Origin of the sequence: Limosilactobacillus avium (assembly GCF_947381485.1) — a bacterium.
GTDB lineage: Bacteria > Bacillota > Bacilli > Lactobacillales > Lactobacillaceae > Limosilactobacillus > Limosilactobacillus avium.
On sequence record NZ_CANCWN010000005.1, the window covers coordinates 1 to 101,056 of the forward strand.

Genomic DNA, 101,056 nt, shown 5'->3' on the forward strand with positions numbered 1-101,056 from the left:
AAGAAGCCGGACGATGAACCAAGATTTGATTCATCGTCCGGCTTTCATTTTGGACTGAGAGTTTTTTCCCAGCCTCCCCTGCAAGTACAGATAGGCCTTCAGTGTTTGACCATACCGGTAATGGGGTGCAGCATAATCGGCAACTAAGACCAAGTGATTTTATAAATGTAAGCACCCAATAACTTCATGTATTGAAAAAGAGCGTCCTGCAAACACTTCAATCTTAATAGAGAGACTGCTTGTTGTGTTATTGAAGATTTGGTAGGTCGATTATGTACTGTCTTAATGATATATAAAATTTTGTAACTTTATTAAATATTACCGGAAGACATCTTTACTGTTGCGGTAAAGTGTTTCTTGATGATCCTCAAGCTGATTTGTATACCGAGCAGCAATAAAAAAGTAATCAGAAAGGCGATTAACGAAGATTAGGACTTCTTCGTTAATCGGCTTTTTTAATTTTAAAGCAACAATATTTCGTTCTGTCCTTCGGGTTACGGTTCGAGCGTAGTGTAGTGCAGAAGCAACTTGACTTCCACCAGGAAGAATAAATTTTTTCACTGGCTCAACTTGATCGTTGTAACTATCAATTTTCTCTTCCAACCATTTTACCGGTTTGGTACTGTCGAAAATAAATTGTTTTCGTTCCTCATTTTTAGGAGTTGCGAGGTCAGTTCCACAATCAAATAATAACTGTTGAATTTCTTCTAATTCGGAGTCTAGCATCTGTGTCTTCGGATTAAGAATTGACCGTATATAGCCCACCCACGAGTTGAGTTCATCAACGCTTCCATATGCCTCAACGCGTGGGTCAGATTTATATAAGATTTCTTTGCCGATAATTCTCGTTTGACCGCGGTCACCATTTCTTGTGTAGATTTTCATTTTTGGTACCTCCGTTTCTTAATTAGATTATCCATTATTTATACATCTGACAAGTCTAAATTTCATTAATTAGCCCTTAATAAAGCCACCATCAGTTAAAAATATTATTATTTTTGAGGTGAATTAGTGTAAAAAGGCGAAGCTTAAACTAGTATATCACTACTTAATATTGTGTTCTTCGCATGAGCTGAAGGGAATTTTGCCAAAATTAGCGTTTTTTGGCAGAATCTAAATGATTACTAGTAATATATTTACTTCTGTTTACAAGGCTATTGTCGACATTACGTGAATGTATTAACTTAATAAATAAATGGAGAAAACGTTTTCGTATAGAAATGAGCGGGTGATTTCATGAGAAATAAGGTTCATCATGGCGGGAATATTGAAAAAGTTGCGGAAGCTTTAGGGGGTTCAGTAGAAGAGATTAGGGACTTTAGTGCGAATATTAATCCCCTTGGTTTTCCTCAAGAACTACAAACGATTTTTTCCCAAGGTCCGATGATTGCAACTGTTTATCCTGACCCGACGTACGCAGCGTTAAAGCAAGCGATTGCTAATCAATTCGCTGTTAATCCTGGAGATGTTTTTGTTGGAAATGGGGCAACAGAAGTGTTGGATGAAGCCATATGTGCTGGACAGGCAAGTAATGCCCTTATTTTAGCGCCAACTTTCGGTGAATATGAACGACTATTTAAACGGCAGGGGACTAAAGTTCATTACTACCTTTTAAAAGAGGAAAATAACTTTGCTTACAAGACTGATTCGATGATTAACTTTCTGGTTGAACATCCAGAAATTACAACGATCTGTCTTACTAACCCTAATAATCCAACCGGTCAACTGGTCTCACTGTCAGAGATGCGAAAGCTAGTGGACTTTTGTAATGGACATCGCCGCTTACTAATTCTTGATGAATCCTTTATCGACTTGACGGTTAATCAGCAGTTAAGTTTTGTTAATGCGCTTCAGCCTGAGGACCATGTATATGTCATTCGTGCAGCAACTAAGTTTTTTGCAATTCCCGGACTTCGGCTAGGTTACTGTATTACTAAAAATCCAGAATTAAAGAAAAATTTGCATGCTCAGGAAGATACCTGGTCTGTTAATGGTCTTGCTGATGCTTTTGGTCGGAAAATGTTTCAAGCCCGGGACTACATTAACCGTACCCATGCTTGGTTAAACGAGCAACAACCGATACTTAAAAAGAAATTGCAGGAGTTAACGGGGATAAAGGTCTTTCCAAGTATGACAAATTTCTTCCTCTTTAAGATTGATTGTCCAAACTTACGCGAACAAATGATGCATAAATTAGTTATGATTCGGCAGTGTGATGACTATGTTGGCCTGGGTAGTGACTACTACCGGGTTGCTGTTAAGAGTGCGGAGGATAATGCCTACCTTATTTGGGCACTAAAAGAAGTAGTGGGTAGTGATAAATAATGAAGAAAATTTTAATTGCTGGGGTAACCAGTGGCTCTGGGAAAACCACCACCGTGCTTGGCATTTTAAAAGCACTACACGAAAAATACCAGATTCAATCATATAAGGTTGGCCCTGACTATATTGACACTAAATTTCATACACGGATTACAGGACGGCCAGCTCGCAACCTTGATAATTACCTTGTTCCTGATGCTCAGACCCTTCGCTACCTTTTTACAGCTGGCACTGATGGCCTTGACTTAGGAATTGTAGAAGGGGTAATGGGACTTTATGATGGCCTCGGGACGGATAAGGATGCATATTCAACAGCTAGTATTGCTAAGCAGCTTGATATTCCAGTAATCCTAGTCATTAATGCTCGGGCGACGTCGACTTCCGCGGCGGCTATCTTACAAGGCTTTCTGGATTTTGATTCAGATGTGCCAATCTGTGGGGTGATTATCAATAACGTTATGAGCGCAAATCATTATCAATTGGTTGCTGGTGCGATTAACCGTTATTTACACCTGCCTGTCTTAGGCTATTTGCCACATAATCCCAAGCTTGCCCTCCCATCTCGTCAGCTGGGTCTCGTTCCTGATGATGAGTTAGCAGGGGTTGATAAAAAGATTGCTTTAATTGCTAAGGAGGTAAAAACTCACGTTGACCTTCCTAAGCTGGTCAGCCTAGCAAAGGATACCGGTCCCGAACAGGCAGATCCATTTAATATTCCGCGCGTAAAGTTACGCCTTGGCATTGCTCAGGATGAGGCCTTTAACTTTTACTATGCAGATAATCTAAAGTTGCTGAAAAAAGCAGGAGTAACATTAGTCCCGTTTAGCCCGCTGAATGATCAGCATCTGCCCGATGTTAATGCTCTTTACTTTGGTGGCGGCTACCCGGAGGAATTTGCCGCTCAGCTTGCCGCTAATGATTCATTACGGGTGGAAATTAAGAGGTTCTCACAGCAAAATAAGCCAATCTACGCTGAATGCGGTGGCTTAATGTACCTGGGAAAGTTTTTACAAGAGGGCAATCAGCAGTACCCGATGGTAGGTATTTTTAATGGGAAGAGTGAGATGACTTCCCGGTTGCGTAAGTTCGGCTATTGCATTGCAACCTCGCGGCAAGATACTTTGATTGCAGAAAAAGGGTGCAAAGTAGTTGGGCACGAATTCCATCATTCAACTTTTGCACCACTGGATGATACGTGTCGACCGGTCCTGACAATGAAAAAGATTCGTGACCACCAGCTCGTTGATACATGGAACGGTGGTTATCAACTACGACAAACTTTTGCAAGCTATCTCCATGTTCACTTTTATCAAGACCAGCGATTATTTATAAAGTTCTTGCAGAGACTGGGAGCTGAGTATCAATGAAAATTGTAATTATGGTAGCCCTTGCTTTCGGACTGGACCTTCTCCTTGGTGACCCACATTCATGGCCACACCCGATTAAAGCGATTGGGCACCTGATTGCTTGGTTGACAAAAAAGTTTAATCAGCCGGCCTTTTCTACGAGCCGTCGGAAGCAATTAGGAGTTCTTACCTGGCTAATTACAGTTGGCGGAGCTGGCCTGATTATTGCTGGCATTATGTGGTTGGCAGCAATCAATAATTACCTTTACATGGCTGTTGGCACCTACTTGTGTTATACATGTCTGTCAGCGCGACAGCTAGCAATTGAGGCTGAAAAAATTATGAAAAGTTTACAAAACAATGATCTGCAAATGGCTCGTCACCAGGTTGGGATGATTGTTGGTCGTGATACCGATTCACTTAGTGCAGAAGAAGTTACTAAGGCAGCCATTGAAACGGTCGCAGAAAATACTAGTGATGGGGTGATTGCTCCCTTGTTTTATCTCGTAATTGGGGGACCAGTTTTAGGAATGATGTACAAAGCAATCAATACCCTAGATTCAATGATTGGATACCGCAATGAAAAATATCGAGCGTTCGGCGAATTTTCTGCAAAGGTCGATGATATTGCTAACTATTTGCCAGCTCGAATAACTTGGTTATTACTGATTATCAGTAGCTGGTTGCTTCATGACGATACCAAGGAAGCAATTGCAGTCGGTGAACGTGATTGTGAAAAGCACCTTAGTCCTAATAGCGCCTTTAGTGAAGCAGTGGTGGCGGGTGCCCTCCACCTTCAATTGGGCGGACCGCATTACTACTTTGGTCAGTTAGTAAGGAAACCGTACATTGGTAATGATCACTTAGTAATTGCGGCTAATTGGCATTTAAGGCGTACAATCACGATGCTATACATGTCATCAGTAATTGGATTGATAACGTTTGAATTAATTCGTCTACTAGTAATAGTTTGGGAGTGAAAAAATGGAAAAAGCAGGATATATTACGATTCCCCACAAGATAACAGATCGTAGTTTTCAGATAATTCAAGAAGAAATCAATCGAATTGATCCTAATTATCAATTTGACGGCCCCCTTCAAGAGGCCGTAATAAAACGGGCAATCCATACGACGGCAGACTTTGATTATTTAAAGAATTTGAAGTTTACGCACGGTGTTTTGAATAAGTTAAAGAATGTTTTAGAAAATAAGGGAACTATTTATACTGACACAACAATGGCTTTGTCGGGGATTAATAAACGCCGCCTGGATAAGCTAGGTGTGCATTACCACTGCCTAATCCGCGACCCCCGGGTAATAGCAATGGCTCAGAAAAAAGGAATTACGCGTTCGATGGCAGCAATTGAAGTTGCAGCTAGTGAAGGCACCTCGGCGAAAGTTTTTGTAGTTGGTAATGCCCCTACTGCCCTCTGTAAGATTATTGAAATGGTTAAAGCCGCGAAACTAAAGGTATCAGCAGTTATTGGTGTTCCCGTTGGCTTTGTTGAAGCGGCTGAAAGTAAGCAAGCGTTGTATGAATCAGATATTCCAGCGATTGTTGCTCTTGGTCGTAAGGGAGGCAGTAATTTAGCAGCGGCTCTTCTTAATGCAGTGATGTATAACATGGATATTGAGAAAATGGGTGATGAATATGGCCGTCACACCAAATAATGACGCTGAGGATAACTTTGTTTACTACAATGGTCGAAAGTTGCGCAAGGGCTTTACGACCGGAACTACTGCTACTGCAGCAACAGTTGCAGCAATCAGGACCCTGCTAAATCAAGAACCACAAGACACCGTAACGGTTCACGCAGCGAATGGTAAAGTAGCCATTTTTGGTGTGGAACAAACTAACTTTGATAAAAGTAAGGCTAGCTGTGCAATTAAGAAAGACGGTGGTGATGACCAAGATGCAACGGATGGGGCCCTAATATTTGCAACGGTTGAATTGCGGTCGGACAATGAAATTCACCTTGACGGTGGGGAAGGGGTTGGTCGTGTAACAAAAGCTGGTTTAGCAAATCGGCCGGGAATGCCAGCAATCAACCCGACCCCCCGTCGGGTAATCAAAGAGGCAGCTAGAAAAGAACTCGGTGCCAACCGGGGAGCAGATATTATTATTTCAGTTCCTGAAGGTAAAAGGATCGCTAAGTTGACTTATAACCCTAAACTAGGAATTGTCGGGGGAATTTCAATCTTAGGAACCAGTGGAGTTGTAACACCAATGTCCGAATCTAGTTGGAAGCATTCGATTTCAATTGAAATGAACATTCATCGTAAACGCGGTGATCAAGCACTTGTCCTTGTCCCTGGTAATTATGGTGAAGACTTTGCTAAAGATGAACTTGGTATTTCTGAAGCAAAAATTGTTCAGATGAGTAACTTTGTCGGCTATGTTCTCCATGAAGTGCAACGTCTTAAGTTTAATAAAATATTGATTGTTGGGGATCTTGGGAAAATGATTAAAGTTTCTGCTGGTATTTTCTCTACTCATAGTAAGGATGCGGATGCACGGGCAGAAGTGATGGTTGCTAACCTTGCGTTGATGGGTGGAGTCCCAACTGAATTTCTCCGTCAAATTTACGGCTGCTTGACGACAATCTCCATGATTAAACTAATTAATGAAGCAGGTTACCAAGGGGTATATCAGATAATTGTTGATAAGATTAAGCAACGGGCAGAGAAACTACTTGCCCATCGGGAACCTCATGTTACCGTTGATGCAGTTATCTTTTCCCGGGAAAGTGGCTTTCTGGCTGCTAGTAAGCCGATAGAAGAGATTAAAGGTGAGTGGCAATGATAACAGTTCTAGGAATTGGCCCTGGAGATCGTAAGCTATGTTTATTGGGGACAGAAACTTACCTTAAGCAGGCGGATACCGTGATTGGATCACCTCGTCAACTAGCCCTTTTTCCCGGGATCCCTCAAGAAAAGCAATTAAGGTTACCACGGCTCACAGCCTTGAAAGAATATTTGGTGCAAAATAAGAAGCGGTCAATCGTACTCTTAGCATCTGGGGACCCGCTATTATATGGCATCGGAACATGGGTAACCAAGAATTTCTCCAAACAGCAAATTCAAATTATTCCGGGGGTTAGTTCAATCCAATATATGTTCCATTGCCTACACTTATCAATGAACGATTGCTATTTAACAAGCAGTCATGGTCGTCAACCTGATTTTGACTTCTTACTCCGCCATGACAAAGTGGGCATGGTCACTGATACACAATTGGGGCCGTATGAAATTTCCCAGGAAATAAAGAAACGTGGTCTGCACCGGATAATCTATGTTGGTGAAAACCTGAGTTATCCAGATGAACAGATAAGCCGTTTTGATGAATCAAACGTTGAGCGTCGTGAATATGGAATGAATGTGGTGATTATTATAAATGCGTGATGAAGACTTTTTAAGGAACCGGGTACCGATGACTAAATCAGAGGTGCGGGCAATTAGCATTGATAAATTAGGATTAGGAAATAAAAGGTCTTTCCTTGATATCGGTGCTGGTACAGGAAGTGTTAGTGTCCAAGCCGCTCATGATTTTAAGAAATTAGCAGTTACCGCAATTGAAATGAACCCGGATGGAATTGACATTATTAAGCAGAATATCAAGAAGTTTAACCTGACCAATATTAATTTAGTCACAGGAACTGCTCCAATTGACATTCCTGATCAACAATATGACGCAATTTTTGTTGGTGGTAGTGGATCACAATTGGCCCGGATTATTAACTTTGCTAGTGGTCATCTACCGGTAGGGGGAACGATTGTACTGAACTTCATCCTATTTGAAAATGCAATGCAAGTAGAAAAACTGCTAGAAAAAGCTGGTTTTAAGAATATCGAAATGGTTGAGGTTGGTGTTCTTCGTTGGCACCAGCTCGGGAAAGGTCATTTCTTTAAACCCAATAATCCAACAATCATCGTTAGTGCAAATAAATAGAAAGGATTGATATAAATGGCAATTGTAAGTTTTGTAGGTGCAGGCCCTGGTGAGACGGATCTAATAACATTAAAGGGGTATAAATTATTGGCCGCCGCTGACGTTGTTATTTATGCAGGATCATTAATTAACAAGGAATTACTTAACTATTGTAAGGATGGGGCCGAACTATATGATAGCGCCAAGATGACCCTTGATGATATTGTTGATCGAATGGAAGAAGCGGTTAAGGCAGGAAAGTCAGTTGTCCGTTTACAAACTGGTGACTTTTCAATCTATGGTTCCATTCGGGAACAAATTGAAGAGATGAAAAAGCGGGGAATTAATTATCAATGCGTTCCTGGAGTTAGTTCCTTCCTCGGAGCAGCCTCGAGTATGGGGGTCGAATACACAGTCCCGGAAGTAGCCCAGAGTGTGATTATTACTCGGATGGCGGGGCGGACACCGGTACCGGAAAAAGAATCTTTAAAATCACTGGCCCAGCACCAAACTTCGATGGTGATTTTCCTTTCTGTTCAGGGCATTAAGAAAGTTGTTGCCCAACTGGAAGAAGGTGGCTACCCAGCTGATACACCAGCAGCTGTTATCTACAAGGCAACCTGGCCGGATGAAAAAGAAGTCCGGGGGACACTAGCAGATATTGCTAATAAGGTCCACGATGCTGATATTCGGCGGACCGCCCTAATCATGGTTGGAAAGTTTCTTGGGGATGAATATAACTATTCACACCTTTACGATGCCAGCTTTAGTACAATGTTTCGAAAGAAGAGTAAGTAGGGGATGAAGCGATTTGGAATTATTGCGTTAACAAGCAGTGGTGCTCATACTGCGCGACAGCTATTGACGCAACTTCAAAGTAATCAACGCCAAGTCAGCCTGTACTTACCCCAACGGCTGGCACGAGAAACGGAGAATTATTATTGTAAAGGTGACTTTACAGCAGCTATTCATCACTTATTTAAGGAATACGATTGTGTTGTTTGCATAATGGCTACCGGGATTGTTGTCCGTTCTCTAGCCGGAATAATTGTTGATAAGACCGTTGATCCAGCAGTTATTGTAATGGATGAACAGGCCAACCATGTTATTAGCCTATTATCGGGTCACGTCGGCGGAGCGAACGAATGGGCGGGGCTAATTGCTAAATTAACCGGTGCAGATCCGGTAATTACGACGGCAACTGATACAGAACACGTTCAGGCGATAGACGTTTTAGCAAAACAACTAAATGGTTGGTACCCCAACTTTAAAGAAAATACTAAGGCTTTAAACCGTTTGTTGGCGGAAAATAAACCGGTTGAATTGTATATTGAACCGTATTTAAAACGGTATGTTAATTCATTAAGCGGCTTTACGGTCCTTAATGAAATTACCACTCATCAGGAGGGGGTACCTTTAGTAATTGTTTCCGATCGGGGAAACTTTACGAAGATTCCAGAGGCAATTCAAATTATTCCCCGGGTTAATGTTCTTGGCATTGGCTGCCGAAAGGATATTACTAACGAAATGATGCAACAGGCGTTTGAAGAATTTACCCGGCAACATGACTTGTTGTGGTCTTCAATCAGTCAAGTGGTGTCAATTGATATTAAACGAACGGAAGGTGCAATCCAATATATTGCGCAAACAATTGGTGCGGACCTTGAATTTTTTACAGCAAGACAGCTATTCCCGGCCAGTAAGCACTATCCAAGCTCACTATTTGTTTTGAAAACTGTTGGTGTAGGTAATGTTGCGTGTGCAGCAGCTGATTTTGCCAGTGGTGAACGGGTAGTAACTGAACGATACGCAAATCATGAAATTACGATGGCATTAAGCCGGCGACATGAAATCTAGGAGGAAAGCAAATGTTATACATAGTTGGACTTGGACCAGGATCCAAAGAGTTAATGACAGAAGAAGCACGTCAAGTAATCGAAAATACCCATACAATTGTCGGATACGTTACATATATTCACTTAATTGAAGACATGCTTGAGGGAAAAGAGCTTGTTGTAACAGGGATGCGTGGTGAAATTGACCGCTGTAAAAAGGCTCTTGAAATTGCGGCTAGCGGTAAAGACGTTGCCATCATTTCAAGTGGGGATGCCGGAATCTACGGAATGGCAGGTTTAATCCTCGAACTAGCGGGTAAGATGGACCAACATATTGATGTCAAAGTAATCCCTGGTGTAACGGCAAGTATCGCTGCTGCAGCCCACCTTGGTGCACCATTAATGAATGATTTTTGCCATATCAGTTTAAGTGACCTGATGACCCCGTGGGATGTGATTACTAAGCGAATAGATGCTGCCGCCAAGGCTGACTTTGTTATCTGTTTGTATAACCCTCGCAGTAAAGGTCGTCCCCATCACCTGCGGAAAGCCTTGGATATTATCTTAAAGTATAAATCACCCGATACCGTTGTCGGAGTCGGTAAAGATGTTGCCCGGCCTAAGGAAATTGATAAGGTGACAACAATTAAAGACTTAGATGAAACAGAAATTAATATGACATCAATCGTAATTGTTGGTAATAAGAATACTTACGTTCAAGACGGCCGGATGATTACTCCGCGAGGGTACACGCTATGATTTTACTGCTAGGTGGAACCAGCGAAAGTCTCGCAGTTGCAGATTGTTTAGCAAAAAATAGGTTGTCCTTTATCGTTTCTGTCGTTAGCGACTACGGGGTCGAATTAGCGAGTGCGCATGCAAAACGGGTGGTTAAAGTAACCTTTACAGAAGCAAATTTTACGCAGTTCTGTCTTGCCCACCAAGTTAACTTCATCATTGACGCTACTCATCCTTTTGCCCGAGTTATTTCACAGTTGGCAATTAACGAAGCCGCCAAACTGGGTATCCCTTATCTACGTTTTGAACGCCAAAATATTTATCGTGCTGACGCTTCACTGAAGATGGTTGATTCGCTTGAGGAAGCTTGCCGGTATTTAAAACATCTTGAAGGCGTAATTTATCTTTCAACAGGTAGTAAAACAGCTCCTGATTACGCAGCAAGGCTAGGAGTTAAGCAGTTACATATCCGTGCCTTACCAACGACACGGGTAATGGAAAAACTGACGTCGGCAGGCTTTGTTGCCGCTCAAATCGATGCAATTCAAGGCCCTTTTTCCACTGATTTAAACGTTGCATTGTTCAAGCACGCAACAGCAAAAGTCGTAGTAACTAAAGAAAGTGGTCGACAGGGTGGCATTCAAGAAAAAATCGCGGCTTGCCAACAGTTAGGAATTCCCTGCGTTATTATTCGTCGGCCTCACTTAAACTATCCGCAGAAAGTTGAAAAGATTGATGAGCTGCAAGCATATTTGGAGGAACACAATGAATGGTAGAGTAACACTTCTGGGTGCAGGTCCAGGAGATCCAGAATTATTAACCTTGATTGGGAAACGGCGGTTAGCTGAAGCAGATGTAGTTTTGTATGACCGCCTAGTCGACCCCTCCTTATTAGCATTCACTAATAGTCAAGTGAAATTGGTTGATGTCGGTAAGCTTCCCCAACATCATAAGGTTAAGCAGACACGAATTAACCAATTGCTAGTCAATTATGCCAGAGTAGGTAAAAAAGTTGTTCGACTTAAAGCCGGCGATCCCTATGTCTTTGGGCGGGGTGGTGAAGAAGCTCAAGTCTTGGAACAAGAAGGGGTAGACTTTGAAGTGATACCTGGAATTACTAGTGCGATCGCAGGTTTAGCGGCAGTTGGTATTCCAATCACCCACCGTGACTTTGCTTCTAGTTTCCATGTCATCACTGGACACCATAAAAAAAACGGTCAAAAGCAGCTAGACTGGGAAAATATTGCCCAACAAGAAGGAACTATTGTCTTTTTAATGGGGATGGCCCAGCTGCCCAAGATTTGTACGGCGCTGATAAAGCATGGCAAGGATAAGAAAACTCCAGTAGCGATTATTCAGTGGGCAACACAATGGCGGCAAAAAATGGTTATCGGGGATTTAACGAATATTAACGAATTAGTTAAAGAGCACCAGCTTTCTTCACCGGCTTTGATTGTTGTTGGCGAGGTGGTTACTTTAAGCAAACAGCTGAATATTCACCGTCCGCTACAAGGATTGCATGTTTTGCTCCCGTATAGTAAGCAGCATAGGTTATTTAATCAGCTTGTCGATCGCGGGGCAACTGCTGATTTCTACCAGCGTGCGGTTAAAGTGCCACAGGAGGTTAATATTTCGGCCGTGGAAAATGCTAAATTAATTGTTATTGATAGTGTTGCAGCAGCGCACCGGTTAATTACTATCCTGACTGCTAATGGTAGCGACTTACGGACCTTAGCTGGAAAGACAATCGTTGCCCTAAACCATGCCGTTGCCCATCATTTACGAACTATAGGGCTAATTGCTGATGGGACGTTGCCTGACGTTAATCTACCTGCTGACTATGTCGAAGTTGGTGGCGAAAAACCACAGACAAGTGCTGGGACTTTCCTTAGTCTTTACCAAAAGGTTAGTCGATGTGATTCACTGCCATTTGAATTGGGGGAGTTTAACGCAGTTATTTTTCCAAGTATGGATAGTTTAGCTGACTTTGCCCAATTGCTAACGCCTAAACAAGAACACCAGTTGATGACAATTAAGGCGTTCGTAATGGGACCCAAAATTTCCCAAGTTGCTAACCAGCTAACCTTTCAAAAGGTAATTGAGTGTCAACCAAGTATTGACGAGACAGTCAAAAGGATAGAGGAGGAATTTGGGCGTGACTAAAAAAGCAATTTTAGCAGTCAGTTTTGGAACCACTTTTCCAAAGACTCGGGAAAAAACAATTGGAGCAACGGAAAGGGCGTTAAAAAAGGCCTTTCCTGCTTATGATGTTTTCCGTGCGTTTACTTCCCGGATTGTGCGCGCACGGGTTGCCAAAAATGAGGGGCAGGTATTTGATGACCCGGCAACGGCACTGGACAGGCTTAGCAACCAGGGATACGGGGAAGTGATTGTTCAATCCTTCCATATCATTCCAGGAATTGAGTATGGACAGTTAAAACAGGTTGTTAATACCTACCAGAGTAAATTTAAAAAGCTTAAGCTAAGTCAACCGCTTTTAGATACATTTGACGATTTCCAAATGCTTACTCACTTTATGGAAAAACAAAGTGCTTCTCTGCCAGCGGGGGAAGCAATCTTATGGATGGGACACGGGACAGCGCATAGTTCATTTACTACGTACGCCTGTTTGGACCATATGTTAGCGGGAACAAAAAGCTATGTTGGGGCAGTTGAAAGCTACCCTGACATTACCGATGAACTTACCCGCCTCAAACATGCTCAAATAAAAAAAGTTTATTTACAGCCATTGATGATGGTCGCTGGTAATCATGCCCATAATGATATGGCCTCTGATAACCCGCACTCGTGGAAGAGTATTGTTGATGCTAACAACATTGATGCTCAGCCACGTCTTAAAGGATTGGGAGAGTATCCAGAAATTCAACAGTTATTTATTGAAAAACTAAGTAAATTAATTTAAAGGAGGGGAAAACTGATGGCTAGTTTTTATGGAATTGGTGTCGGACCGGGTGATAGTAAGCTGCTAACGGTCAAAGCGGTTGACACAATCAAACAGCTTGATGTCTTATACACTCCACAAGCACATAGGAGTAGTAAAAGTGTTGCCGAAAGAATTGCCTCCCCATACCTAACAGCTGATTTAGTAATTAAGCGCCGTCACTTTCCGATGGTAAACGACTGGTCAGCTAAGGTAACGTGCTGGCGAAAAATTGCTGATGAAATTAAGGCTGATGTTCAAAACGGCCAAAATGTTGGCTTTCTGACACTTGGTGATCCCTCTGTCTATAGCACATTTAGCTATATTGCTAATATGCTGAAAGAGGAGATTAACGTCCAAACAATTGCTGGGGTCTCCGCTTTTAGTCAAATTGCGGCAAGCTTGTCTCTCCCCCTAATGCTTGATGAAGAATCATTGGAAGTCATTCCGGCAACTGCTGAGAAAGAAAAACTTACCCAGGTAATTGACCTGAACGATAACGTGGTAATTATGAAAATTGCTACTAATTTTAAGACTGTTTACCAAATCCTTCAGAAAAGGGGCCTGCTTGAAAAGACAGTCGTTGTCGAAAATGCGTCAATGGCAGAACAGCATATAAAGCGATTAGCTGACTATTCAGCTAACGATAAATTACCGTACTTTACAACAGCTTTATTAAAGAAGAAAGAAAATTAACAATGGAATGGATAAAAAAATATCGTAAGTTTTTAATGTTCCTGATGATTGGCTTTGGGTATGCAAGCGCTTATCCGGTGACTGCCCACGCAATGCATATTATGGAAGGGATGCTCCCGCCAAAGTGGTGTATCTTCTGGTTCGCTGTTTCGGCCCCGTTTTTTATTTATGGGCTTTACCGGCTGTACAAGATTGTTAATTCTGATGTGCCCAATGCCAAAGTTATGCTGGCACTATGTGGGGCGTTTGTGTTTGTACTTTCATCACTAAAGCTCCCTTCAGTCACCGGTTCCTGCTCTCACCCTACTGGTGTTGGCCTTGGTACTGTTATGTTTGGACCAGGCGTAATGTCTGTATTAGGGGTAATTGTTCTTTTGTTCCAAGCACTGCTTCTTGCTCATGGTGGATTGACGACATTAGGAGCAAATGAATTCTCAATGACAATTGTTGGGCCAATTATTGGCTTTGTAGTTTGGAAACTGTGCCGGGTAATGAAGATTAGTCGGTCGATATCCCTTTTCCTTTGCGCGATGTTTGCTGACTGGTCAACCTATGTGACAACAGCTTTTCAATTAGCAGTTGTTTTTCCTGATCCTAACGGTGGCGTTGGGGCAGCGCTGATTAAGTTTTTAGTAATCTATGCAGTCACTCAAATCCCATTAGCCATTGCTGAAGGGCTACTAACAGTTATTGTATATAACTTAGTAATTAGTAATGATCTTTGGAAGGAGTCAGCATTGCAATGAAGAAACGGACGAAGACTAATATTACTTTACTAATTTGTGTAATCCTCCTTGTTCTAATTCCGTTTATTTTTGTTAAAGGCCAGTATGGTGGTAGTGATGACCAGGGGACAGAACAGATTAAAAAGTTTGACCCAAGCTACAAGGTATGGGCAAAGCCTATCTGGACACCGCCGTCGGGTGAAATCGAGAGCCTACTTTTTACCGTCCAGGGGTCACTTGGTACGGGAATTATTTGTTATTTCATTGGCGCTGCGCATGGTAAGAAAAAGGCCCTTGAAGAGAAAGAAAAGACGGAAAAAGTACCAAAATAGGTTTAATAGAGAGGTGACAATTAGTGTTAAGTATTGATAAATACGCGTATGAGAACCGAATCGTCACCTGGTCACCAAAATTAAAAGCGTTATTGTGGCTACTTGGGATTGCCCTGGCTTTTCAACCTTTGCAGTGGTTAAAAGCAGCTACCCTTGTCCTGGTAGCAGCAGCAACAGTTTATTTGACGAAAGTTTCACTTAAACGTTATATCAGTTGGTTTTATGCTATTATTCCGTTTGTTTTGTTGAGTATTATTGGGATTGTTGTAACTATTTCTGGAAACAGGGGGTCAATAATTTGGCCGATTAAAATTGGCAATGTGTACTTAGGAATGGCACGAGTGATGATACCACAGGCTAGCCGAATGGCTCTACAGTGTATGACGGCGATTGTTTGTACCTATTGGTTTGCACTAACAACGCCCTTCATTCAGATCTTGCAGGTGTTAAAAGCTACCCACTTGCCACGGGTAATGATTGAAGTCACGATGCTGATGTACCGGTTCATATTTATTTTTATTGATGCCTTCGAACAAATTCATCGGGCGCAGAAATTACGTTTTGGTTATGATACATTTGGCCTCATGATTCATTCATCTGGAATTCTTACAAAGATGCTGTTCGAACAGGTAATTGTGAATTATGAAATGATGACAAAGGCGTTGGATGCCAAGCTATATAATGGCGAGTTTTATATCTAGGAGGGAGTGCGTTGATTGAATTAAAACACCTTAGTTTTAGTTATGATGACAAGCATAAGATCCTCGATGATATTTCATTGAAGCTTGGTGGTGACGACCGACGAGTGATCGGCATCATGGGACACAACGGTGCAGGTAAGTCAACGCTCTTCTTAAACCTTGTTGGGGAACTAAGACCGACTGCCGGCCAAATTCTAGTCGATGGTCAGCCTATAAAGTACTCTAAACGGGGTCTGCGTAATCTTCGGCGAAAGGTCGGAATTGTTTTTCAAAACTCTGATCAGCAGATCTTTTATTCGGTAGTTAAAGATGACGTCGCCTTTGCCCTCCATAACTTAAAGCTTCCAACAAGTGAAATTAATGAACGGGTTACCCGGGTTCTAAAGGAATTAGATATTTTCCCACTCAGAGACCGGCCAATCCAATACCTCAGTGGTGGTCAGAAGAAACGGGTTGCCCTTGCTGGAATTATGGTGATTGGCTCAGAGTGGATTCTGCTTGATGAACCGACTTCCGGTCTTGATCCGGATGGCCAGCAACGGATGAAAGATCTTATTCAAAAGTTGGTCGCTAACGGGCAACGGATTATCCTTTCTAGTCACGATATGGATTTTATGTATGAAGTTTGTGACTACCTTTACCTTCTTGGCAAGGGAAAAATCTTAGCGGAGGGGACGAAGCAAGAGGCCTTTAACGATGAGCATTTGTTAAAGGCAAATAAATTAGCTCAGCCATGGCTTGTAAAGATTCATCAAAAGCTGGGCCTACCCCTATATGGGAGTGAGCAGGAACTATTTGCAAATGCCGTAAATAAACATATTGATTAGGAAGATTGGGGGAGTGGGAACTCCCGTACATATATATCCGGGGAGGAATAAATCATGGTAGTGCAATCAGTAATGTTTCAAGGAACCGCATCGGATTCTGGAAAAAGCTGGATGGCTGCAGCGGTTTGCCGACTTTTGACAAATCAAGGGAAAAAGGTTGCACCGTTTAAATCACAAAACATGGCCCTAAACTCGTTTATCACGGATCAAGGTGATGAGATGGGGCGGGCACAGGTTTACCAGGCGGAGGCAGCCCGGGTGAAACCAGACGTTAGAATGAATCCAATCCTGCTAAAACCCTCAACTGATCAAGATTCGCAAGTGATAGTAATGGGGAAAGTACTAGCCGATATGGACGCAGCTAGTTATTATAAGTTTAAGCCTCAACTAATTCCAGATATAAAGAAAGCTTACCAAGGACTTGCCATTGAGAATGATGCCATTATTTTAGAGGGAGCAGGAAGCCCAGCGGAGATTAACTTAAATGAAAATGATATTGTAAATATGGGAATGGCGCGAATGGCTGCTGCGCCGGTGATCCTTGTTGCCGATATCGACAAGGGAGGTGTCTTTGCATCCATTTATGGCACCATCAAATTACTGGCAAAGGAAGACCAGCAACGAATCAAGGGAATTATTATTAACAAGTTTCGTGGTGATAAGACGCTCTTGGAGCCGGGGAACAAGATGATTGAAAAGCTGACCGGTGTTCCTGTTATTGGGGTGTTACCGATGAGTGACGTCGATATTGATGAGGAAGATAGTGTTTCGCTAGTAAGAAAGCCGCGGCAAAAGAACCCGGCTAAGGCCCTTGATGTTGCGGTTGTTGACCTTAACAAAATCTCGAATTTTACTGATATCCATAGTCTAAAAATTCAGCCGGACGTGTCTGTTCGCTACGTTCTCAAGGCAGAAGAACTTGGTACCCCAGACTTATTAATCCTCCCTGGTAGTAAAAATACAAACGAGGATCTCGCCTCTTTGAAAAGAAACGGTTTGGCTAAAGCGATTATACATGCCCATGCTGACGGGAGTGTAGTGATCGGCATTTGCGGTGGTTACCAAATTCTGGGTCGGACGCTTCGTGATCCCAATGGAATTGAATCACCAATCAAGGAGCAGACAGGGCTGGGCCTCCTTGATACAGAAACCATTTTCAACGAGCGAAAAACTACAACCCAGGCAACCGCTAAACGCAAGAATTATGTTCTTAAGGGCTATGAAATCCATATGGGAGCAACGAAACTCGGTCCGAATACAACACCATTTTCAATTATTCAAGAAACTAATGGCGAAGCAGAGCAGCGGGAAGACGGGGCAGTTAACGCTGACGAAACAGTTATCGGAACTTACCTTCACGGAATCTTTGATAATCCTTATTGGACACGCCACCTCTTAAATCGGCTTCGGGTTGCTAAGGGGTTAGCACCATTAGTTAATACCATGGTTTCTATCAGTGAGTATAAAGATCAACAGTATGAAAAACTTGCGAAACTATTTGAAGAAAATGTTGATATGAAGAAGTTTAGTCAGATTCTACAGGATTCAACAAGGGATGATTAAAATGATGAAGGCACCATATCCGATTATCTTAAACCTTGACCGTAAAAGGGTAGCGGTAATTGGTGGCGGTAAGGTTGCTCGTCGTAAAATTAAAAAAATAGTTGCGGCTGGTGTAAGACCAACCGTTATCAGTCCGATGATTATTGATGATATTGACCCTTCACAGATTGACTGGGTTAAAGATAGCTATCACCGTAAATATGTGGAGAAAATGGATATTATTATTGCCTGCACTAATGATAAAGCAGTGAATAACCAGGTGAAGGCAGAAGCAACTCACTTTCAACTAGTAAATAATACAAGTGATAAGACTAATTCCGATTTCTATAACCTGGCGACGCTTAGTTCAGATGACATGTTTATCAGCGTTTCAACAGTGGGGCGGTCTCCACGCTTTGCTAAAAAAGTAAAAAACGAGATTAAAGAATGTGTCAGCAAAAAGTTTAATAAGGAGTTTGACTAGGAATGTACTTGATGTGTGTAAGCTTGAATTATCATCAACTACCAATTGAATTACGGGAAAAATTCTCGTTCTCAGCTGCAGAAATTTCCCGGGCGGATAAACTTTTAAATGGTGAAAAAAGCATTCTAGAGAACCTATTAATCTCAACTTGTAATCGAACAGAAGTATACGCAGTGGTTGATCAAATTCATACAGGCCGCTACTATATCAAACGATTTTTGGCGGAATGGTTTCACTACACAGTTGATGATTTTAGTCAGTATGTCTCAATTAGCACTAAGGAAGTAGCGGTTGAACATCTTTTTCGGGTAATTACCGGTCTAGATTCACTAATTAAGGGTGAGCCGCAGATCCTTGGGCAAATGAAGGTTGCCTTTCAAGTTGCAACCGATCAAAAAACAACGGGAGTGATCCTTAATCACTTGTTCCAGCAGGCGATTACGTTTTCCAAACGAATGCATACAAAATACCGCGTAAGTGAACTTGCCCAGTCGTCAGGCCAGGCAGGACTACACCAAATCAAGACAGCTTTTGGGACCTTAAACGGTAAAACCTTAGCCGTTATTGGGATGGGGCATATCGGCAAGCACACTGCTTATAATGCAAGTAACATGGGGTTTAGTAAGGTTCTCCTCTTGAACCGGACCGATGAAAGGGCCGCAACGATTGCGGATAAATTACAAGGTGTGGTTGAGTCGCGCCCCTTTAACCAACTTGCGGATGTTGTAGAAAGTGTTGATGCTGCAGTTTTTGCTACAGCGGTGAAGCACCCCCTGTACCGAGCTAACGCAAAGACACGGGCAATCATTGTCGACTTAGGAGTTCCACGAAACGTGGCGGTTTCCGCAGGTAGTGAAGCTAAATACTATGACATTGATAGTCTACATTCAATTCTGGATGCAAATAACGAAAAGAAAAAACAAATGCTAACGAAAATAGCTGCGGAGGTTCCCACCGAAGTTCATGATTTTTATATTTGGGAAAAACAACTTCACATTGTGCCGGTGATCCGAGGCTTACGTGAGCATTCGTTGAAGATTGAAGCGGAAGCTTATGATAGCCTGTTACGTAAACTACCTGAATTGGACGCTCATGAGCGTAAAATTATCAGTAAGCACATGAAGAGTATTATAAACCAAATGATTAAGGGACCGATTAAGGAGATTAAGGAGCTTTCGGTGACGCCGAGGGCAACGGATGATATTGACTTCTTCTGTAAGATTTTTGGAATGGACAACTTAAAGGTGGAGAATCAAAAAGATGAGAAGTAAGGTAATTGTTGGTAGTCGTAAAAGTAAACTTGCGATGGCTCAGACAAAGTTAGTTATTGCAGCATTAGAAAAGTTTTTTCCGACTACCATTTTTGAAATAAGAAATGTCGTTACGGAGGGGGACCGAAACCGTCAGGCTAGCCTTGCCAAAATTGGTGGGAAGGGTGTCTTCGTAAAGGAAATTGAAGATGAGCTTGAAAACCAGACGATTGATTTTGCAGTTCACAGTTTAAAAGACGTTATGCCAACTTTACCAGCGGACCTTACCTTGGGAGCGTTTCCTAAGCGGGAGTCACCATTTGATTGCTTAATTAGCCATGCTAAGTTCAGCCAACTTACTGACCTTCCCCAAGGTGCCCGGATTGGAACTAATAGTTTGCGCCGGCAGGGACAATTACTGAGCATTCGTCCCGACTTAAAAATCATACCAATTAGGGGTAATATAGATACTAGGTTAAAGAAAATAGACAGTGAAAACCTTGAGGGTATAATTTTAGCTAACGCTGGATTAAGTCGGCTAAAAGTTGACCTTAGTGGTTATTATGTTCTGGATTTGAAGGACGTAATTGTGCCAGCGGTTGGTCAAGGATGTCTTGCTATCGAATGCCGAAAGGCTGATCAAAAAATTTGCCAAATGCTTGACCAAATTAATGATCCTCAGTCTGAACAATGTATTCATATTGAACGAGAATTTATGCGTGAGCTCGGTGGAAGCTGTAATTTTCCAATTGGTGGTTATGCCTATGCCAAAGAGGGCAAGCTATTTTTTAATGGTTTAATTGCTTCACCAAGCGGGGAACACGTAATTAAAGCGGAAAGAGTTCCTGCCAATAACCCTGGAGTTGGCAAGCGGGTTGCTGATCAGTTATTGGCAAGAGATAAATTTGGAATTATTGAAGGAGATTAGGAATATGTTGCAATTTGATCGTCACCGTCGTTTAAGAACGAGCGCTGCTATGCGTGATTTAGTAAGGGAGACACATTTAAATAAGGATGACTTAATTATGCCCGTCTTTGTCGATGCCACGATTGAGGATCGGGAAGAAATTCCTTCGATGCCGGGGATTTACCGTTACAGTGTTAATTCAATTCTTGATGAGATTAAGGACATCGTTAACCTAGGAATTAAGTCAATTATTATCTTTGGGGTTCCTGATAAGAAGGACAAATACGGAACTGGTGCTTGGGAGGACAACGGAATCGTCCAGCAAGCGATCCGCCTGATTAAGAAGACTTACCCTGACTTAATCGTAATTGCTGATACTTGTCTGTGTGAATACACAAGTACCGGTCACTGCGGGATTCTTCGTGACGGTGTTGTGTTGAATGATGAATCCTTAAAATACCTTACTAAGACTGCGGTCAGTCAAGTAAAGGCAGGTGCGGACATTATTGCACCATCGAATGCAATGGATGGTTATGTTGCAGCTATCCGACACGGTCTAGACGAAGCGGGATACAAAAACACTCCAATCATGTCATATGCTGTTAAGTTTGCTTCTTCATTCTATGGTCCGTTCCGGGATGCCGCTGATGGCTCACCAAAGGAGGGGCCTAAAGATCGGAAGACCTACCAAATGGATCCAGCTAACCGCTTGGAGGCCTTGCGGGAAGTTGCTAGTGATGAAAAAGAGGGTGCTGACTTTGTAATGGTTAAGCCAGCGATGGCCTTCCTTGACGTGATGCGGGAAGTTCGTAACCATACGCTTTTACCGTTGGTTGCTTATAATGTATCTGGTGAATATGCGATGATCAAGGCGGCTGCAGCAAATGGGTGGATTAATGAAGAGCAGATTGTTTATGAAACCCTTGTTGGAATGAAGCGGGCAGGTGCTGACCTGATCATTACCTACTTTGCAAAAGATGTCGCAAAGAAGCTTTAATTGATAGGTGGTTTTACTTTTGACTTTAAATAACGCAAAATCAAAGGCGGCGTTTAAAGAAGCGCAGCAATACATGCCAGGTGGTGTTAATAGTCCAGTGCGGGCGTTTAAGAACGTTGGCGGGGATCCATTATTCATTGACCATGGCAAGAATGAATATATTTATGATATTGATGGTAATAAGTACATTGACTATGTTTTATCATGGGGGCCGCTGATTCTTGGACATGCTGATGACCATGTTGTTGCTGAACTGGATAAAGCCGTTGCTAAGGGAACGAGTTATGGTGCTCCAACCCTCCAAGAGACAAAATTAGCTAAGATTGTTAATCAGATTATGCCATCAATTGAAATGATTCGAATGGTTTCTTCAGGGACCGAAGCAACGATGAGCGCTATTCGGCTCGCCCGAGGTTACACCCACCGGGAAAAGATTGTTAAGTTTATCGGTAACTACCACGGTCACAGTGATTCACTATTGGTTGATGCGGGCTCTGGTCTTGCAACATTTGGTATTAATACGTCACCAGGTGTCCCAGATGATCTTGCTTATGATACACTGACGGTAGCCTATAATGACGTGGCTGGGGTTAAGAAACTTTTCGCTGAGCATGGGGATGAAATTGCTTGTGCCATTGTTGAACCTGTTGCTGGTAACATGGGGGTAATTCCTGGGACCCAAGAATTTCTGCAAACGCTTCGTGATGTTACTAAGAGGCATGGTGCTCTCCTAATCTTTGATGAAGTTATGTCTGGTTTCCGGGCCGCATACCATGGTGTCCAGAGTTTGGTTAACATCACACCTGACTTAACAACGCTTGGGAAGGTTATCGGTGGCGGCTTACCAGTTGGGGCCTTTGGTGGCCGGCGTGACATTATGGAAAATATCACCCCTGCCGGTAATATTTACCATGCTGGAACGCTTTCTGGTAACCCATTAGCAATGACTGGTGGTATTAGTACTTTAGAACAGCTGACATCTGAAGACTATAGCAAGATGGATAAGCGAGTAACTGCTTTGACTGATGGTATCAAGGCCGCTGCAGATAAGTACGGGGTACCAATGACTGTCCACCACGTTGGAACAATGTGGAGCTACTTCTATAATGATAACCCAATCAATAATTTTGATGATGTTAAGGCATGTGACCAGCAGCTCTTTGAAAAGTGCTTCTGGAAGTTACTTGAAAATGGCGTTTATGTTGCACCATCGCAATTTGAGACTAACTTTATCTCAACAAAGCACACAGACGAGGACATTGAAAAAACAATCGCGGCATTTGATGCAGCATTTAAAGCAGCAACCAATAATTAGAATTCACAAAGGCTGGGGCAATAACTTGTCACGGCCTTTTTTAGAAGGTGAAGTAATGAAAAATGATAATCTGACACTTGTCCTTGGCGGTGCGAAGAGTGGAAAGTCTGAGTTTGCTGAGAGCTTGTACTCTCGTGACCAACGTGTTTGCTATATTGCAACCGGGGTGGTCAAAAATCCTGACGGAGAGATGCAGTTGCGAATTAAGCGTCACCAGGCCCGCCGTTCAAGTAAATGGACAACAGCTGAACAATACCGAGGAGTTGCTGACTTAATTATTAAGCACCCGCTTGATGGTTACCTTCTTGACGATGCGATTATGCTTGTGACTAATCTCTTTTATGATGATGTTTTGACTAGGACATCAGCCGAAAAAATTGATGAATACTTGTCGACGGCCACCATGGATGAATTTGCCCGTCTTCGTCATATGATTCTGCATGAGTGGGGGAAAATACTCCAGGTTCAGGCAGCGACAGGTCAGTCAATGGTAATCGTTAGTGATGAGGTTGGTCTTGGTGTTGTACCCGCCACAAAGCAGACTCGGGTTCTTCGCGATCTGTATGGTGAAGTTAACCAACTAATTGCTAAGCAGGCAGAGAATGTCTATTTTGTAGTCAGTGGAATTCCACAAAAGATAAAGTAGGTGGCAAAATGGGGAAAGCATTAATTTTATTTGCACAATTTTTTACTAAGTTAAATATTCCAGTTCCAATTGATGATGCAACTAATAAGTTTAAAACCAGTATTCAATATATTACCCTGTTTGGGTTCCTTCTTGGTTGCATTGAAGGCCTTATTTTCTGGGGATTTAGTTATCTCTTTCCAATCTGGTTTGCCTGGGTACTCTATTGGATCACTGATGGCCTTTTAACGGGGGGCTTTCACCTAGATGCCCTGGCTGATACGGCAGATGGTTTCTTTTCGTCACGGACAGCAGATAAAATATTTAAAATTATGAAGGATAGTCGTTTAGGGACGATGGGAAGTCTAGCACTGATTTACTACTACGCCCTAGTAGTTAGCTTAGGAATAATCATTAGTCCATCCCTTGACCGACTCCACCTTGTTCTCTTGACCGTTTGCTTAACGATGCTGACAAAGACAGGAGTGTCATTGCTTTTTTACAAAATGGTATACCCAGGTAATAAAAAAGGGCTTTCGAATATTTGGTTAGGGATTCAGCCCTGGCGAATTGCAGTTGCCCAAGTTTTTTCACTGGTGGTGACTACTTTGTGTTTTGCCTGGCAAGGTTTGGTTGCCTACCTGATGATTCCCTTGATAGCTTATTTTTATCGGCGGAAAATTATGCAGGTGTTGGGTGGAACACCAGGAGACACGCTAGGGGCGTTTGCTACTTTGGCCCCGCTAATTTTTCTGATGACGTTGACAATCTTAACGAGGTTTAGCTAATGAAATTATTATTAGCCCGGCACGGGGAAACAGACTACAATCGACAGCGAAAATTTTATGGCAGTGCCGATGTTAGCTTAGATAAGCATGGAAGACAGCAGGCCCAGGCGTTGGCAGAAAAGATTGCTGTCATGCGGCCAACTTTGCTCGTGCAGACAAACCTACGGCGAACCCAGCAGACCATCCGTCCCGTCTGCGCAAAATTCCCAACGATACCAATTATTACTTTGCCGAGCTTTGCGGAAAAGGGGTTTGGCAAGTGGGAAGGACTGGATGCTGATGAAATTGAGGCTCAGTATCCAGAAGAATGGAATAAGTGGCTGCGGGCTCCATTGACCTATACCCCACCGACTATTGAGCCCTTTGTAAATTTTGAAGAACGGGTCCACCAGGGCTTGCAATGGCTTTTACAACACTTAGCTGAGGAAGATACGGTCTTCATTGTTGCTCACCTTGGCACACTGCGGCTAATTTACCAAGACCTAGTAGATTCATCAGTAAATTTCTATTCACTTGATTTTAAAGCAGCCTGTTTCAGTTTAATTGAGTTAAAGGATGGCAAGACACGACAAGTACAATTTAACCAATAGGGAGATGAGAAGTAATGGCAATTTTAATTACGTACCCCAAGAGTAAAGTTCCAGTTTATTGGCGAATCAAGTTAGAGCAGAAAGATGATGTAATTTATTTTCCTTTTCGTGTTTTGAAAGCGGTTAAATTAAGCACAGCTGCAAAAAAGGAAATTAAAGGGAGCCGGAATCTAGTGATCACTAGCCTTTTTGGTGCTCAAGTTTTCTGCGACCACCTAAAAAAACTAAATTCAAGGGCGCCGATTTATGTGCTTAGTGAAAAGATTAAGGATATGCTAGTGACGGTTAATAACCCAGTTGAAGTTGCTAGTGGTGAGAATCGAGCAGCCCTCTTGGCGATGCTGAAAGACAGGGGGATTACAGATGTTTGCTGGCTGATTGGTAATAAGGCAGAAAAGTATTACCGAGACTTCATTGGTGAAAAAGTTGTTATTTACAGTAATAGCTGGGACCAGGTTCACGAAGGCAGGGCTCTCAAGCTTTTTATGAAGCAGCGTATTACAAGCGCCCTCGTCACGAGTCCATCTAATTTTGACCGGATGTATAAGGTTATGACACGGGTTGATAGTATTGAGTATCGCCGAATCAACTATTATGTTCTCGGGAAGAGTACTGGTAACTACCTGAAGGAAAAAGGGTTAAAGGTGATTTTTCCTAATTGTAAGGAAAAGGTTCTCGAAAATGTATTAGACAACTTATGGCACTATGAAAGGGAACATTAAAATGAGATATAATGAGAGCTTGCCCCAGTCTTTAGATAAGGGGCAGATGACAGCAATGCAGAAGCGAATGGATAATTTAGCTAAGCCAATCAAAGGGCTGGGGCGGTTGGAAGAATTGGCAGACCACCTAGCGGGGATTTACCAAACAACGGACTTTGATGTTCAGCCGCGCAAGTGCTTAGTCTTTGCGGCGGATAATGGAGTTGTTCACGAAGGGGTTTCCGCTAGTCCACAGAAAATTACCGCAATCCAAGCGGTTAACATGATGAAGGGTCACACAACGGTAGCAGCATTAGCAAAGGCCTATAATTGTGCGTTGCAGGTGTATGACCTGGGAATTAAAAGCGATCTCCACTCACCTTTAGTCAAGGTTCATAAAATTCGGCGTGAAACTGGTGATATGTTAGTAGAACCAGCAATGACAGTGGCACAGGCAGAAGAAGCACTTCAGTACGGCTTTGATGCAGGGATAACAGCTTTTAACGAGGGCAACCAGGTTATTATCGCTGGTGAGTTGGGGATGGGCAATACTACCGCGGCTTCAGCGATGATTGCTGCACTTCTCGGCAAAAGTGGTGCGGAAGTGGTTGGACGGGGATCAAATATTTCCGATGAACGTTTGGCTCACAAGGTCGATGTTGTAAATGCTAGCTTAGCCCGGGCTGGCCTAGCAGGAAAAAGGAGTACCGATCCACTTAAGGTATTAAGTGAGGTTGGGGCGCTTGAACTCGGAGCAATGGCCGGAACTATGCTTTCCGCTGGAGCAATGCACAGGCCGGTGCTCCTTGACGGCTTCTTATCATATTCAGCTGCTTTGCTAGCAAACACTATCCAACCAGGCCTGACGGATTACATGATTCCTAGCCATAAGTCCAAGGAGCAGGGTTCACAAATCGTACTCTCAGCGCTCGGCCTTGATCCTTACATTGATATCAATATGTGTGTCGGTGAAGGAAGCGGTGCAATGATGCTCTTGCCGTGGCTAGATGGAATAAAGGCAATTTTAATGAATATGAATACGTTGCAGGAAATGGATTTCAATTTTATCCCCTAACGGCATATTGCAGTGAGAGAGCAATAAAAGATTAAAGCTAAAATCGTTTAGTGGCAGTGCTTGTACACTAAAAAAGGCGTAAAAATACTGATGAGAATGATCGATATAATCTAATAAAATCAGAGCAAAGAGAAAAGGCAACCAACGTATAATCCACGCTGATTGCTTTTTTTATATTAGTATAAACAGTGAGTGATTAAAACAGTAGTAAACAGCAAAACCATCGTTTTTAATTTCCACTACTAAGTTTTGTTTATTTTGAATTAAAAAATGGTATTGACATAGGGATATTACCTCATACCAATACCAGAATTTGTGAAGTCTCGGAAAAACTTTTTCTGACTACACTACCTTTGCTGATGATTAACCAACCTTAACCGGTGTGTCAGCTGGTTTACCATTAATTAACTCACAGTTGTTATCAAAGGCCTTAATAACCATGTTGCGGACGGCATGGGTAGTGTAGAAGGCAGTGTGTGGAGTTACTAAGACGTTGGAACGGTGGATCAAGTCTTCAAGCCGGCTGTCAGGGAATTGCTTGCCCCGCCAATCAGCGTTAAAGATGCCAACTTCATCTTCATAAGTATCCATAACAAAGCCAAAGATTTTACCACTGTCAAGGCCAGCAATAACGGCATCCGTATCGACTAAGGCCCCACGTGAGCAGTTAACCAGTACCACGTTGTCCTTCATCTTGGCAATGGTGTCCTGGTTAATCATGTGGAAGTTTTCCTTAGTAGCTGGAACGTGGAGTGAGATAACGTCTGCTTGAGCATAGAGGTCATCAAGACTGTCAACGTAGTAGCCTTGCTTCTTCAATTCAGGATTTTCGAATGGGTCATAGGCAATGACCTTAGCACCGAAGCCTTCCATAATTTGCATGTAGACCCGGCCAATGTGACCTGTACCAATTACACCAACGGTTTGGTCACGAACTTCCCGACCAATTGTTGGGGCCCAACGAAGGTCACCATTAGCAACCTTTTCGTCCATTACCTTAGTTTGCCGAAGAATCCGGGCAGTTTGAATTGCCGCATGTTCGGCAATGGCGTTTGGTGAGTAAACAGGAACGTTAGTAATTTCAAAACCAAGCTCCTTAGCCTTGGCCATATCAATGTTATCAACACCGACATTTCGAAGGGACATCTTAGTAACACCTTCGTCAGCAAGTGCCTGAAGAGTATCAGCAGTGTAATCAAGTTGTTGGTAAACAACTACACCATTAGCACCTTTAGCGTACTTTGCCGTCTTGGGAGTAAGTAATTCATCAGTGTATCCAACTTCAATGTTAGGATGCTTACTTGCCCATTCCTTAACATATGGCTCTTCATCCTTCCGAATACTGAAAGCAAAGATCTTTTTACCACCATTGCCATTAGATGAACCGGATTGTTCAGCAAGGACTTGTTGAACAATCTTTTTTACTAAATCCTTATTGACATCAATATCACCCATACATCTTACCTCATTTCTTATGTGAAAGACTTTTAAGCCCTTCGTAATATAAAGTACTACCTACAAAATCTATTGTATATCAACCGTGGGATTTAAGTAAAGCGCTATCAAAGGTCATAATCAGGCAATTTGTAAATTAATTGGTTAAAATATTAACATTCTTGTTTGTAGATCGTTGGGTATTGATCTCTAAATTTGTGAAATCTATATTAATGATTGAATTATTAGTGATAATTAATACAAAAAAGAATAAAAATAATAACATTATTTTATTATTTGTCAAATTTTATGGAAGCTATTTAGCATTAATAAAATGCTTTGTGTGTATGTTAACATGAAATCGTAAGTTATAAGAAAGCGCATTCACTTGATTACATGTTATTATAATTTGCTACTGGGTCTTACTTAGAAAGACGGTGTTAGTTTATGCATGGCTTTATTGGTGAATTTTTCGGTACCATGATTTTAATTCTAATTGGTGCCGGTACTTGCTGCAGTAATAACCTCAATAAGAGCTATGGAAGGGGCAGTGGTTGGCTGTTTATCTGTACATCATGGGGGTTAGCTGTTACGATGGGTGTTTACGTGGCTGGTAGTTTGGGGTCCTTGGGACACCTTAACCCGGCCGTTACGATTCCATTTGCAATCTTTGGCCTCTTCCCATGGAGTAATGTTATTCCTTATCTCCTTGGACAATTCCTGGGCGCATTTATTGGCGCAGCACTAGTTATTTTTCATTTCTGGCCACAATTCAAGGCGACAAAGACGGATGCTGACGGAAATAACGTTAGTGACTTTGCTACCCGTCCAGCAATTAACAACCCATTTTTCAACTTCCTTTCAGAAGTTATTGCCACCTTTGCCTTTGTATTCATGCTCTTAAACCTTGGTAATTTCACCCAAGGATTAAAGCCATTCATTGTTGGTTTAGTAATCATGATTGTTGGTACTGGTTTAGGGACAACTACTGGGTTCGCCTTGAACCCCGCTCGTGATTGGGGGCCGCGCTTTGCCTACACAATTTTGCCAGTACCTAATAAAGCATCAGGTGAATGGGGCTACTCATGGGTTCCAATGTTTGGTCCACTAATTGGTGGCTGCATTGCCTGTGCTATTCAAGCGCTGCTAGTTTAAAGCGTCTATTCATTTGAATATTCAAGAGTTAATAAAGAGACTGGCCAGTTCCTAGTCTCTTTTTAGTAAGTGAGGTTATTCCTAATGAAGAATGGAGAGTTATTGGAGCAGAGCAACAAGCAACTTGCTCACTTCGAAAAGCTAGTAAATAAGGACCATGTACTTACGGATGAACAAAAGAAGAGTCTAAAAACGCAAAAACTAAAGGTGGGGGTCGACCTCGGGACCTCTTCAATTGTTTTGACAGTTTTAGATAAAAACAGCCACATTATCTATGGTGATTTTGAGTATGATCACGCTGTGCAGGACGGAATTGTGGTTAATTACATGGATTCTGTCAATATCTTGCGCCGCCTGAAGAAAAAGGCCGAGGAAAATATTGGAGTTGAGTTGACAACGGCCGCGGGTGCAATTCCGCCCAAGACAGGTGAGAAGAGCAGTAAGGTTGTTGCTAACGTTATTGAAGAAGCGGGATTTACCTGCACCAACGTTGTTGACGAACCGACTGCGGCAGCAACCTTTTTAAAGATTAAAAATGGCACGGTTGTTGACATTGGTGGTGGTACAACCGGGATTACCATCTTCAAGAATAAAAAAATTCAGACGGTAATTGATGAGCCCACCGGTGGTTTCCATATGACACTTGTTCTCGGTGGTCGCTATAAAATTAAGAATGAAGAGGCAGAGAAATTGAAACGGAATAAGGACCGTGAGGAGGAGGTTTATACAGTTATTCGCCCGGTTGTTGAAAAAATGGCAACTATTGTTGAAAAGCTGGGTAGCCAGGTTGAGGACCCAGTAATAGTTGTAGGTGGGGCAACGAATTTTACCGAATTTACGACAACCTTTTCCAAAGTTTTAGGGCGGAAAGTGTATAAACCACTTTACCCGCAATTTGTGACGCCATTAGGAATTGCCTTATGTGATCATGCTAAGTAGTACAAAAGGTCAGGAAAATTTGCGTTTTCCTGACCTTTTGATTTTTTAAATTGTTTTACGAACGCTAGAAGTTCTCTATCCCAGTGTAAATCCATTGAATAACTGATTTATCACCTACTGAAACGTCTACTGGTGACGTGGTGGGTTGTATACAGTTAACGGTATAAATCCACCCATTATTCTCATCACTACTTAAATCGCCAATTGCGTAAACGTATGTGGAGTCACTGAGGTCCTGTGTTTTAAAATCAATTCCCTTATCATCGAAGAATTTTTGCGAAACGGTATATACTGACGGATCCTTGAGCCAGGAGAGGTCTCGGGAGATTGTGTAAATTTTCTTTATCTTTTTGTTTCGCATCCGGTATTTGGAAGGCGTCATCCCACACTTTTGCTTGAAGATTTTAGTGAAGTAACTCGCCTGTGAAAAGCCGAGACGGTGAGAAAGTTCATTAATCGGTGCAACAGATAAGGCCAGGCGCTCCTGGACAAGGGCAACTTTTCGGATATTAATGTAGTCAATGAAGTTGACGTTGAAGTGGTTCTTAAACAACCGACTGAGGTATGAAGGTGAGAGGTAAACATGTTGGGCAATGTCCTCAAGAGTTAGGGGCTTACTGATGTTAGCGTTGATGTACTTAAGCACGTTAACAAAGTTTTTATCAACATTAACAACCTTGCCCTTATCGTGCTTGTTAATGATATGAAGCTTGTGGTGCGCATCTTTTGAAGTGGTTGAATCGCTAATTAAACTAAGACCACCTATGTAGTTTTGAAGTTCACGCGGATCAAGTGCATTGAGCACCATCAGATGGTGGAAATTCCCTTGGTCCAGACGCCCACTTGTACTGTCGAGGTAACTCCGGTACATCATTACCTGTTCCTTTAAAGTACTACTTACATTCAGGATGAAGAAACCGGACAGTGCATTGTCCAGAATAACTGGGAAAGCTGTTACTTTTTTAAAATTGACATGAGTGAGGTAATTATAGATGTCTTGTGAAGTGTTCAATATTTGGTGGCCGCTAATTATCATTTTATTTGTTGAATAAAAAAATAATTCAACGTTCGTTAAGGTTGAAAATGTAATGATTAACTTTTGAATGGTATTGGTGTCCTTTGGTAAAAAAGTAGCCTCTTGCATTATTTGTAACCCCTATCATGATAAAAAATATAACATCCTATATCGCTATTTTATTACAAAATTATGATTAATTGAATAGTTTTTAGCTCTATTTTGTTATTTTGCACTATTTAGTTGTTTAGGGACAACAATATAGGACAACCAATATGTTATAGAATGAACATGTATCAAGTGGTAAGCGCTTTCGCTTATTAGATTTTATGCTAGGAGGCTTTCTTATGGATCAAGAAGCACTTGGACTGATTGAAACCAAGGGATTAGTTGCTTCAATCGAAGCTGCCGATTCAATGGTAAAGGCTGCTAATGTTACTTTAGTTGGTCAAGAAAAGATTGGTCGCGGATTAGTTACAGTTATGGTACGTGGGGATGTTGGTGCCGTTAAAGCTGCCGTCGAAGCTGGTGTACAAGCTGCTGAAAATATTGGTGAAGTACATTCAAGCTATGTAATTCCTCGTCCACAAGCAGACATCGAAAAGATTTTGCCACACAAGGAATAGTTGAAAACCCCAGAGTTGGGGCCTGATATTAGATAGTTGTTTATAGTCAGGAGGCAATTTTATATGAATGACTTTCTGAATTCTACTAGTACTGTTCCAGAGTTTGTCGGTGCTAGCAAAGCGGGAGACACGATTGGGTTAGTTATCCCAAGTGTTGACCAAGCATTATTAGACAAGCTGCACGTTAATAAGCAGTACAGGACACTTGGAATTATTAGTGACCGGACAGGTGCCGGTCCACAAATCATGGCGATGGATGAAGGTGTCAAGGCAACTAATATGGACACCATTGACGTTGAATGGCCACGTGATACTAAGGGTGGCGGTGGCCATGGTTCTTTGATTATTGTTGGTGGGGACGACCCTGCTGATGCTCGTCAAGCGGTTCAAGTTGCGCTTGATAACATTCACCGGACAATGGGCGATGTTTACAACTCACCTGCTGGCCACCTTGAATTGCAGTTCACCGCACGTGCTTCTAACTGTGCCCGTGTTGGTTTAGGTGCTGTTGAGGGCAAAGCATTTGGTTTGATTTGTGGATGCCCATCGGGAATTGGTCTTGTAATGGCTGATAAAGCTTTGAAGACAGCTGGCGTTGAGCCAATTGCATTCAGTACACCAAGTCATGGTACTAGTTTCTCAAACGAAGGTAGTTTAACCATTACTGGTGACTCGGGTGCCGTTCGTCAAGCGGTAATGGCTGGTCGTGAAATTGGTTTGAAGCTATTAGGCGAACTTGCAGGTAGCGAACCGAAGAATGATTTCCCATCTTATATTAAGTAGTAAGTTCTAAGAGGAGGAACTACTTTATGAAACGTCAAAAACGATTTGAAGCATTGGAAAAGCGGCCAATTCATAAAGATACATTTGTTGATGAATGGCCGGATGAAGGATTCGTTGCAATGATGGGTCCTAATGACCCTAAGCCAAGTATCAAAGTTGAAAATGGTGTCATCACTGAAATGGATGGCAAGAAGCGTGAAGACTTTGACCTAATTGACTTGTACATTGCAAAGTACGCCATCAATATTGATAACGTTGAAAAGGTTATGGCAACTGACTCAACCAAGATTGCACGGATGATTGTTGACCCGAACGTATCACGGGATGAAGTCTTGAAGTACACTTCTGCTTTAACCCCAGCTAAGGCCGAGGAAGTTATTAGTAAACTTGACTTCGGTGAAATGATCATGGGTGTTAAGAAGATGCGTCCACGGTACAAGCCAGCTAACCAATGTCACGTTACTAACACTGTTGATAACCCAGTTGAAATTGCTGCCGATGCTGCCGAAGCTGCTCTTCGTGGGTTCCCAGAGCAAGAAACCACCACTGCGGTTGCTCGTTATGCACCGTTCAACGCTATCTCAATTCTGGTTGGTTCACAAACTGGTCGTCCAGGTGTTCTTACTCAATGTTCTGTCGAAGAAGCAACTGAACTTCAATTAGGGATGCGTGGGTTCACTGCCTATGCTGAAACCATTTCCGTTTATGGTACTGACCGTGTATTTACCGATGGTGATGATACTCCATGGTCTAAAGGATTCTTAGCATCATGCTACGCATCACGTGGTTTGAAGATGCGGTTTACCTCAGGTGCCGGTTCAGAAGTTCTGATGGGTTACCCAGAAGGTAAGTCAATGCTTTACCTTGAAGCTCGTTGTATCTTACTTACCAAGGGTTCTGGTGTTCAAGGCCTGCAAAACGGTGCCGTAAGTTGTATTTCTATGCCAGGTGCCGTTCCTAATGGTTTACGTGAAGTCCTTGGTGAAAACCTTCTTTGCATGATGTGTGATATCGAATGTGCTTCTGGTTGTGACCAGACATTCTCAGCATCAGACATGCGGCGGACTGAACGGTTCATGGGTCAATTCATCGGTGGTACCGACTACATTTGCTCTGGTTACGCTGCCGAAGATAACTACGATAACACCTTTGCTGGATCAAACACCGATGTCAATGACTACGATGACATGTACGTCATGGAACGTGACCTTGGTCAAAACTACGGTATTCACCCAGTAAGTGAAGAAGATGTTATCAAGATTCGGAACAAGGCTGCTAAGGCTCTCCAAGCTGTCTTTGATGCCCTCGGCCTTCCTAAGATTACCGATGAAGAAGTTGAAGCTGCTACTTACGCAAACAAACACGATGACATGCCAAAGCGTGACATGGTTGCTGATATGAAGGCTGCTCAAAACATGATGGACCGTGGCATTACCGCGATTGACCTTATCAAGGCATTGGCTGACAACGGCTACACTGAAGTCGCTCAAGCTATCCTTGACCTTCAAAAGCAAAAGGTTTGCGGTGACTACCTTCAAACTTCATCAATCTTTGATAGCAAGTGGAACGTTAACTCAGCTGTCAACAATCCAAACACTTACCAAGGACCAGGTACAGGTTATCGTCTATATGAAGATAAAGATGAATGGAAGAAGATTAAGGCTCTTCCATGGGCTCTTGATCCTGAACATCTGAAACTGTAATGAAATAAGTGGGAGGTATTTTTATGGCTGATATTGATGAGAACTTAGTACGACAGATAGTACAAGAAGTTCTAGCACAAACAAAGAATGTCGATACACCAATTGATTTTGGTAAAAACAGTTCTACAGCAACTGCCACTAAGCAACAAGCTAACAGTAAAGCAGTCCCTGAAAAGAAGGTTGACTGGTTCCAACCAGTTGGCGAGGCTAAACCAGGTTATTCCAAGGACGAAGTTGTAATCGCTGTTGGTCCTGCATTTGCAACTGTCCTTGACAAGACGATGACTGGTGTTTCACACAAGGAAGTTCTTCGTCAGGTAATCGCCGGGATCGAAGAAGAAGGACTTAAGGCACGGGTTGTTAAAGTTTACCGGACTTCAGATGTTGGTTTCATGGCTGTCCAAGGTGACCACCTATCTGGATCTGGAATTGCCGTTGGTATCCAATCCAAGGGTACGGCAATCATTCACCAAAAGGATGAAGACCCGCTGAGTAACTTGGAATTGTTCCCACAAGCTCCAGTTTTGACTCCAGAAACATTCCGGGCAATTGGTAAGAACGCGGCAATGTACGCTAAGGGCGAGACTCCTGAACCAGTTCCAGCAGTTAACGATGCCTTAGCACGTGCTCACTACCAAGCAATTGCTGCCATTATGCACATTCGGGAAACCCATCAAGTCGTTGTTGGTAAGCCTGAAGAAGAAATTAAGGTAACATTTTAACGGGAGGCAGAACAATGAGCGAAATTGACGATTTAGTTAAAAAGATAACTCAGCAACTTGGAGATCAATCCAACGGTGCTGCTAGTTCAAACACGGGAACTACCTCTGTTCCAGATGAGATGGACAGAAACGATTACCCACTTTATGGTAAGCACCGTGACATGGTCAAGACGCCAACTGGCAAGAGCCTTGATGACATCACTCTGAACAGTATTAAGAATGACCAAATCAAGGGTGACGAAATGCGGATTACCCCTGAAGCCCTGAAGATGCAAGGTGAAATTGCTGCTTCAGCTGGTCGTCCTGCCATTCAGAAGAACTTTAAACGTGCTGCTGAACTGACTAAGGTTCCTGATGCTCGGTTACTGCAAATGTACAATGCTTTACGGCCATACCGTTCCAGCAAGCAAGACCTCTTGGACATTGCTGACGAACTCCGTAACAAGTACAACGCTCCAATCTGTGCTGCTTGGTTTGAAGAAGCCGCTAAGTACTACGAAAGCCGGAAGAAGCTTAAGGGCGATAACTAGTATTGAAATAGAGTAGGGAGTTTTAGTTATGGCAACGGAAAAAGTTATTGGTGTTGATATTGGAAATTCTTCAACGGAAGTTGCCTTAGCCGATGTTGCTGACAATGGTGATGTTAATGTTATTAATTCTGGAATAGCGGCCACTACCGGTATTAAAGGAACGAAACAGAACCTTGTCGGCATTCGGAATTCAATCAATCAGGTATTGAAAAAGTCCAATCTTACAATCGATGACATTGATTTAATCCGAATTAACGAAGCAACACCAGTTATTGGTGATGTGGCGATGGAAACCATCACGGAAACCGTCGTTACGGAATCAACGATGATTGGCCATAATCCTGATACGCCTGGTGGACGCGGAACTGGAGCAGGGTACACCGTCCCACTTCTTGAACTAGCTAATAAGACCGATAAGAGCAAGCCATATATTGTGGTTGTGCCAAAGCAGGTCGACTTCGAAGATGCTGCTAAGCTAATTAATGCTTATGTTGCAGCTGGATATAAGATTGCAGCGGCAATCCTGCAAAACGATGATGGTGTTTTAATTGATAATCGGTTAAATAAGATGATCCCAATTGTCGATGAAGTTGCCATGATTGATAAGGTTCCTCTTAACATGCTGGCAGCGGTTGAAGTTGCTGGGCCTGGACAAGTAATTTCACAACTGTCTAACCCATATGGCATTGCAACGTTGTTCAGCTTAACGCCAGAGGAAACGAAGAACATCGTGCCTATTTCACGGGCATTGATCGGTAACCGTTCAGCGGTGGTTATTAAGACTCCAGCTGGGGATGTTAAGGCGCGGGTAATTCCTGCAGGTAAGATTAACATCACTGGCACGAACGGTGAACATGAAGATGTTGACGTTGCTGCCGGGGCTAACAAGATCATGGATACTGTTTCCGATTTTCGGTCGATCCAAGATATCACTGGTGAGTCCGGTACCAACGTTGGCGGAATGCTTGAGAAGGTTCGGCAGACGATGGCGGACTTAACTGGCAAGCAAAATAAGGATATCGCAATCCAAGACTTGCTGGCGGTTGATACCCAAGTTCCTGTTAAGGTCCGGGGTGGACTTGCTGGTGAGTTCTCAAACGAATCCGCGGTTGGAATTGCTGCAATGGTTAAGTCAGACCACCTACAAATGGAAATGATTGCTAAGCTGATTGAGCAAGAATTCCATACAAAGGTTGAAATTGGTGGGGCAGAAGTTGAATCTGCCATTCGTGGAGCATTGACTACTCCAGGGACAACAAAGCCAATTGCCATCCTTGACCTCGGTGCTGGTTCAACCGATGCTTCAATTATTAATAAGGAAAATAAGACAGTTGCTATTCACTTGGCGGGTGCCGGTGATATGGTAACAATGATTATCAACTCCGAATTAGGGCTTGAAGATCCATACCTAGCTGAAGACATTAAACGTTATCCACTAGCAAAGGTTGAGAACCTGTTCCAGATTCGTCATGAAGATGGCTCAGTTCAATTCTTTGATAAGCCACTGGATTCAGGGCTATTTGCCCGGGTTGTAGTTATTAAGCCAGAAGGATATGAACCAATTCCAGGAAATCCAAGCATTGAAAAGGTTAAGATGATTCGGCAGTCTGCCAAGAAACGTGTCTTTGTAACAAATGCTATTCGGGCCCTGCGGATTGTTAGTCCAACAGGCAACATCCGGGATATTCCATATGTTGTTATTGTTGGTGGTTCCGCCCTTGATTTTGAAATCCCACAACTGGTTACTGATGAGCTTGCTCACTATAACCTAGTTGCTGGTCGAGGAAACGTTCGGGGTGTCGAAGGTCCACGGAACGCTGTTGCTACTGGATTAGTACTACGGTACGGAGAGGAAAGAAGGAAGCAGCATGAGAACTGATGCAACTGATCGTCCGGCAATTATTTTCGGCCTTCAACCAGGTGCTAGTGTTACTTCCGATATGAAGCCGCTCTTTAATGGAATTGAAGAAGAACAAATTCCATCAGCGACGCGCGAAATTGATGTTGCTGATGTTGTTCAACGGGCTTACCAATCGGCATTGAGCTCACGACTGTCAGTAGGAATCGCTAATGATGGCAACCGCTTTATCGTTCACTATAAGAACCTTAAAGAAGATAAACCATTGTTTGACGAAGTAATCACTGATCGCCAACAGCTACGTGACCTGGGTTCAAATGCTGCCCGCCTTGTTAAGGGAATTCCATTTAAAGGAATCACGTACAAAGGCAAAGAAACAAGATGAACAGGTGATTTTATATGATGCAATCTTTAGGATTTGTAGAATGTGATGGATTATCTGGTGCACTTGTTGCTGCCGATCGGATGCTAAAAACAGCGAATGTAAAGCTGGAAGGTATCCACCAAAACATGGGCATTGACTGGGTTACCGTAAAAGTTTCTGGTGATATTTCTGCTGTATCAGTTGCAGTTGAGACAATTAAGGAAACAATGCCTAAGGTCTATGTCACATCGACAGTCCTTGGCAGTCCAGCAAAGGGAACCGACAAATTGGGGAATACCGATATTGCCCTGTTCCTAAAAAAGAAGGACAGTACCAAGGAACCGTCAGTTAAGGAAGAACCTGTGAAGGAAGCAAAGCCTGCTTCAGCTGCCGCTCCTGCAGAGGAAACTGCAGAAAAACCGGTAACAGATTCAACACCTTCTAAGCCAGCAGCGGAGACTTCAGACGATAATTCGGTTGATAGTGCTGCTGAGGCTGACAATGGTAGCGATAAGAATCAGGATAGTCAAAAAGCAACTTGTAATCTTTGTGGTGACCCTAAGTGTCCAAGAAAACTTGGTGAACCACACAAGAAATGCATTCACTACAAGGAATTAAAAAAATAGGAGGAATTTATTATGAATAACGCATTAGGAATGATCGAAACTCGGGGCTTAGTTGCATCAATCGAAGCTGCCGATCAAATGGTAAAGGCTGCTAACGTTCAAATGACTGGTCAAGAAAAGATTGGTAGCGGACTGGTAACTGTTATGATCCGTGGTGATGTTGGTGCCGTTAAGGCTGCTGTTGACGCTGGTGTTCAAGCAGCTGAAAACGTTGGTGAAGTTGTTTCATCCTACGTAATTCCACGTCCACACGACGAAGTTGAAAAGATTTTGCCAAAGGTTAACGACGACGCTGAATAATTCTAATTGAATTATCACAGGTGCATTAGCTGGCAGGGTTCTGAACACCAGTAAGTTAACATTCGGAATACTTGCCTAGCTATGCGGGGGTGGGGAGAAATCATATGTGGTGGCTTCTTCCCACTCCCAATCTTGTAAAGAAACTCTAGGGGGTGTGTTGATGGATGACCTAATAGAAGAGGTTATACAACGGTTAAAACAACGGCAAAGCAGTGAAACGACCGTTACCTTTAACCAGCAGATAAACCCACCCGATGAGCAAACCTTTATTAATCACGAGAAAGTCATTCTTGAGGATGTTTCAATCAGCTTTATTGCTGATTTGTACTCAATGAAAAACGATAATCCTTGGGTAGCTTGGATTCTACAAGGGATTAAATACGGTGTGCGTTTCTTTATTAAGATTGATAAACAGATGGTTAGCTTTATCCCAAGAATGATGGTTCTAGACTGGCCAATCATATTTGTTGTTGGTGATAAGTCACCATTGATTGCAAGTCGTGGCCGAATCATTTCAAGAGGCGAAATTGCGGCATTTCCAGACAATTCAATTCTTGTTAAGTACTACAAACAATTTCTTACTGATGAAGCAAAAGATATTTGTCGGTATAAAAGTATTACAGTTAAAGTTAGGACTGAAGAAGATTGTATATGGCTAAAGTAGTGGGAAGCGTTGTTTCCACACAAAAAGATCCATCATTAATTGGAAAAAAGTTGATGATTGTCCAACCAGTTGACTCTGACAGGAAGAATATTCGTCATGAAGAAGTGGCTGCTGACTATGTCAATTCCGGGATTGGTGAGTATGTATTAGTCGTTAGAGGCGCTGGTGCTCGACGCGCCGATAAGGGGGCTAATAAGAGTCCGGAAGACGTCACTGATTGCGCAATTGTCGGAATAATTGATCGTTTTGATAAATAAAAAATGGAGGAATCGCAATGGCTATTTACACAAAGGGTGGTGACAAAGGTAAGACAAGCTTGTTTGATGGAGCAAGGGTCGAAAAGGACTCATTGCGAGTGGATACTTACGGGACATTTGATGAACTAAATGCCAACATTAGTTTGGCCGATAAGTTCTGCCAAAATCCAGCAAATAAGAAACTTCTGCAAACCGTAGAATACAAGATGTTCTTCTTGCAGGGGGAAATCGCAACGGAAAATGTTGAAACCTTTGCTAAGCACAGCAAGCTGATTACCGATGATGATACCCACCAATTAGAGCATGTCATAGATGAGTACTTAGCCAAACTACCTAAAGTACACAGCTTCATTTTGCCGGGAGCTAGTGTTGCTGGGGCCCAGCTTCACATTTGTCGGACGGTATGCCGTCGTGCTGAGCGGGATTTTGTAAAGCTGTCGCGGACAGTAAGCTTCCGCCCAGAATTGGAACGCTATATTAACCGTTTATCTGACTTTCTTTATGTCATAGCTCGTGAAGAAGACTATGAGGATTATGTAAATAAATTAACTGATAAAGTAGTTAAGATTTACCAACTTTACCAGGCTTCAAAGGATGTGCGTTAAACAATGGATGAAGATCAACTTAAAAAAGTTATTCGTAACATTATGAGTGAAACTCAAAGTAAGAGCAGTTCTTCAACAAACGTATCTGGAACCATTAAGGAAAGCTCACTCGATGAAATGTTCGATCGTCACAAGATGGAACGCGTAATTGATGCAGCTGTTGACAAGGCCAATGAAATTGGTGTTGGTGTAACAATTGCAATTATGAAGAACAATCAAGTCCTTCAGATGAGCTATCACATGCCAAATGCTAACTTAGTAAGTTGCACACTTGCTCCAAAGAAGGCATGGTCTGCTTTAGCAATGAAGGAACCAACTAAGGATATTAGCCCTGACATCCAACCAGGTGCGGGCCTGTACCAAATGGAGACCATGCTTGATGGTCGTCTTGCATCATTTGCTGGTGGTATTCCATTGGTTATTGATGGCAAGATGATTGGTTCAATTGGTGTTAGCGGTGGCCTTGTTGAAGAAGACGAAGCCATTTGTGAAGCCGCTGTTGCTGCATTCCTTAAGGAAACCAAGTAACAGTAAAGCAAACGCGAATTCCCCTTATCGTTGAATTAATTTTGGAGGCAACTTATGGAAAAATATAGTATGCCAACCCGGATTTACTCGGGTACTGATAGCTTAAACAAGCTTAACGAATTTAAAAATGAAAGTATTTTGATGGTCTGTGATGCCTTTCTGCCAGGGACACCAACACTGAAGAAGATTGAAAACGAAATTGATCCTTCTAACAAGTGTGAAGAATTCTCTGACGTTAAGCCAGATCCACCGCTGACCAACATCATGGAAGGAATCCAACAATTCCTGAAGTTACGGCCAACAATTATGGTTGCTATTGGTGGTGGTTCTGCCATTGATACTGCTAAGGCTATCCGGTTCTTTGGTGAAAAGATCGGTAAGTTAGATATCAAGTGCTTCATCGCTGTTCCAACTACTAGTGGGACTGGTTCTGAAGTTACTAACACGGCTGTTGTTTCTGATACTGAAGCAAAGCGGAAGATTCCAATTTTGGAAGACTACTTAACTCCTGATATTGCTCTTCTGGACCCAGAATTAGTTATGACAGCACCAAAGAGTGTTACCGCATTCTCCGGGATGGATGTTTTGACCCACGCCTTAGAAGCATTGGTTGCTACTAACGCAACACTGTTCTCCGATGCCTTAGCTGAAGAAGCAATTGATGTTATTACTCACTGCCTGGTAGAATGTTACCAACACGGTGACAACACCGAAGCACGGAAGATTGTTCACGAAGCATCAAACATTGCTGGGACTGCCTTTAACAATGCCGGCTTAGGGATTTGCCACTCAATTGCTCACCAAATCGGTGCTAACTTCCATGTTCCTCATGGCCTGGCAAACACCATGCTTCTCCCATATGTTGTTGCTTACAACACTTCTAACTCAAAGACCGCAATGCACAAGGTTGCCGTTGCAGCTAAGAAGGCTGGAATTGCTGCACCAAGTGTTGGTGACAAGTTAGCCGTTCAACGGATGATTGGTAAGATTCGTCAAATGGCTCGTCAGATGGACTGCCCAATGACTTTGAAGGAATTTGGTGTAGACCCTAAGGACGCCTATGCAGCTGCTGACACGGTTGTTGCTAACGCTAAGAAGGATGCTACATTCCCAACAAACCCAGTTGACCCAACTGATGAAGATTTGAAGAAGGTATATGAAGCCGTTATTCGCTAATACTGTACTGTAATGGGGATGGATATTCATGAGTCGTAATATTGAGCGTACAATCCAGGAGTATGTTCCTGGTAAACAGGTAACGTTGGCACATATTGTCGCCAATCCTACTCCCGACATTTATGAGAAGCTGGGAATCCAAACGCCTAAGAATGCGTTGGGTATTTTGACCATTACGCCAAGTGAGGCTTCAATCATTGCTGGCGATATTGCTACAAAATCGAGCAGCGTTACGCTTGGGTTTATAGACCGGTTCAGCGGCTCAGTAGTAATAGTTGGAGAGGTTGCAGAAGTCGAATCAGCTCTAAAGAACGTTATCACTAAGTTGCATGACTTACTGGGATTCGATATTCCTAAAATAACGAAGACGTAATGTTTTAATTATATGCAAAGCCTCCGTTTAATCTTAGGGTGCCTTAATGTTATCGATAAAAATGATTGAAACAAAAATGGGGCTGGAGAATTACCGTTTTCCAGCCTTATTTTTCATAGAAATTAGGGATAATTATGAGTAAAGAACTTAACATTGCCAACGGCGTCAATATCCGCGACCTTGGTGGCTACCCAACTGGCGACGGGGCAACGGTAAAGAAACATCAACTTATCCGTAGCGGCTACTTATCGGACCTTACTCACCATGACCAACAATATCTCTATGATTATGGCGTCCGGACGATCATCGACTTGCGGACCACTGCAGAAGCCCGTCAGTACCCCGACCACCTTTTGCCCGCAATGCGGCTTATCCGGATTCCCATCCTGCAGGAAAGAATGGGAGACGCCGTTGTCCGCAAACAGGTCTTTAAGGGACCCGTGAACAACGCCCAGGCTGGTTTCCAGCACATGCTCCGCCTCTACCTCAGACTGGTTGCGTCACCAGAAGCCCAGCAGTCCTACCACCGTTTCCTGACGGCTTTAACTGCCGCCCTCCCCAATGGTGGGGTCCTGTTTCACTGCTCCACGGGAAAGGACCGTACCGGAATCGCAACCATGATTGTCCTCCACCTTCTCGGGGTCGCCCCCCAGGTAATCCGCCAGGACTACCTGTTGACGAATAAGTTGTCGGCCATGCGGGTCAACCAGCGAATGAGTGAGGCCCGTCAGGTTAGTGTGGCTCCCGAATACCTAAAGGCAGTTTTTGACATTTCAACGGTGCGGCCGCTCTACTACGACTTCGCCGAAACAGCAATCAAGTACTTGTATGGGGACTTTGATTCGTACGCCGCAAAGCAGCTGGGCGTAAGCAACGAGCTGGTTGAAACCTTGAAAAGGAGCTGCTTAAGCTATTAATAATTCTCAGGATAGGGGATGGTGCGGCTAATGAGCATGTTAGCAATCATTATGGTTTACGTCGGCATTAATATTGATACCTTCGTTGCTTTGCTATTTGTCATCCGTCGTTACAACATCCTCACACCAATGATCGGCTTTATCTGGGCCGAAATGGTTCTCTGGATAATCGGGGTGGCATTGGGCAAGACCATTACGACCATCTTCCCCGATTGGATTACGGGTCTGATGGGCTTCGTCCTTTTGTACCTAGCCTTTCGTTCGGATGACCAGGAGGTTCAGGAAGCAAAGAACGGGGTGCTTAAAATATTCCTGCTTTGCCTGAGCCTCGGTGGTGATAACCTGGCCATCTATATTCCGTGGGCGGGGCCGCTCCACTGGCCGACTATTCTGCTGATCACGGTAGTGTTTTTGGTGAGCTCAGTTATTGCCATCTACCTGATAAAGTTGATTTCAAAGCTCCGGCCATTGACGTTTGTTTTAGAAAAGTACAGCAGTTACTGTACCAGAATTATATATTTTTGCGCCGGCCTTTACGTTATTTTTAACAGCCGGGTGCTGGAACACATTGCCGCATTGCTGTGAGTAAGGGAGTGATAGGATGGTAAATATTGGTGTCCTGGTTGGGAGCCTCAGTAAACATTCTTATAGTCAAAAAATTGCTAATCATTTAATGACGCGGTCACAAGCAGTCAAATTCGTGCAGGTCAATTATGATATTTTGCCCCTGTACAACCCGGACCTGGAAAAGAAACCGCCGCTGGAATGGCAGGTCTTCCGGAAGGTAATCGACAAGATGGACGCACTCCTCATCGTCACCCAGGAATATAACTTCTCGATTCCTGGGGGCTTGAAGAACGCCATTGACGTTGTTTCGGTACCTTCGCCGCGTCCCCACATTTACCACAAGCCCGTTTTACTGGTTACGGACTCGTCGGGCAGCCGCGGTGGGGCCAACGCGAACGCCCATATCCAGCAGATGCTCCGGTATATGGGGATGGACGTGATGAACGCGTTTATCACCATTGGTAATGTTCAGCAGGATTTTGACGCGGATGACCGGTTGATCAACCACGATGTAATGAAAGAACTAGATAACTCCTTAAATGACTTTATTAAGGGGCTGGATGCCAAGTAAGGTATCGAATGGGCTCATGTCTTCGGACGTGGGCCCATTTTTTATGGTTCGATTGGTTAGAATGAAGTGAAAAGATAGGTAAAGTTTGACAGTGGATTTACTCACATAATTACTATTGGTTTGCTTGCGATATTCGTCATACAATATAAATGATATGGACGAAAGAGTTGAGAGCTGGGTCCCGGTTGATGTCAAAGAGAAAGCTAGTAAAGAGTTAGCCGCTCATGGATTATCAATCTCTAGTTTTATTCGGCTGACATTATCATCAGTAGCTAACGATGGTTTACCCAAATATTGGGGAATCCCTAACGCTGAAACGATGTCTTCTATTAATGAAGCAGTTGATGATTTTAAGGATTACCAGCTTAAAGATGCTTCATCTTATGATGATCTGGAGAAATTGTTGAATGAGTAAGATTATTCCTACTAGTTATTTTAAGAAGAAGCAGGATAAAGCAGACCCACGTGAAATTGGAAAAGCATTAGATTGGTTAAATGACTGGTTGGAAAGAAAGGGGAAATGATGATGGCAACGTGGAACGATATGAAGAGTAATCTTACTTCAATTAAGTCGGATGAAATGACTGCTATTGAGAGTCTTGCTTACTTGCACGCTCAAAGAGTCAAGAAAGGAATCTCACAGGTTGAGCTTGCCAAACGTATTGGAATGAGCCAACCACAACTAGCGAAAATTGAAAGCATGTCCTCAATCCCTAGTTTCAGCACTTTAACGCGATACGCTAAGGGACTTGGGCTGGTTGCCACTGAACGGGCCAGCGATTGCCCGTAATCGATGGACTTACTTCGCGGCGCTAGACACTAGGAGCACGCTTCGAAGCAGAGCAAACCTATTATTGGTTTTCTCGCGATTACTGTGTAATATTCGGAGAACTAAAAGACCGGTGAAGGACAACTGCCTTCACCGGTCTTTATTATTTTCTATTTGTGTAGAGATGGGCGACCTTCTCCGGCAGCCACTAATCGTTTCCCAGGGCTTCCCGTACTTGGTCAATATTTTGCCCCGTCATTGATGAGATGGGGATGACTTTTTTTACGCCCGCGCTGAGTAGCAATTTACGGGAGTACTCAATATCATCAGCCGTGGCCTTGTCAATCTTGGTCACCAGGCCGAGAGTCGGTTTGGGAAAGGCGGAACAAAAGCCGGCGGGGTAGATGAGGCGGCGGTCCGTCGCACTCTGCAAGAGGACCACGATGTCGGCGTCAGTTGATGTTGTTCGCAGGTAACGCATCATATTGTGGTGCTCCATGTATTCACCGGGAGTATCGATAAAGTTAGCCGAGAACTCCATCGCCTGAGTCTTATCATACTTGATCTGCTGGTTCTTAAGCCGCTGCATTAACGTGGTCTTGCCACAACCGATGGGACCAATCAACATTGCACGTTTCATTTCAATATCACCTCACAACTCCATCATACTACACAAATAAGAGCGCTTTCACCCTAGTTGACCCGGAATTTACTGTCACCCGTTTCAAGGACCTCCATCGTAGCGTCTAGGCCACCCTCAACGAGGTTCTTGACGGCTTCATCGGTGTAGTAGGCAATGTGTGGCGAGTAGATGATCTTGTCGTTATCGAGAACTTTCTGGAACAGTTCGTCGTCAATCTGCTTTCCCCGCATGTCGTTAGGAACGTACGGGCCTTCCTTTTCGTAGACGTCCAACCCCGCTGAGTCTAGCAAGCCCTCGTCCAGGGCCCGCAGGAGGTCGGTCGTATCGACCAGGGCGCCGCGGGCCATGTTAATTAGGATGGCTCCCGGTTTGAACTGCTTGAACAGGTCGTAGTTGAACATGTGGTGGTTCTCGGCCGTGGCGGGCATGTGGATGGTGACGATGTCGGCATCCTTAACCGCGGCGGTGACGGAATCCTGGTAGTCGATGAAGGAACGCAGCTGGTCGTTTGGGTAAAAATCATAGCCGACGACCTTGGCGCCAAAGCCGTGGAAGAGCTTGGCGGTCAGGGCCCCAATGTGCCCGGTCCCGATAACCGCTACGGTCATGTTACCAACGACCCGTCCCTGGATCGGTGGCTGCCAGGTGAAGTTATGCTCCTTGACCCGCTGCTGGATCCGCGGCACCCGCCGGACCAGGTCTAAGGCGGTCGTCACTGCATACTCGGCGATTGATTCCGGCGAGTAGCTGGGGACGTTAGTGATGATGATACCGTTCTCCTTGGCCTTTGCCAGGTCGTACATATCAAAGCCGGCACTCCGCTGGGCAACCTGTTTGATGCCAAATGACTTTAGTTTTGCGTAGGCGTCTTCAGGCAGGTCCGCAACTTGGAGGGTCGTGACCCCATCATAGCCTTTGATTCCGTCGACGGTTTGCTCGTTGATGATTTCGTCCGTCATATCAACCGTGACGTGGTGGGACTGGGCCCACCGTTGGGCGATTGGTTGTTCCTCGGCGCGGGCGCCAAACATCTTGATCTTTGTCATTTAAAATTCCTCCTCATGAATGTGAACGTTTCCACTACCAATTATATCAACCAATAGTAGCCGACACCAGCGGTGAACTTAATAAAATTAAGTGACCAGCGGGCGAAAACACGGTTGCCCCCTTGATTTTGGGCAGCAATTTCCGGATAATGATAAAGAATTATTAAGGTAAAAGGCTAAACTCACTTATTTTATAGCCAGAGAAGGAGAAATTGTTAATGAGTAAGATTTTTGCATATAGTATTCGGCAGGATGAAGAACCATTCTTGAAGAAGTGGGCCGGTCAGCACCCGGAAGTTGACCTTGACTACACCGACCAGTTACTGACCCCCGCAACCGCCAAACTTGCCGCGGGCGCTGATGGGGTGGTTGTTTACCAGCAGTTGGACTACACGCCAAAAGTCTTACAAGCATTAGCAGACCTGGGAATCACCAAGATGTCTTTGCGGAATGTCGGGATCGATAACATTGCCCTCGACAAAGCGAAGGAACTCGGCTTCACCATTACCAACGTTCCGGTCTACTCGCCAAATGCCATCGCTGAACACGCCGCCATCCAGACGGCCCGCATCCTCCGCCAGACCAAGGTAATGGACGAAAAGGTGGCTAAGGGTGACCTTCGCTGGGCCCCAACAATTGGCCGGGAAGTCCGCGACCAAACGGTGGGGATCATCGGTGCTGGGCACATCGGCCAGGTTTACATGAAAATCATGGAGGGCTTTGGCGCCAAGGTGATTGCCTACGACCTCCGCAAGAAGCCGTTCTTAGAAGAACAGGGTTACTACGTGGACTCCCTCGATGACCTCTACGCCCAGGCGGACGTCATCTCCCTCCACGTTCCAGCCATCAAGGAAACCACCAACATGATCAATGATGAGACTATTGCCAAAATGAAGGACGATGCGGTCTTAGTAAATGTTTCACGTGGAGCATTGGTTGACACCGATGCGGTCATCCGGGCCCTTGACAGTGGCAAGCTGTACGGCTTTGTCCTGGATACCTACGAGGATGAGGTGGGTGTCTTTAACCAGGACTGGACGGGAGCGGAATTCCCCGACGCCCGTTTGAACGACCTGATTCACCGGCCAAATGTCTTGGTAACGCCGCACACCGCCTTTTACACCACCCATGCGGTCCGCAACATGGTTGACAAGGCCCTTGATAATAACTTGGCAATGGTGACGGGAAAACAGCCCGCAACGCCAGTTGAGTTTTAAGAAAGGGAGTGGAACTAGCTTGCTAGTTCGTCTTTCGAAGCGAAGCAAGCCTGTAGGGAACCCCCGTCGACGCGAAGCTAGTCTTTAGAAAGCACAAAGAGGACTCTAGCGTTCGGATTTACCGAACGCTAGAGCCCCTTTGTGTACTGCGCTGTAGCATTTTTAACTATATAGGGGACTTATGCCCCCCTTTTTTAATGAGAATGAAATAGATTTCATTTCTTTAACGATTTTACGATAAGAATGAAATAAATTTTATTCTTTCGGCACTTTTAGGGTAAAAATGAAATCCATTTTATTTAAATGTATAATAAGTAGTAAGAATGAAATTGATTTCAGGGAGGCCGAACGATGATTTCGCGTGATTCATACTTAGATAAGCTTGATGATGTCCGTAATAAGCAGATTATTAAGGCCCTTACTGGAGTTCGGCGTTCAGGTAAGTCAACAATTCTCCAGCTGTACCAAGATCGTTTAAAGAATGAGGGAGTTGTGGACGAGCAAATTCAGAATCTTAATTTTGAAGATTTAGGAATCTCGAATTTGTTAGATTACCATAAGCTCTATGATTATCTTCAGTCACACCTTCTCCCTGATAAGATGAACTATATATTTCTCTATGAAATTCAAAATGTTCCGCACTTCGAAAAGGTTTTAGATAGCCTTTTTATCAAAAGAAATGTTGACCTGTATGTTACTGGATCCAACGCCTTTATGCTTTCCGGTGAGCTTGCAACCTTACTTTCTGGTCGCTACATTGAGTTGCATGTTTTTCCGTTGTCATTTAAAGAATTTTATCCTACTACTAACCAGGGCAAAGATCTGGCCTTTGAAAGCTACTTGGACTATGGCGGTTTTCCCTTTGCTGTTTCATTAGGTAACACCGAAACGTACCATGAGTACGTTGATGGGATCGTCAACACCGTTTTGATTAAGGATGTTTTGACACGGAAGAAGCTGACTAACGCGACGCTCGTACGGGAGCTAGCCCAGTTCTTAACCGATACGACAGGTAACTTAGTAACCCCAAAAAAGATTGCTGATGTGTTGACCCACCACGGAATGAAAACATCTGCTGCAACTGTTTCTTCCTACTTGGATGGCTTTATTGATGCTTACCTGTTTTACCGCTGTAATCGTTACGACATTAGCGGGAAAAAGTATCTAACAGTCAACTCAAAATATTACCCGGTTGATCCGGCTCTGCGTCAAGCACTAATCGGGACTAAGCGCCCCAACTTCGGCAGCCGGTTAGAGGCAGTTGTCTACATGGAGTTGAAGCGACGGGGAAATGAGATTTATGTTGGTAACCTTGGTAACCGGGAGATTGACTTTATAGCAGTTAAAAATGGTGTAAAAACCTACTATCAGGTTTCTTTATCAGTGAAAAACGAAAAAACATACCAGCGTGAAGTCCGGGGACTGCGAGAAATTAAAGATAACTTTCGGAAAGTTCTCCTTACAGAAGACCCGGGAAATTACAATGACAACGGAATCGAACAAAAAAACGTTGTTGATTGGTTGTTAGAAAAGTAAAAAACGTGAGCATGACAGCTGCTTAACGGCTGCGTGCTCACGTTATTTCTTTATCTGGTATTTGCTTGGCGCCGGCTTGAACTGGACGGTTTGGTACTTGCACTTCGCCGGCATGGTGATGGTAAAGCCACCGTCTGGTCCCGTCTTGACCTTGCCCGTTGTCGGCTGGGGAACAATTGGGCTTTTAATCTGGACCCGCTGATTAGGCCGGACGATAAAGCCGGTCTGGCTGGCCGCCTGGTTGCGAGCCCGCCGGTTGGTTAGGTAGCGGTGGATCAGGCGGGGCGCCTGTCGCTCCGCTGTCGTTGCCTGGTCATCCACGATGGGTTTACCGCCCGCCGCGAAGTCTTCAACGGGGACATAGATAACGTGCCCACGACCGTTGAAGATCGCGAACTGGTGCTTTGTCTGGTAGGCCCCGGGATTGATGTAGGTGACCTGGTAAGCCTGGTTCTTTGGCGGGGTAAAGGTTGCCACGTAAGCCCGGCCGCTGACGATGGCCCCGACAACCATTGCCGCTAGCGCCAGGATGATATTTCGTAAGGACCGCATTTGTCGTGCTCCCTTCTACTTGACCAGGGGACCCATGAAGTTGTTCTTGACCCCGGTCTTCATGGGGAACTTATGGGGGTCCAAGTTGAGTTCGAAGGCGTAGCGGTTCGGGTCACAACCATCGTGGACCTTAACCCGTCCCCGGTACTTAAAGCCGAACTTCTTGGCGGCCGCCTGCATTGCGGCGTTTTTCTGGTGGGTCCCCAGGCGGAAGTTGCTGACTCCTTTTATCTGGCCAACCGTTACCAGGTTAGACAGCAAAAAGCTGCTTAGCTGGTGTCCCCGGTACTGGTCGCCGATGGCCAGCCGGTGGATTACCAAGTAGGGGTCCGTCGAGTTGGCCCATTCTCCCTGGCTGATGTTTTCAAAACTTTCCTCTGGTGACGGCTGCAGTGAAGCCACCCCGGCAAGCTGGCCATCAACGATGAGGGCCCAGGAAAGGTGGTGGGTGATGTCGTTAATAATGGTGGCCGTCGTTGGCTGCCCATCCTGCCACTGTGGATTTCCAGAATTCTTCAACGCCTGCCGGGCCCCGGCAATCACCTCCTCGATTACGGGAAGGTCATGCATGTGTGTGGGCCTGAGAAAAATTGCACTCATAAGTTAACCGCCTTTCTGTCCTTTTGCTGATCATTATTACCGAACATTCCCTGATATGCAAGCGCGGCTGTTGGTTCGCTCCAGCTGATGAGTTAGAATAATAATGGATACGCAAAAGGAGGGGACAGCATGGCTTTAACTTGGGAGATTGTTCGTTGGATACTACTGACGATCGTTATCATTAACGAACTGGCGGCGATTTTTACGGTCTTTCGTGAAAAACGCGACATTGCCGCTACCTGGGCCTGGCTTTTGGTGCTGACCCTTATCCCCGTCATCGGCTTCATTATCTACGCCTTCTTGGGCCGGAAGCCAACCCACGGGCAGTTGAACCGGATCAAGTCGCAGACCCGACTCAAACTAAAGGAAGCGGTGGAGCGGCAGAAGAAGCAGTTCAAGAACATGCCCAAGCCCAAGCACTCCATTATGCAGGTGTACCGGCGGACGGTGATGCTCTTCCAGAGTATCGACGAATCCTTCTTGAGCCGCCACAACCACGTCGACGTCTTTACCGATGGCAACGTGCTCTTCTCCCGGATGTTTGATGAGATTGCGGACGCTAAAAAGAGCATCCACATTGAATTTTACACGATCTACAACGACAAGATTGGTAACCACTTGCGGACCCTCCTGGAACAAAAGGCGGCCGAGGGGGTCGAGGTCCGGGTCCTCTATGACTCCTGGGGGTCCATGGGGGTCAAACCCAGCTTCTACGCAAACCTCCGCGAACTGGGCGGGTACGCCACGCCCTTTCTGATGGCCCGGAGTAACATCTTTGACTTCCGGATCAACTACCGGGACCACCGTAAGATTGTCGTCATCGACGGGCAGACGGCCTACATTGGTGGCTTTAACATCGGGGACCAGTACCTGGGTCGGTCGCCGAAGTTCGGCCCCTGGCGTGATACCCACCTCCGCGTGGTCGGTGGCGGGGTCTACGGGATGGAGCGGCAGTTCATCGGTGACTGGAACGCCTCCGTCCAGAAGAAAACCTCAGTCATTAAGCACTACCACCCCTACTTCCCGCCAATCAAGGTCAGAAACGGTAACACGGCCCTACAGACGGTGTCGAGTGGGCCAGAAGGGGAGCTGGAGAAGATCAAGATGGGCTACCTGCGCCTGATCAACGTGGCCACGGACCACATTTGGATTCAGACCCCGTACCTGATTCCTGACGACAGTATTCTGGATGCCCTCCAGGTCGCGGCCCACGCCGGAATTGATGTCCGGATCATGATTCCGTGCAAACCCGACCATCCCTTTGTTTACCGGGCTACCCAGTACTATGCCCGGGCGCTGGCCAACCAGGGGGTCACGATTTACACCTACCAGAAGGGCTTCCTGCACGCCAAGACGATGATGGTGGACGGCCGGATCGCGTCGGTCGGGTCCGCCAACCTGGACTTCCGGAGTTTCAAGCTCAACTTCGAAATCAACGCCTTCATGTATGATTCCCAGCTGACAGACCAGCTGGAAGAGATTTACGTCAATGACATTCGTAACTGCCGGGTCATGACTCCGGAGCGGTTCGCTGACCAGTCCCACTGGCTGAAGTTCAAGCAACGCTTCTCCCGGCTGCTGTCACCGATTTTGTAGTCGGGACGAGCTGATGGCTTTCTATGTAATATTTGAGAATTTAATAGCGAGGCTGGGAGAAAACTTTGTTTTCTCACCAGCCTCTTTCCGTTCTTCGAATATTACACAGTAATCGCGGAAAAAAGCGTGCTCCTAGTGTCTAGTTACGGACGATCATTGGCCCTCCGTGCCAACAATCGTCCTATACTAGCCATACGGAGCACTCTGATGCTTTTTTCCAGCTTCAAGGTTTAAAAAGAGAATATATGTTCGCTAGTATGATAAAATATGGTTAGCATTTCAAAAGAAGGGACGAGTGCTTGTGGGTAAGCTTGGATTTGTTTTAGGAACGGCCGCTAAGGACCACCAGGAGGTTTTAGTCGACCAGATCGCGGACCAGTTGAAAAACGCACCACGGGAGGACACCTTTTTCTACATTGTCCCCAACCACATTAAGTTTCAGACGGAAATTGACGTTTTGAGCAGCCTGCGGGCCCGGCAGGGGAAGGGAAACACGGACCGGTTTGCTTCTTCCCGGGTCCAAGTCCTTTCCTTTAGCCGGCTCGCCTGGTTCCTTTTACGGGACAGCCCGGCGCTGAAGCAGGCCCGCCTGTCCAAAATTGGCCTGACAATGCTCGTTGCCAAGGTCGTCCAGGACCACGCCGCTGACCTCCAGCTGTACGCTAGCGAGGCCCAGCAGCCCGGCTTCATTCAGAAACTCACGGACCAGCTGACGGAGCTGGCCAACGCCAACATTTCAGCGGACAACCTGACCACAATCCTTCAGCAGGCCCAACGTGACCAGCAGGGGAGCCGGGCCTGGCTTGCCAAGATGCACGACGTCGAGCTAATCTACCACGCCTATGAGAAGCGGGTGGTCGGTCATTTCCTGGGAAATAATGAACTGTACCAGCAACTGGCCCAGTACCTGGCGCAGGAGCCGGCTAGCCAGCACATGCACTTCTTCATCGACCGCTTTGCCCAGTTCACTCCCGGTGAGCAGCAGGTGGTCAACGCCATGATCATGAACGGGGCCTCGACCACGGTTTCCCTGGTCCTCGACCATGGTTACCCTGACCAGGACCACCCCGACAAGAGGGCACTGCCGGGGGTCACCGACCTCTTTTACCCGGCGGCGATGCAGTACCACCGCCTCTATGAATTTGCGGCCCAGCACCCCCACGAGGTCACGATCCTGCCGAACGTCTTATTTGCCAGCCGGCCCCGGGTTAGCCCGACCCTCCAACAGGTTGATGGCTTCTTTGCCAACTACATTAAGCGGCCGTTGAACCTCGCCGATGGGACCCCGCCGACGGACTCGACTGACCTGCAGTTTATCACGACGGCCAACCGCCGGACGGAACTCGACCGGGTAGCGACGATGATCCACCAGCTGGTCCTGAGCGGGAAGTACCGCTACCGGGACTTCCTGATCTTGAGCCGGCGTCTGGACAAGTACCAGACGATGATTGCCCCGGTATTTGCGAGCCACGAAATCCCCATCTTTAACGACCACGAGCGGCGGATGGACAACCACCCCCTCGTGACCCTCTTGACGGCGCTCTTTAATTTGCCCCTCTACGGCTATCGGACAACGGACATCATGCAACTGCTGAAAACATGGCTCTTTGCGGAGTACAACCCGCAAACAGGGGACTACCAGCCCCTGGACCAGGACGCCGTCTTTGCAACCGAAAATTGGTGCCTGAAGCGGGCAATCGACGGCCGCGGGACCTGGGAAAAGGCGGATTCGGTCCTCTGGCAGGTTGGTGGGGCCACCGACTCACCGGCTACTGACCTCCAGGCCCAGCTGACCCACGTCCAGGGCTTTGTTGCCCACCAGGTGATTACCTTTTTGAAGGGGCTAAAGAATGTTAAGACCGGGCGAGAACTCGCTAGTCGCCTCTACCAGTTCCTGGTTGACAACGGGGTCACTAAGCGCCTCGCCGACTGGCAGAAGTACCAGAGCGATAAGAACCTCGACCTGGCCCGCCAGCCCCAGCAAGTTTGGGCGACTTTTTGTCAAATCCTTGATGAATACGTCCAAATCCTCGGCGACACGCCCGTCACCGCGGATAACCTCACGACGACTTTGACTAACTTTAGCGAGCTCCTCCAGGCCGGCTTTGCTGCTGCCCAGTACTCGCAGATTCCGGCCACGATGGACCAGGTGATGATCTCGGAAACGGGAATTGTCCAGAACCAGGACCGCAAGATTGTCTTCCTGATCGGGTCGACGGATGACGTTATGCCGGAGATTCAGCCGACAGAGGGTCTTTTGACCGATGACGACAAGGCCATTTTGGATGACTACCTGGACGATACGACCCAATACCTACCGAACGGGACCAAAAACCAGCTGCAAGACGAACGCTTCCTTCATTACTCGGGGATGCTGACGGGAACCCAGCGGCTCATCATGACCGCACCAGCCGAAAACAGCGAAGGGGCCCCACTGACCCGGTCGCCATACCTGGACGACATGGCCCAGTATTTCAAGCAACCCGTTCAAAACTTCCCGCTGGTAACGAGTACTGTTGGCCAAGCGGACGCCCACCCGTACCTGAGTGCCCCGGCCGCGACGATCAGCAAGCTGGTTCAGGTTGAACGGCAGGCCCGCAACGATGCCCGGACCGCCAAGCGGCACTTTACCCTCAGCCCTAGCTGGCAGGGGGTCCGGCAGGCCCTTGTTGACCTGACGGCCAGGGACCGTAGCTCTGCCGATGCCCGGGCCCAGGAACGGGGCCAAAAGCTGGCGGCCCACCTCCACCTTGTTGCGGCCGGTTTTAACTACCGCAACCGGGTCGATGACCTTGACCAGCAACTGGCCGCGGCCCTCTACCTCCGGCACAGCCACGGGCAAAACATCCTCTACTCGTCGATTTCCCAGCTGCAGGACTACTATGTCAACCCGTACGAGTACTTCCTCAAATACGGCCTGCGCCTGCAGAAACGTGACCAGCTGACCATGTCGGTAGACCGGATTGGGACCTTCTTCCACAAGGCAATGGAGTGGTTTGTCAGTGCCGTTAACCAGGACGCCCAGCTTGACTTTGCCCAGCTGGCCGGTGACCCGGACCAATTAAACGACCTGATCAATACGGCCCTGGACGTGGCCAAGAAGGACCAGCCGGACCTGTCAATCCTGACGGCCAGCTCCTTTCAGGCGGCCTTCCAGTACAAGCAACTCACCGGGATCGTGAAGACGATGCTTACGGTCCTGTGCTACCAGGCCAAGTACACGGCCGCCCGCCCGCTGGATACCGAAATTCGCTTCGGCCGCTTGGGGGCCGCCAAGAAGGACGATTTACGGCCGCTAGAATATGACCTGAAACCGCGCAACACGCATATTTACCTCCGGGGACGGATCGACCGGGTCGACCAACTGACCCAGGACCAGACCGACTACTTAACCGTGGTGGACTACAAGTCTGGGAACCGGACCTTTGACCTGACCGCGGCGTACTATGGGCTTTCCCTCCAGCTGCTGTCCTATTTAAACGCCATTGCGGCCAACAGGGACCAATTGCCCCAGCGCCTTCAGACATCTCGTCCCGACCTCCAGCTCGCCGGGGCCCTCTACCTTCACCTTAGCAACCCCCTGATCAAGGCGGCCAACGTTAAGGATGACGCGGACCTGACCGCGCTGCGGCTCCAGCAGCACCAGTACAAGGGCCTCCTCTTAAACGACCCGGCCCTGTTAAAGCAGCTGGACAAGAACCTGGCCCACCAGTCCCTGGTCTACCCACTCAAGATGAACAAGGACGAGGCTATTTCGGCGAAGAAGGACGCCCTCTTGATCACGCCTGACCAGCTGACCTGGCTGCAAAACCGCAATAAGCAGTTGATCATCGCTGCCGGAAATGACATCTTGGCTGGCCGGGTCGCCCTGCGGCCCTACCGCCTCCTTGAAGGGAGCAAGTGGAAGACCGGGCTGGATTACACTGACTTTCAGGACATTTACCAGTTTGATAACATGCTCGACCAGCAAAACTACCGGCTGTTGAGTGCCCGGCTGGCGGAAGAGGAGTTTAAGCAGTTTAACGAAGACGATGAAAAGGGAGGAAAACAGTAAAATGGCAACATTTAACCCCACCCCTACCCAGCGCCAGGCAATTAGCGACCGGGACCAGAACATCATTGTGTCGGCCTCAGCCGGGTCCGGGAAGACCGCGGTCCTGGTTAACCGGGCCGTGGACCTGATCAAGGATGGTCGGGCCCAGATCGATAACATGCTGATGGTAACCTTTACCGATGCGGCCGCCAAAAACATGCGGGACAAGATTCGCCAGCGACTGCAGGAGGTCGCCCAGCAAGAGCCCCGCCTGCGAGACAAGATGACATCCCAGATCAACCGCCTGCCCCTGGCCGACATCAGCACGATCCACGCCTTTTGCCTGAAGCTGATTCGGCGCTACTACTTCCTGATTGACCTGGATCCCCAGTTCCGCCTGCTGACCGATGCTACCGAGCAGCTGCTCTTGCAGGAGGACGTTTGGCGCGAGGTGAGTGAGCACTTCTATGAAAAAGCTGATGAGTCCACACCGGATGCGGCCTCCTTTGCCCAACTGGTCCTCAACTTTTCTGGGGACCGGGATGATGAGGGCCTAAACGACCTGGTCTTGAAGCTCGCCGAGATTGCCAATGCCCAGCCGGACCCCGAGCAGTGGCTCAACAGCTTACCGGCGGCATATGACCTGGGCGATGATGTCCTTTCGTCCAAGTTCTTCACTGCCCAGCTCCGGCCCCTCGTTATCCAGCAGCTTGACCAGATGGGACGGGACTTTTACGAGTTGTTGCAGCGGGCCCAACAGGATGGCCTGGACAAGGACGCAGCGGTTTTTGAAAGTGACCGGCTCCTGGTCAACCGTCTCAAGGTCGCCCTGGACCCGAACAAGATGACCGTCCCGGACATTTTAAATATCTTAGACCAGGTCAGCTTCGGTAGTTTTAGCGGCCGCCCCAAGAAGGGCAGTGCGGGCTACGAAGAATTTTCGGCCCTCAATAAGGAACGCAACCAGCTCAAGAAGGACTGGCAAAAACAGGCGACCCAGGTCGACAGCCGCCAAGTGGCCCTGGACCTTATCAAGCAATTCGTCACCGCCATCAATGAGCTGAAGGGTCGGGCGACAGCTGCCCAGCTGGCGGACAAGACGATTGCCTCCCTGCAAAATGACCTCGCCCAGTTTGTCCAGGCGAAGGCCGCGCTGACACCAGACTCCTGGGACAAGGTCCGGGCAATGTTCACGGGTGCCAAGTTCAAGACGATGACCCGGGCACCCAAGGATGACGACCTTGCCAAGGCGGTCCACCAGTCACTAACCAAGTCGCGGAAGACCGTCAAGGACCACTTTAACGGCCTATTGGACCACTTCTTCAGCTATGATGAGCAGCAGCTCCGCCACGTTTCACGTGCGGCCCGCCGCCTGCTGGTCAAGCTGACCCAGACCACGATTGCCTTCCAGCACGCCTACCAACGAGTCAAGCTCCGTCGCCACGTCCTGGAGTTCAGCGACCTGGAGCATTATGCCTACCAGATTCTGACCCCGCCGGCGGACCAGCCGGAGTGGCAGGAACTGGTTGCCAACCTGCAGAGCCACTACCACGAGATCATGGTCGACGAGTACCAGGACACGAACCGCCTGCAGGAGGCCATCCTGATGCGGCTGGCGGGGAAAGACCAGCACAAGCTCTTCATGGTGGGGGACGTAAAGCAGTCCATCTACCGTTTCCGGCAGGCGGACCCGTCGCTATTTATCCATAAGTACCAACACTACCGGCAGGACGGCGCGGATGACGAGGCAATCGTCCTCGGTGAAAACTTCCGGTCGATGAGAAACATCACGGACTTCACCAACCTCCTCTTTGCCCAGCTGATGGGCGCTGACGTGGGGGAGATCGAATACGACGAGGATGCCCACCTGAAGTACGCCGCCACCTACTATGACGAAAACGCGGATAACCAGCCGCAGCCAACGGAGGTCATGCTCTACGACGCCAATGCGGACCCGGACGCCGGTGAAGAGGACCACGAGGATGACAAGCTGGCCGGCGAGCTCCGGATGGTGGGGATGCGGATCAAGCAAATGGTGGCCAACCAGGAGCAAATCTTCAGCGATGGTAAGATGCGGCCAATCAACTACGGCGACATTGTCCTCCTTGAGCGGACCAAGACCATTAACAACACCCTGATGGAGGAATTTAGCAAACTTGATATCCCACTGACCGTCCACGACGTTGAGAGCTACTTCCAGGCGACGGAGGTCCGGGTCATGATGGCCCTCCTGCGCCTGGTCGACAACCCCCAGCAGGATATCCCCCTGGTGGCTGTCTTGCGGTCCCCGCTAGTGGGCCTGACAACCGATGAACTGGCCTTTATCCGCCTGCAGAACCGGTCGGCCAACTACTACACGGCCTTGCGGACATTCAAAGTTAACTACGAAGACCCTAGCCGCCACCTTGCCCAGCCGACCCTGCTGAAGGGGGACGGGGCAACTCAGCTCCTACACGATAAGGTCAGCTGCTTCCTTGACCAGCTGGCAGAATTTCGACAGACCGCCCAGCAGCAGTCTTTGGTCGACCTGATTTGGCAAATTTACAAGCAGACGGGTTACCTGGACTATGTCGGGGCTATGCCCGGCGGGGCCCAACGCCAGGCCAACCTGCACGCCCTCTACCAGCGGGCCCACGACTACGAGCAGAGTAGCTTCAAGGGTCTGTACCAGTTCATCCGCTTCATCGAAAAGATGCAGGAACACGACAAGGACCTGGGGGTGGCGCCCACACAGCTGGCTGACGATACGGTCAACGTGATGACCATCCACGGAAGCAAGGGCCTCCAGTTCCCCATCGTTTTCCTGATTGATGCGACCCATGGCTTTAACCAGCAGTCAACCAAGGAGACGGCCGTTGTGGACGCGGTCAACAAGGTGGGGATCGAGTACGTCGACCGTGACCGGGTCGAATACGACACGCCCCAGCGCCAGGCGGTCATCAGTGGGGTCCGCCAGGGTGAACGGGCCGAGGACTTGCGGGTCCTGTACGTGGCCCTTACCCGGGCAGAGCAGCGCCTCGTGATCACCGGCTCCTTTAACGAGGAAAACCGCCGGCAAACCCTGACCGGGGCGTGGAACCAGTGGCAAAAGGCCTTCCAGTCCACTGGTACCCTGTTGGGGCCGCAACTGCGGGTCAACGCCCGGTCCTTCATGGATTGGATTGGGATGGCCCTCGCCCGGTCGAAGCAGTTTCGCGCTCAGCAGGTGGCCCCCGCGGGGATGACCTTGGAAGAGGGGGCGTTGGCCAACTACGACCGGGAAGCCGCCCTCTTCAGTGGCCAGCGCTTTACGGTTCGGACCCTTACCGTAGCGGACGTCAACCGGCAACTGGCGGAACTGGGGCAGGCCGCATCTACAGTTGACGCGGCCAACGCCCCGCAGCCGGCCCCGGCTGATGAGCAGGCCGCTCTCCAGGCCCTGGATTTTCACTATCCGTACCCGGTGGCCACAAAGACAACCGCCTACCAGTCGGTTACGGACGTCAAGCGCCTCTTCGAATACCCGGACGATTCCGGTGAGGCCCAGTGGGACTACCGGCGCCAGCAGCGGGAGAAGCAGGCCCAGGGGATCTACTTCAACAATGATTTCGCGGTGCCCGACTTTATCAAGCAGGCAGAGCAGACTCCGGCAGCCACCAGCATTGGGACGGCGACCCACCTGGTCTTCCAGAAACTGACGTTGACGAAGGACGGGGTGACGGTCGCGGCCATTAGGGCCCTCATTGACCAGCTGGTTAGTGAGCAGTTGATTGCCCCGGCGGTCGCACCCAAGATTAACCGGGACGGGATCAGCCGCTTTTTCCAAACGGCCGTTGGCAAGAAAATCCTTGCTACACCGGGCGGCTACCACCGGGAAGCGCCGTTTGCAATGGTGATGAACGGTGCTGAATTATTCAAGGAAATTAAACCGCAGAATAACGAACAGGTCCTGATTCACGGAATCATTGACGGCTACCTGGTGACCGATGACGGGATCACCCTGGTGGACTACAAGACCGACCACCTCGTCGACAGTGACCCGGCAATTGCGACCCAGCAGATCGTTGACCGTTACCGGGGGCAGCTGAACCTCTACAAGCAGGCACTCAACCTGATGGAACCGGTGCCGGTTGTCGAAATGGGCCTGTATCTGGTAGAATCAGGACAGTTCATAGCAATTTAAATTAGGTGGGGGTAGTAAACCGTGGCAACAATTAAGGATATTGCGCAAGCAGCAGGCGTATCAGTCTCAACTGCTTCGCGGGCGTTGAATAATAACCCGCGGATCAGTGTCAAGACCCGGCAACGGGTAAAGGAGATTGCTGACCAGCTGGGCTACCTGCCGAACTATAACGCCCAAAACCTGACCCGGGGTGAGTCAAACATGGTGGGGCTAATCTTCCCGGTAACGAGTGATACGGCCCCGGCCAACCCCTTCCACATCGACCTGATGCGGGGAATCAGTGTGGCGCTCAAGCCCCGTCACTACGAGATGGTGGTGGCGATTGCCCCAACGGCTGATGACCTCCTTGCAAGTGTTAAGTCGATGGTTACCCAGTCCAAGGTTCACAAGTTCCTGGTCTTCTACACAATTGAGAACGACCCGGTAACTAGTTACCTCCGCAAGAATAACCTGGACTTTGTGGTAATTGGTCACCCAACCGCCAACCACCCGGACCGCTACGTCGATAACGACAACGTGGCAGCGGGAGCGGAGGCCACTGCCCACCTGTTGGGCCACCACGCCGCTAAGCACCCGGCCTTTCTGCAGTTTACTGATAACTGGGTCTACGAGCAGTCCCGGCGGAAGGGCTACGAACAGTGCCTAGAGAGTCGGGGAATCAAGCCGGTGGTCTGGTACTACCAGGAGAACGGGACCACGGTTGCGGACCTGCTAGCAAAGCACCCGGAAGTTGACTCCTTCCTCTGCTCGGATGACCTATTGCTGGTCCGGATCAATGACCAGTTGCAGTCGCTGGGCTACCCCATCGCCTGTTACAACAATAGTCGGCTGGTGGGGATGCTGCTCAAGGATAACGAACGGGTCGACATGCAACCGCGGAAGCTGGGTCAGGCGGCCGTGGAACTACTGTTTGAGCAGGACGAACACCACCGCATCGTGGATTTTAAGATTTATGATTAGAGATAAGCTGGGAAAAAAGCATCAGAGTGCTCCGTATGGCTAGTATAGGACGATCGTTGGCACGAAACGGGCCAATGATTGTCCGTAACTAGACACTAGGAGCACGCTTTTTTTCCGCGATTACTGTGTAATATTCGGAGAACTAAAAGAGGCTGGTGACGCTTGTTTCAATGGCAATCATTTGCAGTCCCCTAGCTAAATCGTTAAACTTAGTAGGGCAGATATTTAGCTGGAGGGAAATGAAAAATGGAAGAAGTCTACATTGTTGCGGCCCAACGGACCCCGATTGGTAAGTTCGGTGGGGCCCTGGCAGCGGTACCCACTGTCCAACTCGGGGCAACGGCCATCCGCGCGGCAGTCAAAGCCGCCGCCATCGACCCGGCCGCTGTTGACCAGGTCCTGATGGGCAATGTTATCCAGGCGGGTAATGGACAAAATCCGGCGCGCCAGGCCGCAATCGCCGCGGGCCTGGACCAGTCCATTCCGGCAATTACCGTGAATGATGTTTGTGCTTCTGGCCTGTCGAGCATTAACCTCGGGGCCAGCTTGATCCAGTCCGGTCAAGCCCAAGTAATCGTTGCCGGTGGGATGGAAAGCATGTCCCGGGCGCCCTACCTCCTGGAACGGGCACGCCAGGGCTACCGCTTTGGTGACGGCCGCTTAGTCGACGCCATGCAAAGAGACGGCTTAAATGATGCCTGGGGCGGTTACCCAATGGGGATGACCGCCGAAAACGTGAACGACCGTTACCAGGTCAGCCGGGAAGAGCAGGACCGGTTTGCCCTGCGTAGTCACCAGTTAGCGGTGGCCGCCCAGCAGAACCATTCCTTTGATAAGGAGATTGTCCCCGTCACGGTGAAGACCAAGAAGGGGGCCACGGTTGTTCGCCAGGACGAAGCACCCCGGCCGGACACCTCCATGGCGGCCCTAGGTAAGCTGAAGCCCGTCTTCAAGGCCGGCGGGACGGTAACGGCGGGGAACTCCTCTGGCCTCAACGACGGTGGGGCGGCAGTTGTGCTGGCTTCCAAGACCGCGGTCAAGAAGCTTGGCCTTCAGCCCTTAGCCCGCTGGGCAGCCTCCGCTTTGGTTGGCCTCGACCCCCACGTCATGGGCCTTGGCCCTTACTACGCAATCAGTCGCCTATTGAAGCAGACCGGCTTAACCAAGGACGCGGTCGACGTCTTTGAGTTAAACGAGGCCTTCGCCAGTCAGGCGATCGTGTGCCAGCACCTCTTGGGGCTGACCGATGCCCAGCTTAATCCCTATGGTGGGGCAATTGCTTTGGGCCACCCGCTCGGCTGTTCCGGGGCCCGGATACTGGTGACCCTGGTTCACCAACTGCGGGCCCTTCATAAACACACTGGTATCGCGAGTCTCTGCGTTGGTGGGGGCATGGGCGCCGCAACATTAATAAAAATTTAAAAAATTTGCCGTAGTCAAAATCCTTTGGCCACGGCTTTTTCTTCGCTTTCATAATGAAAATGGTTAAATAAATTTGCGCAAACGGTTGCACCAATTTAATTCATCTGGTATATTTAACATTGCAATTAAATGTAAAGCGTTTTCAAAACGCGTTGATAGATTGTTGTGTAGTTAAAGGAGTTGTTAGTAATGAGTCAAGAAAAGCCTGCTACGGCTGGATTACCTACACTATCAAAGTCAACCATTTGGATGATTAACTTTGGTTTCTTAGGTGTTCAGACCGCGTTCACTTTACAAAGTTCGCAAATGAGCCGGATCTTCCAAACCATTGGGGCCGACCCAAACAATTTAGGATGGTTCTTCATCCTGCCACCACTGGCCGGGATCATTGTTCAACCAATCATTGGTTACTACTCTGACCGTACCTGGGCGCCAAAGCTTGGTGGTCGTCGTCTTCCTTACCTGCTGTTAGGGATGATCGTTGCGGTGATCGTTATGCTGCTGCTACCAAACTCTGGTAGTTTCGGCTTCGGTTATGGATCACTTGCGGCCCTCTGGTTCGGTGCCATTACGGTGGCCTTCTTGGACCTGTCCTCTAACGTTGCCATGCAGCCATTCAAGATGATGGTTGGGGATATGGTTAATGATGACCAGAAGAGTTACGCTTACGGGATTCAAAGTTTCTTATCAAACACTGGTGCCGTTCTGGCCGCCATCTTCCCGTTCCTGTTGACCTGGTTAGGGGTTGCCAACACTGCTAAGAAGGGTGTTGTTCCGGATTCCGTTATCATTTCCTTCTACGTTGGTGCCGCACTGTTAGTTATCACTAGTTTGTTCACTGTTTTCCGGGTTCACGAATATGACCCTGCTACTTATGCTATGTACCACGGTATTTCTGAAGAAGATAACGCCAAGGGTGGTAACTGGTTCACGCTGCTGAAGCATGCACCAAAGGCCTTCTGGACCGTTACCCTGGTTCAATTCTTCTGCTGGTTCGCATTCCAATACCTCTGGACTTACTCCGCGGGGGCAATTGCCAAGAACGTTTGGAACACGACCAACGCTACTTCCGCCGGCTACCAAGCTGCCGGTAACTGGTACGGTGTTTTAGCCGCCGTTCAATCAATCGCGGCCGTTGTATGGTCATACGTTTTGGCCAAGGTTCCTAACAAGTACCACAAAGCTGGTTACGCTGGTAGTCTGCTGCTCGGTGCTCTTGGTTTCATCTCCGTCTTCTTCATCCACTCCCAAGGTGCTTTGATTGTTTCATACATCTTGATTGGGATTGCATGGGCCGGAATGAACACTTACCCACTGACCATCGTTACGAACGCATTATCTGGTAAGCACATGGGGACTTACCTGGGACTCTTCAACGGTTCCATCTGCTTCCCACAAATCGTTGCTTCCCTGCTGAGTTTCGCATTGTTCCCACTGCTGGGTGGTTCCCAAGTTAACATGTTCATCCTTGCCGGGATCGTGATGGCTTGTGGTGCCCTTGCTGTTGGTGCAATCAAGGAAACTTACGCTGAATAAGCTTGATTAGTGTAAATCGATTAATAAAAAAATTATAATAGGGGCGTAGGTGATACACCCCTTTTTGATAGAGAAAGGACTTGAATTCAATGAAACAAACATTCGAAATTGCTCCATGGCACGTTGCAACGAAGAAGTGGGATCCAGAAGACAAGCGTCTCCAAGAATCCATGACGAGTTTGGCAAACGAAAATCTCGGAATGCGGGGCTTCTTTGAAGAAGGGTACTCTGCAGACCACATGCAAGGGGTTTACCTTGGTGGGGTTTGGTTCCCTGACAAGACCCGTGTTGGTTGGTGGAAGAACGGTTATCCAAAGTACTTCGGTAAGATGATCAACGCGGTTAACTTCATGAAGCTGATCATCAAGGTTAACGGCGAACAACTGGACCTGGCTAAGCAGACACCAAAGGACTTCAAGCTGGACCTTGACATGAAGCGCGGTGTTTTGACCCGTGAATTCACGGTTGAAATTGGTGGCACGGAAATGTACTTCCACTTTGAACGTTTTGTTTCCGCCGTTCAAAAGGAATTAGTTGGTCAACGCCTCCACATCAAGAACCGTGGTAACGGTGACGCTAAGGTTGAAATTACCAGCATGATTGATGCGGACGTCTACAACGAAGACGCCAACTACGATGAACAATTCTGGAACGTCCTCAACAAGGAAGCTAAGGGCGAACGCGCTGAATTGACTTCCATGACCAAGAAGAACGACTTCGGCACGCCACAATTCATCGTCGGCATGCAAACCACGACCAAGACTGACCTGGACCACGAAGGTGACGGGACGGACGAAAAGGATGCCTACAACACCTTTGCTGGAACGGTAGCTGCTGGTAAGGAAATTAACTTCGAAAAGCGGACCGTGGTTGTTACTTCACGGGACTTTGACACCGAAGAAAAGATTGAAAAGCACCTTGACGAATTGAGCGACCAGTTCGACGGCCAAAGCTACGACGACCTGTTGGACCCTCACGTTAAGGAATGGGCCGACCGGTGGACCAAGTCTGATGTTGAAATTGATGGTGACGAAGGGGCCCAACAAGGGATTCGTTTCAACCTCTTCCAACTCTTCTCCACTTACTACGGTGAAGACTACCGCCTCAACATTTCACCAAAGGGCTTCACTGGTGAAAAGTACGGTGGTGCTACTTACTGGGACACTGAAGCCTACTGTATCCCAGTTTACCTGGGGGTTGCTAACCCCGAGATTGCTCGTAACCTGCTGATGTACCGTTACAAGCAACTCGATGGTGCCTACGTCAACGCCCAACAACAAGGCCTGAAAGGGGCCCTCTTCCCAATGGTTACCTTCAACGGGATTGAATGCCACAACGAATGGGAAATCACCTTCGAAGAAATTCACCGGAACGGTGACATCGCCTACGCAATCTACCTGTACACTAAGTACACCGGCGACAAGTCTTACGTTCTCCACGAAGGTGCCAAGGTCTTGACCGAAATTTCACGGTTCTGGGCTGACCGGGTTCACTACTCACAAAACAAGAACAAGTACATGCTCCACGCCGTAACTGGTCCGGATGAATACGACAACAACGTTAACAACGACTGGTACACTAACCTGCTTTGCCGGTGGACACTGAAGTACACCCTGGAAATCTTGGACGAAGTTGACGCCGACGTTGCTAAGAAGCTGAACGTTTCCGAAGACGAAAAGCGGCGTTGGAAGGGCATTGCCGACAACATGTACCTGCCATACGACAAGCAACGGGACATCTTCCCAGAAAACGATGGCTACATGGACAAGGACCTAACGCCCGTTTCTGAAATTCCTAGTGACCAACTGCCACTGAACCAACACTGGTCATGGGACCGGATCCTGCGTTCACCATACGTCAAGCAGGGTGATGTTATCCAAGGTCTCTGGGACTTCATCGATGACTTTACGAAGGAACAGAAGAAGAACAACTTCGACTTCTACGAACAATACACAGTTCACGAATCAAGCCTGTCCGCTTCGGTTTACTCCATCATCGCTTCTGACATTGGTTACGAAGACAAGGCCGTTGAACTGTACGAACGTTCCGCACGGCTCGACCTGGATAACTACAACAACGATACTGCCGATGGTCTGCACATCACTTCCATGACCGGTTCATGGCTGGACATCGTGCAAGGGTTCGCTGGCATGCGGGTTCGTGATGGTCAACTCCACTACGCACCATTCCTGCCAAAGAAGTGGAACTCTTACCAATTCCGTCAAATGTTCCGTGGCCGGATCCTGAAGGTTAAGGTTGACAAGAACGGTACCAAGATCGACTTGGTATCCGGTGACCCAATCACGATCGACCTTGACGGTAAGAAGCTGGAATTAAAGTAATTCTGGGAGGCAATTAAGAATGAGTTTTGAAGATTTAAAGGGATTTGCCTTTGACCTTGACGGTGTGATTGCCGACACGGCCCGTTTCCACGGCCAGGCATGGCACCAACTGGCTGATAAGGTTGGTACCGAATGGACTCCCGAACTGGCGGACAGCTTGAAGGGGGTTAGCCGGATGGACTCCCTGGAACTGATCCTGAAGGCCGGTGGCCACGAAAATGACTACAGCCAAGACGAAAAGGTTGCCCTGGCAACGGAAAAGAACGACAACTACATCAAGTTAGTTGAAACCCTGACACCGGCTGACATTTTGCCGGGGATGAAGGACTTCTTGGATGAATTGAAGGCTAACGGTTACCACATCGTGCTGGCTTCTGCATCCAAGAACGCTCCTAAGGTATTAAAGTACTTACAGATTACGGACTACTTTGAAGGGATTGTTGACCCTGCCAAGCTGACCCATGGGAAGCCAGATCCAGAAATTTACAGTGAAGCTGCTAAATTGATGAACCTGCCGGCTAACCAGGTTGCTGGTTTGGAAGACGCCCAAGCCGGGATCGAATCCATTAACCGGGCGGGTGAAACTTCAATTGGTTTCGGTGCTTCTCTGAAGGACGCCGACGTCAAATTTGACCAAACCGGTGAAGTTTCACTGGCTGCTATCAAGAAGCAAATGGACTAACAACTCTCTATCAACCTATCAATCTAACTATTACCGTTTGCTTCTTAACTAAAAGTCGACCAGCATTGGCTGGTCGGCTTTTTTGATAGGCAAATCACCCCAAGGCACTAACTAAAAGTTATATAATATGGGGGAATGAGAAAGGATGGTACTTATGGTCGAATTAAAAAATATTAACTCTATTTACCACTTAAATAACGGGGTGAAGATTCCCTGCGTTGGTTACGGGACGTTTCGGACCCCGGCCGACGTTGCAGAAAAGGCCGTTGCCGATGCGATTGACGTTGGCTACCGGCTGATCGATACGGCGGCGGTTTACGGCAATGAAGAAGCGGTCGGTAAGGGAATCAAGGACGCCGGAATTGACCGGCACCGGCTCTTCATCACCAGCAAGCTCTGGAATGACCACCGCGGCTACGAAAAGGCTAAGCAGGCCATTGACGAAACGCTGCAGCGGATGCAGCTCGACTACCTGGACCTCTACCTGATCCACTGGCCAGCTAACCAGAAGCAGTTTGGAACTAAAGCGGCCGAAATTAACGCCGAAACCTGGCGGGCAATGGAAGAGGCTTACCATGAAGGAAAGATTCGGGCCCTCGGTCTCAGTAACTTCATGCCCCACCACATTGTGGACCTGATGCGGACCGCGGAAGTGGCTCCAGCGGTTGACCAGATTGAGGTCCACCCCGGCTGGCCACACGTTGAGGAAGTCAAGTACCTGCAAGCCCATAACATCCTGGTCGAAGGGTGGGCACCGCTGGGTGGTCAGGGCGCCAAGGTCATGACCAATAAGACGATGCTCCAATTGGCCGACAAGTACGGTAAGACGGCGGCCCAAATCTCCCTGCGTTGGTTGATCCAGCGGGGCGTCCTTCCGTTACCAAAGTCCACCCACAGGGAACGGATGGTCCAAAACACCCAGCTCTTTGACTTTGAACTCAGTGATGAGGACATGAAGAAGATTGAGGCCCTGCCAAACCTTGGCGGCCAGTGTGCTGATCCTGACGATGTGGACTTCTAGGAGGAATCGCGATGCAGTTTATTAAAACCGACGCCAACGTTGACCTGGCGGAAAACATCGTTGAGACGACCAGTCAAACCGTCACCCACCTGGTGATTCCGGCGGGCAAGACCGTCCCGAAGCACCACGTTCCGTACGACGTTATTGTGGTGCCCATTAAGGGGAAGGTTATCTTTGGCGACGTTGACCACGACCACCATGAGACATTGGTACCCGGGGATATCGTGAAGATGGCCCCCGGTGAATGGCACGACCTTAAAGCAGTCGACGATACCGAAGTAATGGTGATTAAGTCAAAGTTACAATAGTTAAAAAGGCCACTCCGGGCTCCGGGGTGGCCTTTTCTGTGCTATGGTAGAAATAGTATTTTTCAGAGTAAGGAAGGCTATTAAATGGCAAAGCAGAAGAAAGAGCACATTTTTACGAAGGACGTTGTGCTGGTCATGGCCGCATCGTTTTTCTTTATGTTTAGTAACATGTATTGTAACCCCTTGATCAACGGCTACGCGAAGAGCCTTGGCGCCAGTGGGGCCTTTGCTGGGTTAATTGTGGGGATGATGAGTATCGTTGCCATGTTCCTACGGCCAATCGCCGGGAACCTGACCGACCACTTCTCCAAGTACCAACTATCGTTTATTGGTGGGGCCCTGAGTTTTATCGGGGTCATGGGCTACGTCTTTACACCAAATAGCGCGGTCCTTTTGCTTTGCCGGCTGGTCAACGGGATGGGTTATGTCCTGTGTACGGTCTGCATGACGACCTGGCTTTCCTACTTGGTGCCCTTCTCCCACGTGGGGGAGGCGATGAGCTTCTACGGCCTGATGAACGCCCTGGCGATGTCGCTAGCCCCGGCAATCTCAATTGATATCTACCCGGTCATTGGCTACCGGCTTGCGATCATTATCTCCGCCCTGGCCGCCTTGATGGTGGTCGTCACCATCCAATTCGTCCATAACCGGGCGCTGCCGACCGCCAAGGGACCAATCGACAAGGGGCACTTCCACCTGAAGATCATTCAGCACGACTCTATCCCCATTGCGGCGATGATCGCCCTGTTCGCCATCCCGTACTTCGCCACCCAGGCGGATATCGTTAGCTACACCGAACAGCGCCACCTGCCGATTGCCGTCGGGGCCTACTTCTTGATCTACGCGATCGTCCTTTTGGCCATCCGGCTCTTCTTACGGAACCAGTTTGACACGGTCCGTTTTGGGATCTGGTTGGTTGCCAGTTTAGTGGCCACCGCCTTTTATCTGGTAATGTTGGCGGTAATGCACACGAACTGGGAGATGGGCCTGGCCGCCGCCGGGATGGCCTTCGGTTACGGGACCATCTATTCGGTCTGCCAGTCAACGGCGATGATGCTCGCGCCCCAAAGTGAACGGGGGCTGGCGAGTGCGACCTTCTTCTTGGGCCTGGACATCGGAATGTCGCTAGGACCCATCCTTGGGGGCTTAATTGACGACTTTCTACCAGTTGCCCTCTTCTACCCGGTCATGCTGGTCATCGTTCCGCTGATATTGTTGATTTACCTCGGCAACCGCAAGAAGCTTAACGGGGCGGTTGCCCAGCACCAGGATATAAAGTAGGGGATCGAGAATGAAAAAGATTTGGCAAGAACTTCGACAAGCAAACCGGCAGTTTTACCGCCACTGGTTTCTATACCTGGCCCTCTTCATTAGCGTGGACCTGATCATCCAGCTAATTTGGATCCCCATCTTTCGCCTGATTACGACCTTCACCCTCCAAGCGGGGGAGATCCCCTTTGTCTCCTACCAGAACGTAGTAACGATCGTGACCCGCCACCCCTTTGTTGTCTTGATCCTTTTGGCAGAACTGGTTGCTATCCTCCTGGTAGTTTACGGCCAGTTTGCCATGATCCTGTTAGGGGTCCAGGAGATCAAGACGGGGCAGCTGGGGGTCTGCCGGCTGATCAAGGCTACCTTAACCCGGCTGAAGGACCTGCGCTTTAGCTCCCTTCTGGTTTTACTGGGTTACTTTGTCCTGGTGGTTCCCTTCGCTGACCTGGTCTTTCGGACCCCACTGCTTGCGAAGGTGCAGATTCCCCAGTTTATCCTGGACTACTTAACGCGAAGTGCCCTGCTGCTCACCGTCCTCTTGGCCTTTTACGCGGTGATGATCATCCTGGGCGTCCGTTTTCTCTACGCCTTGCCCCTGATGGTTTACCGGGGCCAGCGTCCCAAAGCGGCCCTCAGAACAAGCTGGTACCAGACCCGGCACGGCAAATGGTGGCCAGCAATTGCCCGCCTCATCGTGGTGGGCCTGGCAGGGGCAATCGTCGTTGCTATTCTGTATGCCGTAACAGTGGGCGCCCAGTTTGCCGCGGACCGCTTCCTTGGTAAGGGCGCGTATTACTTTGGGATCTTCGACATGCTGGTGGTCCAGCTCGGTAGTGAATTCTTTGCGGCCTGGGTCGGGACCGTCACGATCAACGTTATCTTCAAGCAACTCGTCGGTCCGGCCGGTGGGGGCCACTTTACAATCTCACGGGGGTTGAAGGCGGTCACCGTCGTTGCGGTCAGCCTGCTTACGTTGGTCACCGTTGTCGGCAACGCCCTCTACCTCAGCGGTAGTGAGGACCGGCGGCCAGTCACCGTCTCCCACCGGGGCGTGGCGGATGAAAACGGTGTCCAAAACACCATTCCGGCGATGGAAAAGACCCACCGCCTCCACCCAGACTACATTGAAATGGACGTTCACGAGACTAAGGACCACCAGTTCGTCGTCCTCCACGACGAAAACCTGAAGGAACTGACTGGGGTCAACAAGACGCCCCACCAGCTGACCCTCCGCCAGCTGACCCGACTGACTGCCCGGGAAAACGGCCACCAGGCCAAGATTGCCAGCTTCGATGACTATCTGAAGACAGCTGACCGCCTCCACCAGAAACTACTGGTCGAGGTCAAGACGACCCCGCAGGATTCGGCGGGGATGCTGCGGCGTTTTGTCCGGCAATACGGGCCCACTTTGGTTGCCTACCACGACCAGCTTCATTCCCTGGACTACAGCGTGGTCACGGGCCTGAAGAAATACGACCCCCACTTGGACGTCCTCTACGTCCAGCCCTATAATTTCACCTACCCGAATACGGTTGCCAACGGCTACTCAATGGAGTATTCGACCTTGACCTACGACTTCATCACCCTGGCCCACCTCCAGCACAAGTGCGTCTACGCTTGGACGGTCAACGATGATCAGGTAATGAAGCAGATGATGTACAAGAACGTCGACGGCATCATCACCGATAACCTGGTGGAACTCAACAAGGCCATCGCTAGCTACGAGGGGCAGCAGAGTTATGCCCGGCGGATTTTGACCTACATTATGGTCGTGCCGACGAGCACCGAGTTCGCGCCGTAAGGGAATCTTAAGAAAAGGACCGCCAGATTGTAATAAAGCACTGGTATAATTTAGTAGTTAATAAAAGGAATGGTGATTACAGTGTCAATCTATGGACCATACGAACAAAGCTTGTCCGCGGTCTTGACGCGGGTTGAACAGGAAATCCAACAACTGAACCAGCGGACCCTGGATGACCACCAGCCCAAGCTATATGAGCACCTGATTGGGCGGGTGAAGGACCCGGATAGCATGGTGGAAAAGTGCCACCGGAAGAACTACCCGGTGACGACCCATGCGGCCCTCCGCCAGTGCCATGATGCCGTCGGGGTCCGGCTGGTCTGCAACTTTATCAGTGACATCACCCGCTGCCTGGTAAAAATCCGGCAGGCGGACTGGTGCACGGTCGTTAAAGAAAAGGACTACATTACTAACGCTAAGCCTAATGGTTACCGGAGCTACCACCTGATTTTGGACGTGGTGGCCCCGTTTGAAGACGTGGATGGTCAGCAACCAGGGCACTTCTATGTGGAAATCCAGCTGCGGACGATTGCAATGGACTCGTGGGCCAGTTTGGAACACGAACTGAAGTACAAGCACAACATCAAGAATCCTGAACGAATCGGCAAGGAGCTGAAGCGGTGCGCCGACCAGCTCGCCTCCTGCGATGTCCAGATGCAGACGATTCGCCAGCTAATTCAAGAAGGATAGGTGAGGACATGCGAATTCTGCTAGCAGAAGATGAAGAACAGCTGGCCCGGGTCCTAAAAATGGCCATGACCAGCAGCGGCTATACAGTGGACGCCGTTGATAACGGGCAAAAGGCGGTCGACCTGGCGAAGGAGAACGCCTATGACGTGATTATCCTAGACATCATGATGCCCGTGAAGGATGGGATCACGGCCCTCAAGGAGATCCGGGAAAGTGGTAACCAGACCTACGTAATCATGCTGACGGCGATGGCCGAAGTTGATGACCGGGTTAATGGCCTCGACTCTGGGGCGGATGACTATATTACCAAGCCCTTCTCGCTCAAGGAACTACTGGCCCGCTTACGGTCACTGGAGCGGCGAACGACCACCAGCAAACAGGCCCTCCACTTTGACGATCTCACCCTGGATAGTGAGGAGCAGGTGGTGGAAAGCAGTAACTCCATCAGTCTGACCCGGGAGGAGACACAGATGCTGGCGTATTTGATCCGCAATGCCGGTAAGCCCCTGTCGCCAGCCGCCATTCTTGATAACGTGTGGGGAAACGAGGAAGCGGATGAAGAGGACGTCTGGATTAACATTTCCTACCTTCGTCAGAAGCTATCCTCAATTCAGTCGCACGCCCAGATTGCGGGTGAAAAGGGTGGCCCTTACATGCTGAAGGAGTGATGCTAAATGATTCAGCACTTTCGTAACCGGTTTATTGTTTTTTCTACCTGTGCGCTGGTCCTGGTGATTCTTCCCATCATCGGTGGCCTAAGTGCCATCACCTACTTTCAGTCTCGGCGAGAAGTTGATTCTGTCCTGACCATCCTGGTCAATAACGAGGGGCAGATGCCGCGGGGCCAGGTGAAGAACCAGCCGGCGATTATTCCCCAGCCGCACTTCACCCGGGAAAGCCTATCCCAGTACCGCTTCTTTAGCGCGACCATCCCGGATGGCAAGGGACCAATCCGAATCGACAACCAGCATATCCTGTCGGTCAGTCCCGCTGAAATTAAGCGCCTGGCCCAGCGGGTGCAGGGGCGGCAAAAAGGCCAGGGACAAGTACTCTACCGGCAGACGGTCTATGCCTATAAGCGCAAGCACGTCAAGGGCCAGACCACCATTGTCTTTTTGGACGAAAGCCTCCTAATGGCCAAGACCTGGGCCATCATCTATGTCGGCCTACTGCTCGGGGTTATTAGCTTGGTCATTTACACCACCATCCTGATTCTGTTCTCCCGGCGGGCCATTCGGCCGATTATTGAGGCCGAACACCGGCAAAAGGAGTTTATCACCAACGCCGGGCACGAACTGAAGACCCCGCTGACGGTGATTGAGGCCAACACGGAGATGCAGGAGCTAACCAGTGGGGAGAGTGAGCTGACAACCAGCACCAAGCAGCAGGTCCGCCGGCTGACCAAGCTGATCAACCACCTGGTATCTTTGGCTCGCCTGCAGGAGCAGCCAAGCTTTACCATTGAGCCCGTTAACGTCAGCCAGGTCACCGACAAGGTTGCCGATGGCATGGTAAGCGTGGTTAAGGGGGATGGCCACCAATACAGCAAGGAAGTAACCCCGGGCCTGGTGGTTAACGCCGACGAGAACTACTTCTATGAACTGGTCAGCATCCTCCTGGATAACGCCAACAAGTACTGTGACCCGGGTGGTGAGGTTAACATTACCCTCCGACCGAGTAAGCGGAAGAAGGGGGTTATCCTGACGGTGACCAATAGCTATGCCAAGGGCGACCAGGTTGACTTCAACCGCTTCTTTGACCGCTTTTACCGGGAAGATAAGGCCCGGACAGTCAATAAAAAGGCCGGCTTTGGTATTGGCCTGTCGATGGCCCAGATGATTGTTCATAACTTTGGCGGCAAGATTAGCGCCCACTACGCTGACGGAAAGATTTCCTTTACGGCAACGTTTAAGGCAGTTAATAACAAGAAGAAATAAGTAAAAGGTCCTCACACCTGAAATTGGTATGAGGACCTTTGATGTTTAAGTAACACGGTTTCTAATAGTCACCGTTCATGATGGAGTTCTTGACGATCACGTAATCAACTTTGCGGATGGACTCGAGGTCGCGGCCCCCAGCATAGGAAATCGAGGACTGGAGGTCTTCTTGCATTTCCTGCAGGGTGTCCTTGATGGAGCCCCGGAATGGAACCAGCATCTGCTTGCCTTCCACGTTCCGGTAGGCGCCCTTTTGCACCTCAGAGGCGGAACCCCAGTACTGTTTGTACTGCTTGCCGTCAATCGTGATGACGTGGCCAGGGGACTCCAGGTGTCCGGCCAGCATTGAGCCAATCATGACCATTGAGGCCCCAAAGCGGACGGACTTGGCGATGTCGCCGTTGTGGCGGATTCCCCCGTCGGCAATGATTGGCTTCCGGGCTGCCTTTGCGCAGAGCCGGATGGCGGCGAGCTGCCAGCCACCGGTCCCAAAGCCGGTCTTTAGCTTGGTGATGCAGGCCTTGCCGGGTCCCACACCGACCTTAGTGGCATCGGCACCGGCGTTTTCCAGGTCCAGGACTGCCTCGGGCGTGGCAACGTTCCCGGCCGTGACAAAGCTACCGGGAAGCTGCTTTTTAATATACTTAATCATTTTGATGACAAAATCCGAATGACCATGGGCAACATCAATTGTAATGTACTCTGGAAGCAAATGTTCGGCTTTTAGCTGGTCGATGAAGTCGTACTCCGCATCCTTGATGCCCACGGAGATGGAAGCAAAGAGCTGCCGTTCGTGCATCCGCTTGACGAAACCAAGCCGGTCGGCCGGCTCGAACCGGTGCATTACGTAATAGTAGCCGTTTTGGGCGAGCCAAACGGCCAGGTCCTCGTCAATCACACTTTCCATGTTGGCTGGGACCACCGGGATCTTAAAGGTTTTGGGACCAAACTTGACGCTGGTGTCGGCATCCTTCCTGCTCTTGATAATGCACTTGTTGGGGATTAGTTGGATATCATCATAATCGAACGTTTCCACGGCAATGACTCCTTTTTGTTAAAAATTACCGTATGTTATTATGCACTAAAGATCGGGACCCGTCAACAATAAGAGCGTACATTTTTTGAGCGATTTTCAAAAAATGTTCGAAAAAGCATTGACCTGCGCCGGCAATTTCGGTAGGATAGTGAAGTAAAAACGTCTTTTTACGAAAATAAACGATGAGGTGAAAATAATGTCATCAGTTGTTATTGTTGGTAGTCAATGGGGAGACGAAGGGAAAGGTAAGATGACCGATTACCTGAGTCAAAACGCGGACGTGGTCGTTCGTTCCCAGGGTGGTAACAATGCGGGCCACACCATCGCTTTTGATGGTAAGAAGTTTGCCCTGCGGTTGGTACCATCTGGTATTTTTGGAAAGGACAAGTTAGCGGTTATTGGTAACGGTGTTGTTATCAACCCACCGGCCTTGTTGAAGGAATTGCATTACCTCCAAGACAACGGGATTGACACTTCTGGCCTCCGGATTTCGAGCCGGTCACACGTTACCTTCCCCTACCACATTCTTTTGGATAAGTGCCAAGAAAAGGCCAAGGGTGACCACAAGGTAGGGACGACCAAGAACGGAATTGGCCCAACTTACATGGACAAGGTTTCCCGGGTCGGCATCCGGATGTGCGACTTACTGGAAAAGGACACCTTCAAGATCAAGTTGCAACGGAACCTGGCAGAAAAGAACGAACTGTTCACCAAACTCTACCACGTTGACCCAATCAACTTTGATGATATTTTTGAAAGTTACTATGAATACGGTCAAGAATTGAAGAAGTACGTCACTGACACTGCCCGGATCGTAAATGACGCAATTGACGACGGCAAGCGGGTCCTCTTCGAAGGGGCCCAAGGGGTAATGCTGGACGTTGACCAAGGGACCTACCCATACGTTACTGCTTCTAACCCAATCGCTGGTGGTGTCTGCACCGGGGTCGGGATTGGCCCTAACAAGATTGACACCGTTGTCGGGATTTGCAAGGCTTACTCCACCCGGGTTGGTGCTGGCCCATTCCCGTCTGAACTGACCGATGAAGTTGGTGACCAGATCCGGGAAACCGGTCACGAATACGGGACCGTTACCGGACGGCCACGGCGGGTTGGCTGGTTCGACAGTGTGGCAATGCGCCACGCACGACGGGTATCGGGTCTTTCCTGCCTGAGCCTTAACCTGCTGGACGTCTTGACCGGTCTGAAGACCATCAAGATCTGCAAGGCCTACAAGCTTGATGGCAAGGAAATCGACTACTACCCAGCTAGCCTGAAGGAACTGGAACGTTGTGAACCAGTTTACGACGAACTGCCTGGTTGGGACGAAGACATCACTGGTGTTAAGAAGTTCGAAGACCTGCCAGAAAACGCCCAAAACTACCTGAAGCGGGTTAGTGAATTGTCCAATGTTCCGTTGGCCACCGTCTCTGTTGGGGCCGACCGGATCCAAACGATTATCGTTAAGGACCCCTGGGACATTGCCGAAAAGTAATTGAAGATTTTAATAAGGAAGGGGGAGCGCCACGACGCTCCCTTCTTTTGTTGCGGTAAACACGGTATAATTAGGGCAATAATCTAAGGCGAGGTATTAAATAAAATGGCTAAAGTTGAAATTACCATGGTCCGTCACTACCTGGATTGGCCCCTTCACCAGACCATCAACCAGGCTGACCTGATGACCCAGCTGGGCGTGCACGCCACGGGGGTCAACGGGGAGGACCTGACCAACAAGGTTGTCCTAAACTTAACCCAGGTCAATATTGACCAGCAGGGTGAGTATCCGGTCGCACTGAGTGTAATGGATGCCAGCGGGCAGACCGCCCAGGAATCGGTGACGCTGCATGTCCGGCCGGCCAGTCAGATTGAGTCACCGGCCAAGCCGACACCGCAAACACCGAACAAGAAGAAACACTACTGGGCAATTGCCATCCTGGTAGTGATTATCCTATTGCTGGTGTGGTGGGGAGTCAGTGCCCATAACCGGGCCCAGCAACAGGAGCAGGCGGCAAATAACGACCAGCAGAGCAGCCAGATCGAACAGAATTCCAGCAGTATTTCGAAGCTGAGCTCGGATAACCAGAAGCTGGCTAACCAGGTTGCCCAGCTAAAGGGAGCGGCCCAACAGTACCAAAAGGATCACGACCAACAGGCCTTGAATAACCGCTTGGACAAAATCGAGTCGCAGAACCAGCAACTCCAGGACCAGACCCAGAGTTCCAGTACCCGGGAGCACTTAACCCAAGTGACGAACGTGGTTAACAAAGTTCGCCAGGACCCAGAGGACGGGGTAAACGTGGTGAACAACCTGAAGAAGCAACCGGGCTTTGACCAGATTTGGGATGCAGTTTCGCAGAAGTTGTCTTCCTGGCTTGACCGCTTCAGTAACTAATAATTGACAGTCATTTATTGGCCGATTAAAATAAAGTAAATACCCTTTAAGTGGCCCCGTGAGACCAGCAAGGAACGATGAAGAAAGTAACCGAGTTCTCCGTTAGTTTACGATGCTGATGGAGGACTTTTTTAAGATGGAATTGAGGATGGAAAAAGGAGGAGCAGAAAAATGGCACATGAAATTGTTGATGGGTCAAGTATGCAGCGGGCGCTGACCCGGATCACTTACGAAATTATTGAGCAGAACAAGGGGGTCGAAAACCTGGTCTTTGTCGGTATCAAGACCCGAGGAATTTACCTTGCCAAGCGGTTGGCCAAGCGGCTCGACCAGTTGGAAAACGTTGATGTTCCAGTGGCAGCGCTCGACGTTTCCTTATATCGTGACGACCGGCACGTTCCGGATAACCACGTGGAGCCGACTGTGCGAACGAAGCAGTTAGACGTTAATATTACCGATAAGCACGTTATCCTGGTTGACGACGTACTGTTCACGGGACGGACGGTCCGGGCGGCTCTGGATGCCCTGATGGACATGGGCCGGCCGAAGCGGATTTCGCTGGCGGTTCTGGTAGATAGGGGACACCGGGAACTGCCGATCCGGCCGGACTTTGTGGGTAAGAACATCCCAACGGCGGCGGACGAGACGGTCCACGTTGCTGTGGAGGAATATGACGGTCATGAGGATATAACGATTGAACGAAACTGAGTGCGGAGTGCCGCGGATTAGGGCCGTATGGCTAGCATAAGGCCGAACTTGACGCGGAACGCGTCGAGTTCGGCCTGTAGCTAGACAGTAGGTCCGGCGGCACGGAGCACGTTATCCACTAAATAAAAGGGAACATGGCAAAAGGGCTGGGCGCGAAGGCGTCCGGTCCTTTTGCCTGCTAAGCAGTAGGCACGCGGCCGCAGAGCACGTTATCCTTGAAGGAAAAGAAATTAGAAACGAACCCCAAGAAATAAATTATAATAAAGTTAACAAAATGTGGGGGGTGCAGTTATGGCGTACAGTTTTAAAAAAGAGCAGAAAGACTTATATAACCTGGGAAAGCGGCCGATGGTGATTGATGTACCTGCCATGAATTACTTGGCAGTTCGGGGGCACGGTGACCCCAACGAGATTAACGGTGAGTACCAACAATCGCTGCAGTTGCTGTACCCGGTTGCTTACACCATCAAGATGAGCAAGAAGGGTGACCACCACATTCCGGGATACTTTGACTTCGTAGTCCCGCCACTTGAGGGCTACTGGTGGCAAGATGGCGTTAAGGGCGTCGACTACCAGCACAAGGAGCGGTTCAATTTTATCTCGATGATCCGCTTGCCCGACTTTGTTGACCAGGCAACGTTTGACTGGGCAATTCAAACGGCGCAGGCCAAAAAGGGCGTCGATTTCTCTAAAGTGGAATTCTTACCCCAGCATGAGGGCCTGTGTGTCCAGGTCCTCCACGTGGGTTCCTACGATAATGAACCGGCGACGGTGGCTAAACTGCATGACTTCATTGCCCAAAAGGGTCTTCAGTTAGACATTAATGACCACCGTCACCACCACGAACTGTACCTTTCTGACCCCCGGCGGACGCAGGAAGCAAACCTGAAAACAGTTCTCCGGTTACCCGTTAAATAATTTTTTATTGCATTTGCAACAAAATTGTTATAGTATTTGAGCAAGGAGTTTTATCATGGTTGATATTTTACGCGAGATTGGGATGATTGACCGGGCGCTGGATTCAATCGCCAACATTGAGTTTAAGAAGGTTGACCTGGCGCGGGGGCAGTACCTGTACCTGGTCCGGATTTACGAGCACCCGGGAATCATTTCGGAACAGTTATCCAACCTGATAAAAGTAGACCGCACCACCATCGCCCGGGCAGTAAAAAAGTTAGAGGTAAACGGCTTGATTGAACGCCGTCGGGACCCCGACAATAAGAAGATCAAGCACCTTTACGTTACCGCAAAGGGAAAGCAGGTTTACCCCTTTATCATTCGGGAAAATGAACACTCGAACGCCGTTGCCCTTAAAGGGTTCACGGAGAAGGAGGCCCAGCAGTTGCACAACTTCCTTAGTCGGGCCCGCCACAATATTGACGGTGACTGGGATTTCGTAAAGCATGGTGGTAAGCGAAAATACTAGTGTTCAAGGAGAGCAAGATTATGAAGCAAGTAATTGTCGACCCAAGCTTCTGGGAAATCTTTCCGGATGCCCAGGTCAATATCCTATACGCAAACGGCATTGACAACCATGATGACCAGGCCAAGTTAACGGAGCGTCAGCAGTTGCTGAAAGACGCCACCGCTGCGGCGGGTCAGTTTCTAACGAACGAGACTTTCCGCCTGAACCCGGTTGTTGACCAGTGGCGGGGCGCATTCCAGCAGTTTAAAAAGAAAAAGGGTGCCCGTTCTTCAATTGAGGCGCTGCTGAAACGGGTTAACCAGGGCCGCAATTTTGACCCGATTGACCCCTTAGTGGACGTGTATAACAGTGTTTCCCTGACTTATGGTGTCCCGGTGGGAATCGAGGACCGGGATAAGATTGCCGGTGATATGCACCTGGGCCAGGTTGATGGGGGCCAATCCTTCCAGCCGGTTGGGGCCGACGGGGACGAGCCCACCATGCCAGGTGAGGTTGCCTACTATGATGACCAGGGCGCAGTCTGCCGGTGCCTGAACTGGCGGGATGCCCAGCGGACAATGCTGACGGCGGATTCACAAAACATCGTGGCCGTGATCGAAGCGGTCAATCCGGAGCAGGCAACCCGGGCCAACGAGGCGATGGCAGAATTAAGTAAGCTTATTAACCGTTACTTCGACGTTCAGCCCAGCCCGGTTTTCCGCCTGACAAAGGACCAACCGGTTGCGGTTGGTCCAGACAACTTGATGAAATAAAACGCAAAGATGCTGGGAGAAAACCATTTTTTCTCCCAGCATCTTTCAGTTTTCTGAATATTATACAGTAATCGCGGAAAACAGCGTACTCCTATACTAGCCATACGGAGCACGCTGTTGCTTTTCCCAGCTTGTTTATTTCCCGGGAAATTATTTATCTTTCCAATAACGGGCGTTTATTAGTAATTGCTTTGAGCGCTGGTCTGCTGGGCGGTAGCCACGGTTGAACAGGTGCTTGAAGTACATCATGTTGTACAAAAGAGCAAACGCTAGTGATGGCCATGGGAAATCCAAGAGCCAATTCAGCCCAAAGAACATGGCAACCAGGGCGTAGTCGATATCGAGAACGATCATTAAAATGAAATTGTAGTAGTCGCCCCGGAAGAGGGCCGGAAACGGGCCAAACCAGAGGGTCGTCCATGAAATTCCCACCTTGGAGATCCGGATGTCGCCTTGATCATTAACTATCTTTGCGTAATTTGGTGGTAAGGGGAGATTATTTAAGTTAAATGGGTTTTGACCGTCGTTATTGTTGTTGCCAAACGGGTTTTGCATATCTCTTTTCCACTTCTTTCTTATTAGATATTAATGATAACACACTCGCTGGGGCCACACTAATTTAATGCCGCAGCGATAACTTGACAACGGCTTCACAACGAGCAGTTTGCGGCATCATGTCGATTGGCTGGATGTAGTCAACGTGGTAGACACTGGTTAGGCGCCGGAGGTTGCGGGCCAGCGATGCCATCCCACAGGAAACGTAGGCAAACTTGCGGGGCTTAACCTTGAGAATCTGCTTGATGAGGGCTTCATCCAGGCCCACCCGTGGCGGGTCAACAACGAGGGCGTCGAACTGGAGCCCTTCGGCAAGCCACTTTGGCATCACGTCCTCGGCCTTGCCGACTTCGTAGTGGGCGTTTGCGATGCCGTTAAGCTTGGCATTGGCGTTAGCATCAGCCACGGCTTCGGGAATGACTTCCATCCCCCGGACTTCCTTAACCCGGGGTGCCAGAGACAGGCCGATCGTCCCAATCCCGGCATAGGCATCAATCAGGGTATCGTTCTTATCGAGCTCCAGGGCTTCGGCTGCCTGTTCATAAAGGGTCTCGGTTTGTTCCGGGTTGAGCTGCAGAAAAGACCGGGCAGAGAGCTTAAAATCCAGCCCCATCAGGCTCTCGGTGATGGCTTCCTTGCCGGCCAGGTGGATCATCTGGTCACCCCAGACCAGTGGCGTATCCCCCGGATTAACGTTTTGCATTACGGAAACAACTTCTGGTAGCTGTTCCGCAATTTTATCGAGGAGTTGGTGCTTGTGGATCAGCTTAGGGGTGTTGGTGATTAAAGTCAGCTGAATCTCGCCGGTCGTCCAGGATTCGCGAACGACGACCGTCTTGATGATGCCGCTGTTGTGGTCTTCATCGTAGACAGGAATCTGCAGTTCCTCAATCAACTTAACAACGGTGTTGACGACCTTCATCGTCCGGGGCATTTGGACGGCACACTCCTGCATGTCAACAATGTCGTGACTGTTGGGCTTATATAAACCAGCGACCACGTGGCCGTCAACCATCCGCATTGGGAACTGGGCCTTATTCCGGTAGTGGTACTGTTCCGGTGCGGCGATGGTCGGGCGCACATCGTAGTTGCGGTAACCGTAAGGCTGAAATTTTTCCAAACTGTCAATTACAACCTGGCGCTTAAACCTTAGTTGTTCGGGGTAGGCCAGGTTTTCTAGTTCGAAGCCCCCGGCCACGTTGGCGTAGCTATCGCGGGGGGCCACACGGTGCTTGCTCTTTCTCCGAATCCGGTGAATCTTGGCCTCAAGGAAGCGGGGGTGAACTTTAGTGACCTCCGCCACGACTACTTCACCGAGCAGGGCCCCGGGAACGAAGCAGACCTTGTGTTTAAAATAACCGATTCCGTGACCGTTGACTCCCAGTCGTCGGATCGTCAGGGGGAAACGGTCGCCAACATTAACTTCAACTTGTGACGCAGCTTTATCTTTTGCCATGCTTACTCTCCTTATAGTAGTTCCTCTATTTTAGCACATCTCCCCCTTAAGAATGTGGCGGGGGTACCCTGTATTGAAAGGGTAACTTTATAATCAAATCTTTGAAAATTATCTAATAATTTAAATAATCGCTAATAATTGTTGCCGATTGGTGTCGCTCTTTACAAAAATATAGTAAAATGACAATGTGAAATGTTGCATAAATTATTATAAGGAAGTGACATGTCTTGAAGATTGCTGCAATTGCAGGATCCAACGCGAACCATTCTTATAATCGAATGCTGTTAGAGTTTATTGCGAAAGACCTTCGTGATACTGACGATGTCGATGTAATTGACATTCGCAAGGTTCCCCTCTTTAACGAAAACTACAAAGGAAAGACGCCGGAAGTAGTTGCTGATATTGACCGCCGGGTTGCCGCGGCCGATGCGGTAATTATTGCCAGCCCAGAATATAACCACTCAATCACCTCGGCCTTGAAGAGCATGGTTGAATGGCTGTCATACGAACTCCACCCACTAGAAAACAAGCCGGTAATGATCATCGGTGCGTCAACCCATGAGCAAGGTTCCTCCCGTTCGCAAGTCCAATTGCGGGACATCTTGATCTCTCCCGGGGTCAATGCCCATGTCTTCCAAGGTGAAGAATTCTTTATGAGTAATGTTGCAGATATGATTGATAAGGACGGTAACATCACTGATGAAGGGACAATTAGTTTCCTCAACAAGTGTATCAGTGAGTTTAAGCCATACGCAGAAGCAATCAACGGGATGGTTGCCAAAAAGGAGGCGGCAAAGGACTAATGAAGATTTTAGCTTTAGTCGGGACCAACGCAAACTTCTCATACAACCGGATCTTACTTAAGTTTATGAAGAAGCACTTTAAGCAGATGGCCGACATCGAAATTTACGAAATTAGCAAGCTGCCCGCCTTTAGTGTGGACGTTCCGCTGGAAGAACAGACCGAGGTTTGGAAGTTAAAGCAAAAGGTGAAGGCTGCTGACGGGGTCGTATTCTCAACACCAGAATATGACCACGGAATCCCGGCCGCACTGAAGAGTGCCACGGAATGGCTTTCTTATCACACTGAAGTACTGAAGCACAAGCCAGTCATGGTCGTGGGGGTTTCCTATGGCCGTCAAGCATCTGCCCGCTCCCAAGTCCAGATGCGGCAAATTTTGATTTCACCAGACTGTGATGCTAACTTATTGCCCGGCAACGAAGTCTTGATTGGTGGGGCTAGTCGTGTATTTTCTAAGGATGGCCGCCTGATCAATGAAAACATGCGGGACAACCTGGAGAAGTGCTTTACTAGCTTTATTCAGTATATTCAGGTATTCAAAAATGTTGATGAGGAGGAAGTTCAGATGCCTATCAAACGCCCAAAGATTAGCGATGCCTACATTAATTTCCCAACGGGTCGCCTGTCATTAAAAGAAGTTCAACAGATTTTCAGTACAATTCCATTTGAAATTGACTTGGTTGATAGTTCTGACCGCTTTGCCTGGTACTCAGACAAGCCAAACCGGGAACACGTCCGGAGCGTGGCTTCCCTAAACGAACCAATCACTGAGTGTCACCCACCGAAGGCCGTGCCGATCGTCACCAAGATTATCAACAGCTTCCGTGACGGGGAGAAGGATGTCGTTACCCGTCCACTGTGGATGAACGGCCACCGTTCACTGATCCAATACTATGCCCTGCGTGACATTGACGGCCACTACCTGGGGACCATCGAGTTCACGGGGAGTGTTGAATACATCCTCAACCTCTTCGAAAACGGTGCTTGGGACAACAAGCCAGACGCAACGACTGGTGCTTCCAAGCACGACGACGCTGACGAAGCCGCCAGTGAAACGGTCGATGCTTCAACTGGGGCATCCGAAACGGGTGCTGACAACACCGCTAATGCTTCCGCAGGGGACGAAACCCCGGCCCAAGCTGACGACAGTGACGCCACCTCTGCTGCTTCAGAAAGTGGCAGTGTTGACGCTGATGACGAAAGTGCGGACGCCACCACTGGTGCTTCCGAAAACTAGGAATGCACGATGGCAAGCGAGTTAATGGCCCAACGGCATAGTATGGTCCACCATGCTCTTGGTACCAAGATTGTCTTAACGGTTTACGGTGACCAGTACTTCCCGATTCTTAGTAAGTCGATGAAGCTAATTGACGGCTACGAGGACCGCTTGACGGTTAACCGGCCGGTCTCTGAGGTCATGTCGGTCAACCAGGCTGCCGGTCATACGCCGAAGCTGGTTTCACAGTCGACCTACGACCTTATCAAATTGGCGGTTCACTACAGCCGAGAGAACTTTGGCTTTAACGCCCTGATTGGGCCCCTCGTCAAGCTGTGGAAGATTGGTTTTAGCGGGGCCAACGTGCCCAGTGACGCCGCAATTAAGGACCGCCTGCGGTTGATTGACCCTTACCAGGTCCTGCTCGACGACGAGAACCGGACGGTTTACCTGGAACAGCCGGGGATGGAACTCGACCTGGGCGGCATCGCCAAGGGCTACATTGCCGACCGCCTGCGTGACTACTGGCAAAGTGCCGGGGTACCAGCCGGGATCATTGACCTAGGCGGTAACCTCCTCTTTGTTGGGAAGTCACCCCGCCGTCCAGATGGCCAGTGGATCATCGGTGTTCAAGATCCCCAACTGAAGCGGGGGCAGAACATGGAGACGGTTTGCCAGTCCGCGTGCTCGGCGGTCACTTCGGGGATCTACGAGCGTTTCTTGGTGAAGAACGGCAAGCGTTACCACCACTTGCTGGACCCGCGGACCGGGTACCCTTTGGAAACTGACCTGAGCAGCGTAACGGTCTTTACTGACCAGTCCGTGCTGGGGGAAGTGGAGGCCAAGCGGCTCTTTTTCAACGGGGAACCAATTGCCGGCTGGGAGGAACAGCCGGGTAACCGGGGAGCCGTCTTCATCCACAATGATGAGCACATCGTAAACGTAAATCTTTAAAAAATTAGTGGCGCTGGAAACGGCGCCACTATTACGTTTCTTAAAGGTGAGATAATTTTTTCTCATAAAATATTTAAAGAAAGCCTTGCCAAATAAGAAAAAATATAATAGTATCATAATCAATATCAAACACGAAATGCATTTTAAGTAGGTTACCAGAGAAGCTGCGGGTGGTGCGAGCAGTTAACCGAAACTCCGGTGCAGTTAAGTTTGTGGGCGGGTAATGCCGCACGGCTGGTGGCCGTTATCCATCATGAGGGTGACTATTGAGGTCAAACTTGGGTGGTACCGCGGAACTAGAGCCATTTCGTCCCAAAATATTTGAGGATGGAATGGCTCTTTTATATTCGGAGGTAGAATTATGTTAGATATTAAGAAGATGCGTCAAGACCCAGATTTCTACAAGAAGAAATTAGCCACCCGTGGCGTTAAGCCGGAAGAAATTGATGAAGTCCTTGACCTCGATAAGAAGCGGCGTGAACTTCTGCAAAAGACCGAAGCCCTGAAGGCCGAACGAAACGAAGCCACCGAAAAGATTGGTGAAGCCAAGAAGAATGGCGAAAATGCTGATGAAGCAATTGCCCAAACGCGTAAGCTGGGTGCCGACATCAAGGAACTCGACGAAAAGGTTGACGCCAATGATGAAAAGCTGCACGACCTGCTGGCCGGGATTCCTAACATCCCGCACGACGACGTACCAGTTAGCCTGACGGAAGAAGGGGCTACTGAATTACGGAAGGTCGGCACCATCCGTAAGTTCGACTTCGAACCAAAGCACCACTGGGACATTGGTACTAACCTGGGAATCCTGGACTTCGACCGGGCCCACAAGGTATCTGGTGCTCGTTTCGTCTACTACCTTGGTTTAGGTGCCCAACTGGAACGGGCCGTTTACAACTTCATGCTGGACGAACACATGAAGGACGGTTACACCGAAGTTCTGCCACCATACATCGTTAACGCCGCATCAATGTACGGGACTGGTCAATATCCAAAATTCCGGAACTCTGTTTACCGGGTAAACGGTGAGGACATGACTCTGATCCCAACTGCCGAAGTGCCGTTGACAAACTACCTGCGTGGTGAAGTTATCCCAACCGAAGAACTGCCAGTATACGTCACCGCCTTATCGCCTTGCTTCCGTTCTGAAGCCGGGGCCGCTGGTCGTGACACCCGTGGTTTGATCCGGATGCACCAATTCAACAAGGTTGAAATGGTTAAGTACACTAAGCCCGAAGATTCATGGGATGAACTTGAAAAGATGACCGCTAACGGTGAAAACATCTTGAAGAAGTTGAACATTCCATACCACGTTATCACTTTGACCACCGGTGACATGAGTTTCACGGCAGCCATGACCCACGATATCGAACTGTGGATGCCTGCCCAGAACAAGTACCGTGAAGTATCGAGTTGTTCTAACTGTACCGACTTCCAAGCTCGGCGGATGCACACCCAATACCGGGACGAGAACGGTAACCTGCAATACGTTCACACCCTGAACGGTTCTGGTTTGGCCGTTGGTCGGACCGTTGCCGCCATCCTGGAAAACTACCAAAACGAAGATGGCTCCGTAACGATTCCAGATGTCTTAGTACCATACATGCACGGGGTTACTAAGATCACCAAGGAAAACGCCGTTCCATTCCGTAACAAGTAATAACTTAATATGATTAACAGGCGCCGCACACGTCCGGATCTTCGTCCGGAAGTGCGGTGCTTTTTTTGTTTGGCTTAAAATAAGAAGATTTTAATAATTGCTAGGGAATATAAAAATGACGTTAATTTTTTAAAGTTAAATGGGTCTAAATTCTTACTTAAATTTTGTTTAAACCGCTACCATCTTTGAGATACATGCTTTTTTCTTAATCCTATTCACTTTCGCCGGATGCGGTGATAATGTATTAGCAACGTTAAAATTTGATTAAAAGGAGTCGGTTGATAATGCGGAAAATAGGTTGGAAAAAAATACTAGCCACCTTCATCGCAGTCCTCGGGATTGCAGTAGGGTGGTCACTAGTCGAACCACAGAGTGTGTCTGCCGCCGAACCGACTTACACCTTTGCCACCAACAACACGTTCGAGCCCTTCGAAATTCAGGATAGCAAGGGTGGCTATTCCGGTAAGAACCCCGGAATTGAAATCGAAATGCTAAAGAAGATTGCCAAGCACGAACACTTCAAGTACAAGCTCAAGCCAATGAGCTTTAACGGAGACCTGCAGGCTCTGGAAGGCGGCCAGGTTGACGCCGTCATCGCCGGGATGAGCGTCACTAACGAGCGGAAACAGAAGTTTGACTTCTCCAAGCCCTACTACACAGACGGTGTCATGATGGCGGTTGCCAAGAACAGCAAGATTACTTCCCTGAAGCAGTTGAAGGGGAAGGTGGTTTCGGCTAAGTCCGGGACTAGTGCCGCCCTCTTTGTTAAGAAGAACCAGAAGAAGTACGGGTACAAAATCCGTTACTTCGACTCTTCAAACACGATGTGGAACGATGTTAAGAACGGAAACACCGACGCTACCTTTGATGACGGGCCAGTTCTTCAATACGGGATTCGGACCGGGGTCCCACTGAAGATCGTTACCAAGAAACCAATTGATGCCCAACCAGTGGCGGTTGGTTTCCAAAAGGGCCAGAACCTGGCACTGCAAAAGAAGGTTAACGACGGGATTGACTGGTTGAACAAGACCGGCCAAATGAAGCAAATCGTCAACAAGTACACGAAGAGCAGCAAGACAACCAAGAGTAGCACTGCTAGCCGGACAATCCTTGGCCTCTTGAAGGCTAACCGGACAGCACTGCTTAACGGTTTATGGATGACTATACAGCTGACGATTGTCGGGATTATCTTAGCGATGATCTTCGGCCTGATTCTCGGTGTCCTGGGAGTTATGCAGAGTAAAATTGCCAACGGAATCTCCAGTGTCATTATCTACATCTTCCGGGGACTGCCAATGATCGTTTTAGCCTTCTTCATCTACATGGGGTTGCCAAACGTGATTGGCCACAAGGTCCCACTGTTCCTCGCCGGGATCATGACGTTGATGCTTGACGAAGGGGCCTACATCGGGGCCATCGTTAAGGGTGGCTTTGATGCCGTTGACCCTGGCCAATGGGAAGCGGCCCGGAGCTTGGGACTGCCATACCGGAAGGCCTTGATCAAGGTTGTGGCACCACAAGGAATTAAGATCATGGTCCCATCCCTGGTCAACCAGTTCATCATCACTTTGAAGGATACTTCCATTCTTTCGGCAATTGGGGTCATGGAACTGACGCAGACCGGGACAGTGATCATTTCACAAAACATGGAAGGGTTCAAGATGTGGTTAATCATTGGGACAATCTACATCATCATCATTACCCTGCTGACCTGGTTATCAAACTACATTCAAAAGAGGATGGCTTAATATGGATAAACAATACAAAGTACAAGTAAAGGACCTCCACAAGAGTTACGGGAAGAATGAAGTTCTCCAGGGGATCAACCTGAATGTTAAGCCGAGTGAAGTGGTTTGCATGATTGGTCCTTCCGGTTCGGGGAAGAGTACCTTTTTACGGTGCCTGAACCGGCTGGAAATTCCGAATGGTGGGCACGTCTACGTTGACGGTTACGACATCGCCGACCCGAAGGTGAACATTAACAAAGTTCGGGAAAATATCGGGATGGTTTTCCAGCACTTTAACCTCTTCCCAAACATGTCCGTTTTGGAAAACATTACCCTGGCTCCCGTGCAACTGAAGAAGGAGACCAAGGAGGAAGCTGAAAGAGACGCCCTCCACTACCTAGAAGTGGTCGGCTTAAAGGAAAAGGCCAACGTCAACCCGAAGACCCTCTCCGGTGGGCAGAAGCAACGGGTGGCCATTGCCCGGGCGCTGGCCATGAAACCGGACGTGATGCTCTTTGACGAACCAACCAGTGCCCTGGATCCCGAAATGGTCGGGGACGTTCTGGAGGTCATGAAGAACCTTGCCCGGCAGGGGATGACGATGATCGTGGTTACCCACGAAATGGGCTTTGCCAAGCAGGTGGCAGACCGGGTCGTCTTCTTCCACGATGGTAATATTCGTGAACAGGGGACCCCAGAACAAATCTTTGACCACCCACAACAGGAAGACACCAAGAACTTCCTGGACAAGGTCCTGAACGTCTAACGAACAATTTGAAATTAATTTTGAAAATCGTTTGACATTTCCCAAAGAACATTATAGAATAATTAACATCTTCTAATTAATCGCTAGCTTTAGAGAACCGGACAGGTGGTGCAAGCCCGGTCTAGCGAAATGGCATGTACGTGAAATGGGTGGTTCCATTATCAACCGAGAGGTAGTCTAGTAAGGCTATGAAGATGGGTGGAACCGCGTCAAGAAACGTCCCTGGTGTATTACCAGGGGCGTTTTTTATTTTCCCCCACGAATAGTCAGTATTTAACTTAAGGAGGTTACAGAATGGACAAGCAGCAACAACAGAAGCTAAAACGGTCACTAAAGAGTCGCCACATTACAATGATTGCCATCGGTGGGGCGATTGGAACAGGGCTGTTCCTGGGTTCTGGTTCAGCAATCCATGAAGCGGGACCTTCGATTATCCTTTCGTATTTAATTGTCGGGGTCTTCATCTTCTTCATGATGCGGGCGCTCGGTGAGCTGCTCTTAGAGGATACTTCCCGGCACTCGTTCATCGATGCCATCCAGTACTACCTTGGTGACCGGATGGAATTTATCACCGGTTGGATGTACTGGGCCTGCTGGCTGACCCTGGCGATGGCCGACTTGACGGCGACCGGGATTTACCTTCGTTACTGGTTCCCAAACCTTCCCCAGTGGGTGGGTCCCCTATTAATCTTGGTTATTCTAATGGTGATTAACATGATCAACGTCGGCCTCTTTGGGGAACTGGAAAGTTGGTTTTCAATGATTAAGGTCCTCGCAATCGTGGCCCTGATCGTCGTCGGCCTGGTTTTGATCGTGATGCACGCGCGGGTGAGCGGCCGGACCGTGACCCTGGCGAACCTGGTTAACCAGGGAGGCTTTTTCCCCACAGGTCCGGCGGGCTTTCTCCTGTCCTTCCAGATGGTTGTGTTTGCCTTTGTTGGAATTGAAATGGTTGGTCTGACCGCCGGGGAGACCAAGAACCCCCAAAAGGACATTCCGAACGCAATCAACACCCTACCGGTCCGGATCGGTCTCTTTTATATCGGTTCGATGATTGCCCTGATGTCGATTTACCCGTGGTTCCGGGTTAAGGAGACCTCCAGTCCCTTTGTCCAGGTCTTCGCGGCAATCGGGATCCCCGCAGCTGCTGGAATCTTGAACTTCGTGGTCTTGACGGCGGCAATGTCGGCAACCAACAGTGCGATCTTCAGCACGAGCCGGTCACTGTATGCCCTGGCAAAGAGCGGCAACGCGCCCCAACGCTTCGGTAGCCTGAGTCCTCAGGCCGTACCGACTCAGGCCCTGACCTTTTCGACGGTTATCCTGTTCATCACGGTTATCCTGAACTACGTTATGCCCGCCGGAATCTTTAACGTCATTTCCGGGATTTCCACGATTTTCTTCATCTTTACCTGGCTGATCATCCTCTTTGCCCATGTCAAGTTCCGTCAGGCCCACCCGAAAGGCATTCACCGCTTTATGATGCCGGGGTACCCAGTGACGAGCTGGCTGACGATCGTCTTCTTTTTGGGCGTTTTAGTGGTCCTCTTCTTCGTCGATGCGACCCGGATTCCATTGATTCTCTCAATCATTATCTTCGCCATCTTAGCAGTGGTGTTTAACTTCACGGCTAAGGGGAAAAAGCAAAAATAATTTTTATCATCAGATATTAATCAAACTGGTAAAAAGAGTTTAAAATGTTTTTTCTAATCGGGTAATTTTTTAGGAAATGTCCACTTTATAAAACCGCTCTCATTGTTGACATGGCGCGCTTTGTTTGACCTTTAAAACGGGAGAGACTATACTAAAAGTGTGAAGAGGATATGGGCTATTTTGAACGAACATCTTCTCATAATAAACTACTTTGAAGCTAGTTAATTAATAACACGATAATTAACGACACCCCACTCCACATGAAACGCTTTAGTTTCCTTGAAAAGTATGTTAGCTAAAAATTAGTGGCCATATCTACAACCTTAAATGATTAAGCTTTTTAAGTTCTTCATCCTTGGCGGAAGAACAGGTATTAAAGACACGTTAACGAATCTTAATTAAAAGTTTGGGTCCATCATCCTCTTCATCGGGAGCACGGAGACATTAAGTTGTCTCCGCTTTTTGGTTTAAATATTTCCCGGGGAATTTGCTATAATGGAGTTCCTTGGCAGGGGCACAAGATAATGAATATTTATTCATTATCCCAGTACTAACGGGCGAACTTGGTAGCAGGTAAAACTGCTAAACAGGTTTGCCTTTTTTGCGAAATAAGACAAATATTTTTGCTAACAAAGTGAGCGCTTACAAAAAAGTTTAAATTCTTTGTGAACGTTTTCTTGATTAGTAAAACGTTTCAATGTCGCTGGGCATAAAACGTTTTACGAAGTTATTTTAAAAGGGGAACGCTATCATTTCACAAACTTTGAAATATTTGCCGCTTTACAGGGGCCAAAATTTAAGATATCCTTAAATCGTTAAGTTAACCCACCACAAGAAGCAATTATTTATTATCGATTTAAGTAGTGTGGTTGACGAGTTTATTACATGGATTTTTTTATAAGGGGTGTATTTCAACCATGTATCTTGCAATCAATATTCTTGGACTGATTGTGTTCCTCGCTATTGGTTGGCTGTTCTCAAAGAACCGCAAAGCCATTAACTGGAAGACGGTCGGGATCATGATTGTCATTAACCTTATCCTGGCATGGTTTTTGACGGGTTCATCCGCCGGACGTGCTGGTGTTAAGGCTGCTGCTGACGGTTTCGTGTGGATCGTTGACGTATCCGCAAAGGGGACTGTCTTTGCATTGGGTGACTGGTACAATGCTAAGAACTTGAACTTCATTTGTTCTGCACTGATGCCAATCCTGATGATTGTTCCACTGTTCGATATCTTGACTTACATTGGCTTCTTGCCATGGATCATTAAGTGGATCGGACGGGGACTTTCCTACATCACTGGTCAACCAAAGTTCGAATCTTTCTTTGCTGTTGAAATGATGTTCTTAGGGAACACCGAAGTGCTGGCCGTTTCTGGTATGCAGATTCGGAAGATGAGCAAGGAACGTAACTTGACTTTGGCCATGATGTCAATGTCTTGTGTTACTGCCTCAATTCTTGGTTCTTATATCTTAATGATGCCTGGTCAATACATCTTGACGGCGGTGCCAATCAACATTATTAACGCATTGATTGCCACTAGTATGTTGAACCCAGTCAAGTTGGCACCAGAAGAAGATACCATCGAAAAGGTTGGTGCAACTGACAACGGTAAGAAGGAACCATTCTTCAGTTTCTTGGGTGACTCCATCCTGGGCGCTGGTAAGCTGATCTTAATCATCATTGCTAACGTTGTTGCCTTCGTTGCCTTAGCCGCATTGATCGACAAGATCTTAGGCTTGTTCTGGAAGCCACTGTCACTGGAAAGTATCCTTGGTTGCATCATGTTCCCATTCTCCTGGTTACTGGGTCTCCCAGTTCACCAAGCATGGGACTTGGCACAAAACATGGGTATGAAGTTAGTTACTAACGAATTCGTTGTTATGGGTAAGGTTTCTGGCTCAATCAACAGTTACCCAGAACACTTGAAGGCGGTTCTGACTGTCTTCGTTACCTCCTTCGCCAACTTTGGTACCCTTGGGATGATCATCGGTGCCTTCAAGGGCTTGGCTGACAAGGAAGATAACGACTACATCGCTCACAACATTGGTTACCTGTTACTTTCTGGTATCTTGGTATCTCTGCTGTCTGCTGCCTTTGTTGGTCTGTTCGTTTGGTAAAAAATTTAAAAGCAGCTTGGAAGAGCTGCTTTTTTTAACCACAATTTCGAAAACGCTTGCAGATATTTAGGAGGAAATAGATATGACCACTAAAATTATTATGGACACCGATCCCGGAATTGATGACGCTGCGGCCTTAACGATGGCCATCAACGACCCGGCAATTGACCTCAAGCTGGTTACCGCCGTTGCCGGGAACGTCACCGTTGACAAGACAACCGCTAACGCCTTGAAGATTGTTCACTTCTTTGGTAAGGATATTCCAGTTGCTGCTGGGGCTGAACAACCACTGATCAAGCCATTCGAAGATGCCGCCCGGATTCACGGTGAATCAGGGATGCCCGGTTACGACTTCGGGGACGACTACGGTAAGCCAATCAACAAGACCGCTGTCGAAGCCCTTCATGACGCCATCATGGCTGAAGATGAGGTGACCCTGGTTCCAACCGGCTCCTACACCAACATCGCCTTACTGTTCAGCGAATACCCAGAGGTAAAGAGCCACATCAATCGGATCGTTGCCATGGGTGGGTCCGTATCCGGTGGTAACATGACGAGTGCTGCCGAATTCAACGTCTTCACCGACCCTGATGCTGCCCGGATTATGTACAATGCCGGTATTCCAATCGTGATGGTTGGCCTGGACGTTACCCTGAAGGCCCTGCTGACAAAGGAAACAATCGAAAAACTGGGTAAGATGAACAAGACCGGGGAAATGCTCCACGCCCTGATTACCCACTATAATGACGGGACGGATGAAGGACGGCCAATGCACGATGTTAACACCATCTTCTACCTGCTGCACCCTGAAGCCTTTACCACGAAGAAGATGTGGGTTGACGTTCAGACAAGCGGACCAGCAATTGGGGCAACCGTTGCTGATATTCGTGGTGCCTACCATGATGGTAAGACGAACGCTGAAGTTTGCCTCGACATCGATGCTGAATACTTCAACAAGTGGTTCTTGGATGAAGTCAGCAAGATGAACTAAAAATCAATAGTTATTGACGCACCTGGCGGGAGAAAACCACCGGTGCGTCTTTTTATTTGGGGAAATTTAGTTCCCAATTATGGAATTATTTCCCGGGAAATATTTCGGGTTTATATCGCCCAAATAGTTGAAAGACCGGTCTTTTTACGTTACAGTATAGTAGTACGTGAAACAATTATGTTTCACGAAAAAGGAGCGCTTAACTCATGAATCCAGAACAATTTCAAATGGCCCTGGCTGATCAGGGGATTACTATTAATGACAAGCAGATGGCGCAGTTCGAACTTTACTACCAACTGCTGGTAACCACCAATCGGCAGGTCAACTTAACCCGGATTACCGAGAAAAACGATGTGTACCTTAAACATTTTTATGACTCAATTACCGGCGCACTTGCCGAACCCCGTTTACAGACGGAAGAATTAACCTTGTGTGACATTGGCGCTGGGGCGGGCTTCCCATCATTACCACTCAAGATCGCCTTTCCCCAGCTTAAGGTGACGATTGTGGACTCGCTGAATAAGCGGATCAACTTCCTGCAGGAACTGGTTAACCGCCTGGGCCTGCGGGGGGTAACCCTGATCCATGACCGGGCCGAAACCTTCTCCAACAAAAAGAGTCAGCATCGGGAAGCGTACGACATTGTTACCGCCCGGGCAGTGGCCCGCTTAGCGGTTTTAAGTGAATTATGCCTACCTGCCGTTAAGGTCGGTGGCGAGATGCTTGCTTATAAGGCAAGCGCGGCCGACGATGAACTGGCAGCGGCCCAGGTAGCAATCAAGAAGTTGGGTGGCCGGGTCCAAAAGGAAGTCAGTTTGAACCTCCCCCGGACAGATGAACAGCGCAAGATTATCATTATTGCAAAAGCAGCAGCCACCCCGGCCAAGTATCCCCGGCGCCCGGGACTGCCCAATAAGAAACCACTTCAGTAAGGAGGAATAAGCAATGGCTTTTTCGTTATTTAACTTTGGAAAAAGTGAAAATAATGACACCAAGCAAAAGGTGGTTGACGTAAAACTGGACCAGATCATTCCTAACCGTTACCAACCCCGTCAGGTATTCGACAAGGACGGTATTCGGGAACTGGCCCAAACGATTGATGAACACGGGCTCCTGCAGCCAATTGTGGTCCGTGAATACGAGCCCGCCAAGTACGAAATCATTGCTGGGGAGCGGCGTTACCGGGCAATGAAGCTCCTCGAATGGGAGACCGCTCCGGCAATCATTGAAAAGATGAGTGACCATGAGGCCGCCTCACTGGCCCTGGTTGAAAACCTGCAGCGGTCACAACTGAGCTCTGTAGAAGAGGCCCAGGCCTACCGGCGGTTAATGGACCTCAACCACTTGACCCAGGTGGCCCTGGCAAAGGGGATGGGTAAGAGCCAGTCCTTTGTTGCCAATAAGCTCCGGCTTTTAAAGCTCATCAAGCCAGTCCAAACGGCCATCCTTGACCACCGGATCACAGAACGGCACGGGCGGGCAATGCTGGACCTCGATGAGAAGCAGCAGCGCGACATGTTGATGAAGGTCGTCAACAACCGGCTCACGGTTCGGCAGACGGAAGATGAGGTGGCCAAGACCCTCGGCCGGCCGCTACCGTCCGAAATTGCCAAGCAGAAGGCTGCTGCCCGCCAACGGGAACTGGCATCAATTGCCCCAAGTGGCGAACCCCACCCGCCAGTCGGTGCTAAGCAGTCATCCGCCCCGGCAAAAAAGAAGAAGAGTCGGGCCAAGCGGAAGGCCAAGCCGGCTAAGCAGATCAACGATGCCCGCCTGGCACTGAACACGATTAAAAAGTCAATTCAACTGGCAAAGGACAGTGGGTTCACGGTTACGACCCAGGAAAAGAACGATGACAAGTTGTACCAGTTGGTAATTGAAATTCCGAAGAAACAGTAGGAGGCATGGTAAATGGGTTCTGTAATTGCATTAGCTAACCAAAAGGGTGGTGTCGGCAAAACCACCACCAGTGTTAACCTGGGAGCGTGCCTAGCGGATAAGGGCCAGCGGGTCCTCCTGATTGACCTTGACCCCCAGGGAAATGCCACCAGTGGACTGGGAATTGAGAAGCGGGACATCGAGAAGAGCGTTTACGATGTCTTAATTAACGACGAACCACTTAAAAATGTCATCCGCCCGTCTAGTCATAAGGGCTTGGACATTGCGCCCACCACGATTGCCCTGTCCGGGGCCGAAGTTGAATTGACCAACCTGATGGCCCGGGAGACCCGGCTGAAGGACGCCTTCGGGGATGTCCGGGATAACTACGACTTTATCCTGATCGACTGCCCACCGTCTTTAGGGCTGCTTACGATCAACGCCTTTACGGCCTGTGATTCGATCCTAATCCCGGTTCAAAGTGAATACTACGCTTTGGAAGGGCTTAGCCAGCTTTTGAACACCATCAAGCTGGTTCAGAAGCACTTTAACCCGAACCTAGCAATCGAAGGGGTACTGCTCACGATGTACGATAAGCGCACCAACCTCGGCCAGCAGGTCAATGCGGAGGTGCGGAAGTTCTTCGGCGACCGGGTTTACAAGACAGTGATTCCCCGCAACGTCCGCCTGTCAGAGGCGCCGAGCCACGGGCTCGCAATTGTCGACTACGACAAACGTTCACGGGGGGCACATGTTTACCAGGAACTAGCAAAGGAAGTGTTAGCTAACAATGGCAAAGCGTAAAAAGGGTGGCCTCGGCCGCGGTATTGAGGCCCTGTTTGAAGAAAACACCATTGATGAACCGCAAAACGGTGAAAACGTCCAGGATATTAAGTTAACGCTAATTCGGCCGAATCCCTACCAGCCCCGGCGGACCTTTGACAAGGCAGCTTTGAACGAGCTGGCCAAGTCAATCGAAAAGACGGGGGTCTTCCAGCCGGTGATCCTCCGCCAGCCTGATCCGCAGATTGAACGCTACGAGTTGATCGCGGGTGAGCGGCGTTTTCGGGCTTCCAAGATTGCTAAGCAGGCCACGATTCCCGCAATCGTCCGCAACATGAGTGACGAGCAGATGATGGAAGTGGCCGTCTTGGAAAACCTCCAGCGGGAAGGCCTGACTCCCCTGGAAGAGGCCCAAGCTTACCAGACCTTAATGGATAAGCTTTCACTGACCCAGGCCCAGGTGGCTAGTCGGTTAGGGAAGAGCCGTCCGTACATTGCCAACTACCTGCGCCTGTTGGGCCTGCCGAAGATGATCAAGGACGCGTTAAACGACGGCCGGCTCTCAATGGGCCAGGCCCGGACGATCCTCGGCTTGAAGGATAAGAAAAAGCTGGTTTCTCTGGCTAAGCGGGCAATGGATAAGAACTTGACGGTCCGTCAGCTTGAAGAAATCGTTGCCGAGATGAACGGGACGGCCAAGAAGAAGGCCCAACGGAAGAGCCAGCGGAAGCCTGTTTATATTCGTGAAGCAGAGGCACAACTACAGAGCAAGTTCGGCACAAAGGTATCCGTTGCCCAGAGCCGGAAGAAGGGGACCGGGAAGATTGAGATCCCCTATACATCTAATGATGACCTGACCCGGATACTAGAAGTGTTAGACATCTCATTGGACTAGGAGGAATTCGTTATGGCAGCTTATGATAAAGGTGACATTGTCTTAATGAAAAAGGCCCACCCGTGTGGCACGAACCGCTGGTTGATTACCAGGGTCGGCGCCGATATCAAAATCCAGTGTGAGGGATGCGGCCATGTTGTAATGATGACCCGGCAAAAATTTGATAAGGGTTTTAAGAAAGTCCTTGAAAAAGGACCAGCACAAACCAATAATTAGATGTTGGATAATTTAACTAATAAACTAAAAAAGGAAAGTGAATTTTCATGTCATTAACTGCAGGAATTGTCGGCTTGCCAAACGTCGGTAAGTCAACCCTATTTAACGCGATTACTAAGGCGGGCGCCGAAATGGCTAACTACCCATTTGCAACGATTGACCCCAACGTTGGAATGGTGGAAGTTCCCGACAGTCGGCTGGACCGGATTAATGAAATTATCCCTGCGAAGAAGATTGTCCCAACCACCTTTGAGTTCACGGACATCGCCGGAATCGTTAAGGGGGCCAGCAAGGGTGAAGGACTTGGTAACAAGTTCCTGGAAAACATTCGGCAAACGGATGCCATTGTTCACGTTGTGCGGGCATTTGATGATGACGACATCACCAGTGTTACCGGGAAGGTGGACCCGATTGACGATATCGACACCATCAACCTGGAATTAGTAATGGCCGACCTGGATGCCGTCAACAAGCGCCTCAGTAAGGTTAAGCGGGCAGCTAAGGGCCGCGACAAGGACGCTTTAGCCGAACTCGACGTTTTAAACAAGATCAAGCCGGTCTTGGAAGACGGCAAGAGTGTCCGGTCAATCGACTTTAGTGATGACGAGAAGAAGATCGTCAAGGGCCTCTTCCTGCTGACTAGCAAGCCGGTTCTGTACGTTGCTAACATTGCCGAAGACGACATGGCAAACCCAGACGGTAACAAGTACATGGACCAGATCAAGGAACACGTTAAGGGCGACGGTGAAGTAATTGGTGTTGCTGCCGCAGCCGAAGAACAAATTGCCGAAATGGACGACGCGGACAAGGCGGACTTCCTGGAGATGGAAGGTGTCAAGGAACCAGGACTGAACCGGTTGATTCGGGCTGCCTACAAGCTCTTGGGTCTGGAAACCTTCTTCACTGCTGGTGGCCCAGAAACCCGGGCCTGGACCTTCCGCAAGGGGACTAAGGCTCCCCAAGCAGCCGGGATCATTCACTCTGACTTCGAACGGGGCTTCATTCGGGCCGAAGTAATGAGCTTTGATGACCTTGACAAGTTAGGATCCGAAGCGGCCGTTAAGGAAGCCGGTAAGCTCCGCCTGGAAGGTAAGGACTACGTAATGCAAGACGGTGACATTGTCGAATTCCGCTTCAATGTCTAATTTGCCTGACGGAACCGCAGTGCGGCTGACCGTCGTTTCGTTAATACTAAAAATGAGAGGAGTTTCACTGTGAGTGAAGAACAACCACGCAATGCACAAGCGGGCCAGCGGCAAAAGCAGGTCGCAAAAGAGCAGCGCCAGGAAAGTGGCAGTGCATTTGCCAAGTACGGGTTAACTCGTAAAAACGAAGAATTTATTTACCAATTGAGTAAGCAACTGAACCGGCAAGGAGTTGCTAAGGAAAAGCAGCCGGCAATGATTCAAGAAACCATCAACAAGCTGCTGGAGGGACAGAAGAAGGGGCAAACCGCCAAGGCCCTCTTGGGAACCCCGACCGCGTACGCCAACGAACTGAAGCATCCTAAGCCAACGAGTGAGGCGGTTCGCAAGGAGTCGTTCAAGCTTTTGGCGGTGGATAACACCCTGATCTTCTTCAGTATCTTTACCTTTATGTACGGGTTGATGTACGTCTTATCACCAGCTGCATTTAAGGTTAACCGTAACGGGAGCGCCGGGATCACGGCCATCTTGCTGGTTGCCATCATCGGGGGGTTGCTGTTTAGCTACGTCCTTTTGCAGATCCGGCCCCAGGCAAAGAAGAAGCGGCCACTGATCTGGCGGATTTTGATTATCGTAATTGCCCTGGTGGCATGGCTGTTGCTGTACATGCTGGCAAGTATGCTGCCAAACGCAATCAACCCCGTACTTAATGGTTGGTTATACATTGTCTTCGGGGTTGCTGGCTTCGGTGGCGATGTTTACTTCAGAAACCACTTCCACGTAATGGGACTGTACGGTCGTCGCCAACGTCGCCGTTAGTCGGTAACTATCAAATTTAATGAGGTGCTCGGACCTGGTAAATTGCCAGGTACCAGCGCCTTTTTATTTACATGGCAGATTGCAATAAATAACTTGAACAAATTCAGTGACGTAGATTAAGCAAGAAGATCTCAATTGGTGATCGCCAGTTCAAACATTTGAGTGGCCGTGAGTTCAAATACCAGTTAATCTGAATTAACTCATCATCACTAATCTCTTCAATTGGTTGACCTTTGGGAATAAAGCGGCGCAACACTCGATTACGATTCTCATTACTGCCACGTTCATGTGGGGAATAGGCATGGCCAAAATACAGCGGTACACCGGTCTGCCCCTCAATTGATTGGTAGTTGGCGAACTCTTTCCCGTGATCAACTGTCAGTGTTTTGAGATTAGTTCCTAATTGATTAGCTAATTCAAGGATAGCCTTAGTCATTGAAGTGCTATCTCGTCCATCAAGCCGTTTAACGATAGTAAGGCGACTCTTGCGTTCGACAAACGTAGCTACTGCTTGACCTTTGCGCTTACCAGATAAAACTGTATCAGCTTCAAAATGGCCTGCAATATTACGATCAGAAGCTTCAGCTGGACGATCTTCAATCGA

Annotated in this window: 101 protein-coding genes; 90 read left to right on the forward strand and 11 right to left on the reverse strand. The window is 48.0% G+C overall.

The window, feature by feature from the left end; translation table 11 throughout:
- Positions 1–318: 318 nt before the first annotated feature.
- Positions 319–885, reverse strand: a complete 567-nt coding sequence (locus QOS01_RS02745; protein ID WP_222258370.1) for a cob(I)yrinic acid a,c-diamide adenosyltransferase — start codon at positions 883–885, stop codon at positions 319–321.
- Positions 886–1,236: 351 nt separating this feature from the next.
- Between QOS01_RS02745 and QOS01_RS02750 the strand changes: the two genes are divergently transcribed.
- The 29 genes from QOS01_RS02750 to cobT are packed head-to-tail and all read left to right on the forward strand — an operon-like array spanning position 1,237 to position 26,665.
- Positions 1,237–2,325, forward strand: coding sequence for a pyridoxal phosphate-dependent aminotransferase (locus QOS01_RS02750; protein ID WP_222258371.1), 1,089 nt, complete (start codon positions 1,237–1,239; stop codon positions 2,323–2,325).
- Positions 2,325–3,689: a cobyrinate a,c-diamide synthase gene (locus QOS01_RS02755; protein WP_222258372.1), complete on the forward strand. Its 1,365-nt coding sequence runs from the start codon at positions 2,325–2,327 to the stop codon at positions 3,687–3,689. The genes QOS01_RS02750 and QOS01_RS02755 overlap by 1 nt, the downstream gene beginning before the upstream one ends.
- Positions 3,686–4,648 (forward strand): adenosylcobinamide-phosphate synthase CbiB, encoded by a 963-nt coding sequence (gene cbiB / locus QOS01_RS02760; RefSeq protein WP_283621013.1) that lies wholly within the window; start codon positions 3,686–3,688, stop codon positions 4,646–4,648. The genes QOS01_RS02755 and cbiB overlap by 4 nt, the downstream gene beginning before the upstream one ends.
- A gap of 4 nt (positions 4,649–4,652) precedes the next feature.
- Positions 4,653–5,339, forward strand: coding sequence for a cobalt-precorrin-8 methylmutase (locus QOS01_RS02765; protein WP_222258374.1), 687 nt, complete (start codon positions 4,653–4,655; stop codon positions 5,337–5,339).
- Positions 5,320–6,471, forward strand: coding sequence for a cobalt-precorrin-5B (C(1))-methyltransferase CbiD (gene cbiD, locus QOS01_RS02770; protein ID WP_283621014.1), 1,152 nt, complete (start codon positions 5,320–5,322; stop codon positions 6,469–6,471). The genes QOS01_RS02765 and cbiD overlap by 20 nt, the downstream gene beginning before the upstream one ends.
- Complete coding sequence (locus QOS01_RS02775) at positions 6,468–7,070, forward strand: cobalt-precorrin-7 (C(5))-methyltransferase (RefSeq protein WP_283621087.1); 603 nt, start codon at positions 6,468–6,470, stop codon at positions 7,068–7,070. The genes cbiD and QOS01_RS02775 overlap by 4 nt, the downstream gene beginning before the upstream one ends.
- A complete protein-coding gene (locus QOS01_RS02780; protein WP_222258376.1) occupies positions 7,063–7,617 on the forward strand; it encodes a decarboxylating cobalt-precorrin-6B (C(15))-methyltransferase in 555 nt (184 codons plus the stop codon). The genes QOS01_RS02775 and QOS01_RS02780 overlap by 8 nt, the downstream gene beginning before the upstream one ends.
- A gap of 15 nt (positions 7,618–7,632) precedes the next feature.
- Positions 7,633–8,394, forward strand: a complete 762-nt coding sequence (locus tag QOS01_RS02785) for a cobalt-precorrin-4 methyltransferase (RefSeq protein WP_283621015.1) — start codon at positions 7,633–7,635, stop codon at positions 8,392–8,394.
- A gap of 3 nt (positions 8,395–8,397) precedes the next feature.
- Positions 8,398–9,453, forward strand: coding sequence for a cobalt-precorrin 5A hydrolase (locus QOS01_RS02790; protein WP_283621016.1), 1,056 nt, complete (start codon positions 8,398–8,400; stop codon positions 9,451–9,453).
- Between the two features lie 11 nt (positions 9,454–9,464).
- Entirely contained in the window at positions 9,465–10,190 is a 726-nt protein-coding gene (gene cobJ / locus QOS01_RS02795) for a precorrin-3B C(17)-methyltransferase (RefSeq protein WP_222258379.1), read from the forward strand.
- Positions 10,187–10,945: a precorrin-6A reductase gene (gene cobK, locus QOS01_RS02800; protein WP_283621017.1), complete on the forward strand. Its 759-nt coding sequence runs from the start codon at positions 10,187–10,189 to the stop codon at positions 10,943–10,945. The genes cobJ and cobK overlap by 4 nt, the downstream gene beginning before the upstream one ends.
- Positions 10,935–12,332, forward strand: coding sequence for a uroporphyrinogen-III C-methyltransferase (gene cobA, locus QOS01_RS02805; protein ID WP_283621018.1), 1,398 nt, complete (start codon positions 10,935–10,937; stop codon positions 12,330–12,332). The genes cobK and cobA overlap by 11 nt, the downstream gene beginning before the upstream one ends.
- Positions 12,325–13,092 (forward strand): sirohydrochlorin cobaltochelatase, encoded by a 768-nt coding sequence (locus QOS01_RS02810; protein WP_222258382.1) that lies wholly within the window; start codon positions 12,325–12,327, stop codon positions 13,090–13,092. The genes cobA and QOS01_RS02810 overlap by 8 nt, the downstream gene beginning before the upstream one ends.
- 15 nt (positions 13,093–13,107) lie before the next feature.
- Positions 13,108–13,806 carry a cobalt-factor II C(20)-methyltransferase gene (locus QOS01_RS02815; protein WP_283621019.1) on the forward strand — a complete coding sequence of 233 codons (699 nt, stop codon included), beginning with the start codon at positions 13,108–13,110 and terminating at the stop codon, positions 13,804–13,806.
- Between the two features lie 2 nt (positions 13,807–13,808).
- On the forward strand, positions 13,809–14,552 hold the full coding sequence (locus QOS01_RS02820; protein WP_222258384.1) for an energy-coupling factor ABC transporter permease: 744 nt from the start codon (positions 13,809–13,811) through the stop codon (positions 14,550–14,552).
- Positions 14,549–14,863, forward strand: coding sequence for an energy-coupling factor ABC transporter substrate-binding protein (locus QOS01_RS02825; protein WP_222258385.1), 315 nt, complete (start codon positions 14,549–14,551; stop codon positions 14,861–14,863). The genes QOS01_RS02820 and QOS01_RS02825 overlap by 4 nt, the downstream gene beginning before the upstream one ends.
- 23 nt (positions 14,864–14,886) lie before the next feature.
- Entirely contained in the window at positions 14,887–15,564 is a 678-nt protein-coding gene (gene cbiQ, locus QOS01_RS02830; protein ID WP_222258386.1) for a cobalt ECF transporter T component CbiQ, read from the forward strand.
- Positions 15,565–15,575: 11 nt separating this feature from the next.
- A complete protein-coding gene (locus QOS01_RS02835) occupies positions 15,576–16,391 on the forward strand; it encodes an energy-coupling factor ABC transporter ATP-binding protein (RefSeq protein WP_222258388.1) in 816 nt (271 codons plus the stop codon).
- A 54-nt stretch (positions 16,392–16,445) separates the two neighbouring features.
- Positions 16,446–17,954, forward strand: a complete 1,509-nt coding sequence (locus tag QOS01_RS02840) for a cobyric acid synthase (protein WP_283621020.1) — start codon at positions 16,446–16,448, stop codon at positions 17,952–17,954.
- Between the two features lies 1 nt (position 17,955).
- Positions 17,956–18,417 (forward strand): precorrin-2 dehydrogenase/sirohydrochlorin ferrochelatase family protein, encoded by a 462-nt coding sequence (locus QOS01_RS02845; RefSeq protein ID WP_261313259.1) that lies wholly within the window; start codon positions 17,956–17,958, stop codon positions 18,415–18,417.
- A 2-nt stretch (positions 18,418–18,419) separates the two neighbouring features.
- Positions 18,420–19,688, forward strand: coding sequence for a glutamyl-tRNA reductase (gene hemA, locus QOS01_RS02850; protein WP_222258392.1), 1,269 nt, complete (start codon positions 18,420–18,422; stop codon positions 19,686–19,688).
- Positions 19,678–20,595, forward strand: coding sequence for a hydroxymethylbilane synthase (gene hemC / locus QOS01_RS02855; protein WP_222258394.1), 918 nt, complete (start codon positions 19,678–19,680; stop codon positions 20,593–20,595). Before hemA ends, hemC begins: the two co-directional genes overlap by 11 nt.
- 4 nt (positions 20,596–20,599) lie before the next feature.
- Positions 20,600–21,571: a porphobilinogen synthase gene (gene hemB / locus QOS01_RS02860; protein WP_283621021.1), complete on the forward strand. Its 972-nt coding sequence runs from the start codon at positions 20,600–20,602 to the stop codon at positions 21,569–21,571.
- Positions 21,572–21,590: 19 nt separating this feature from the next.
- Positions 21,591–22,886, forward strand: a complete 1,296-nt coding sequence (hemL, locus tag QOS01_RS02865; RefSeq protein WP_373842144.1) for a glutamate-1-semialdehyde 2,1-aminomutase — start codon at positions 21,591–21,593, stop codon at positions 22,884–22,886.
- Positions 22,887–22,941: 55 nt separating this feature from the next.
- Positions 22,942–23,532, forward strand: coding sequence for a bifunctional adenosylcobinamide kinase/adenosylcobinamide-phosphate guanylyltransferase (locus tag QOS01_RS02870; RefSeq protein ID WP_283621022.1), 591 nt, complete (start codon positions 22,942–22,944; stop codon positions 23,530–23,532).
- A gap of 8 nt (positions 23,533–23,540) precedes the next feature.
- Entirely contained in the window at positions 23,541–24,299 is a 759-nt protein-coding gene (locus tag QOS01_RS02875; protein ID WP_222258402.1) for an adenosylcobinamide-GDP ribazoletransferase, read from the forward strand.
- Entirely contained in the window at positions 24,299–24,889 is a 591-nt protein-coding gene (locus QOS01_RS02880; protein WP_222258404.1) for a histidine phosphatase family protein, read from the forward strand. Before QOS01_RS02875 ends, QOS01_RS02880 begins: the two co-directional genes overlap by 1 nt.
- 14 nt (positions 24,890–24,903) lie before the next feature.
- Positions 24,904–25,611 carry a uroporphyrinogen-III synthase gene (locus tag QOS01_RS02885; RefSeq protein WP_283621023.1) on the forward strand — a complete coding sequence of 236 codons (708 nt, stop codon included), beginning with the start codon at positions 24,904–24,906 and terminating at the stop codon, positions 25,609–25,611.
- A 1-nt stretch (position 25,612) separates the two neighbouring features.
- Positions 25,613–26,665, forward strand: coding sequence for a nicotinate-nucleotide--dimethylbenzimidazole phosphoribosyltransferase (gene cobT, locus QOS01_RS02890; protein WP_283621024.1), 1,053 nt, complete (start codon positions 25,613–25,615; stop codon positions 26,663–26,665).
- Positions 26,666–27,028: 363 nt separating this feature from the next.
- Here cobT and QOS01_RS02895 read toward each other — a convergent pair whose 3' ends face one another.
- Positions 27,029–28,120, reverse strand: coding sequence for a D-2-hydroxyacid dehydrogenase (locus QOS01_RS02895; protein ID WP_261313260.1), 1,092 nt, complete (start codon positions 28,118–28,120; stop codon positions 27,029–27,031).
- Positions 28,121–28,546: 426 nt separating this feature from the next.
- Here QOS01_RS02895 and QOS01_RS02900 point away from each other — a divergent pair, with 426 nt between their 5' ends.
- On the forward strand, positions 28,547–29,254 hold the full coding sequence (locus tag QOS01_RS02900) for an MIP/aquaporin family protein (protein WP_283621025.1): 708 nt from the start codon (positions 28,547–28,549) through the stop codon (positions 29,252–29,254).
- Between the two features lie 84 nt (positions 29,255–29,338).
- The gene (eutJ, locus tag QOS01_RS02905) at positions 29,339–30,193 is read left to right on the forward strand and encodes an ethanolamine utilization protein EutJ (RefSeq protein ID WP_047766900.1); all 855 of its coding nucleotides are present in this window, start codon (positions 29,339–29,341) and stop codon (positions 30,191–30,193) included.
- 64 nt (positions 30,194–30,257) lie between these two features.
- Here the strand turns inward: eutJ and QOS01_RS02910 are convergent, their stop codons facing one another.
- A complete protein-coding gene (locus tag QOS01_RS02910; RefSeq protein WP_283621026.1) occupies positions 30,258–31,205 on the reverse strand; it encodes an AraC family transcriptional regulator in 948 nt (315 codons plus the stop codon).
- 350 nt (positions 31,206–31,555) lie between these two features.
- Here QOS01_RS02910 and QOS01_RS02915 point away from each other — a divergent pair, with 350 nt between their 5' ends.
- From QOS01_RS02915 to QOS01_RS03010, 20 genes are all read left to right on the forward strand, one after another.
- A complete protein-coding gene (locus QOS01_RS02915; RefSeq protein ID WP_047769530.1) occupies positions 31,556–31,834 on the forward strand; it encodes a BMC domain-containing protein in 279 nt (92 codons plus the stop codon).
- Between the two features lie 63 nt (positions 31,835–31,897).
- Positions 31,898–32,617, forward strand: a complete 720-nt coding sequence (gene pduB / locus QOS01_RS02920) for a propanediol utilization microcompartment protein PduB (protein WP_283621027.1) — start codon at positions 31,898–31,900, stop codon at positions 32,615–32,617.
- A gap of 26 nt (positions 32,618–32,643) precedes the next feature.
- The gene (locus QOS01_RS02925; RefSeq protein ID WP_283621028.1) at positions 32,644–34,320 is read left to right on the forward strand and encodes a propanediol/glycerol family dehydratase large subunit; all 1,677 of its coding nucleotides are present in this window, start codon (positions 32,644–32,646) and stop codon (positions 34,318–34,320) included.
- A gap of 23 nt (positions 34,321–34,343) precedes the next feature.
- Positions 34,344–35,042, forward strand: coding sequence for a propanediol/glycerol family dehydratase medium subunit (locus tag QOS01_RS02930; RefSeq protein WP_283621029.1), 699 nt, complete (start codon positions 34,344–34,346; stop codon positions 35,040–35,042).
- Positions 35,043–35,056: 14 nt separating this feature from the next.
- Positions 35,057–35,572, forward strand: coding sequence for a diol dehydratase small subunit (locus tag QOS01_RS02935; RefSeq protein WP_283621030.1), 516 nt, complete (start codon positions 35,057–35,059; stop codon positions 35,570–35,572).
- 28 nt (positions 35,573–35,600) lie between these two features.
- Positions 35,601–37,451 carry a diol dehydratase reactivase subunit alpha gene (locus QOS01_RS02940; RefSeq protein ID WP_283621031.1) on the forward strand — a complete coding sequence of 617 codons (1,851 nt, stop codon included), beginning with the start codon at positions 35,601–35,603 and terminating at the stop codon, positions 37,449–37,451.
- Positions 37,441–37,815 carry a glycerol dehydratase reactivase beta/small subunit family protein gene (locus QOS01_RS02945; RefSeq protein WP_283621032.1) on the forward strand — a complete coding sequence of 125 codons (375 nt, stop codon included), beginning with the start codon at positions 37,441–37,443 and terminating at the stop codon, positions 37,813–37,815. The genes QOS01_RS02940 and QOS01_RS02945 overlap by 11 nt, the downstream gene beginning before the upstream one ends.
- Positions 37,816–37,829: 14 nt before the next feature.
- Positions 37,830–38,420: a BMC domain-containing protein gene (locus QOS01_RS02950; RefSeq protein WP_283621033.1), complete on the forward strand. Its 591-nt coding sequence runs from the start codon at positions 37,830–37,832 to the stop codon at positions 38,418–38,420.
- Between the two features lie 9 nt (positions 38,421–38,429).
- The gene (locus QOS01_RS02955; protein WP_272946028.1) at positions 38,430–38,720 is read left to right on the forward strand and encodes a BMC domain-containing protein; all 291 of its coding nucleotides are present in this window, start codon (positions 38,430–38,432) and stop codon (positions 38,718–38,720) included.
- Positions 38,721–38,880: 160 nt separating this feature from the next.
- Positions 38,881–39,384: a PduM family microcompartment protein gene (pduM, locus tag QOS01_RS02960; protein ID WP_283621034.1), complete on the forward strand. Its 504-nt coding sequence runs from the start codon at positions 38,881–38,883 to the stop codon at positions 39,382–39,384.
- Positions 39,372–39,641 (forward strand): EutN/CcmL family microcompartment protein, encoded by a 270-nt coding sequence (locus QOS01_RS02965; protein WP_191980298.1) that lies wholly within the window; start codon positions 39,372–39,374, stop codon positions 39,639–39,641. The genes pduM and QOS01_RS02965 overlap by 13 nt, the downstream gene beginning before the upstream one ends.
- 17 nt (positions 39,642–39,658) lie before the next feature.
- Complete coding sequence (locus tag QOS01_RS02970; protein WP_283621035.1) at positions 39,659–40,246, forward strand: cob(I)yrinic acid a,c-diamide adenosyltransferase; 588 nt, start codon at positions 39,659–39,661, stop codon at positions 40,244–40,246.
- A gap of 117 nt (positions 40,247–40,363) precedes the next feature.
- On the forward strand, positions 40,364–40,774 hold the full coding sequence (locus tag QOS01_RS02975; protein ID WP_235803748.1) for a heme-binding protein: 411 nt from the start codon (positions 40,364–40,366) through the stop codon (positions 40,772–40,774).
- 54 nt (positions 40,775–40,828) lie between these two features.
- A complete protein-coding gene (locus tag QOS01_RS02980; RefSeq protein WP_283621036.1) occupies positions 40,829–41,950 on the forward strand; it encodes a 1-propanol dehydrogenase PduQ in 1,122 nt (373 codons plus the stop codon).
- Between the two features lie 28 nt (positions 41,951–41,978).
- Positions 41,979–42,323, forward strand: coding sequence for a BMC domain-containing protein (locus QOS01_RS02985; RefSeq protein WP_283621037.1), 345 nt, complete (start codon positions 41,979–41,981; stop codon positions 42,321–42,323).
- Between the two features lie 134 nt (positions 42,324–42,457).
- Positions 42,458–43,240 carry a tyrosine-protein phosphatase gene (locus tag QOS01_RS02990; protein ID WP_283621038.1) on the forward strand — a complete coding sequence of 261 codons (783 nt, stop codon included), beginning with the start codon at positions 42,458–42,460 and terminating at the stop codon, positions 43,238–43,240.
- 30 nt (positions 43,241–43,270) lie between these two features.
- On the forward strand, positions 43,271–43,825 hold the full coding sequence (locus tag QOS01_RS02995; protein ID WP_283621039.1) for a cadmium resistance transporter: 555 nt from the start codon (positions 43,271–43,273) through the stop codon (positions 43,823–43,825).
- 16 nt (positions 43,826–43,841) lie between these two features.
- On the forward strand, positions 43,842–44,378 hold the full coding sequence (locus QOS01_RS03000) for an NADPH-dependent FMN reductase (protein WP_283621040.1): 537 nt from the start codon (positions 43,842–43,844) through the stop codon (positions 44,376–44,378).
- Positions 44,379–44,532: 154 nt separating this feature from the next.
- Entirely contained in the window at positions 44,533–44,793 is a 261-nt protein-coding gene (locus QOS01_RS03005) for a type II toxin-antitoxin system RelB/DinJ family antitoxin (protein ID WP_283621041.1), read from the forward strand.
- A gap of 111 nt (positions 44,794–44,904) precedes the next feature.
- Positions 44,905–45,168 (forward strand): helix-turn-helix domain-containing protein, encoded by a 264-nt coding sequence (locus tag QOS01_RS03010; protein ID WP_283621042.1) that lies wholly within the window; start codon positions 44,905–44,907, stop codon positions 45,166–45,168.
- 187 nt (positions 45,169–45,355) lie between these two features.
- On the opposite strand, the gene QOS01_RS03015 is transcribed toward QOS01_RS03010, so the two are convergent.
- Positions 45,356–45,787 carry a EutP/PduV family microcompartment system protein gene (locus QOS01_RS03015; RefSeq protein WP_283621043.1) on the reverse strand — a complete coding sequence of 144 codons (432 nt, stop codon included), beginning with the start codon at positions 45,785–45,787 and terminating at the stop codon, positions 45,356–45,358.
- Between the two features lie 53 nt (positions 45,788–45,840).
- The gene (locus QOS01_RS03020) at positions 45,841–46,836 is read right to left on the reverse strand and encodes a D-2-hydroxyacid dehydrogenase (RefSeq protein ID WP_283621044.1); all 996 of its coding nucleotides are present in this window, start codon (positions 46,834–46,836) and stop codon (positions 45,841–45,843) included.
- A gap of 218 nt (positions 46,837–47,054) precedes the next feature.
- Here QOS01_RS03020 and QOS01_RS03025 point away from each other — a divergent pair, with 218 nt between their 5' ends.
- Together QOS01_RS03025 and QOS01_RS03030 are read left to right on the forward strand one after the other, a co-directional pair.
- Positions 47,055–48,053, forward strand: a complete 999-nt coding sequence (locus QOS01_RS03025) for a D-2-hydroxyacid dehydrogenase (RefSeq protein WP_283621045.1) — start codon at positions 47,055–47,057, stop codon at positions 48,051–48,053.
- Between the two features lie 351 nt (positions 48,054–48,404).
- Positions 48,405–49,589, forward strand: coding sequence for an ATP-binding protein (locus QOS01_RS03030; RefSeq protein WP_283621046.1), 1,185 nt, complete (start codon positions 48,405–48,407; stop codon positions 49,587–49,589).
- A 42-nt stretch (positions 49,590–49,631) separates the two neighbouring features.
- Here the strand turns inward: QOS01_RS03030 and QOS01_RS03035 are convergent, their stop codons facing one another.
- Complete coding sequence (locus tag QOS01_RS03035) at positions 49,632–50,141, reverse strand: hypothetical protein (protein ID WP_283621047.1); 510 nt, start codon at positions 50,139–50,141, stop codon at positions 49,632–49,634.
- A gap of 15 nt (positions 50,142–50,156) precedes the next feature.
- A complete protein-coding gene (locus QOS01_RS03040) occupies positions 50,157–50,741 on the reverse strand; it encodes a GNAT family N-acetyltransferase (protein WP_283621048.1) in 585 nt (194 codons plus the stop codon).
- Positions 50,742–50,870: 129 nt separating this feature from the next.
- Here QOS01_RS03040 and cls point away from each other — a divergent pair, with 129 nt between their 5' ends.
- From cls to QOS01_RS03115, 15 genes are all read left to right on the forward strand, one after another.
- Positions 50,871–52,337, forward strand: a complete 1,467-nt coding sequence (gene cls, locus QOS01_RS03045; RefSeq protein WP_283621049.1) for a cardiolipin synthase — start codon at positions 50,871–50,873, stop codon at positions 52,335–52,337.
- A 301-nt stretch (positions 52,338–52,638) separates the two neighbouring features.
- On the forward strand, positions 52,639–56,391 hold the full coding sequence (locus tag QOS01_RS03050; RefSeq protein WP_283621050.1) for a PD-(D/E)XK nuclease family protein: 3,753 nt from the start codon (positions 52,639–52,641) through the stop codon (positions 56,389–56,391).
- A 1-nt stretch (position 56,392) separates the two neighbouring features.
- Complete coding sequence (gene addA / locus QOS01_RS03055) at positions 56,393–60,532, forward strand: helicase-exonuclease AddAB subunit AddA (RefSeq protein WP_283621051.1); 4,140 nt, start codon at positions 56,393–56,395, stop codon at positions 60,530–60,532.
- 21 nt (positions 60,533–60,553) lie between these two features.
- Positions 60,554–61,492 carry a LacI family DNA-binding transcriptional regulator gene (locus QOS01_RS03060; protein WP_283621052.1) on the forward strand — a complete coding sequence of 313 codons (939 nt, stop codon included), beginning with the start codon at positions 60,554–60,556 and terminating at the stop codon, positions 61,490–61,492.
- Between the two features lie 246 nt (positions 61,493–61,738).
- A complete protein-coding gene (locus QOS01_RS03065; protein ID WP_283621053.1) occupies positions 61,739–62,914 on the forward strand; it encodes a thiolase family protein in 1,176 nt (391 codons plus the stop codon).
- Between the two features lie 189 nt (positions 62,915–63,103).
- Positions 63,104–64,450: an SLC45 family MFS transporter gene (locus tag QOS01_RS03070; RefSeq protein ID WP_283621054.1), complete on the forward strand. Its 1,347-nt coding sequence runs from the start codon at positions 63,104–63,106 to the stop codon at positions 64,448–64,450.
- 89 nt (positions 64,451–64,539) lie between these two features.
- A complete protein-coding gene (locus tag QOS01_RS03075; RefSeq protein WP_283621055.1) occupies positions 64,540–66,792 on the forward strand; it encodes a glycoside hydrolase family 65 protein in 2,253 nt (750 codons plus the stop codon).
- A 19-nt stretch (positions 66,793–66,811) separates the two neighbouring features.
- Positions 66,812–67,474: a beta-phosphoglucomutase gene (gene pgmB / locus QOS01_RS03080; RefSeq protein WP_283621056.1), complete on the forward strand. Its 663-nt coding sequence runs from the start codon at positions 66,812–66,814 to the stop codon at positions 67,472–67,474.
- Between the two features lie 154 nt (positions 67,475–67,628).
- A complete protein-coding gene (locus tag QOS01_RS03085; RefSeq protein ID WP_283621057.1) occupies positions 67,629–68,495 on the forward strand; it encodes an aldo/keto reductase in 867 nt (288 codons plus the stop codon).
- A gap of 11 nt (positions 68,496–68,506) precedes the next feature.
- Positions 68,507–68,803: a cupin domain-containing protein gene (locus tag QOS01_RS03090; protein ID WP_283621058.1), complete on the forward strand. Its 297-nt coding sequence runs from the start codon at positions 68,507–68,509 to the stop codon at positions 68,801–68,803.
- Between the two features lie 84 nt (positions 68,804–68,887).
- Positions 68,888–70,084 (forward strand): MFS transporter, encoded by a 1,197-nt coding sequence (locus tag QOS01_RS03095; RefSeq protein ID WP_283621059.1) that lies wholly within the window; start codon positions 68,888–68,890, stop codon positions 70,082–70,084.
- Positions 70,085–70,094: 10 nt separating this feature from the next.
- Positions 70,095–71,876, forward strand: a complete 1,782-nt coding sequence (locus QOS01_RS03100) for a glycerophosphodiester phosphodiesterase (RefSeq protein WP_283621060.1) — start codon at positions 70,095–70,097, stop codon at positions 71,874–71,876.
- An 81-nt stretch (positions 71,877–71,957) separates the two neighbouring features.
- Positions 71,958–72,566 (forward strand): GTP pyrophosphokinase, encoded by a 609-nt coding sequence (locus tag QOS01_RS03105; RefSeq protein ID WP_283621061.1) that lies wholly within the window; start codon positions 71,958–71,960, stop codon positions 72,564–72,566.
- A gap of 8 nt (positions 72,567–72,574) precedes the next feature.
- On the forward strand, positions 72,575–73,234 hold the full coding sequence (locus QOS01_RS03110; protein ID WP_283621062.1) for a response regulator transcription factor: 660 nt from the start codon (positions 72,575–72,577) through the stop codon (positions 73,232–73,234).
- A gap of 6 nt (positions 73,235–73,240) precedes the next feature.
- Positions 73,241–74,503, forward strand: coding sequence for a sensor histidine kinase (locus QOS01_RS03115; protein ID WP_283621063.1), 1,263 nt, complete (start codon positions 73,241–73,243; stop codon positions 74,501–74,503).
- 61 nt (positions 74,504–74,564) lie between these two features.
- Here QOS01_RS03115 and QOS01_RS03120 read toward each other — a convergent pair whose 3' ends face one another.
- The gene (locus QOS01_RS03120; RefSeq protein WP_283621064.1) at positions 74,565–75,539 is read right to left on the reverse strand and encodes a GMP reductase; all 975 of its coding nucleotides are present in this window, start codon (positions 75,537–75,539) and stop codon (positions 74,565–74,567) included.
- A 196-nt stretch (positions 75,540–75,735) separates the two neighbouring features.
- Between QOS01_RS03120 and QOS01_RS03125 the strand changes: the two genes are divergently transcribed.
- From QOS01_RS03125 to QOS01_RS03150, 6 genes are all read left to right on the forward strand, one after another.
- On the forward strand, positions 75,736–77,034 hold the full coding sequence (locus QOS01_RS03125; protein WP_283621065.1) for an adenylosuccinate synthase: 1,299 nt from the start codon (positions 75,736–75,738) through the stop codon (positions 77,032–77,034).
- Between the two features lie 105 nt (positions 77,035–77,139).
- Positions 77,140–77,931, forward strand: coding sequence for a hypothetical protein (locus QOS01_RS03130; protein ID WP_283621066.1), 792 nt, complete (start codon positions 77,140–77,142; stop codon positions 77,929–77,931).
- A 171-nt stretch (positions 77,932–78,102) separates the two neighbouring features.
- Positions 78,103–78,639: a bifunctional pyr operon transcriptional regulator/uracil phosphoribosyltransferase PyrR gene (gene pyrR / locus QOS01_RS03135; RefSeq protein WP_047769868.1), complete on the forward strand. Its 537-nt coding sequence runs from the start codon at positions 78,103–78,105 to the stop codon at positions 78,637–78,639.
- A 291-nt stretch (positions 78,640–78,930) separates the two neighbouring features.
- On the forward strand, positions 78,931–79,557 hold the full coding sequence (locus QOS01_RS03140) for a GyrI-like domain-containing protein (protein ID WP_283621067.1): 627 nt from the start codon (positions 78,931–78,933) through the stop codon (positions 79,555–79,557).
- Between the two features lie 55 nt (positions 79,558–79,612).
- Entirely contained in the window at positions 79,613–80,065 is a 453-nt protein-coding gene (locus QOS01_RS03145; RefSeq protein WP_283621068.1) for a MarR family winged helix-turn-helix transcriptional regulator, read from the forward strand.
- Positions 80,066–80,085: 20 nt separating this feature from the next.
- Positions 80,086–80,817 (forward strand): B3/B4 domain-containing protein, encoded by a 732-nt coding sequence (locus QOS01_RS03150; protein WP_283621069.1) that lies wholly within the window; start codon positions 80,086–80,088, stop codon positions 80,815–80,817.
- Between the two features lie 150 nt (positions 80,818–80,967).
- Here the strand turns inward: QOS01_RS03150 and QOS01_RS03155 are convergent, their stop codons facing one another.
- Together QOS01_RS03155 and rlmD are read right to left on the reverse strand one after the other, a co-directional pair.
- Positions 80,968–81,372, reverse strand: a complete 405-nt coding sequence (locus QOS01_RS03155) for a hypothetical protein (RefSeq protein ID WP_283621070.1) — start codon at positions 81,370–81,372, stop codon at positions 80,968–80,970.
- 64 nt (positions 81,373–81,436) lie between these two features.
- Positions 81,437–82,828 (reverse strand): 23S rRNA (uracil(1939)-C(5))-methyltransferase RlmD, encoded by a 1,392-nt coding sequence (rlmD, locus tag QOS01_RS03160; protein ID WP_283621071.1) that lies wholly within the window; start codon positions 82,826–82,828, stop codon positions 81,437–81,439.
- A 227-nt stretch (positions 82,829–83,055) separates the two neighbouring features.
- Here rlmD and QOS01_RS03165 point away from each other — a divergent pair, with 227 nt between their 5' ends.
- The 16 genes from QOS01_RS03165 to QOS01_RS03240 all read left to right on the forward strand — a co-directional run bounded on the left by QOS01_RS03165 (position 83,056) and on the right by QOS01_RS03240 (position 100,452).
- Positions 83,056–83,631 carry an NADPH-dependent FMN reductase gene (locus QOS01_RS03165; protein ID WP_283621072.1) on the forward strand — a complete coding sequence of 192 codons (576 nt, stop codon included), beginning with the start codon at positions 83,056–83,058 and terminating at the stop codon, positions 83,629–83,631.
- On the forward strand, positions 83,631–84,866 hold the full coding sequence (locus tag QOS01_RS03170; protein WP_283621073.1) for an NAD(P)H-dependent oxidoreductase: 1,236 nt from the start codon (positions 83,631–83,633) through the stop codon (positions 84,864–84,866). The genes QOS01_RS03165 and QOS01_RS03170 overlap by 1 nt, the downstream gene beginning before the upstream one ends.
- A 9-nt stretch (positions 84,867–84,875) precedes the next feature.
- Positions 84,876–85,799, forward strand: coding sequence for an FAD:protein FMN transferase (locus QOS01_RS03175; RefSeq protein ID WP_283621074.1), 924 nt, complete (start codon positions 84,876–84,878; stop codon positions 85,797–85,799).
- Positions 85,800–86,160: 361 nt separating this feature from the next.
- Positions 86,161–87,459, forward strand: a complete 1,299-nt coding sequence (gene serS, locus QOS01_RS03180) for a serine--tRNA ligase (RefSeq protein WP_283621075.1) — start codon at positions 86,161–86,163, stop codon at positions 87,457–87,459.
- Between the two features lie 284 nt (positions 87,460–87,743).
- On the forward strand, positions 87,744–89,207 hold the full coding sequence (locus QOS01_RS03185) for an ABC transporter substrate-binding protein/permease (protein ID WP_283621076.1): 1,464 nt from the start codon (positions 87,744–87,746) through the stop codon (positions 89,205–89,207).
- Position 89,208: 1 nt separating this feature from the next.
- Positions 89,209–89,952 carry an amino acid ABC transporter ATP-binding protein gene (locus tag QOS01_RS03190; protein WP_283621077.1) on the forward strand — a complete coding sequence of 248 codons (744 nt, stop codon included), beginning with the start codon at positions 89,209–89,211 and terminating at the stop codon, positions 89,950–89,952.
- A 294-nt stretch (positions 89,953–90,246) separates the two neighbouring features.
- Positions 90,247–91,605, forward strand: a complete 1,359-nt coding sequence (locus QOS01_RS03195; RefSeq protein ID WP_283621078.1) for an amino acid permease — start codon at positions 90,247–90,249, stop codon at positions 91,603–91,605.
- A gap of 917 nt (positions 91,606–92,522) precedes the next feature.
- Complete coding sequence (locus QOS01_RS03200; RefSeq protein WP_283621079.1) at positions 92,523–93,725, forward strand: NupC/NupG family nucleoside CNT transporter; 1,203 nt, start codon at positions 92,523–92,525, stop codon at positions 93,723–93,725.
- 82 nt (positions 93,726–93,807) lie between these two features.
- Entirely contained in the window at positions 93,808–94,716 is a 909-nt protein-coding gene (gene rihC / locus QOS01_RS03205; RefSeq protein WP_283621080.1) for a ribonucleoside hydrolase RihC, read from the forward strand.
- A 206-nt stretch (positions 94,717–94,922) separates the two neighbouring features.
- Positions 94,923–95,648: a 16S rRNA (guanine(527)-N(7))-methyltransferase RsmG gene (gene rsmG, locus QOS01_RS03210; RefSeq protein ID WP_283621081.1), complete on the forward strand. Its 726-nt coding sequence runs from the start codon at positions 94,923–94,925 to the stop codon at positions 95,646–95,648.
- Between the two features lie 13 nt (positions 95,649–95,661).
- On the forward strand, positions 95,662–96,615 hold the full coding sequence (locus tag QOS01_RS03215; RefSeq protein ID WP_283621082.1) for a ParB/RepB/Spo0J family partition protein: 954 nt from the start codon (positions 95,662–95,664) through the stop codon (positions 96,613–96,615).
- A gap of 12 nt (positions 96,616–96,627) precedes the next feature.
- Positions 96,628–97,398, forward strand: a complete 771-nt coding sequence (locus QOS01_RS03220) for a ParA family protein (RefSeq protein WP_283621083.1) — start codon at positions 96,628–96,630, stop codon at positions 97,396–97,398.
- Positions 97,385–98,272: a ParB/RepB/Spo0J family partition protein gene (locus tag QOS01_RS03225; protein WP_283621084.1), complete on the forward strand. Its 888-nt coding sequence runs from the start codon at positions 97,385–97,387 to the stop codon at positions 98,270–98,272. Before QOS01_RS03220 ends, QOS01_RS03225 begins: the two co-directional genes overlap by 14 nt.
- 12 nt (positions 98,273–98,284) lie before the next feature.
- Entirely contained in the window at positions 98,285–98,488 is a 204-nt protein-coding gene (locus QOS01_RS03230) for a DUF951 domain-containing protein (protein ID WP_047768974.1), read from the forward strand.
- A 47-nt stretch (positions 98,489–98,535) separates the two neighbouring features.
- Positions 98,536–99,633, forward strand: coding sequence for a redox-regulated ATPase YchF (ychF, locus tag QOS01_RS03235; RefSeq protein WP_047768972.1), 1,098 nt, complete (start codon positions 98,536–98,538; stop codon positions 99,631–99,633).
- Between the two features lie 69 nt (positions 99,634–99,702).
- A complete protein-coding gene (locus QOS01_RS03240) occupies positions 99,703–100,452 on the forward strand; it encodes a DUF1129 domain-containing protein (RefSeq protein ID WP_283621085.1) in 750 nt (249 codons plus the stop codon).
- A gap of 103 nt (positions 100,453–100,555) precedes the next feature.
- On the opposite strand, the gene QOS01_RS03245 is transcribed toward QOS01_RS03240, so the two are convergent.
- Positions 100,556–101,056, reverse strand: a 501-nt coding sequence (locus tag QOS01_RS03245) for an IS30 family transposase (protein ID WP_283621086.1), incomplete at its 5' end; no start/stop codon positions are given.

Bases quoted from the DNA above. Each gene is read 5' to 3' on its own strand.
- QOS01_RS03065 (WP_283621053.1), top strand. From the start codon at position 61,739: ATGGAAGAAGTCTACATTGTTGCGGCCCAACGGACCCCGATTGGTAAG.
- QOS01_RS03015 (WP_283621043.1), bottom strand. From the start codon at position 45,787: ATGAAACGTGCAATGTTGATTGGTCCCATCGGTTGTGGCAAGACCACG.
- QOS01_RS03025 (WP_283621045.1), top strand. From the start codon at position 47,055: ATGAGTAAGATTTTTGCATATAGTATTCGGCAGGATGAAGAACCATTC.
- QOS01_RS02880 (WP_222258404.1), top strand. From the start codon at position 24,299: ATGAAATTATTATTAGCCCGGCACGGGGAAACAGACTACAATCGACAG.
- cobT (WP_283621024.1), top strand. From the start codon at position 25,613: ATGAGATATAATGAGAGCTTGCCCCAGTCTTTAGATAAGGGGCAGATG.
- pduB (WP_283621027.1), top strand. From the start codon at position 31,898: ATGAATGACTTTCTGAATTCTACTAGTACTGTTCCAGAGTTTGTCGGT.
- QOS01_RS03040 (WP_283621048.1), bottom strand. From the start codon at position 50,741: ATGAGTGCAATTTTTCTCAGGCCCACACACATGCATGACCTTCCCGTA.
- QOS01_RS02995 (WP_283621039.1), top strand. From the start codon at position 43,271: ATGAGCATGTTAGCAATCATTATGGTTTACGTCGGCATTAATATTGAT.
- QOS01_RS03095 (WP_283621059.1), top strand. From the start codon at position 68,888: ATGGCAAAGCAGAAGAAAGAGCACATTTTTACGAAGGACGTTGTGCTG.
- QOS01_RS03005 (WP_283621041.1), top strand. From the start codon at position 44,533: ATGGACGAAAGAGTTGAGAGCTGGGTCCCGGTTGATGTCAAAGAGAAA.
- QOS01_RS03175 (WP_283621074.1), top strand. From the start codon at position 84,876: ATGGCAAGCGAGTTAATGGCCCAACGGCATAGTATGGTCCACCATGCT.
- QOS01_RS03030 (WP_283621046.1), top strand. From the start codon at position 48,405: ATGATTTCGCGTGATTCATACTTAGATAAGCTTGATGATGTCCGTAAT.
- rsmG (WP_283621081.1), top strand. From the start codon at position 94,923: ATGAATCCAGAACAATTTCAAATGGCCCTGGCTGATCAGGGGATTACT.
- QOS01_RS03020 (WP_283621044.1), bottom strand. From the start codon at position 46,836: ATGACAAAGATCAAGATGTTTGGCGCCCGCGCCGAGGAACAACCAATC.
- QOS01_RS02870 (WP_283621022.1), top strand. From the start codon at position 22,942: ATGAAAAATGATAATCTGACACTTGTCCTTGGCGGTGCGAAGAGTGGA.
- QOS01_RS02780 (WP_222258376.1), top strand. From the start codon at position 7,063: ATGCGTGATGAAGACTTTTTAAGGAACCGGGTACCGATGACTAAATCA.
- rlmD (WP_283621071.1), bottom strand. From the start codon at position 82,828: ATGGCAAAAGATAAAGCTGCGTCACAAGTTGAAGTTAATGTTGGCGAC.
- QOS01_RS02875 (WP_222258402.1), top strand. From the start codon at position 23,541: ATGGGGAAAGCATTAATTTTATTTGCACAATTTTTTACTAAGTTAAAT.
- QOS01_RS03125 (WP_283621065.1), top strand. From the start codon at position 75,736: ATGTCATCAGTTGTTATTGTTGGTAGTCAATGGGGAGACGAAGGGAAA.
- QOS01_RS02845 (WP_261313259.1), top strand. From the start codon at position 17,956: ATGATGAAGGCACCATATCCGATTATCTTAAACCTTGACCGTAAAAGG.
- QOS01_RS03130 (WP_283621066.1), top strand. From the start codon at position 77,140: ATGGCTAAAGTTGAAATTACCATGGTCCGTCACTACCTGGATTGGCCC.
- rihC (WP_283621080.1), top strand. From the start codon at position 93,808: ATGACCACTAAAATTATTATGGACACCGATCCCGGAATTGATGACGCT.
- pduM (WP_283621034.1), top strand. From the start codon at position 38,881: ATGGATGACCTAATAGAAGAGGTTATACAACGGTTAAAACAACGGCAA.
- QOS01_RS02790 (WP_283621016.1), top strand. From the start codon at position 8,398: ATGAAGCGATTTGGAATTATTGCGTTAACAAGCAGTGGTGCTCATACT.
- QOS01_RS03085 (WP_283621057.1), top strand. From the start codon at position 67,629: ATGGTCGAATTAAAAAATATTAACTCTATTTACCACTTAAATAACGGG.
- cbiB (WP_283621013.1), top strand. From the start codon at position 3,686: ATGAAAATTGTAATTATGGTAGCCCTTGCTTTCGGACTGGACCTTCTC.
- QOS01_RS02765 (WP_222258374.1), top strand. From the start codon at position 4,653: ATGGAAAAAGCAGGATATATTACGATTCCCCACAAGATAACAGATCGT.
- QOS01_RS03155 (WP_283621070.1), bottom strand. From the start codon at position 81,372: ATGCAAAACCCGTTTGGCAACAACAATAACGACGGTCAAAACCCATTT.
- addA (WP_283621051.1), top strand. From the start codon at position 56,393: ATGGCAACATTTAACCCCACCCCTACCCAGCGCCAGGCAATTAGCGAC.
- hemB (WP_283621021.1), top strand. From the start codon at position 20,600: ATGTTGCAATTTGATCGTCACCGTCGTTTAAGAACGAGCGCTGCTATG.
- pyrR (WP_047769868.1), top strand. From the start codon at position 78,103: ATGGCACATGAAATTGTTGATGGGTCAAGTATGCAGCGGGCGCTGACC.
- QOS01_RS02940 (WP_283621031.1), top strand. From the start codon at position 35,601: ATGGCAACGGAAAAAGTTATTGGTGTTGATATTGGAAATTCTTCAACG.
- QOS01_RS03230 (WP_047768974.1), top strand. From the start codon at position 98,285: ATGGCAGCTTATGATAAAGGTGACATTGTCTTAATGAAAAAGGCCCAC.
- QOS01_RS03110 (WP_283621062.1), top strand. From the start codon at position 72,575: ATGCGAATTCTGCTAGCAGAAGATGAAGAACAGCTGGCCCGGGTCCTA.
- QOS01_RS03115 (WP_283621063.1), top strand. From the start codon at position 73,241: ATGATTCAGCACTTTCGTAACCGGTTTATTGTTTTTTCTACCTGTGCG.
- QOS01_RS03150 (WP_283621069.1), top strand. From the start codon at position 80,086: ATGAAGCAAGTAATTGTCGACCCAAGCTTCTGGGAAATCTTTCCGGAT.
- QOS01_RS02750 (WP_222258371.1), top strand. From the start codon at position 1,237: ATGAGAAATAAGGTTCATCATGGCGGGAATATTGAAAAAGTTGCGGAA.
- QOS01_RS02840 (WP_283621020.1), top strand. From the start codon at position 16,446: ATGGTAGTGCAATCAGTAATGTTTCAAGGAACCGCATCGGATTCTGGA.
- cbiD (WP_283621014.1), top strand. From the start codon at position 5,320: ATGGCCGTCACACCAAATAATGACGCTGAGGATAACTTTGTTTACTAC.
- QOS01_RS02915 (WP_047769530.1), top strand. From the start codon at position 31,556: ATGGATCAAGAAGCACTTGGACTGATTGAAACCAAGGGATTAGTTGCT.
- QOS01_RS02985 (WP_283621037.1), top strand. From the start codon at position 41,979: ATGAGTCGTAATATTGAGCGTACAATCCAGGAGTATGTTCCTGGTAAA.
- QOS01_RS03170 (WP_283621073.1), top strand. From the start codon at position 83,631: ATGAAGATTTTAGCTTTAGTCGGGACCAACGCAAACTTCTCATACAAC.
- QOS01_RS02815 (WP_283621019.1), top strand. From the start codon at position 13,108: ATGGCTAGTTTTTATGGAATTGGTGTCGGACCGGGTGATAGTAAGCTG.
- QOS01_RS03145 (WP_283621068.1), top strand. From the start codon at position 79,613: ATGGTTGATATTTTACGCGAGATTGGGATGATTGACCGGGCGCTGGAT.
- hemA (WP_222258392.1), top strand. From the start codon at position 18,420: ATGTACTTGATGTGTGTAAGCTTGAATTATCATCAACTACCAATTGAA.
- QOS01_RS03000 (WP_283621040.1), top strand. From the start codon at position 43,842: ATGGTAAATATTGGTGTCCTGGTTGGGAGCCTCAGTAAACATTCTTAT.
- QOS01_RS03090 (WP_283621058.1), top strand. From the start codon at position 68,507: ATGCAGTTTATTAAAACCGACGCCAACGTTGACCTGGCGGAAAACATC.
- ychF (WP_047768972.1), top strand. From the start codon at position 98,536: ATGTCATTAACTGCAGGAATTGTCGGCTTGCCAAACGTCGGTAAGTCA.
- QOS01_RS02825 (WP_222258385.1), top strand. From the start codon at position 14,549: ATGAAGAAACGGACGAAGACTAATATTACTTTACTAATTTGTGTAATC.
- cobK (WP_283621017.1), top strand. From the start codon at position 10,187: ATGATTTTACTGCTAGGTGGAACCAGCGAAAGTCTCGCAGTTGCAGAT.
- QOS01_RS02925 (WP_283621028.1), top strand. From the start codon at position 32,644: ATGAAACGTCAAAAACGATTTGAAGCATTGGAAAAGCGGCCAATTCAT.
- QOS01_RS02755 (WP_222258372.1), top strand. From the start codon at position 2,325: ATGAAGAAAATTTTAATTGCTGGGGTAACCAGTGGCTCTGGGAAAACC.
- QOS01_RS03010 (WP_283621042.1), top strand. From the start codon at position 44,905: ATGGCAACGTGGAACGATATGAAGAGTAATCTTACTTCAATTAAGTCG.
- cobJ (WP_222258379.1), top strand. From the start codon at position 9,465: ATGTTATACATAGTTGGACTTGGACCAGGATCCAAAGAGTTAATGACA.
- QOS01_RS03190 (WP_283621077.1), top strand. From the start codon at position 89,209: ATGGATAAACAATACAAAGTACAAGTAAAGGACCTCCACAAGAGTTAC.
- QOS01_RS02820 (WP_222258384.1), top strand. From the start codon at position 13,809: ATGGAATGGATAAAAAAATATCGTAAGTTTTTAATGTTCCTGATGATT.
- QOS01_RS02935 (WP_283621030.1), top strand. From the start codon at position 35,057: ATGAGCGAAATTGACGATTTAGTTAAAAAGATAACTCAGCAACTTGGA.
- QOS01_RS03200 (WP_283621079.1), top strand. From the start codon at position 92,523: ATGTATCTTGCAATCAATATTCTTGGACTGATTGTGTTCCTCGCTATT.
- QOS01_RS02930 (WP_283621029.1), top strand. From the start codon at position 34,344: ATGGCTGATATTGATGAGAACTTAGTACGACAGATAGTACAAGAAGTT.
- QOS01_RS02775 (WP_283621087.1), top strand. From the start codon at position 6,468: ATGATAACAGTTCTAGGAATTGGCCCTGGAGATCGTAAGCTATGTTTA.
- QOS01_RS02965 (WP_191980298.1), top strand. From the start codon at position 39,372: ATGGCTAAAGTAGTGGGAAGCGTTGTTTCCACACAAAAAGATCCATCA.
- pgmB (WP_283621056.1), top strand. From the start codon at position 66,812: ATGAGTTTTGAAGATTTAAAGGGATTTGCCTTTGACCTTGACGGTGTG.
- QOS01_RS03185 (WP_283621076.1), top strand. From the start codon at position 87,744: ATGCGGAAAATAGGTTGGAAAAAAATACTAGCCACCTTCATCGCAGTC.
- cobA (WP_283621018.1), top strand. From the start codon at position 10,935: ATGAATGGTAGAGTAACACTTCTGGGTGCAGGTCCAGGAGATCCAGAA.
- QOS01_RS03140 (WP_283621067.1), top strand. From the start codon at position 78,931: ATGGCGTACAGTTTTAAAAAAGAGCAGAAAGACTTATATAACCTGGGA.
- hemC (WP_222258394.1), top strand. From the start codon at position 19,678: ATGAGAAGTAAGGTAATTGTTGGTAGTCGTAAAAGTAAACTTGCGATG.
- eutJ (WP_047766900.1), top strand. From the start codon at position 29,339: ATGAAGAATGGAGAGTTATTGGAGCAGAGCAACAAGCAACTTGCTCAC.
- QOS01_RS02785 (WP_283621015.1), top strand. From the start codon at position 7,633: ATGGCAATTGTAAGTTTTGTAGGTGCAGGCCCTGGTGAGACGGATCTA.
- serS (WP_283621075.1), top strand. From the start codon at position 86,161: ATGTTAGATATTAAGAAGATGCGTCAAGACCCAGATTTCTACAAGAAG.
- QOS01_RS03225 (WP_283621084.1), top strand. From the start codon at position 97,385: ATGGCAAAGCGTAAAAAGGGTGGCCTCGGCCGCGGTATTGAGGCCCTG.
- QOS01_RS02900 (WP_283621025.1), top strand. From the start codon at position 28,547: ATGCATGGCTTTATTGGTGAATTTTTCGGTACCATGATTTTAATTCTA.
- QOS01_RS03075 (WP_283621055.1), top strand. From the start codon at position 64,540: ATGAAACAAACATTCGAAATTGCTCCATGGCACGTTGCAACGAAGAAG.
- QOS01_RS03070 (WP_283621054.1), top strand. From the start codon at position 63,104: ATGAGTCAAGAAAAGCCTGCTACGGCTGGATTACCTACACTATCAAAG.
- QOS01_RS02885 (WP_283621023.1), top strand. From the start codon at position 24,904: ATGGCAATTTTAATTACGTACCCCAAGAGTAAAGTTCCAGTTTATTGG.
- QOS01_RS02970 (WP_283621035.1), top strand. From the start codon at position 39,659: ATGGCTATTTACACAAAGGGTGGTGACAAAGGTAAGACAAGCTTGTTT.
- QOS01_RS03195 (WP_283621078.1), top strand. From the start codon at position 90,247: ATGGACAAGCAGCAACAACAGAAGCTAAAACGGTCACTAAAGAGTCGC.
- QOS01_RS02745 (WP_222258370.1), bottom strand. From the start codon at position 885: ATGAAAATCTACACAAGAAATGGTGACCGCGGTCAAACGAGAATTATC.
- QOS01_RS02980 (WP_283621036.1), top strand. From the start codon at position 40,829: ATGGAAAAATATAGTATGCCAACCCGGATTTACTCGGGTACTGATAGC.
- cls (WP_283621049.1), top strand. From the start codon at position 50,871: ATGGCTTTAACTTGGGAGATTGTTCGTTGGATACTACTGACGATCGTT.
- QOS01_RS03220 (WP_283621083.1), top strand. From the start codon at position 96,628: ATGGGTTCTGTAATTGCATTAGCTAACCAAAAGGGTGGTGTCGGCAAA.
- QOS01_RS02975 (WP_235803748.1), top strand. From the start codon at position 40,364: ATGTTCGATCGTCACAAGATGGAACGCGTAATTGATGCAGCTGTTGAC.
- QOS01_RS02990 (WP_283621038.1), top strand. From the start codon at position 42,458: ATGAGTAAAGAACTTAACATTGCCAACGGCGTCAATATCCGCGACCTT.
- QOS01_RS03100 (WP_283621060.1), top strand. From the start codon at position 70,095: ATGAAAAAGATTTGGCAAGAACTTCGACAAGCAAACCGGCAGTTTTAC.
- QOS01_RS03035 (WP_283621047.1), bottom strand. From the start codon at position 50,141: ATGCGGTCCTTACGAAATATCATCCTGGCGCTAGCGGCAATGGTTGTC.
- QOS01_RS02945 (WP_283621032.1), top strand. From the start codon at position 37,441: ATGAGAACTGATGCAACTGATCGTCCGGCAATTATTTTCGGCCTTCAA.
- QOS01_RS02895 (WP_261313260.1), bottom strand. From the start codon at position 28,120: ATGGGTGATATTGATGTCAATAAGGATTTAGTAAAAAAGATTGTTCAA.
- QOS01_RS03215 (WP_283621082.1), top strand. From the start codon at position 95,662: ATGGCTTTTTCGTTATTTAACTTTGGAAAAAGTGAAAATAATGACACC.
- QOS01_RS02950 (WP_283621033.1), top strand. From the start codon at position 37,830: ATGATGCAATCTTTAGGATTTGTAGAATGTGATGGATTATCTGGTGCA.